This window comes from Rhodococcus sp. IEGM 1370, assembly GCF_033142325.1.
GTDB lineage: Bacteria > Actinomycetota > Actinomycetes > Mycobacteriales > Mycobacteriaceae > Rhodococcoides.
This window is the reverse complement of record NZ_JAWLRY010000008.1, coordinates 1-115,343: the sequence shown is the minus strand read 5'-3', so window position 1 is coordinate 115,343 and position 115,343 is coordinate 1. Positions and strand designations below refer to the sequence as shown.

Below are 115,343 nucleotides of genomic sequence, written 5' to 3'. Positions count from 1 at the left end.
CGTCGCCTTCGGCTTCTACGTCGCGAACTTCTCGAGCTACAACAAGACCTACGGCTCGCTCGCCGGGGCCATCGTGTTCCTGCTCTGGCTGTGGATCACCAACTTGGCCTTGCTCTTCGGTGCCGAGCTGGATTCCGAACTCGAACGTGGCCGCCAGCTCCAAGCGGGCATCGTCGCCGAGAAGCGACTGCAACTGCCGCCGCGCGACACCCGGGTGTCGGACAAGAACGACGAAAAGGATGCAGAGGCCGTCGAGCAGGGTCGCAAACTGCGGGAGGAACACAACCCGGAGCAGTGATCCGAACCTGTGTATCTCACCGCCGACGTGCGAGGATCGTCCGACTCCCCTGACGAAACGGACCCTATGCCCACCCTTCACCATGCTCCGCTCGCCGGCGTCGACCCGAGCGCCCTGTACCGCATCATGGCGCTTCGGGTCGAGGTATTCGTACACGAACAGAAGATCGTCGACGAGGCGGAACTCGATGGCGCGGACCTACTTTCGACGACGGAGTTGTTCTGGATCAAGGACGAGGACGCCGAGGTGTTGGCCACCCTTCGCGTGCTCGTCGACGACACGGTCCACATAGGCCGCGTCGCGACCGCAGCTCAGGCCCGTGGCCGCGGTTATGCCGGACAACTCGTCGAGGCCGCATTGACGGCATACCCCGGGGTGGTCGAGATCTCCGCGCAGGCGCACCTCGAAAACTGGTACGGGCGCTTCGGATTCGTTCGAGTGGGAGAGCAATACCTGGAAGCGGGAATCCCGCACGTGAAAATGCTCACCCGCGCCGATTGAGTCTGCGTCGTACTGGTGCAATCGGCGCTCTCGGTGCCGTCAGCGCGACCCCCGGGGAGACAGCTGCGCACTATCTGCTCCGCTCCTGGGCTCGATGGGCGGGATCCCCGCCGCGACGGCGTCGAGTGGAGCGAGAGTTGCGGACACGATCCGCCCTCCTCCTGGGAGATCGTCCGACGATCATCGCGCCGCTGAATCGAATCAACATGGGTCATGTGCAAGTCCTCGATGCAAGTCAGTTTATGACGATATCGTCACCCATGAGAGCGTCGCCAGTCAAGGTTTTTGACGAAATCGTCATATTTGACAGGCGATAGGCTGGCCTCACAACCTGTCGAGTAGGAGCAGCCCGTGGTCGAAGGCAACCGTGTCGCGCGCCGAAAGGCTCGCACCAGAGCCGCTCTCGTCCGGGCCGCGCAAGGCTTCCTGGCGAGCGGCAACACCAACGCACCCGTTCTGGAGATAACTCAAGCCGCCGACGTCAGCAACGGATCGTTCTACAACTACTTCGAGACCAAAGAAGAGCTGTGGCAGGCGGCCATCGACGCGGCCCTCGAATCCGCAGGCGACTACCTCGACTCACTCACCGTGGGCCTGGACGACCCGGTCGAAAAGTTCACCCAGTCCTTCAGGCTGTCCGGACGACTTTTCCGCCTCGAGCCGCAACTGAGTCTCGTGCTGCTCAATTCCGAGCCTGCGGCATTCGCCGCAGCCGGCGGCCTGGCACCGCGTTCACGCCGCGATATCGAATCAGCCGTCGCTCAAGGGCGATTCGATGTGGACGACGCAGATGTCGCACTCGCGATCGTGGCCGGTTCACTGCTGTCCATCGGACGACTGCTGCTCGCCCAACCCGAGCGCGACGAAGCGGCAACCGTGGACGGCACGACGCAACGGGTCCTGCGGGCACTGGGAATCTCCGCCGAGGAGGCCGAAACACTGTGCAGCCGGGAACTTCCGACGTCCTACAGCGGCGGAGTGCACGCAGCCATCGACCCCACTGTCCAGCCGCTCGACCAGCCGACCGGAGTCAGTCGTCCTCGGCCCTGAGCGCCACGCTCAGCGCCTCTTGCGCCGATATGTCCGCGTCTATCGCACCGCGCATCTCGGCATCGTCGAGGTCGACGCGCAACGGAACATCGGTGTCGGACTGTCCGCGCACATCGGCGAGTACGTGCTCGCGATCTTTCGCCTGCCGGTAGACGGCAAGGGCCTCGTCCTGCTTCTCTCGTGCAGTGGCCATGCCGTCAGGCCCGGTGGTGTCGCGCGGGGGCGTGCACAGCCACCTTGGCAGGCACCGACACGACTACGGGTTCGACGTTTCGATCACTACCGCGTGTGCTCATCTTCATGAACTTCTGGAGTTCGTCGTGGATAGGTGTGTCGGTCATGAGACTCGACCTTCTCGACCTTCGATGAAGCGGGTCGGTTCGGTTTCGCTGAACCATTGTGTGCGCTGAACGAGCGGCGTGACACCGACCCTACGGCCTTTTCTCCGACGCGGTGCCCGCTGCCGATCAGAACATCGCTGACGCCGCTCCAGGGAATGGGACTCACCCGCTCCTGCGGTCACCACCGAACGATCGGTACCCCGGCCTCACTTGGCGGCGGCGAAGTACGGGGCCCACTGCGAATCCAGAAAGCCGGTGAGCGACGCCCCTGCCTCGGACGCCGAATCTGCGGTACGCCACGCAACGTGTCCGTCGGGTCGCACGAGCACGGCCCCGACCTCGCCCACCTCGTACAGGTCGATCAGCTGATCACGGTCGACACCCGCAGGCGCGTCGGCCGCAACCGTGACCACTCCTGGCCCGGCTGCATCCAACGCCGAGACCACCGGAGCCCACTCGTCACCGGCAAACGTCAACAGCGTCAACCTGTTCCGGTCCAGAGCGTCGTGCGCGTCCACGAGCGTGCCGTCCACGGACAGCACCGCATGCGGAAGGCGGGCACCGGGATAGGTGGTGGGCACGTAGTCCACGACGTCCTCGGCCGGCGTGCTCGACGAGTCCTGCGAGATCAGCGGACCGGAGTAGAGGTAACCGAACTGCAGGCCCGTGGACACGAAGTGCTCCACCTGAAGCGGAATGGCGTCGGCGATCTGCTGCCGCAACCCGGCGGCTCCGGCGACCTGTGGGTTCAGCCTGCGGGAGCGGCTCATCTGTTTTCGCGTGGCCGCGGCAGCGAGCGGGGCGATGAATCGACCGGGGATCTTGTTCAGCGGCGCACGGTCCATCGCAGTGGTGGCCTTGGCCAGCATGGCATTGGTGATGCCTACCTTCTTCCCGATGGCATCCATCCGAAAGTGGTTGTCCACACTCTGTTTCGCGAACTTCTCCACCACCGGGCGACGTTCGGTGTCGTAGGTGTCGAGCAACGAATCCGACGCGGCTCCCGACAGGACAGCGTCGAGCTTCCAGACGATGTTGTGGGCGTCCTGAACTCCCGAGTTGAGCCCGAAGCCGCCGGTATGCGGGAACCGATGCGCAGCGTCGCCGAGCAGCAGGAGTCGCCCCCGCCGAAAGCTGTCGGCCGTCTGCGACGTCATCACCCACGTGCCCGTCGACTCCAACTCGAAGTCGTTGCCGTTCAGCACCTTCGGGAGCGTCTCGGCCCAGAACTGCTTGCTGCTCCGGGCGATCTCCTGCTCGGGATGTAGATACGCCGTCATCAGGATGTATCGATTGTCGGCGTGGGCGATGAGCACTCCACACAGCTCGGGCGTGTATATCCAGCTCAGCAACGGCCGTGCGTCGTCGGGGAAGAGCGTCTCGGACGTGAAGAAGGCACTACCCATGTTCGCCAGAACCGGCCCGGACAGGGAGATTCCGGCCGCATCACGAGTCGGGCTGTTCGCGCCGTCGCACGCGAGCACGTACTGGGCCTGTATCTCGGAGGAATCCCCAGCCACCGTGATACGGACACCGTCCACAGCCGGGTCGACCGACCGCACATTGACACCGCGACGAAAATCGACCAACGGCTCCGCCTCGATCGCGTCCCACAACACCGGCATCAGAATGTGCTGGCCGATGTGCGAGACCATGAACGGGCTCTGGCTCTCGACGATGGCCTTGCGTTCGGGATCCGAGAGCAGATCGATCGACCCGATCGCGCCATCGGCCAGACCGCCGAACCAGCTGATCAGGTTGACGGTCTCGTGCGGCGGCGACATCGCAGCGATCGACTTCGCCAGCTCCGGGCTGTACTCGTTCCAAATCTCCAACGTGCGGGCATTGATCACATGCGCAGCCGGATGGAACAGTGGTTTCTCCCGACGCTCGAGTACGACACTCCGGATTCCCCTGCGAGCCAACAGAAGTGCTGCAGTGGTTCCCGCAGGACCCGCCCCGATGACGACGACGGGTTCGGTCATCGAACCACGGTTCTCTGCAAGCCGAGATCGATGGTGCCGTCCGCGGTCCTGATGCCGGCCGTGACCACGTCGTCCACCGACAGATACTTGGGGTTCTTCGCCTGGCGCGCAAAGAAGAACTTCCACTTGAGCGCAGGCGGGATCAACTCACCGACCTTCTGCACGAACTTCGGCGGAGCAGAAATGGCTGTGCCGATCGGCGTGCCGGTCAGCAGCACATCGCCGGCCGTCATGTTCTGGAACCTGGCCAACCTGGTCAGCGCCTCGGCGGGTGGAGTGATCAGGTCGTTGCCGATCGTTTGATCCTGACGCGATTCTCCGTTGACGGCCAGGCTCAGGTGCAACTCGGGGATTCGGCGCAGTTCGTCGTTGTCGAGGAGTACCAACCGCGGACCGAGCGGCGTGAACGTGGGATACGACTTGCTCTCGTACACCTGCACTTTGGTCAGCTGGATCTCACGCGCAGAGACGTCGTTGGCGACCACCAACCCGGCGACGTACGTCGACAACGTGCCGTCGGTGACCGTTGTTCCGATCGGAATTTCTGCTCCGACCACCACCCCCAGTTCGATCTCGTAATCGAGCAGAGCGACCTCGGGTGGCTGCCTGATGGGATCGTTGGGTCCACTGATCGAGGCCGACGACTTGCGGAAGAACGTGGGCTGCAGAGTCTTCGGGTCCGAGCCGGCATCGATGGCATGCGACCGATAGTTGAGCAGCTGCGCCACCACCCGGCACGGAGCGGTGACGGGAGAGACGAGCTCGAGTTCGGCGACATTCGTGCCCGGGCCCGACGCCGCGGTGATGGCGTCGCGGTCGGTGAGCAGCTGCCCGGTGGTCTCGGCCGTCGTGTCGATCTCGATCGCACGGTCGCCGTCGAGACGCCACCAGGCATCGGCGGTACGAATTACGTTGACAGGCATAGCTTTGAAGTCCCCTACAGAGTTTTCGGTGTGATGGTCTTCTTGTTGGCTATCACCGGACGCCCGGGCCGAGTTCCGGCTTCGCGCCGACGAAGCTCTTCGTGGGGCACGCCGTTGCGTAGCTGGCTGAGCAGATAATCGGGATCGATGTTGACGCCGATCGGGTTCTTCGCGAACTCCTCGGTGAAGAAGAACGCCGCGGTGTTGTCGGGGTCGAAGTTCTCGACCTGGAACTCGAGACGAATCCCGTCGGGATCCTCGTAGTAGAGCGAGATCGTCGGCCCGTGGTTGATGGACCACACCGGGAGAATGCCCAGACGCTTGAGCCGGACGTAGTTCTCGAGGAGCCGTTCGAGTGAGACGAAGGTCAGCGCGATGTGGTCGATTCCGTAGGCCTTGCGCCGAAGCTTGGCCAGCGGGAAGAAGAACCGCACCGGCTTGGGCACCGCGACGATCGCCAGGCGATGCGACTCGTCGTCCCAGGTCAAGAACGTGATCTGCTCGTCCTGGTACGCAATCTCGGCACCGAACACCGTGCCGTACCACCGCACCATCTCCTCGGTACGAGCGGACTTCACCACCCAGTGGGCGATGTAGTCGGGTCCGACCCGCGACGGCGCGCGGCCCTGTTCTTCCTGCGTCGAACTCATCGAACTCGCCTCTCCTCGGCAACGCTGATGTGACCTACGCTACGACGGGTTTGACTATCGGTCAATATATTGATGATCGGTCAAACAGGCAGGCCGTTAGTGCACTAATGTCGGATCGGTGTCGAGCAACGCGTCCCCCGGTGCCGAGCGGTCCCGCCGCGCCCGTCCCCGGATGGACCGTCGCCAGGCCCTGATCGACGCCGCCATCGAGCTACTGGCCGAGGGCAACAGTGCCGACATCAGCGCAGCAGCGATATCGCGTCGCGCAGGGGTTGCCCACGGGCTGCTGTTCTACTACTTCACCGACAAACAGGGGCTCGTCGCGGCCGCGTTGGCCGACGTCCTGACGAAGCTGGCCGAATTCCAGGAACCCCAGGCCGTTGAGCAATCCGTGCGGGCTCGCGTGGAAGGCTTCGTCCGACGCCACATCGAGTTCCTCGAACGTCACCGCGCCCTCTACGTCCGGGTGATTCGTGAGGGAGAACTGGGCGATTCCGTCGTCGAAGACGCCGTCCGGGAAGCCCGCGCGGAGGGTGCCCGCCAGGTGGCAGCCCTCGCCGAACTCTCGGAACCCCTGTCTCCGTTACAGAGTGCCGCGATCTCCGGGTGGACCGGCTTTCTGGACCGGACTGCCGATGCGTACTTCGACACCCCCGACCTCGAACTCGATGCGGTGGTCGAACTGGTCGTCGACACCTTCGAGACGGTCGTGGGGGCAACGCATCCTCGTCCCGACGGAGACGAATGAGGTCAATACGACCAAGTTTCGTCGCAGCAGGTGCCCCTGAACCGTGCAATCTGCACGGTTTCTGACGCATCACTTGCGCAGCAGGGGAAGCGGCTGGTCCACTGTCCCCCATCGCAGCTCAGTTGCACCCATCCGGCGATTCGCAACCCGAACGCCCGCCCGGACCACTGGACCACACTCGGTCCCGCGTCGTCCGCTCTTCTCACGTGCCCTTCGGCCTCGGCCGGCATCAGGACGTTCTTCATCGTCGATTCAGGAGCCATCCGTCATGACCAGCATCAGCCCCGCCGACCGCCGATCGCCGATCGGTGAAGGCGAAGACCTGCACGACATCGCGCAGCGAGTGCTGTGGCTGTCGACCTCGATGATCCACCACGCCAACCGGATTCGACCGAACCCCACCGGACTGAAGGTCGGCGGACACCAGGCATCGTGTGCGTCGATGGTGTCGATCATGACGTCGCTGTGGTTCGAGCAACTGCAATCGGGAGACCGCGTGTCGGTCAAACCCCACGCCTCCCCGGTGCTGCACGCGATCAACTACCTCCTCGGCGAACTGGACGAGAAGTATCTGACGACGCTCCGCGCCTACGGGGGTCTGCAGTCCTACCCGTCGCGCTCGAAGGACCCCGACACCGTCGACTACTCGACCGGTTCGGTGGGAATCGGTGCCACCGCACCGATCTGGGGTGCGATGTCGCGACGCTTCGTCGAAGACCGCTTCGGCCCGGAGGACTCCGCACGAACCGGCTTCAGCGGACGGCAGTATTCACTGGTCGGTGACGCCGAACTCGACGAAGGTGCCGTGTGGGAAGCGATCATCGACCCGGGTATCGCAGAACTCGGCGAGATCGTCTGGATTGTCGATCTCAACCGTCAGTCCCTCGATCGCGTTGTGCCGAACATCGCCGCCCGCCGTCTCGAGAAGATGTTCGACGCCGCCGGGTGGCAGGTCATCACCGTCAAATTCGGCCGACTGCTCGAAGACCTGTTCGCTCGGCCCGGTGGCGATGCTCTCCGCACCCGAATCCTGGACATGCCGAACCCCGAGTACCAACGGCTGCTGCGCTGCACGGCCGACGAAGTGCGCACCCGGCTGCCCGGATCGGGGCCGGACGCGCAGACCATCGCAGACCTGATCGCCGACCTCGACGACACCGTGTTGACCGAGTCGATTCGCAACCTGGGCGGACACGATCTGGATGCGTTGCGCGAGGCCTACTCTCGCATCGACGACACCCGACCGACCGTGATCGTCGCGTACACGGTCAAGGGTTTCGGACTGCCCACCCAGGGACATCCGCAGAATCACTCCTCGCTGCTGACCGTCGACGAGTACGCCGAGCTCGCACGCAGCCTCGACCTGGATCCCGCTGCGCCGTGGGGCCGCTTCGAGCACGACAGCGCACCGGGCCGACTGTGCGCCGCCACCGCGGAGCGGCTACGCCGCGAACCGATTCCGGCGTCGACTCCTCCCGCCGTTCCCACCGACATCGGCCGAACCCCCAAGGGCACCGCCACCACACAGGCCGCACTGGGCCGCACGCTGATAGACCTCACCCGCGAGGCCCCGGAGGCAGCGAAAAGGATTGTCACAGTGAGCCCCGACGTCAGCTCCACCACCAACCTCGGTGGCTGGGTCAACAAGGTCGGCGTGTGGTCCTCATCCGATCGACACGACTGGTTCGGTGACGACGCCGAAACGATCATGCACTGGCGCGAGGGGCCGAGCGGTCAGCACATGGAACTCGGCATCGCCGAGACCAACCTCGTGGGACTGATGGGCGAACTCGGTGCCACATGGAGCCGGTGGGGACAGCCGCTGTTCCCGATCGGCGTCATGTACGACCCGTTCGTCGAACGTGCCCTCGAGCCGTGGTCGTACGGCATCTACGCCGGTGGACAGTCGATCCTCGTCGGCACGCCGTCCGGTGTCACACTGGCCGCGGAAGGTGGTGCGCACCAATCGATCAAGACCCCGTCCATCGGACTGGAGCAGCCCGGCTGCATCAGCTACGAACCCGCATTCGCCATCGACGTCGAATGGACCCTGCTCGCCAGCATCGCGCGCCTCGGCCGGCCCGACGGAACCTCGGCCTACCTACGGTTGTCGACGCGACCCGTCGACCAGTCGAAGGCCGACGTCCCCACCGATCCTGCGGCGAGGGAACGTCGACGCCGCCAGGTAGTTGCCGGCGGATATCCGCTGGTTCGTCGAGACGGTGCCACGGTGACCATCGCGGCCATGGGAGCCGTGATCACCGAAGCACTCGAGGCTGCCGAGCGATTGAGCAAGATCGGTGTGATCGCAGACGTTCTGTGCATCACCAGCCCGGGCGAGCTCTACCGAGCCCTGCAAGCACGGCAGGGACGCGGAGTCGGCGAGTCGTGGATTCTCGATCAACTGCTCCCCGCCGATCGGGCGACACCGATGGTGACCGTGCTCGACGGCCACCCGCACACACTCGCGTTCCTCGCGACCGTAAACCGTGTGGCGTCGACGTCGTTGGGAGTGAGCAACTTCGGGCAGGTCGGATCACTCGACGAGGTGTACAAGCACCACAGGATCGATACCGACTCCATCGTCGAGGCCGCACTGGATGTCACCGGTCAGTGACGCAGCTCTGCAGGGTCTGCCCGACGTCGCGGGGCACTAGCGCACCGAGACTGCCTCACGGGTGCGAAACCTGATGCCCACCGTGGCAATTGCGACCACCACTGCAGCGAGAACGGCTGTCCAGCCGACGGTCGTATCGACGACCTCACCGGAGAAGCGGCCCTGCGCCAACCATCCCAGACCCCAGACGATCGCCAGCATCGGTGCGACCGCACCGCCGGAGTACCGGGCCAGAAACACCCCGACACCAGCTGCTACCACCAGCACGATGACCGCCCACACCGTTGCGCCACTGGTGAATTCGAGACTCACCAGCCATGCGGAGATGTTGGCGATCGTCGCCACACACACCCACCCGAGGTAGATGCCCATTGTTCCGTCGGTGACCACCGCGTCGGCGATGCCCTCCGGCCGATGCTGCTGCATCAGCACGAACACGCGGGCGAGCACCGCCAGCAACGCGACGATGACGATCACGCTCAACCACACCTGCCCGGCTTGAATCGCGAGAATCCACGCCGGATTGAGCAACATCGACGCAACGATCGGTGCGCGCAACGCGTCGTGACGTGCGCTGCGGCCGGGTAGGAACTGCCAGACGGCATAGGCGATCAGCCCCGTGTAGATCACCGACCAGATCGAGAACGCAGGGCCGGCGGGTGCCACCAGCGTCGACGTGGCACTGAGCGCGCCACCTGCCGCCTCGGCAATGGGCGTTCCGATCCACGCACCCGACCCGAGAAACGACACCACCACTGCCACGAGCGCACTGACGACGACCACGATTTTCATAGCAGCACTGATCCCCCGAATGCGGTGGTCGCAAACACCGCCGCCGAGTTGCCGGGCGACGACCACGGTCTGGTAGACACGCGGGAGTGAATGCCATCAGCCGACCCAGCCGCACTCGACGCGTCGGGGCCGCACTCGCGGCGTCCACCTGCGCGGTGACCGCGCTCGTCGGGTGCAGCTCCACACCTGAATCCGAGCCCGCGACCACGCCCGCCGAGACGACGACCGCACCGGCCCCGCAGTACGACCTCACGGGAGTGCCGGGCACCGTTCTCGATTCCGAGGACTTCGGCGATCGATCGACGGAGCTCTCCGCCACCGGTGCCACGCTGTACCGATTCGTCTACGAGTCCACCTCGGGTGTCGACAATTCCCCCACGGCGGTCTCCGGAGTGGCAGCCGTTCCGGCAGGCACCCCGCCCGAGGGCGGTTGGCCGATCGTCGTCTACGGGCACGGCACCACCGGAGTGCAGGCCGACTGCGGACCCACCCTGTATCCCGACCTGCTCGGCTACCAGTTCGCTGTGCAGGACTTCACCGAACTCGGATACGTCACCGTGCTGCCCGATTACCAGGGCCTGGGCACCGGCGGCGGCACCCACCCGTACCTGGAACCGCGCACCTCGGGACACAACATGATCGACGCGGCCCGCGCAGCCCACACCGCACTGCCCGATACGTCCGCCCGCTGGGCCGCTGTCGGATTGTCGCAGGGCGGCCAAGCATCCTGGGCTGCAAACGAACTCGCCGCCACCTACGGTCAGGGCCTCGACCTGGTGGGATCGGTGTCGCTGTCACCGCCGACCGACCTGAAGCCGCTGGTGCAGGCCGGAATGGACGGAACCCTCACCACACCGCAGAAAGAACTGATGCCGTCCGTGCTCTACGGCGCACAACAGGTCGACCCCGACATCGACCCGAAGAACTACAGCGGCAGCGTCGCGGAAGAGAACAACGAGCTCCTGCTCACCTGCTCGGGCGGAGACGTCGAAGGCAAGCAGCGAGCCGTCGAGGCGATGGCACCGGACGAATTCGCTGCCGACTCAGCACAATCCGGGCAACAGCTGCTCGACGTGATCGATCGCTACACACTCCCTCAGGTGCGAACCGAGGTGCCGATGTTCGTGGCCTACGGCGCGAAGGACGACATCGTGCTGCCGCAGTGGACCGCCGAGGGAGTCCGAAAGGCCTGTGCCCTAGGCGATCCGATCGTCGCGCAGGAACAGCCCGAGCAGGGTCACGACGTCAGCGACGAAGCAGCCATGCAATTCCTCGCTGCCGTGTTCGCAGGCCAATCGGTGCCCAGCACATGCTGACGACCGGCTCCGCGATGGAGAGAATCACCGAATACACGCGCGACGGTTTCGTGTTCGACGTCCTCGACCAGGGACCGCTCGACGGCCCGATCGTATTGCTGCTGCACGGATTTCCCGAACGAGCATCGTCATGGTCTGCGGTGATGGCGATACTCAACGATGCCGGAATGCGCACGATCGCCCCGGATCAGCGCGGCTACTCGCCGCGCGCTCGGCCGAACGGTCGGCGCGCGTATCGGGTCGGAGCACTGGTGGACGATGTGGTCGCCTTGATCGACCTCATCGGCAGGCCGGTTCACCTGGTCGGACACGATTGGGGAGCGAACATTGCCTGGGTCACCGCAGGCCGACACCCTCGGCTCGTTGCGTCACTGACGGCGTTCTCGGTTCCGCACCCGGGTGCCTTCATGACTGCCCTGCTCACCTCGAAGCAGTTCCGACTCTCCTGGTACTTCGCGTTCTTCCAACTGCCGATCCTGCCCGAGCGATGGATGACGAGACCGGGCCAGAGGGCCGAGAAGTGGTACGAGAAGAGCGGAATGAGCGAGTCCGATCTCGCCAGAACTGCGGAGGAGGTCGTCGACTACGGGGCCATGCACCACGCGATCACCTGGTACCGCGGACTGCCGTTCTCGAACCCGGGCATCGGCCGTCTGCGCATCACCGTGCCGACATCGATGGTGTGGAGTGACGGAGACACGTTCATCGGACAATCCGCCGTCGAGGGTTCCCAACGCTACGTCGACGCGCACTACACGTTTACGGCGTTACCTGAAGTGTCGCACTGGATTCCGACCCAAGCACCGGATGCTGCCGCCGCCGCGATCCTGACCAACGCCGAACTCGCAGTTACGCAGGGTTTCGGGTCCGATCCGTCTGCATAACTGCGAGCTCGTCGGCGCAGGATCAGCTCGTCTGGGTCTCGATGGTTCGTTGTATGTTGTCGTGGGCGATCTCGATCTTGCGTGGCTTGGCACGGGCCGCGAGGGGAATCGTCACCGTCAGCACGCCGTTGTCGTAGGACGCCGAGATCTTCTCCGCGTCGACACCGTCACCGAGCGAGAGTTGGCGGCGATAGGTTCCCGCGAATCGCTCCGACGAAAGCCACTGCACGCCATCACTGGTGGGCGCGGTGCGATGCGCGGTCAACGTGAGAGTGCCGCGGTCGACGTCGACATCGATCGAGCCCGGATCGACACCGGGCAGATCCGCGTTGAGAACGTAGTGGTCGTCGAGTTTGTAGAGGTCCATCGGCATGAACCTGGGTGCACGGTCCGAACCACTGGTCGCGCCGAGCATCCCGGCAGCAATCGAATCGAGGTCACGGAACGGATCGAAGCGAAGCACAGCAACCACCTCCTGTACGACGATGCGTCCGCCCCAGCGGCGGGCCGCCTCTCACTGTGCGAGACCCAAATTAGCACTCTCCACCGGAGAGTGCCAAGGGGGAATTGCTGCGCAGTGGTGCGATTGGGTGCCGCCCATGGCACTCGACCACACCACTGCCGCAGGCACTTACAGACGTTCGACAGGCCGCCCGCCTCGCACATCACCTGCGGACCGAAACGCTGCTCACGCTCGGCGAGGGCGTGAACCATCGTCGTCATGATATTGAACGGGCCGGATCGTGATCGCCTGGCGTTGTGCGAAGCCCCGCGATGCGGTCAACTGTTTCTGCAGGATCGACCCAATCAGCAATGGTGTTGCGGCGCATGCGGCAATCGGGCGCGCGCGGCACGGCACCACGCCGTCAAGAAGGGCAGATCATGAACATTCCGGTACATCAAGTGGTCCTCGACTGCACCGACACCCGCGAGTCCGCCGAGTTCTACCGGCAACTACTGGGATTCGAGTACGTCCCCGGCGACGCCGAGCCGATCGATCCGGACTGGCTCGCGATCACCGCACCCGACGGTTCGTGGCGAATCGCGTTTCAGCAGGTCGACGCACTACCGGCCGCAACGTGGCCGGACGGCGAACACCCCCAGATGTTGCACCTGGACTTCCGTGTCGACACCGTCGAGCAACTCGACGAAGAGCATTCGCGCGCAATCGAACTGGGTGCGCAACTATTACGAGATCTGCGAGACGATCCGGAAGAGCCGATCCGAATCTATGCCGACCCGGCCGGCCATCCATTCTGCATCTTCGTGGGGGCATGAACTTGCCGATACGCGAACAGGGAGTTCAGCCGACACATTTACGCCCCTAGCAGCAATCCACACCCCCCGCAGGGGGCGTAGATTCCGAACCGGGGCGTAGATTGCGACGCCACCCACACATCCACGCCCCCACCGACACATCAGCTCCCCACATTCGGATACCCGACGCCGATCGGAGTCACATATCCCAAACTGGGGAGCCGATACGCGGACAACGGATATCGAGTGGTGTGGTTGAGCGCCACCCGGGGCACTCAACCACACCACTGCCGCAGGCACTCAGCCCAATTGCACTGTTGCCGTAGCGCGGTGACCGAAGATTCGCTTGCCCTCGAATGTCGCGCCCAGTGAGATCACTGCAGTACGCGTCGCTTCGTCCTTGGACTTGATCTTGCCGGTGAAGACGATTTCGGCGGCCTTGTGGGTGTCCACCGGGATAGGGGTGGTGAAGCGGACGGTGTAGTCCTTCACAGCACCCGGGTCGCCGAGCCACTCGGTGACGTAGCCGCCGCCGACGCCCATCGTGAGCATTCCGTGGGCCAGCACGTTCTCGAGATCGATCAGCTTGGCGAACTCCTCACTCCAGTGAATCGGGTTCGCATCGCCGGCAACGCCCGCGTAGTTGACCAGGTCACCGCGGGTCAGGCGCACCGTGCGCGACGGCAGTTCGTCTCCGACGTTCACGTCGTCGAACTTCTGCGTCGGCCGACCCCGGTACTCCTCTACGATCAGTGGCTCGTGTTCCTGCGGAGTGGACAGCGTGTCGTGCCCTTCGGACTCGGACACGGCAGTCTCCGTCGTCGCACCGAACATCACCAGGTTCTTCGCGGACTCGGAGATGGCCGGATCGATCTCGCCGGACCGACCGACGAGGAGCGTGGTGTACGTGGTCTGCACCAGTTCGTTCTTCTGGTTGGACACGACGTTCTTGGTGACCATCATGTCGCGACCCATGACCGTCTTGAACGAGTCGAGCGAGACATCGCATGTCAGCTGGTCGCCGGCAAGGATCGGCTTCTGGAACACCAGCACCTGATCGGTCTGCAGAATCTGGCTCAGGTCGTAGCCCTCGGCGATGGACTGGAGAAGCTTCTTCTGCGCGAGGGTGCCGACCAGCGACATGAACGTCAGGGGTGCGACGAGGGCACTGTGACCCAGCTCGGCCGCGGCGTCGCCGTCCCAGTGGGCGGGGTGGAAATCCTGGACGGCGCGGGCATATTCACGAACCTTCTCGCGGCCCACCTCGTAGTAGTCCTCGGTGCGGTAGTGGTACCCGACCATGCTCCGAGCATGTTCCGCCGGATCGAATGCTTCCCCGTCGATTGCTGCCGTACCGGACTCCGCTACCTGCTCTGCCACTGTTGTCCCACCGTCTCGTACCCCACTGTTCACCATTACCCGAGCAACTTACCCAACAACGGCGTTCGTTGGCCAGGCCGGAGGGTTCAAGCCGAGCGGTGTCGCGGTGAGTCGTGGTAGCCCACCATGCCCACCATCGAGGCGTGTTGCGACGGCGCAACGTTGGCGATCGTGGCACCACGCGGGCGATGTCGGCGCGACGCGACCGCGTCGACGGCCATCAGAGCCGCACCGTGCGCGGTGAGAGACTCCGGATTGGCAGGTGCGACGACCGGCAGCATCAGATCACGACGAAACAGGCGCCGCAGCGTCGGGATGTTGGCGCAGCCGCCGACCATCACCAGGGCGTGCACGGCACAGGGTGCGTCGACGATGACACTGGCCACCCAGTCCTCCAACGAGCGAATGCTGCGCTCGAGGACATCGTCGAAGGTGTTGCGCCACAGCCTGACCGGACCACCGATGAAGGGTCCGGCGACTTCCGCCACCCGCAATCGAGACAGCTGCTCGCGTGCCGTGCGGACCGACACCGTCAGTTGTGCTCGGGCGTGATCGGACGCCAACTCGTCCGCTCCGTACGTCGAGAGCAAGTAGCGTGCGACCTGCTCGTCGCAGCTGTTGCCTCCGAACAGCGTGGTGCGCACCGAACTGAAGACCGTACCGGTGACCGGGTCCGCGACGGACACCGTGGTACCGGATGCCCCGACGTCACAGACCGCGACGGTACGAGCGCCCTCGAGCTGGCCCGTGCCCCGCAGATACCGCAGCTGAGCTCCGAGTTCGGAGGCGACCAGCAGGCGATCGGCCTCGTACGTGGAGTAGGCGGACGTACGCGCGCGAGCACTTGGATCGTCGGGTACGGCCAACACGATGTCGGTTCTGTCGACCATCTGGTCGCGTGACATGGAGTCCAGCAAATCGATGGCGACCTGAAGGTGGTCGTCAGGATCGAACGAGTGAACGATGTGGGCCGACCGCACCGACTCGTCGATCGCATCGACTGCGACCCCTCGGGCAGTGGCGGAACCCACCGAAACACCAAGGACTGTTCTCATGATTCCTCGACTCGACTGGCTACTCCGACCTGCCGATAGTAGCCGTCGAACCGCCGCCTGGACAGCAATCTCCGTATTTGAATGAACTTTTGGTTTGCTTTGGGAGATATAACAAGCAGCAGGACGCGTGCAGTCGGGTCTCAGGCGACGTGATCGTAAGGATCTCGACGGTCCGCCAGCAGCGGACCCCATTCCTCCTGCGCCGACGTCATCGCCGCACAGGCGACACCGTTGGCCGAATCCATCCCACGCGCAGCCGCCACGATGGAGCGGGCAGACTGCACGAGCGAGACGTCGAAACGGAAGCTGTGCGCCGCCAGCTCGGCGAACGCATCCTCCGGACTACAGCCACGCAGCGCGATGAGAACACCCACCGCCCTGTCGATGGTCGTGCGGGTCACCGGTTCTGCTGCGGGATGGTCGGTCATCGGATACTCACCGTCTACTGGTCGATCACTCGATGGTAGCGACGCGTGAGCAGAAGTTCAGGTGTCGGAGTCGAATTCACATACCCGTCACGCGAAGGACTTGTCCAAGTATCAAAGCCGCTCGCTCACAATGGAATCAACGAATCGGAGACTATTCGACCGGATCCGCCGGCGGTTCTGCATCGGCGGTGGGCTCGGTGGGCTCCGGAACCTCGGTGGTCGGCTCGGACGGGTCCGTGGACGGCACCTCGGGTTCGGGTTCCGGCTCGGGCGCAGGATCGACGGTCGGCGTTTCCTCTCCGCCCGAGTCACCACCACCCGAGTCGCCACCACCGGAATCACCACCACCGGAATCACCACCACCCGAGTTGCCGCCGCCCGCATCGCCGTCCGAGTCGCCACTGCCTGCGTTTCCGCCTCCGCCGGTGACCACGCCGGGTCTGCCGCCACCCGAACCGACGGCACCGGAGTTGCCACCACCCGAAGACACCTCGCCGAACGTGGTGGGGACCGGACCCACCGGGACTGTTTCACTCCAGGTACCGACCGGCATCGGCCCGTACACGGGGGCCTCCGACAACCCGGCCTCGACGGGCGGAACGGCCGACGGGCCAGGAGGTGGGACCGCCGAATCGGCGACCACCGCCACCGACGACGACGCGGCTTCGCCGTCTCCGCCCGACTGCATCTCCGCGACGTCCGCGGTGTCGACCACGGGATTCTGTGTCGGACCGGCCGCCGACAGTGCCCACACCGTGGCTCCACTCAGTGCGGCCAGAACCGCGACGCCCAAACCGATCATCGTCAGTCGTGCGCTGCGTGGCGTACCGGCCACATCGCTCTCGGAACCACTCCAGTCCTCGTCGACGGCCTCCGCAGGGACGGCCACCGGCTCGCCCGTCCACGCGATGGCAGCAGCCGCGGTGCCGATCAGTGCCGCCGCGATGTCCAGCGAATAGTCGGCATCCAGCCGTGGATCTCCGGCATCCACCACCCCGACGTCGCTGACATGATGGGCGGCCAGAGCGGCGCGAACGATCCCGCAGAGCGCGATGCTGTCGCAGACCACTCCAGAACCGCTGATCAGCAAGTCGTTCTGGGCAGCTTGAACCCTCATGATTCCGAGCATGGTGGTGACGGCGTCACCGACACCGCCGGGGACCGCGGAAACGGACACGGTGCGAGAGGAAATGGGCCCGAGTTCGGGCAGATCGGCCTCGACCAGCGAGGCAGACACTTCTTCGACACCGACGTGCACCCCGAGCGCAATGGCCATGATGGTCGACTCCCCCGATTCGATTCCGACTCAGAGTACCCTTCGACCCTCGAATCGGGGAAATACACCGGTTTCTGCGATCAGAACTCCAACCTGCTCGCCTCGTCCCGCGCCATCTCGGCGGCACGGCGCTCGCGCTCGAAGAGCAGGCCGAAGGTGAAGCCGTTCTCCCCCGCCGTCGTTCCTGCCCGCGCGCCGAGAGTCCGCAGAATTTCGGCCGCGATCACCGCGTCCTGATGCTCTCCCAGCACCTCTTGAATCGTCTTGAAGTGCTTGATGTTCGCTTTCGACACCTTCTTGTCCACCACCGGCGCGACCAACTCGGCCGCGTACCGCGCGCGCTTCGACGCCTTCCGTGCGCGATGCAATGCCTCGTCGTCGGTACCGCGCACGGCACTCTTCGTGCGATCGATCGCCTTCTTGCCGGCCTTGCGCGCAAGCTTTACCAACACTCGGTCGGTGACCTCACCGTCGATCGGTAGCCCGCGCGACCACTCCGACAGCGTCGTGAGCAGCGCGCGGTATCGCTCTCCGTCGAGTTCGGTCATCGCAGCCTCGCGGTACCGAATCTGCTCGGCCAGCAGATCGTTCTCGATGCGCGACGCCACCGGCCCGAGCACCAGCTCGGGCGGCAGTTCACGCAACGCCGCAGCGAACCGAGCACGCTGCACCTGACGATCGCGGACCTCGCCGAGAACGCTTGCATACCAGGACAGTTCGGCCTCGAGCTGTGCGGCGGGCTCGTCCTCGAACAGACTCCCGAACACACGGAGGGTACTGCGGTATCGCCGAATCGCCACCCGCGTGGAATGGATCGGATCCAGCCCTCGACGCAGGTAGACATCGCCGGCGACGATCGCCTGTGCCTGATCGTCGAGGTAGTCCGCCAGCAGCGCAGCCCCGGGTTCGGCGGGCACCTGGCGCACCACCGACAGTGCCCGATCCAACTTCGACGGATGCGCCGACGGCCGAGCTCCGGCAGCGCGCAGTACCTTGCCCGCCTTCTTCAGAAACGACTCCGAACCTGCGGGTCCGAGTTCCACCTCGACCTCTCGCCACTGCGGACCGGTCGCCCCGCCGATCAGAACGACAGAGACCTCGTCGTCGGCAACTTCCGCGACCACGGCCCCATCGGCGTCGGACACGGTGTGAATGGTTCGACGCGTCGTCAGAGTCGCGACCGCGGACAACTCCGCGCCCATCACCGCACCGCGCAGCACGTCGTTCAGCTCGTCCGGCACCGCATTGTGCGCACCGTTGCCGAGGGGGAGCCGAATCTCGGTCCGCGCCTTCTCCGCCGGGACCTTCGCATGCCAGCCGTTGTCGGAATCACCGGTACGACGCCGCAGCGTGATTCCGCGTCGCAACAGGTCGTGGCCGGCAGTGTCGAAGTACTCACTGCTCAGGTCGGTCTCGCTCGACACCAGTGCGCCGCCGGTCGGCACCAGTGAAGCGAGAGTGGGCAACTGAAAATCTGCGTCGACGTCGAACTTGTCTTCGCGCTCGGTCTGAATCGACTCCATACTGCTCATCCTGCCTCGAGTACCGGGGCCGGCGGCGTCGGAAAGCGCAGACCGGTCAGCGACGCGGAAAGTCGAAGTCCGGGAACGGAAAATCGAACGTCCGAGTCGACCGCGTGGTGGTGGTCGGACGCGGCGTCGTCGTGGCCCGGGTCGTCGTGGCGGGGCGCGTTGTGGTCGGACGAGTCGTGGTTGCAGGTGGGACCGTCGTCGGCACCGCGGTCGACCGATCGCGGGTGGGCCTGTCGGGTGCCGTCGTCTCCTCTGTGTCCGACGGTGCACTGGTGGTGGCCACGGTGCGCCGAGCGGCGGTGGTGCTCTCCGCGTCCGTCGTGGTCGGCGCTTCGGACGAGGACGACGTTGCCGGCGCGTCGACCGGAGACGAGGTCTGCGTCGTCGTGGTCTCGAGCGGCAACGACGACTCGGTGGGGTCGGCGGGTGACCCGTCTGCGGCAGGCACCACGGACTGCGACCGAGCGGTCTGCGAGGAGTCCTGCGAAGTGTTCACCGACGGTGCCGGATCGTCGCCGCTCGTCCGTGCCGCCGCAGTGACCACGGTGCCGGCTGCACACACCGCGACGAGTGCCGCGAGCGCGCCGCCGAGGTGGCGAGACTTGTTGGCCCTGGTCATCCGCTTGGAGGAGGTGTCGCTGTGCCGCGGCCGCTTGGAGACCACCGGGGCAACCGCGGCCACCTCGAGGTCTGCGGAATCCCGATCCGCAGCAGTGAACCGATCGGTGAGCACCTCGGGCGGTGCCGGTGCGGGCCGCAGACCCACCGTCCGAGCGATCCCAGCAGCGCCGTGCGCAGCCAGCAGTTCCGGCTTCTCGGGCACGTAGACCGGCATCGACACCGCGTCGAACAGGACCTGCCGAATTATCTGCATGTTGGCACCACCGCCGACGGCGACGATGGCGTCGACGTGAACGCCCTGCGCGCCGACCGCGTCGAGCACGTCGACGGCCATCGAGACGGCTCGGTGCACGGAATCGCCGATGAGCTCGTCGAGATTGCCGCGCCACAGCGATGCACGGCCGCCGACGAACGGTCCGATGATCGACACACTGCGAAGCAGAGCCAGTTCGTGTTTCCCGTCGCGGACGTCGTGGACGAGCCGCCTGCGAGCCTCGACCGTCAGCGCCTCGGCCGCACCGAACGTCGCGATCAGGTGATCGCACAGCACCCGATCGCAGTCGTCACCACTGAGGGCATCCGTTCGACGCGACGCGAGGACATCACCGCTGTCGATGTCCACCACGGAGATCGACGTACCGGATGCGCCGACGTCGAACAGAGCGACGCAGCGCTCGCCGGCCAGCACACGCGTCTCACGCAGTGCACCCAACTGCGCACCGAGCTCGGACACGAGCACAACGCCGTCGGAGAAGTCCTGGTCGTAGGCCGTCCTGGGGTCGCTTTCGCGCAGTGCGAGCACCGGATAGAAGTCCGCGGACGCATATTCGGTCGCCAGATTGTGTACCGAGGTGATGACGGCATCCCACGGATCGGGAGCGAGGCCGTTGGGTGCGGGCCGGGATGCGACGGGCTCGTGCACTTCCAGGACAGCACCGGGGCGAGCGTTGTCACTGATCACGCTGCGCAGACCACTCGACCCCAATGAAGCGCCGAGTACGGACACATCGGGAACCGCGGACACTAGAAACCTCGCTCTGGTAGGCCCCAACCCACGTCAGGTCACCAGAGTACCGCTACAACCGGACATTCACCACGTTTTGCGGCGATGAAACAAACTGCGAGATCGTTTAGTCCACGCTCGACCGAACGAAGTTCAGGTAGGCCTTCGACGGCGTCGGCCCGCGCTGGCCCTGATACTTCGACCCCACCGCGGCACTGCCGTACGGATTCTCGGACGGCGACGACAGCCGGAAGAGACACAGCTGCCCGATCTTCATGCCCGGCCACAAGGTGATCGGGAGGTTGGCGACGTTGGACAACTCGAGCGTGATGTGGCCACTGAAGCCCGGATCGATGAAGCCTGCGGTCGAGTGCGTGAGAAGACCCAGCCGCCCGAGCGAGCTCTTCCCCTCGAGCCGACCGGCCAGGTAATCCGGCAGCGTCGTCAATTCAAGCGTGGAGCCGAGAACGAACTCACCGGGATGGAGGACGAACGGCTCACCGGCCGCAGGTTCGACCAGCGTCGTCAACTCGTCCTGCTGCAGCGACGGATCGATGTGGGTGTAGCGGGTGTTGTTGAACACCCGGAAGAGCTTGTCGAGCCGCACATCGACACTCGACGGCTGAACCATCGACGGGTCGAACGGTTCGATCGCCAGGTTTCCCAGGGTCACTTCGGCACGGATGTCACGGTCGGAGAGCAGCACCTCTGCAGGCTACTGGTCCTGGGCGGTCCCCCGCGACACACCCGAGTCCCGATCACGACATATAGCTCCGCAAAGGAAAAGCCGGACAATCGAGCGGCACAACCATTCACATTCGGGCAACTCCTATCAGGAAGAGTGAAATGACAATTCCGTTCGACGTCCCCACGTACTGGGATGACAGATCCCAATGCCTCGTTCTGGCTACCACTCCTGCCGAGAATCCGGCCTTGTGGGAACAATTCTTGGACGGCGCAGAGGAAAGCTACACGCGACACGGTGTGACCACCGCACTCGAAATGTCGACCATTCGTGACGGCAGCACTACTGCACTGTTCTTCGCCGCACTCGACCGAACCGGACAAATAGTCGGCGGGGTACGGGTGCAAGGACCGTATTCCTCGGTCGATCAATCGCACGCACTGATCGAATTCGCCGAATATCCCGACGGGCTACGCCACGTGCACACCATGCTCGACGAACACATCGGCCACGGAGTCGTCGAACTCAAGTCCGCGTGGGTCGCTCAGGACGCACCCCACGGCCGCGCCGTCACCGCGATGATCGCGGAGTCCCCCGCATACAGCACGGCTCTTCTCGGCGCGCGCTACGCCCTGGCCACCGCGGCCTCCCACGTCCGCGCCGCATGGCTCGACACCGGAGCGGTGATCGCCACCCAGATCGCGCCGATCCCCTACCCCGACGAACGCTACCGAACCGAGGTCTTCTGGTGGGACAGAACAACACTCGCTTTCAACGCAGATCTGGCCACCTGGCGCCGGATGCGGCACAACACGGTTACCCTTCTCGCACACCGCCGCGCAGCCGTAGAACTCCCGGAAGCAGTCGCATCATGAACGATCGAAACACACCCGGCCACCACTGGAAGCCTGTGATATTCGACGAGACGGACGCCACACAGCGTGACGCACTCGACGAACTCAGACGCGATCCGACCCTCACATTTCTGGACGAGCGGAAGACACAGAGAAAGGGCCTGCACTCACTGCTTCCCAGCCCTGAGCAGAGCCTTCTCGACGAAAACGACAGGTGGGTATTCTTTCCCTGGCGAAAAACTGTCGTTGCCGTACTCGGACCCAACTCGTTTCGACACCTGAGGCTGGACAGAAACAGGAACAAGATAACCCTCGCGGAGCAGAATTCCTTGGGAGATCTCACGATAGGAATCATCGGACTCAGCGTCGGGCACGCCATTGCTCACACCCTCGCACTCGAAGGAATCTGCGGGACGCTTCGCCTCGCAGATTTCGACGAGATCGAACTTTCCAACCTCAATAGAATTCCGGCGTCCATCCTCGATCTCGGCATCAACAAAGCGGTCGTCGCTGCCCGACGCATTGCCGAAATCGACCCGTATCTACGCGTCGAAATCGCCGAGGACGGCATCACCGAGAACACCATCGACGAGTTCTTCGACGGACTCGACCTGCTCGTCGAGGAATGCGACTCCCTCGACGTCAAGGTTCGCGCCCGCGAGGCAGCCCGCTCGCGCGGGATCCCGGTACTGATGGAGACCTCCGACCGGGGACTGCTCGACGTCGAGCGCTTCGACCTCGAACCCGACCGTCCGGTGTTCCACGGCGTCCTCGGCGAGATCGACTCGACGAGCCTGCAGGGGCTGGGCACGCGCGACAAGATCCCCATCGTGCTCGATCAGCTCGACGCCTCACTGCTCTCGGCCCGGATGGCCGCCTCGATGGTGGAAGTGAGCGAAACGATCGAGACCTGGCCACAATTGGGCGGCGACGTTCAACTCGGCGGTGCAACCATCGCAGCAGCCGTTCGACGCTTCGGCACCGGAGCGCACCTGCCGTCCGGACGAATCCGCGTCGATCTCGAGACCCATCTCGACGCGCTCGCGACCCCGAACCCGACGCCGAGGGCGCAGCAGTCTTCGGTCGACACCGCCGTCGACGCTCACCACGCAGCCGTCGATCCCGACGCGCTCGTTCTCGACGCTGCGCGCCGGGCACCGTCCGGTGGAAACAGTCAGCCGTGGACGTTCACCCGTGAAGGACGCACCGTGCGGATCGGGGTGGATCGTTCCCGCACGTCGACCCTCGACGTCGCCTTCCGGGGCAGCTACGTGGCAGTGGGTGCGGCCGCCTTCAACGCGCGCGTGGTGGCCACCGCGCAGGGCAGGCTCGACCGCAGCGAGGTCACCGACCACGGAGTCGAGATCACCCTGAGTGCGGGCGACCCACAACCCGTCACGGATCGACGCCTGCTCGACGGCGTTCTCGAGCGGTGCACCAATCGAGAAATGGGCACCGGCGCACCCCTGGATGCCGGCATCGCCGCCGACATCGCCGCTGCGGCAGAAGCAGAGGGTGGCCGGGTAGTGCTGCTGACGGCACCCGAGTCCATCGCGGCGGCCGCGGATATCCTCGCCGCCGCCGATCGAATCCGGTATCTCACACCGCACCTGCATCGAGACATGTTCTCCGAGTTGCGCTGGCCGGGAGATCTCGATCCCGACCGGGGAATCGAGGTGTCGACTCTGGGGATCGACGACGCGGACCTGTCCAAGCTCGAGATCGTCAAGCGGCCGGACGTCATGGAGCTCGTGCATGCGTGGGACGCCGGTGCAGCGCTCGGGATCGACATGCGCGACCGTGTGCTGTCGAGTTCGGCACTCGCAGTGGTCGTCGTGCCCGGATCGACCGCAGCAGATTACATCATCGGGGGATGTGCAACGGAGAACGTTTGGGTAACTGCGCATTTGCGCGGATTGGCAGTGCAGCCGGTTTCCCCCGCGTTCCTCTATGCGCGCACCGCGGAGGAATATCGACAACTGGCACCGCACCACGCAGAAACGCTGCAGCAGTTGAGTTTCGAGCTCCGCGCTCTGCTTGAAATCGAAAACACAGAGTCCGTCGCGCTGGTGTTGCGGCTCGGTAGCGCCCCGAAAACTCCGATACATAGTCGCAGACTTCCTGTTTCAGCGTCTGTATCGGGGTAGAGTTCCGGCGGAGACCAGGGGGAACAGTCCTGCACTGCGTCTACGAGAGGCGGGAGTGGGGCCCTGGAGCACAACCAGACGCTCGAGGTCCTCGTCACCGGCGTCGCAACCGAACTCATGGGAGTCGATGCGGCGACGGTGCGCGAGGCCTACGACTCCGTGCTGCGGCAACTCGTGGACTACCTGGGCATCGACTTCAGCTTCCTCCGGCACAACGATTTCGAGGCCAGGGCCACCAGACTCAGCGCAGAATGGCCACCGCGACTGAGCGTGCCCGATCCCGACCCACTGGCAGTGGTCTACTTCGACGAAGCAGACTCGGTGTTCCGCCTGGCCGAAACACTGACCGAACCGGCAGTGTTTCGGCCGGACCCGGAGCAGGAGGACTACCGCCGACGCGTCGAGGACGCGTCGGGATTCTCTGCGACCTCGATGGCCGTCGTCCCGCTGCTGCACTCGGAGCGCACCACCGGCATCCTCGGCTTCATCAAGATCGGCGACCGAACGTGGTCCGAGGCAGAACTCAACGCGCTCAAAGCGATTGCGGCACTGCTCTCCCAACTTCAGGCGCGAGTGAGCGCCGAGGAGCAACTCCGGTTCTCGGCGCTGCACGACCACCTGACCAAACTGCCCAACCGCACAGCGCTCACACAACACCTCCGCGAACGACTCGACCCGGCCATGCCCGGTCCCGTCGCCGTGATGCACATCGACCTCGATCGACTCAAAGCCTTGAACGACTTTCTGGGACACCTCGCCGGAGACCACTACCTCCAGACCATCGCCGACCGACTGCAGAGCTTCGTCGGCAAGTCGGCCGGTCTCGTGGCACGCCTGGGCGGCGACGAATTCCTGGTGGTACTGGCCGGGCCGTGCTCGGCCCGGGTCGCAGCACACCACGCCGAGATGATCGCCGACGCCATGTACGCCCCCGTCACCCTCGGAGTCGAACGCATCAGCAGAAGCGCGAGCATCGGAATCGCCTTCGGCCAGCCGGGCAAGCACACCGCGGAGTCGCTTCTGCGGCAGGCAGATCAAGCCGCCCTGGTAGCCAAACGCGGAGGCGGGCACGACATCGCCCTGTTCACCGAGGAGATGCACGCCGAAGCCGAACTCCGCAACGACGTCGAGATCCATCTGCGCGACGCCATCGCAGGCGACTCCCTCACCCTGCACTTCCAGCCCGAGGTGGACCTCGTCACCGGACGCATCACCGCAGTCGAAGCACTGGTCCGTTGGCAACACCCCACCCGAGGCCTACTACCCCCGTCCGCGTTCATCCCGGTGGCCGAGGACACGAACCTCGCCGGAGAACTCGGCCGCTGGGTGCTCGACCACGCCTGCCGCACCCTCGCCGACTGGCAACGCGAGATCCCCCACCTCGACATCGCCATGCGCGTCAACATATCTCCCGTCCAACTGGTCACCAACGGATTCGTCGGTGCCGTCGCCAGAGCACTCACGGAGTTCTCGATAGCCGGGCCCGACCTCTGCCTCGAGATCACCGAAGTGGCAGTGGTACAGGACCTTTCCCGCACCCGCGTGACACTGCGCGAACTCCGCGAACTCGGCGTGCAAGTGGCCATAGACGACTTCGGCACCGGATACAGCTCGCTGTCGCACCTCAAGGAACTCCCCGTCGATGCACTCAAGATCGACCGCGCCTTCGTCACCGACCTCGGAGCCAGAAACACCGGCGACCTCGCCATCGTCCAATCCATCATCGGACTCGCCGACGCATTCGGACTCGACATCATCGCCGAAGGCGTCGAAACACAGACCGCCAGAAACACCCTGATCGAACTGGGCTGCACTCGCGCACAGGGATACCTGTTCTCCAAGCCGGTACCAGCACACGATGCCCTCACCCTGCTGCACGGCGTGCGAATCGACATCTGAACGCCCTGGTAACCTCGAACCGCACCACACGCCGGTGTAGTTCATTGGTAGAACGCGACCTTCCCAAGGTTGAGAGGCGGGTTCGATTCCCGTCACCGGCTCCACGCTGGCTCCCCCTCGAGTCGCTTCCGCCTCGCCCACACCGCTGATTTCGCTAACCCTCCCTAGTCACTGCGGTCACTCCTGAAACAAACCGACCACCGCAGACCATTGGTCGATACCCTTGCTACCGACCAGTAACATAGGCTAATTCATTCATTGTATTCGCAAGAATTCCTGCATTTCAAAAGAAACTTCTGTCGCCTAGTTTGCCGTGCTAGAAATCAAATGTCGACATTTGTTCACCGACATATGACCCTGACAGGAATCCCCCTCATGCGATCACTATTCACAATTGTCGCGGTCGCCCTGACGACGATGGCCGTGGCCGTCTCGTCGGCGACCGCAGCCCCGTCACTCGCCGCGCCCCCGAGAACCCAGGGCGGAGCAGGAACCGTGCTGTGGGAAGACCAATTCAACGGGCACGGCGGACCCGACCCCTCCAAATGGGGGTTTCAGACCGGCCGCTGGGGCGCGAGTTCCGGTGAGCAGCAGTACTATACGGACTCCTGGAACAACGCCAACCAGTTCAACGGCTCACTGAACATCACCGCGCGTCGAGAGACACCACCGGACCGCAAGCGGGCACCGTACAACTTCACCAGCGCCCGCGTGGTCAGCATGGGCAAGCAATCGGTGACGCCGCCGGTGCGCATCGAAGCATCGATCAAGATGCCGAGCGCCCAGGGCCTGCTGCCCGCATTCTGGACCCTCGGTCTACAACCCGGTGGCGAATATTCATGGCCCAGCCAAGGGGAAGTGGACATCGTCGAAATTCCCGGACTGTACGGACCGTCATTCAATTTGCACGGTCCCTCGAAGTGGAACTCCAATCAAGATGTGAAGACCGGCGGCAGTATGAATCCGGTCGGCAACGGATTCCACACGTACCGCATCGACTGGCTACCGAACAGCATCACCTGGTTCGTCGACGGGGTCGCTCGATACTCCTTCACTCAGGCCCAGTACGAGGCGAAGGGTGGCAACTGGAAGGCGTTCTCGGGCGCATGGCCGCACTACATCCTGTTCAACGTCGCCGTGGGCAACAACTGGACCGGCAAGACGCTGAACAGCACGCCGTACCCGCAGACGATGAGTGTCGACTGGCTGCGTGTGAGTCGCCTCTGACCTGCAGAGCAATCCTTCTCTCCGCACGGGGCCCAGCCACCACGGCTGGGTCCCGTGCGGTGTACGCGCCAGGCACGGTTTCGCGCGAAGAACAATTCTTGTGACTTTTCTCAGTCCACACCCCCACTCATAGGGACATTCCACAGTTCGAGGAATACCGTCTATTCATGCGCGGGCCACGGCGAAGTCTGATCACCCTCGTACTCGTCGCTGCCGCTGCGCTGCTGGCACCCTCCGCGCACGCGGGGCCGCTGATGCCCATCGCCGCTGCCCCCGAGCAGCCCGATCACGCCGATGCCATCCGCTACGCCGCATCCAATCGCGACGCCGCACCTCCCGGAGCCAACGATATGGGCTGCAAGCCCACTGCGGCGCACCCGAATCCAGTCGTCCTGGTACACGGCACCGACGCCACTGCGTACTCCGACTGGGCCGGCTTCGCCCCCATCCTGAAAGCAGCCGGATTCTGCGTCTTCGCCATCAACTACGGCACCTCGCCGGACGGCAAATCCAACGGGTACGGCGTCATCGAAGACAGTGCAGCGCAACTGAAGTCGATGACACTGTCGATACTTCAGGCAACCGGTGCCGGAGCAGTCGACGTGGTCGGCTACTCGCAGGGTGCCGCGGTCGCTCGATACTTCGTCAACAGGCTCGGCGGTGCCTACGTGGTCGACAGATGGGTGGGCATCGCATCACCGACCTACGGCGGCACCATGTACGGAGTAGCGCCCGTCGTACAGGCAGTGCCGGGTGCAACCGGGGTCGTAGCGGGCGAATTCGGCCCAGGGCTCGCCCAACTGATGGCCGGATCCGATTTTCTCGAACGCCTCAATGCAGGCGGCGACACCGTGCCCGGAGTGGAGTACACCTCCATCGCGACGAGGGTCGACGAAGTGATCCAGCCGTACACCAATGCGCTGCTGCGGGATCCGGGAGCGCACAACATCGTGGTGCAGGACGTGTGCCCCGATACCGAGGTAGCGCACTTCACGTTCACCTACGACCCCACCGCGCTGCGGCTGGCGCTCAACGCACTCGACCCGGCGAACGCGCGTCCCCCGACCTGCGTACCGGTGCCGCTGGGAGCCGGAATTCTCGACGTCGTCCTCGCCAGCCACTGACCCTCACGTCAGCAGCTGATACGCCCTGAGCCCGACGTAGAGTTCCGCGGCTTGAATCGGATCACGGAAGTCGCGTCCGGTGAGCTCGGCGATGCGACGCAGCCGATACAACACCGTATTGCGATGGTAGTGCAGCGATTCGGCGGCGTCGCGGGTGGAACCGCCGCACGAGAACCAGGCGTCGAGAGTGTCCAGCAGGCTCTGCCGTTCGGCTCGCGGCAGCGCCAGCAGATCACCGAGTATCTGACGCGAGGCGATGCGGCCCGACGAGGGATCGCGGACCAGCAGCAGCGGTACCGGCACGGAGTCGTAGCGCACCGGCGCGGACGGTGAGGCCGCGTTCGGGGTGCACGACCTCGCCAACCGGGCCTGACCGACGGCATCACCGATACCCGACGGAGACCGGAAGACCGAACTCACCCCCACCCGTCCCGGACACAGCTCGCTCAGCGTGATCAACGCGCAATCGATCTCCGATTCCGTTGCAGCACAGATCAGCCCGACGCTGCCGTCCACCTCGGCGTCCCACACCGATTCGGCACCCGCGGTACGGAGGCGGGAGATCAACCCGTCGATTCCCATCGCTGCGGTCAACGGCTCCTGCGAGACCACCGCGAAGTAGCCGTGGTCGGGAATGCGAAACGTGCGCAATGCGTCCGCTGCCGCAGTCGGATTCGCGCCGTGATCGGCGAAGAGCACACGGATGAGGCGTCCACGGGCTTCGGCGCTCTCCCGCGCACGCATGTCGGCACTCTCTCGATAGGCCTCCGCTGCCTCGTCGGAGTACACGTCGACCAGAGCCCAGACCTGGGCGGCCATGTCCAGCAGCGCATGACTCGCCCGGCCGTCCGAACGTTCCATCAATTCGTCCCAGACCAACCTGCCGCCCAGCCGAAAAGCGTGAAGCAGGGCAGCCAGCGGTACCCCCTGCTCCGCCTTGAGTCGGCCCGCGTCCCGAGCCGACTCGAGTCGCATGGGAGCACGACCGGACAGCTTGCCCAGCATCGACGCCAGATTGCTCCGCGACGCCTCGTAGAGCTGCTCGGTGGTGAGCAGCGTCGATTCCAGGTAGGCGTGCTCGGCCCCCAGGATCCGTCGCACGAGTTCCGTAGCCAGATCGTCGACGCCGTCGAGCATCGTCGCGGCCAGATCGGTCGGTGACGGATGCACGTCGAATTCGGTGGCGGTCATGACCGAACTCTAACCTCACCCGTGTAAGCCACGCCACAGCCAAATTGTGCGGCTGCACAAACCGCTGCATCCGATTGAGAGCCGTGGCCCATAGCGTCCCACGTCCGAGTGCGACCACAATCACAGTGGAAGCGTGTACCCGAACGACGAGTGGAGCCGAGAAGTTGACCAGCGACGTCACCCCACACCTGAAGCCCGTACCGACGCCGGGACCCACCGAGGCAGTCGACTCCGCACTCGCCGATCTGTCCGAGGGAGAGAAGAACTGGGGACGCCTCACCCTGGCCGAGCGGCGTGCCCTGCTCGAACGCGTGCACGCGCTGACCACAGCTCACGCGCAGGAGTGGGTGACGGCGGCAGCGTCGATCAAGGGACTCGACGCCTCGTCCACCCTCGTCGGAGAGGAATGGTTGTCGGGTCCGTACTCGTTCCTGAACGGACTCGGCACCGTGGCGCACACACTGGCGGCGCTCGAAGCCGGTAGCAGTCCGCTGGCCGGTGCCACGTTCGGAACGGCACCCGGTGGGCGCACGACGGTGTCGGTGCTGCCTCTCAACATCTTCGAGCGCCTCCTGCTCAACGGGTTCACCGCCGAGGTATGGCTGAAGCCCGGAATCGACCGTGCAACCGCACAGCGGACCGCAGGCCTCGCCCAGCTCGATCCCACCCGCACCGCGGGCATCGGAGTGGTACTCGGCGCAGGCAACATCACCTCGATCGCGCCGCTGGACGCACTGTACGAACTGATCGCGTTCAATCGAGTCGTCGCACTCAAGCTCAACCCGATCATGGATCCGCTGTTGCCGGTGTTCGAGAAAGTCCTCGCGCCGCTCGTCGACATCGGTGCATTGCGCCTGCTCACCGGCGGAGCCGACGTGGGCACCTACCTGGTCCAGCACGATCGTGTCGACCACGTCCACATGACCGGCAGCGCCATCACGCACGACGCGATCGTCTTCGGTCCGGGCCCGGACGGCGCTGCCCGCAAGGCGGCCAACGACCCGATCCTCACCAAGGAGATCTCCAGCGAACTCGGTGGCGTCTCGCCCACCATCGTTCTGCCCGGAGAGTGGAGCCGCGCCGATATCGAGTTCCAGGCCGAACACATCGCCACCCAACGCCTGCACAACAGCGGATACAACTGTGTCGCTTCGCAGGTCGTCGTGCTGTCCTCGGAATGGAAGCAGCGCGACCAGTTCGTCGCCGCCCTGCGCGCCGCGCTGGACCGCGCGCCCGCCCGTGCGCCGTACTACCCCGGCAGCGACAAGCGAGTGTCCGACGCCACCGCCACCTACCCGTCCGCCGAGCGCCTCGGCGAGCGCGGTGGCCGCGTGCTCATCACCGACCTGAACCCCGGTGAATACGCACCGCTGCTGCAGACCGAGTATTTCGCACCGGTCATGGGCATCATCGAATTGCCCTACAGCGGAGCAGCATTCGCAGCCAAGGCGGTTCAGGCCGCGAACGAGGAATTCACCGGCACCCTCGGCATCAACATCATCGGCACCCCCGGCACCATCAAGGGACTCGGGGAGAAATTCGACACCATGCTCGCTGACCTGCGCTACGGCACCATCGCCGTCAACGCCTGGACGGCCATCGGATTCCTCACCGCAGCAGCCACCTGGGGCGCATTCCCCGGCCACACCGTCGACGACGTCCAGAGCGGAATCGGCATCGTGCACAACGCCTTACTGATCGACGGAGCCGAGCGAACAGTGGTGCGCGGGCCCTTCCGGCCGATGCCGCGCTCGCTGATCAACGGCGAACTCTCCATCTCCCCGAAGCCACCGTGGTTCGTCACCAACAAGACCGCAGCATCGACGGGCAAGCTGCTCACCGCATTCGCGGGAGCACCGTCCTGGTCCAAGCTGCCGGCAATCTTCGCCTCCGCCCTGCGCGGGTAGAACCCACCGTCGACGACCGAAGGAAAATCATGAGCTCTCAGCGCACGACGGCCGACTACATCGTGGTGGGCGCAGGTTCGGCAGGCGCGGTGGTGGCCAATCGCCTCAGCGCAGACCCACGCAACGAGGTGGTTCTCCTCGAGGCCGGCCCCGAGGACAAGAACAAGTTCGCCCACATTCCCGCTGCGTTCTCCAAACTCTTTCGCAGCGAGGTCGATTGGGACTACTTGACCGAACCGCAACCGGAACTGCGTGATCGCAGCATCTATTGGCCGCGCGGCAAGATGCTCGGCGGTTCGTCGTCGATGAACGCGATGATGTGGGTGCGCGGATTCGCCGCCGACTACGACGAGTGGGCAGCGGTGTCCGACGACTCGTGGTCTTTCCGAAACCTCGTCGGATACTTTCGTAGGATCGAGAACATCGAGGGCACAACGGCAGTCGACGCCGGCACCGACGGCCCCCTCATCGTCTCCCACCAGCGCAGCCCCCGCGATCTGACGTCGTCGTTCCTCGACGGCGTCGAAGAAGCAGGCTATCCGCTGGAAACCGCGAACCTGCCCGAGCCCAAGGGCTTCACCCGCACGATGGTCAACCAGAAGCGCGGAGCACGGTGGAGCACCGCCGATGCCTACCTGCGACCGGCGAAGAAGCGCAAGAACCTGACCATCCTCACCGAGGCACACGCCACCCGTGTGCTCTTCGAGGGCAGCGCGGCGGTGGGAGTCGAATACGCCTCCGGCGGGCAGACACACACCGTGCGCGCACGCAAAGAGGTGATCCTCTCCGGCGGAGCCATCAACACCCCGCAACTACTGATGCTCTCGGGCATCGGAGACCAGGAACAGCTGAAGTCCCACGCCATCGCCGTCCAACACCACGCGCCCGGCGTCGGGCAGAACCTCCTCGACCACCTGGCCGCCCTCGTCGGCTGGAAAACCGAAAGAGACTCCCTCTTCCACGCCGAGAAGATCCCCGAGTTGGTCAACTACCTCGCGCGCCGACGCGGGATGCTCACCTCCAACGTCGCCGAGGCGTACGGATTCATCAAGAGCCGCGAGGACCTGGCCCTGCCCGACCTCGAACTCATCTTCGGACCGGCACCGTTCTTCGACGAGGGACTCGTCGGCCAGGACTCGCACGCCGCCGTCATCGGCGCGGTACTCGTCAAACCCGAGAGCCGCGGCGAGATCACCCTCCGATCGGCCGACCCGTCGGCCAAGCCCATCGTCGAACCCCGCTACCTCAGCGACCCCGACGGACTGGACCGCAAAGCGATGATCGAAGGCCTGCGCGCCTGCGTCGCCATCTCCGAAACCCCGTCGTTGAAGGGACTGCTCGGCGACGTCGTACGCCCCAGGGTGGCGTCGAACATCTCCCCGGCGGACCTGCTCACCGAGGCCCTCGAACAGAATGCGCACACGCTGTACCACCCCGTGGGCACTGCGCGTATGGGCAACGACCCCGCCAGTGTCGTCGATCCCGAGCTGCGAGTGCGGGGCGTCGATCGCCTTCGCGTCGCCGACGCGTCGATCATGCCCAGCATCATCCGCGGACACACTCACGCGCCGTCGGTGGTGATCGGCGAACGAGCTGCGGACCTGATCCTTCGTTGATCCCGAGTGAACCTTCGGAAAAATTCCGGTTTGACAGTCCGGTTTGTCGGGTAACAGGTGGACACGCTCCCTTGCAAGGGATCGAGATGGAACCCATCCGCTCGGCAAGCAGCGCCGAATGACCCACAACGCTCGAGAGACGAGCACGGAAGGTTGACCGACATGTTCACTGTTCGTAAAGCTTTGGCCGCCACCGCAATCGGTGCACTCACCATCGTCCCGCTTGCCGCATGCTCCAGCGACGAGGCGTCCGACACCGTCGACAACGCCACCTCCTCGGCAGCGTCGGCCATGGAAACCACCGAGAGCGAGCCCGAGCCCGCAGCCGAGGTCGACAGCCTCACCGGTGTCGACACCGCAGTTGCATTGGATCCCGGCTTCACCGGCGCGCTGACCACCCTGGGCCTCACGCCCGGCGTCGTCGGAACCGCCACTCTCGCAGACGGATCCATCCGCTTCCCGATCACCGGCGGAGACGTCAAGTACTGGGAGCCCGGCACCGTCGACCCCTACGTCCAGGGCGAGATCATGCACGACGGCAGCGGCCTGTCGCTGACCGCCGGCGAGACCGTCGTCGAGCTCATCAACTTCGACATCGATCCGGGCACTTCGCTTCTCACCGGTGACGTCATGGTCAACGGCGAGGAAGCTGCCGCAGACGCAGTTCTGTTCGATCTCGACGGCCGCACCCTGCAGCCGCTCGCTACCGGACCGGACAACACCGCGATCCTGCAGGGCACCGAGGTGAAGATCTCGGAGACCGCTGCCGGACTGCTCAACAGCACCTTCAACACCGATGCTGTGACCCCGGGACTGCTCGTGGGCGTTGCGACCATCACGATCAACACCGCCTAATCACAGTCTCCTGAACGCCCGTGCGCGAGTTGTCGCCGTGAAAACGGCGGCGCTCGCGCACGAGTGTTTGCATCGCACGGTCAGGAACCTCGCATGAGAGCCTTCACGAAGATCTACGGTGGACACCCGCTACACGCGGTCGGTCTGCTGCTCTCGTTCGCGCTGGTCGGCTACGTCGTGGCACTCATGGGGCCGCAGGCTCTGTGGAACAACGACGTGTGGTGGAAATCCGTTCTCGTGTGGTTCTTCGGATCGGTACTGCTGCACGACGCCGTACTCTTCCCGCTCTACTCACTGGCCGATCGGCTGCTCACCGGCATTCCGCGACACCGCCTGGCCGTGTCGCCGGTGAACTTCGTTCGAGTTCCCGCACTCGGAGCCGCCCTGACCTTCCTGATGTTCTTTCCCGGCATTCTCTCTCAGGGCGCGCAATCGTACCGAGCCGCAACCGGTTTGACCCAGGAACCCTTTCTCGGACGTTGGCTCGCACTGACCGCCGTGTTGTTCACCGTGAGCGCAGCCGCCTACTTCACCCGATGGACCCTCGTACGGAGCCGAGCATGAGCGTCACCGCCGATACACTCTTCAACCGCGCAGCAGCCGGACTACCCTGCTGGATAGGCGATTCCGACGGCAGCAGGCAGCAGCTTCCCACCGAGCGTTGGATGGGTGGCAGCGCCTCGTCGGCCGAGGATCGCCGCGCGGATCACGCGATGCTCAGCCGCTGTACCGGCCCCACGATCGATCTCGGCTGCGGTCCGGGTCGACTCACCGAAGCGCTTGCTCGACGCGGCGTTTCGGCACTCGGTGTCGACACCTCCCGAGCCGCCGTCGATCTGACCATCGGACGCGGCGGCAACGCCGTTCTCCGCGACCTCTTCGAGCCACTGCCCGACACCGGCAACTGGTCGTGTGTCCTCCTCGCGGACGGAAACATCGGCATCGGCGGAGACCCGGTGCGTCTGCTTCGCCGGGCCGCCGACCTGCTCGCCCCCCACGGAGCCGTCATCGCCGAAGTGGATGCGCCGAGCGACACGGGAATTCGCCACCGCACCGTTCGATGGGAAACCGACACCATGGTCGGCGACTGGTTCGCCTGGTCCAGTGTCAGCGCCGACGCCACCGCAGATCTCGCCGGCGCCGCAGGCCTGCGAGTGGTGGACGTGGCACCGATCCACGGGCGCTGGTTCGCTCAGATGACGCTGGCCCCGTTCACCAATTCGTGAACAGGAGATGATTGATCGCCAACGCGCCGATCACCTGCAGCGCCAACCAGAAACGATGCGTCCGGATCGGCAACACAGCAGGCGCGATCAGCATCCACATCGCGAAGGGCAACCAGATCCTCTCGGTCTCCGCTTTGCTCAACTGACTCAGATCCGCCATGACCACTGCCGCGATCGCCGAGATCACCAACAGGTTGATCGGCTCCAGCCGAGTGAGTATCCGCGGGAACGCCGCGGGCACAGCCACACCCAACGCACAGAACAGCGCCGCGAAGTTCGCCCAGCCCCAGTACTCGAACGGCCGGTCCTTCGCGATGCCCTGGTAGTAGCGCTCCTGCACCAGCAAGTAACCGTCGTACCACCAGAATCCGTACGCGGTGAAGATCCCGGCAACGATCAGCGCACCGATCAGCGCGCCGAGGAACGGCAGAATCCTTCGCCCGGCGATCAGCACCGCGATCGCAGGCAGGCCCATCAACACCAACCCGTAGTTGAGGTAGACGCCGAAACCGAGCAACACTCCCGCACCGATCGACGCGGGCCACAGGTAGCGCTTCGTCGAGATCGCCAGCAGCGCAATTCCCCACGCGGCGACACCGGCGTAGAACGCATCGGCGGAAACGGCGATCCAGATCGCGGCCGGGGCGATGGCCACGAACGGTGCTGCCCGCCGCGCGATGTTCTCGTCGCCGAGCACCCGGAGCGTGAGTACCAGCGCCACAGCGGCACTCGTGCCGACCAGCACACAGAGTGTCGCCGCCCAGGCTCCTCCGCCGAGGCCGAGACGATCGAGCCACACGAAAGTGAGCAGTGCGCCGGGGGGATGACCCGACACATGCGTCGTCCACGAATCGGCCTGGTAGTCCAGAATGCGTTCGGAGAATCCGCGGAGCGTGGCGGGAATGTCGGTGATGCCGGGCACTTCGTGCAGGTACTCGTCCGTCGATGCCAGCCGGTTCACGAAGCCGCGCTTCCAACCGTCCACCATCGCCAGCGACATCGTCCAGGCCGCCGACGCGCCCCACACCACGAACAACAGTCGCGTCCACGACAGTCGGCGTGCGACCGTCGGCCCCCACAGCACAGTGGCGACGGCTATCAGAACGGCGACAGGAGTTCCCCATCCCACGTGAATCTCGCGGAAGCCGAACAGCGGCGCCGCATCGGCGAAGTCACGTACCTGCTGCGGAGTTCTGTTGATGATGGGGGTGACGAGTTCGTTTCCCAGGTACGGAACGACGAATGCGACCACGACGAGCACGACGGCCAACGTGCCTGCGACGGCTTCTCTCCAGTAACGGATAGTCTTTTCTCCCTGCGGACTTGAAGGCGAACACGACTTCGGACCAGCATATCGACCGACGGTGATGGAGGATGAGCAGATGGACAACGACGCGACGGGGCGGGCCGAGATAGCCGTCATCGGCGGCAGCGGCTTCTATTCGTTCTTCGGAGCCGACGCCCAGGAGGTAGTGCTCGACACCCCCTACGGCGCTCCGAGCGCCCCGATCACGTTGGGCGAGGTGGAAGGTCGGCGAGTGGCGTTTCTGCCCCGACACGGCCGCAATCACGAGTACTCACCGCACACGTTGCCGTACCGCGCCAACATGTGGGCGCTGCGGATGCTCGGGGTGAGCCGAGTGTTCGCCCCGTGCGCGGTCGGATCCCTGGTGTCCGAGTACGGCCCGGGCACCGTCGTGATTCCCGATCAACTGGTCGACCGAACGTCCGGGAGAGCACAGACCTACTTCGACGAGGGCGGGATTCACGTCGAATTCGCAGACCCGTACTGCCCGACGCTCCGGAAGTCCGCGGTCCAGGACTCGGCGATCGACGGCGGCGTCATGGTCGTCGTCGAGGGTCCTCGGTTCTCCACTCGTGCCGAGAGCCAGTGGTTCGCGCGCCAGGGTTGGACGCTGGTGAACATGACCGGCCACCCCGAGGCCGTTCTGGCTCGCGAACTCGAACTCTGCTACGCACCGATCGCATTGGTGACCGACCTCGACGCCGGCATCGAGTCCGGTCAGGGCGTCAAGGCGGTGGACGTGTTCGCCGAGTTCCAGAAGAACATCGAGCCACTCAAGGCACTGGTGCGCTCGGCCATCTCCGACGCTCCCACCGGCGACTGCCCGACCTGTCGGGTGCACACCGGCCTCACGCTGCCGATCGAGCTGCCATGACCCGGGTACTGCTCACCGGCGCAGCCGGATTCATCGGCGGCCACATTCGCGATGCGGCAGCCGCCTCCGGCCACGAGATCGTTGCCGTCGACGCCATGCTGGAATCGGCTCACGGCCCAGGAGCGCGCGCCGACGGAATCATCGATCTCGATGTGCGCGACAAGGACTCGCTCGTCGACGCATTGCGCGGGGTGGATGTCGTGTGTCACCAGGCCGCCGTCGTCGGCGCCGGCGTCGATGCCGCGGATGCCCCCGCCTACGCCAGCCACAACGACTACGGGACGGCAGTTCTGCTCGCCGCGATGTACGAGGCGGGCTGTTCGCGGCTGGTTCTCGCCTCGTCGATGGTCGTCTACGGCGAAGGGCGCTATCTCAATTCATCGGGCGAGACCGTAGTTCCGCCGCCCCGCACCCGCGCCGATCTCGATGCCGGCTTGTTCGACAATCGCGATCCGAGGTCCGGTGAGCCCCTCGATTGGCTTCTGGTGGAGGAGGATTCGTTACTCGAGCCGAGGAGCATCTACGCGGCGAGCAAACTGGCACAGGAGAACTACGCCTCCGCGTGGGCGGTATCGACGGGCGGCTCGGTGGTCGCACTGCGTTACCACAACGTCTACGGACCGAACATGCCCCGCAACACCCCGTATTCCGGTGTGGCAGCGATGTTCCGCTCGTCGCTGGAACTCGGCCGGGCCCCGACCGTGTACGAGGACGGCAAGCAGGCCCGCGATTTCGTGCACGTTCACGACGTCGCAGCGGCCAACATCGCGTCGATCGACGCAGAGACCGAGGGCTTCACCGCCCTCAACGTCTGCTCGGGACAACCGATCACCATCGGTGAGGTCGCCACCATCCTCGCCGAAGCACGCGGCGGGCCTACACCCGAGATCACCGGACGCTACCGAGCCGGCGATGTACGGCACATCGTCGCCAGTTCCCGACTGGCCGAACAGACCCTGGGATTCCGCGCGAGGATCATGCCGAGGGACGGTCTCACCGCATTCGCCGACGCACCGTTGCGCGACGCCGAGGGCACGGGACCACCCCGTGTCTGAACAGAAATCGGTGACCGTCGTCATCCCCTGCATGAACGAGGCCGAATCGCTTCCGGCAGTACTCGATTCGGTACCGGCGGGCTACTCCACGATCGTGGTGGACAACAACTCCACCGACGCCACCGCCGCCGTCGCCGCAGCCCACGGAGCCACGGTGATCTCCGAAACCGTGCCCGGCTACGGCGCAGCAGTGCATGCAGGCGTCGTGGCAGCCGACACCGACATCGTCTGCGTCCTCGACGGAGACGGCTCCATGGATCCGCGTGACCTGCCGACCCTCGTGACGGCCCTCGACCATGCGGACCTCGCCGTCGGTCGCCGTCGACCGGCGAAGGGAAGCTCGCCCCTGCACGCCAGGATCGGCAATGCCGTTCTCTCACTTCGGCTTCGCACCAAGTACAAGCTGCCCGTGCACGACCTCGGAGCCATTCGCGCGGTACGCCGTCAGGCTCTGCTCGACCTCGGCGTCACCGACCGCCGCTCGGGCTATCCACTGCAGCTGCTGGTACTGGCGGCCGAAGCCGGCTGGACCGTCGTCGAACACGACGTGGTCTACCGACCACGGACAGCCGGAACGTCGAAGGTCTCGGGATCGGTGAAGGGAACCATCGTCGCCGTGCGGGATTTCTGGAAGGTGCTCTCGTGACCGTCACCGCTCTCGTCGTCGCCAAAGCCCCCGTACCCGGGCTGGCCAAGACCCGGCTCGCCGCCACGATCGGCGACTCCGCCGCAGCCGAACTGGCGGCGGCCTCGCTGCTCGACACCCTCGACGCCGTCTCGGCCGCCGACGTCGACCGCCGTGTCGTGGCCCTCACCGGCAATCTCGCCGACGCGGCCCGCGTCGACGAACTGACCCGCGCGCTGGCGTCGTTCACGGTCGTAGCGCAGCGCGGCGACGGGCTGGGCGAACGACTGGCCAATGCCCACGCCGACGCGGCCACCACCGGTTCCGTACTGCAGATCGGCATGGACACCCCTCAGGTCACGGCGCACTTGCTGTCCGACGCGGCCGCGCAACTCGGCAACACTGACGTACTCGGATTCGCCGAGGACGGCGGCTGGTGGGCGCTCGGCCTTCGCAACCCCGAACTCGCTCGGTTCTTGCTCGACGTGCCCATGTCCGCCCCGTCGACGGGCTCCGACACACTCGATGCCTTGACCGCGGCCGGGGCGTCGATCACGATGCTCCCGGAATTGCGCGATGTCGATTTCGAGTCCGATCTCGAAGCGGTGGCGCAATTGTGCGCACCGAACAGTCGGTTCCATATTGCCGTCGAAAAAGTCGGTAATTGAAAGCGGCCTCGGTCCGTTCCGTCAGGTCTGTTTCGACCGAAATGCCGCATCGAGCCCGCAATCTCCACATCCGTTGTGGAACAGCACCTTCGATCTGCCCGAATTGCCGGACCGCAGGCGACCAATATCGAATCGCAACAAAGCCGAACCACCGTTTCACGGCTATTTCACAGACACAGGTGCTAGAAAGTGTGACATGACCGGGTTGTTGATAGGCGTAGCCGTCTGGATGGTGTTCGCGACAGTCGTCGCCACCGTCCTCGGCCGCGTCGCGCGCCGGGGTGACTCCGAGGAATTGGGGTCGACGATCGAGTGGGACGTCGAGGCTCTCGAGCACGAACTTCACCACGAGAACTGACTGCGCTCAGTCGACCCGCTCGACGATCTCGGTGAGAATACGAGCCGCTGCGGCCAGCGTCTGGCGCTGCTGCGGCGTCAATTCGTCCAATTGTTCCGCCAGCGCGATTTCCCGAGCGGCAACCTCCTGCCGTGCAGTCGCCGTGCCCGCATCGGTCAACAGAAGAACCACCTGCCTGCCGTCCGTCGGATGCGGCTCCCGGCTCATCAAACCCAACTCGACCAAGGCGTGCGACGACCTGGACACCGACGGCGGCTTGATCCGCTCACGCGCCGCCAACTCCCCCGTCGTCATCGGCCCCTCACGAAGCAACGTCGTCAGAATCGACAGCTGAGCGACGGGCAATCTGTCGCTGGAATGGCGCAGTCGGAGTCTCCGATTCAATCGCATTGCACTGACGGACAAATCCCTCGCCAGCCGGGAATCGGGCAGATCACTCACGCTGTCCAGATTACGACACCGAGGTGCATTCGCCCGATTCCCAGAAACAGCGGATCGCTCGGTTTATTCCGCCTCGAACAAACCGCTGATATGGTTCTCGTCGGTTGCCGGGGAGTGAAATCGAATTGGGGGAGATCGTCGTGCGTCGCGTGGGTTCCAGAGTCTTGACCGTTGCCACCATGGCCGTAGCCACGTCGCTGCTGGTCACCGGGCCCAACGCCCTCGCAAATCCCAATGCGGTCAATCCCATTGCCGGACTCAACGGCACGTTCGGGCTGCCGCAGCTTCAGGGTCGCGCACAAGCCGTCGCTCAGGTGACCGGTATCTCGAGTCCCAACAACACGCAGAACGTCAACATGATCGGCACCGATCTCGGCATCATGTGGGACAACGGCCGCGGCGAGGTGCTGACGGCATTCGGCGATACCGCCGGCCTCGGCATACCCAACCTGCTGCAGGGCAGCCTGTGGTCGTGGCGCAGCAACGCCATCGTACGGAGCAACGACCGCAACCTCGCCGACGGCATGAACTTCGACAGCGTCGTACTCGACCCGATCGGCCAGACCAAAGAGGTCGTCCCCAGCCCCAAGATCCCGTTCGTCGAGATCAGCCGAATCCCGACGGCAGGCGTGGCCGTCGGCGACAGTCAATACCTCAACCTGATGTCCGTGAAGAACTGGGGACCGCCGGGAACCTGGGAGACCAACTTCTCCGGCCTGGCCGTGTCGAACGACAACGGGGAGAACTGGGCAGCGCTACCGGACACCCAACGGCCCAGCGTCGGCGGCGACCGCAACTTCCAGCAGAGCGCCTACCTGAAGGACGGCGGCTACGTCTACCAGTACGGCACCCCGCCCGGCCGCTTCAACCTCGGCCACGTCGCTCGCGTCAAGGAACAGGACATCGCCCGACTCGGCGAATACGAGTACTGGACCGGCCAGGACTGGAAGAAGGGCGACCCGGCCGCGGCCGCACCCATCGTCGGCGGCGTCGGTGAACTCTCCGTCGCGTACAACGCAGCCCTCGGTCAGTACCTGATGATGACGACCGACAACGCCAACTCGATCGTCCTGCGACGCTCGCCGTCACCCGTCGGGCCATGGAGCCCACCGGAGGTTCTGGTCGACACCCGCGAGGTCAGCTCCATCTACGCGCCGTACATCCATCCCTACTCGACCGGCCGCGACCTGTACTTCCTGGCGACGGTCTACCAGAACTACAACGTGCTGCTGCTGCGCGCGACGCTGTAGGAACCGCCACTAGGCTTCCGAAGGTGGACGCCGCAGAGTGGGATCGCAAGTACGAAGGCCGAGAACTCGTCTACGGCGAGGCACCGAACGCGACGCTCGTCGAAGTCGCGACGGCGCTCGAGCGAGGTCGCGCACTGGATCTCGCGTCCGGCCAGGGTCGCAACGCGATCTGGTTGGCAACCCGCGGCTGGACCGTCGACGCCGTCGATTTCTCCGCGGTAGCGCTGACGAGGGCGAACGACGTGGCGTCTTCGGCACCAAGGTCGGTGCGCGAGCGACTGACCTGGGTTCACGCCGATGTGACGCAGTTGTCAACAGAACCGAACTATGACCTGGTTCTCATGTTCTATCTCCACTTGCCCCCGAACGAACGGCAGAAGGCCGTTTCGGTCGCCGTTTCCGCACTGAAACCTGATGGAATCCTCATGATTCTCGGACACCACTCCGCGAACATCGACTCCGGCGTCGGTGGTCCACAGGAAGCCGAGATCCTCTACACGCCAGAGGATTTGGCGTCGGACATCGGTACTGGACTGACCATCCTCACTGCCGAAAACCGCTATCGCGACGTGACCGGCGGCACAGCGATCGACGCATTGCTACTGGCGAGTAGGCCTCCCCTTGGCAGCGAACCGGATCGGGGGTAATATCCGTTAAGTTACCGACGAGTAGCTAACTTGGGCGGTACTCACGAGACCGCACCACCGACTGGAGAGCGAACGAGCAATGGGCCATTACAAGAGCAACCTCCGGGATCTCGAGTTCAACCTCTTCGAGCTTTTCGGACTCGACGAGACACTCGAAGGCGACAACTTCGGCGACATGGACGGTGAAGTAGCCCGCGACATGCTGCGCGAGGTCGTACGCCTTGCCGAGGGACCGCTGGCCGAGTCCTTCGCGGACGCCGACCGCAACCCGCCCGTCTTCGATCCCGAAACCCACAGCCTGAAGCTGCCCGACTCCTTCAAGAAGTCGTTCAAGGCGCTCTACGACGGCGAGTGGTGGCGCGTCGGCCTCGACGAGGAAGTCGGTGGCATGGCAGCACCTCGCAACCTGCTCTGGGGCATCAACGAGATGCTCCTCGGATCGCAGCCGGCCGCGTTCATGTACTCCGCAGGCCCCGGATTCGCAAACATCTTGTACCACAACGGAACCGACGAGCAGAAGGAATGGGCCAAGGTGGCCGTCGAGCGCGGCTGGGGTGCCACGATGGTCCTGACCGAGCCCGACGCCGGATCCGACGTCGGAGCAGGTCGCACCAAGGCGATCAAGCAGGACGACGGCTCGTGGCACATCGAAGGCGTCAAGCGCTTCATCACCTCGGCAGTGTCCGACGACCTCTTCGAGAACATCTTCCACCTCGTACTCGCCCGCCCCGAAGGTGCCGGACCCGGAACCAAGGGCCTGAGCCTGTTCTTCGTGCCGTCCATCCTCTTCGACTTCGAGAAGGGCGAACTGGGCGAGCGCAACGGAGCCTTCGTCACCGGCGTAGAGCACAAGATGGGCCTCAAGGCCTCCGCCACCTGTGAACTCACCTTCGGTGGCAACGGCATTCCCGCCAAGGGCTGGCTCGTCGGCGAGGTCCACAAGGGCATCGCGCAGATGTTCGACGTCATCGAGCACGCTCGAATGATGGTCGGCACCAAGGCAATCGGCACCCTCTCCACCGGCTACCTCAACGCACTCGAGTACGCCAAGGAGCGCGTCCAGGGCGCAGACCTGACGCAGATGACCGACAAGACCGCTCCCCGCGTCACCATCACCCACCACCCCGACGTGCGCCGCAGCCTCATGATGCAGAAAGCGTACTCGGAAGGCCTGCGTGCGGTGTACCTCTACACCGCCGCACACCAGGATCCGGTCACCGCCAAGCAGGTCTCGGACGCAGACGCCGACATCGCATACCGCGTCAACGACCTCCTGCTGCCCATCGTCAAGGGCGTCGGCTCCGAAATCGCCTACCAGGTACTCGCGGAATCCCTGCAGACCCTCGGCGGCTCCGGATTCCTGCAGGACTACCCCCTCGAGCAGTACATCCGCGACGCCAAGATCGACTCGCTGTACGAAGGAACCACCGCCATCCAGGCGCAGGACTTCTTCTTCCGCAAGATCGCCCGCGACCGCGGCGTAGCACTGGCTCACGTTGCCGGACAGATCAAGTCGTTCATCGACAGCGAAGCAGGAAACGGTCGACTCAAGGCCGAGCGCGCACTGCTCGCCACCGCACTCGAAGACGTGCAGGCCATCGTCACCTCGATGACCCAGCACCTCATGGGCGCACAGGACCAGCCCACCGAGCTGTACAAGGTCGGCCTGGCATCGGTGCGCTTCCTCATGGGCTTCGGAGACCTGCTCATCGGCTGGCTGCTGCTGCGTCAGTCCGAGATCGCCATCGCTGCACTCGACAACGGCGCAGAGGGCAAGGAGAAGGCGTTCTACGAGGGCAAGATCGCAGTGGCCTCGTTCTTCGCCAAGAACATCCTGCCGCAGCTCACGGCAACCCGCGCCATCCTCACCAACATCGACAACGACATCATGGAACTGGACGAAGCAGCATTCTGATTCCCTGAACTCTTCGGCGGCCGCACTCGTTCTCGAGTGCGGCCGTTGTCATATGTACGCCGGGGCGGTGGTGTCGCGGCGGGGCCCGGGTTTGCCGCAAAAGCGCGCGCATTTGATTGGGAGGCGGGGGTGCGAGCCCCAGCCGCCGCAAAAGCGCGCGCGTTTGTCAGATGCGCGGGGTTGCAAACCCCCAGCCGCCGCAAAAGCGCGCGCGTTTGTCAGATGCGCGCGAATTCTGCCGAATACTCAGGCAATTTCGAGTGCATTCGGCGAATGCGCGCGCATTTGCGGGCCGCACGAGGTACTCCGCACCGTCCCTCGTGGTGGAGGCAGGGCAGCAGCCCGCTCCACAGCTCGGGCCACGCGCGCCACCAGCTCCGCCGGATTCGCCAAATCTGCCCACGTCCAGCGCACGACGGGATAGCCGAGATCGCGCACCGCGTCCTCCCGCACCTTCTCCCTGAACACCACGTCGCCGGGGTGCTCATCCTGCCGTAGGTACTTGGTGTACTTGGCTTTACCATCGAACTCGCACACCACGACGCCATTGACCAGCCAATCGATCCGCGCCACCGTCCGCCCGTCCGGATCCAGGATCTCCACCTGCGATTCCACGTCGAATCCGTTCTCACGCAGAATGACTCGACTCTGAGACTCGCCGGGGTTTTCGCTCCGAACGTCCATGAGAGAAATGGCTCGTCGCGCCTGCGCCACACCTTTCCATCCCCGAGCACGCTGCAACTCCGACTCAAGCTCCTTCGGATCGCAGCGCTTCAGAGCTGAGTCACCTGCGATCACCGCCGACAGAAGCGGCTCGGTACGGGCAAGGTCGACAACCGTCCGCGCCAATGAGGTCACGGGAATTCCGTCGACGGTGGTGCTGGGTACCCACGGCGCACAGTGCACGATCACCGCTGCATTCGCTCGACCTCCGCCGCGGCGGCGTCGGGTGACGTGAACTTTGTCGAATCCGCCCGTGGGCAAGGGTAATTCGTGCAGTAGCGCCGCCGAACGGTGACTCACCGTGCTGCCGTCCGCAATCATCGGAAATACGGCGTCGATCAACAGCCGATGCCGCTCCTGCTCCGAAAGGCCGGCCAGCCTCGACGTCGGAACGTAGACGCCATTCACCAAACGCTCCCAGCCCCCGCGTTCATACATTGCTCGCAGCTCGTGATCGGCATTGCCATCGGCAAGAGCCTCCGAGCGTCGCACCATTCGGTCATCCCTCATCTTTCGAGTCTCGACCATGCGCGCACCGATCCGAGGACGAAAGTACCTGCCTGTGTACAACTTCGGACCTGTGGATGAATACAGGTACGGGCGTACCAGTTCGCTGTGGCGCCGGAGCCGCCAACGCGCGCGCAGTCGTCAGGTGCGCGCAGAATTGCCCCCGATCAGGCCACCAATTCGCGCGCATTCAACAAACGCGCGCGCTTTTGCGAAGACTGGGGAACCGAAGCAGGCGAACGGGAACAGGGAACACAGGAACACGGGAAACAGGGAACAGGCCGACGGTGCATCGTCACGCGGGCCGACCCGACGAAGCGTCGAAGGGCGAAACCAACGCCGGACCCCACAAATGCGCGCGCAGCCGTCAGGTGCGCGCAGAATTGCCCCCGATCGGGCCACCAATTCGCGCGCATTCAACAAACGCGCGCGCTTTTGCGAAGACTGGGGAGGCGGGGGACCTAGGGAACCGACGAAGACTGGGGAGCCTGGGGGACCTGGGGAGCCGAACAGGGAACAGCCGCTACTGCTGCAGTTTGCGGAATTTGCTGCCGTGGAACACGATTGGGTTCACTTCACTCTGGACGTCCAGGGAATGTATGCGCAGCAACACTATTGCGTGGTCGCCCGCGGGGATTTGCTGCTCGATGGTGGTGTCGAGCCATGCGGTGGCCCCCACGATGAAGGCTGCTCCCCCGTCGGTGACGGTGAGGTCGAGGCCGGCGAATCGGTCACCGGTCTTGGCTGCCAGGGTACGGACGGCGTCGTTGTGTGCCTCGCCGAGAACGCTGACGCCGATGTTGGGTGCCAACTCGAGTTTCGGCCATGTCGTCGACGTGTTCTGGATGCACACCGCGACGAGGGGCGGGTCGATGGACACCGATACGAAGCTGCTGGCCGCCAAGCCCACCAGGACGCCGTCTATCTTCGCGGCGATCGCGACCACTCCGCTCGGGAACTGCGCGTACGCCTCACGAAGCGTCTGCTGATCGAGGACGGTACGTGTGAGCGTCATGGACGAAGCTCCCTTTCGATCTTGTGATGCAACCCCGCGTGGGCACAGTTCCGACGAGCGAACACCTAGTGCAAGCAAACACCCGATCGGGCGGCAACGCTACAGTCCGAATCGACGTGATTCGAATGACCCTCTCGCGGTTGCAGCATCACTCGTCTTCTTCCGGTTCCGGAGCCGGGTCCGCCGCGGGTGCCGGGCGATCGGGCTGAACGCATCGAACGATGGGGATCGGGTCGTATTTCACCGTTCGGGTGTTCCGCGAAATTTCCCTGCCCGACGCGGCATCGCTGATCACCCTGGTGTCACTGGCGGTGAATCCTTGGCCTCCACCGGACGCGACGCAGCCTGCGCCTGCGGGCAGTGTCACCGTGTCGGGTGAGGTGAAGTTGGTTCGCGAACCGGTGATCGATTCGACGTCGACCGTCTTGGTTCCCCACAGTCGGACGGTGACGCTGGACGAATCGGCGAACGATTGGATGACCACACCGGTGTCGTTCGGGTTGGTGAACTTCAGGTCGATGGCACCTTCGAAGACCGTCGCTTCGCGCGCCTCGGGGTATCGGCTGATGTAGTAGCTGTGCTCGGTGTGGTCGGTGTCTTCCATACCGGCGAAGTAGGACGCGTTGTAGAGCGTCGTCGCGAACTGGCTGATGCCGCCGCCGACGGCGCGATCGGGTCGACCGTTGTCGATGATCCCCGACTCGACGAAGCCCTGCGCGGTACCTCGCGGACCGGTGTACTCGTTGAGAGAGAACGTTTCTTTCGGCTTCACGAGCGCACCGTTCACGATCTGCGCCGTCAGCCCGATATTGACGCCCGACGCGTACTCGAATCCGCCGGTGGTGTACTCGGCAATCACTTCTCGCACACCGAGATTCTGCGCGGCTTCGGTGGTGAGAGCGGGCGGGGCCGGCTCGTAGATCGCCTCGGTGGTGCGGGGTCCGTCAGCGGACAGCAGGGCAGGCAACTGCTCGAGGGTCTTGCGCCACTCGACCAGCTCGCCCATCTCTCCGGGGACGACGGTCGGTGCACCGCCGGAGAAGGTGAACGACGCGTCCCTCGGCGGTACCTCGGTGCGCACGAGTTGCGGCGCGAGAATGCCTGTGGCGACGTCGGTGTCGTAGATCGGGGTCAGTCCGCCCTGGCCGTCGGGGTCGAAGCGGAGAACCTCGCCCACCCGATCCGTCGGCAGCGTCGCGTCGACGTTCTCGCGACCGGCGACAATCACCGGTGCCTCCACCGCAGGTGCGGCGATGTTCTCCAGCGCCTGGTCGACGGCTTCCTGGGTCACCGTGACGGGAGTGGACTCGTACACCGCTTCCGTTGCGCCCGAGGCCCATTCGGTCTGCAGGTTGCGACGCGTCCCGTCGGCGTCGAGTATCCGACCGGCCAACGGCGCGACGGCAATCGGTGTGCTGCCGTCGAACACGACGTCGCCTTCGACGGGGTCGCGGTCGGTTTCGACCCGCAGGCCATCGACGGCAGCGGTGAGCGCTTGCTCGTCCGTGGTCGACACGACGCCGATCTCGCGGCTGCCGAAGAACGATGTCAGTCGAGTGATCGGGTTGATCGGTTGCGATCCGGCGCGGTCGAGCGTGGCGTTCCAGTCCACACCGAGACCGGCAGCGGCAGGCAGTACCTCGACCTGTCGGTCGCCGACGTCGACCGATACGGGCTGCTCGGCGCGCGCACCGAGCTCCGAGCGCAGGAGTTCTTCGGCGTCGGAGTGGCTCTTGCCGCCGACCTCGATCCCGGCGACGGTCACACCACGGGGTACTCGGTCGCTGGAGGTGATCCAATCCGCCGCATACAGCAGCGTGAGAACCGCAACCACCGCGCCGGTCCCGATCGCGATCTTCCGCCACGGCGGCACGAACCCGGACCCGTCGGCGGCCTGCGGCGCTCCGTCCTCCGGCGGAATCACCGGTGGCTGGACCGGCGACTCGGCCTGGGGAGAAACAACGGTCTGCGCAGGAGCAACGGTCTCAGCAGGAACATCGGCCTCTGCGGGAACAACGGGTTGCGCGATCGTCGGCGATTCGTCGGCTGCGGGCGGCGGTGGAGGGGCCGGGACCGCATCGGGCTTCGCGTCCCCAGCCTCAGCGGCGACGGCGGTTTCGGTGGTCTCGACATCGTCGACGGCCGGGTCTGCGACAGTGGATTCCGCGTCGTCGGACTCGGGCTCAGCGGTGTCGGCTTCCACCTCGGATGCCGGCTCGGGCTCCGTTTCCGGGATCTGCTCGGCGTCGGATGCATGTTCGGGACCGGCCGCCTCGTCGCCGATCGCACCGAAGACCTCGGTGGGAGCGTCGTACGGCGGTACGTCGGGTTTCGGTTCGGCACCATTGGGTGCGTCACCCGACCTACTGTTGCCCTCGCTCACGTTCGACCCTTCCAGGACCACCGTTGGTTGTTCGTTCCGCCCTTCTGCACGGCGTACCCCCGGCACGAGCTTACGCAAACCGAACGGTGACGCTCACTCGGAGACCATCGGCGCAGGAACGACAAAGGCTCCGCGCTGCTGCCGGGTCGGGGGTCAGGCAGCAGCACGGAGCCAACTGGAATATATGCAGGCTGTGCCACCTCGTTACAACGACTGCGAAATTGTCTCGTCAATTCATTCGGTTGAATGATCCACGGGTCGTCGAACTGTCCCCTTGCCCGACGGCTCGGGCCCAATGTCCCGTCCTGACCAGCGCGAGGGTGAGCAAGAGCCGATCTCGCGGATCGGTCAGATCGTGCCCGGTCAACTCCTCGATCCGGTGAACCCGGTAGATCACGGTGTTTCGGTGGCAGTAGAGCGCCTTGGCGGCGTTGGTGGGCGAGCCGTCCGACGCGAGCATGTGCGCCAGGGTGTCGAGCAGCGTTCCTCGATGCGGCTCCGGGTGCGTCCACAACTTTCCGAGAGCGTGGCGAACCAGCAACTCCGACGACTGGTCGTCGGCCGCCATGATCACGCGGGGCAGTCGGTCCGTCGCCAAGGCAACGCCGCTGTCCTCGGTGATGGTCTCGGCTGTCAATGCCGCAAGGCGGTACGCCGCCGCGAACGACGACAGTCCCTCCGGAGAATGCGCGACCCCCACCGGCCCGACAGCCCGAGCAGCGAGCGCGTCGACGACGGAGTTCCACGATCCGGTTCCGAGTGCGACGAGCGCGAACTGGTGGCCGTCCCTGGTGTTCCAATGCGAGACTGCACCGATCTGATCCAACGCGTCCTCGGGTGCCGGGAGCGGCGGCGACCCTTGATCGTCCAGCGGTCCGACCACACAAGCGATCTGTTGCGATGCCGAAAGGCCAAGAGTGGCACGAGCTTCCATGACGAATGCCGGATCGCCACCTCGCCCCGATCGGAGGCCGTCGAGTATCACCAGAACGTTGGCGATATCCCGCTGCTGCATTCGAGCGCTTTCCCGGCGGTATGCCTCGACGAGAGTCTCGTACTGACTGTCGAGCGCACGCCACAACTGTTGACCGGCCACCAGAAGCAGATGCTCGTCGATCCTGGTTCGACGCTGCTCGCGCTCGAGCATCAACTCCTCCCACAGCGTCCGACTCCCGAGCGTGTACGCCTTGAGCACCAACTCCATCGGAATGCCCTGGCGTGCACGCTCCCTGCCGGTACGACGCCACACCTCACGGGTGTTGTCGTTCGCGGTACGTAGCCCCGACAACGTGCGAAGGCCCTGATTGATGTGCTCACGGGTACTGCGCCTGATCTCGCCGGCGATGTCCGGAGTGGAACTGGCCAGGTAGGCGGGTTCCTGCTCGATCAGCGCCAGCGTGATGGAGTCGGCGATCGCGTCGGCCCGTGGCGTCAACGCGGCCCACGCACTCCGAATTTTCTCCTGGTCGGAGTCAGTCACCGCTCCGCGGGCAGCCGAACGCGCCGATGCGCGTCGACCATCGGGAGCACCCACCTGAACAGTTTTGCGCACTGAGCCCACATGACAGGTCGATTTGACCGTTACTGGTGCCCAGGGACCCAAACATTCTGTGCGCAGCGCCCATATCGCCCGTTGTGCGAAACGCACCATAGTGAACGCAACAGATTGTGAGGTGGATCACTTGAACTCTCTTCGAACGAAGGACCCGGTCCTCACCATGGCGGACATCGAGGTGGCCTTCGGCGGCATCGTCGCGCTGTCCGGAGTCAGTCTCGAGGTGCGACCCGGCGAAGTTCTCGGCGTCATCGGGCCCAACGGTGCGGGCAAGACGACTCTGTTCAACGTCGCGTGCGGACTCGTTCGTCCCCGATCGGGAACACTCGGACGACTCGGCGAACCGTTGACCCGGCTACGACCGCACGACCTTCCCCGGCTCGGCATGAGCCGAACTCTCCAGGGACTCGGGCTGTTCGATCGGATGACCGTGCTGGACAACGTCATGGTCGGTGCCGACCGGACAGCGCACACCGGGATCCTCGCCGGCCTCCTCGGCCTACCGTCGAGCGCCTCCGACGATGCCGCCGTCCGTTCCACCGCGATGGCCACTCTCGAACGCCTGCGCATCGACGGCTATGCGCACCGATTGCCACCGAGCCTGCCGTACGCGGTGCGCAAACGCGTTGCGCTCGCACGCGCCCTGGTGAGCGCACCGACATTGCTCCTGCTGGACGAACCCGCCTCGGGTCTGTCCAGTGACGAAATGAGCGAGCTCGGCGACGAGATCCGATCGCTCGCAACGGCACCCACCGATTCCGAACCGGAACGACCCGCAACATCGGTGATGCTCGTCGAACACCACATGGATCTCGTGATGAGTGTGTGCGACCGAATCTACGTGCTGGATTTCGGCAAGGTCATCGCACAGGGAACGCCCGATCAGATCCGCGAGGACCCTGCCGTACTGGCGGCATATCTCGGAAACGAAGTGGCACATGAAGACTGACGCAGCACACCTGAAAATCACCGATCTGACCGTTCGCTACGGCCCGGTCACCGCCCTCGACTCGGTGTCGATGACCGTCGCGGCCGGAGCTGTCACCGCCGTACTCGGCGCGAACGGAGCAGGAAAGACCACTCTGCTGCGGACCATCTCGGGATTGCTCAAACCGGTATCGGGGAGGATCGAACTCGCCGGGGCCGACATAGTCGGCGTGGCACCGGATCACATGTCCCGCAAAGGTCTTGCGCACGTTCCCGAGGGACGTGGCGTCATAGCCGAGTTGACCGTCGACGAGAATCTTCGACTCGGCGCGATGGGACGCAACCGAAGTCACGACGCCGTCACCCTCGACCGCATCTACGACATGTTTCCGCCCCTGACCGGCCGTCGAACGTCCTCCGCACACACCCTGTCCGGCGGAGAGCGGCAGATGCTCGTGATCGGCCGAGCACTGATGGCGACACCGTCGGTGCTTCTGCTCGACGAGCCCTCTCTCGGACTCGCACCCAAAGTCGCCGCACAGATATTCGAGACGTTGCGCGGGCTCGTCGACTCCGAGTCGATGACCGTCGTTCTCGTCGAACAGAACGCTCGCAGCGCGCTGTCGATCGCCGAACACGCCGTCGTCCTGGATCTGGGCAAGGTCGCGGTGGAAGGTCCCGCCGACACCTTGGCCGGGGACGACGCCCTCCGACACGCCTACCTCGGGTTCTAGAGCCGAAAGGACGCCTGCCACAGTGCAACAACTGCTCACCATCCTCATCAACGGCGTGACGACAGGCATGATCTACGCCGCGTTCGCGCTCGCCCTCGTCCTCATCTGGCGATCGACCCGAATCGTCAACTTCGCCCAGGCCCCGATGGCCATGATCACCACCTACGTCGCACTGGTCGTCATCGACGCCGGCTACTCCTACTGGATCGGATTCGCAGTCGCGCTGCTGTGCGGCCTGCTCCTGGGAGCCTTGACGGAGCGACTCGTCATCCGGTTCGTCGACAGCTCGTCGCACATCAACCCGGTCATTCTCACGCTCGGGTTGTTCATCATCATCCACGCGGTGGCCGCCATCATCTTCGGCAACCAATTCCGTTCCTTCCCCGCACCGTTCGGCCTCACCGGGCAGCGGATCGGCGACATGAACGTAGCGCTGACCGGCTACGACATCTTCAAGATCATCGCCGTCCTCGTGGTCCTGGGACTGCTGATCCTGCTCTTCCGGTTCACCGATCTGGGACTGAAGATGCGCGCGAGCGCCTTCGAGCAGGAGGTCGCGAAACTCCTCGGAGTCCGCGTGAGCCGAATGCTCACTCTCGGCTGGGCCCTGGCCGCAGTGGTCGGTTCGCTGGCGGGGCTGCTCATCGCAGGTGGCTCGCTGGTACATCCGGGCTACATGGACTCGATCGTCGTATTCGGCTTCGTCGCAGCAGTTCTCGGCGGACTGGACAGCCCGGCGGGCGCAGTGGTCGGCGGACTGTTGATGGGCATCGGTCTCAGTTTCGTCAGCGGCTATCTCGGTCAGGATCTGGTCTCCAGCGCGGCATTGGTGATCCTGATCGTCGTGCTTCTGCTGCGACCGAGCGGGCTCTTCGCCGGCTCCGCGGCCAGGAGGGTATGACATGAACGCGACTCTCACTCGCCTCACCGCAACACCGGTTCGACGCCACTTCCTGGGCGCTGTCATCGGACTCGTCGTCATCGTGCTCGCCCTCGAATCTCTGAGCACCTTCCGTCAGAGCCAACTCACGTCCGTCGCCTACCTGGCGATCGCTGCCGGCGGACTGACGGTGCTGACCGGGTTGAGCGGCCAGCTGTCCCTGGGGCACGGCGCGTTCATGGCGGTCGGTGCGTACACCGCAGCATTGATGTTGCGCGCCAACGATTCGGGATGGTCGGTACCCCTCGTCCTGCTTGCCGCCACCGTGATCTCGGCAGTGGTGGGCATCGTGGTCGGAGTGGCCGCCGCCCGACTGCACGGGCCGTACCTGGCCGGCGCGACGCTGGCGCTCGCCGTCGCCGTACCGGGCCTGGCCCTGTACTTCTCGGACTACCTCGGCGGCGAACAAGGCCTCGTCGTCCCGGCACCGAAAGTGCCGGAGCTGATCGACGACATGATGTTCTTCGTCACCGGAAACGAGCTCAGCGGAACGAAATTCGTCGCGTACGTCAGCTGGATACTGCTCGTGCTGGTGTTCTTCCTGTTGGCCAACATCTCGTCGAGCCGCATCGGTCGTCGCTGGCGGGCCGTCCGAGACGACGAGGTCGCCGCAGAGTTGTCCGGTATCGACCTGGGCCGCGCACGCATCCTCGCATTCGTGGTCAGTGCGGCCTGTGCCGGCGCGGGCGGTGCAGTGCTGGCGATGTCGGCCCGAATCGCGGCACCGAGCGGCTTCACCCTCACCCTCTCGCTGACCCTGCTCTCCGCCGTCGTCATCGGTGGACTGGGAACCCTGTCCGGCGCATTGATCGGGGCCGTTCTGCTGACCTACATCCCGCCGGTGGTGACCAACCTCGGTCTCGATCTGGGGCTGAGCAGTCTGCAATCGGCCGAACTCGCACCACTGGTGACCGGAATCTTCACCGTCCTCGTCATCCTGTTCGCCCCACTGGGTTTGGTGGGCACGTATCGCAAGTTACGTACAACCAGAAAAGGAATGAAATGAAAAAGTACGGATCGGTGGCGTTCAGAACGACCGCACTCGTCGCCGTCGTCTCGTTGGCCGCGGCGTGCGGTGCAGGTGGCCGAGACGAGGCGACGGAGTCCTCGGAAGGATCGACGGTCGGCATCACCGACACGTCGGTGAAGATCGGTGCCCACTTCCCGTTGACCGGGGTCGCGGCTCCCGGCTACAGCGAAATCCCCACGGGCGCCCAGGCTTACTTCGATTACGTCAATGCCGCGGGCGGCATCAACGGCAGGCAGATCGAGTACGTGGTTCGAGACGATTCGTACGATCCGACCACCACCACCCAGGTGGTCAACGAACTCGTCCTGCAGGACGAGGTGTTCGCCGTCGTCGGCGGACTCGGCACCGCGACCCACAGCGCTGTCATCGACTTCCTCAACGAGGAGGGTGTGCCGGACCTGTTCGTCTCCTCCGGCGCGATCATGTGGGGCAACGATCCAGAGAAGTACCCCAACACGTTCGGCTGGCAGCCCGACTACCAGGTCGAGGGCAAGATCATCGGCGACTGGGTGACCAAGAACCGGCCCGACGCCAAGGTCGGACTGTTCCTCCAGGACGACGACCTCGGCCGAGACAGTGAGGAAGCGGTTCGCCAGTATCTCGACGACCAGATCGTCGAGGTCGTGCGCTACACCTCGGGCAACACCGATGTCGCACCTCAGATCGCGGCCCTGCAAGGTGCCGGAGCCGATCTGATCCTCGGCTTCAACGTGCCCTCGTACACCGCGCTGAGCCAGCTGACCGCCATGCGGCTGAACTACGACCCCGAGTGGTTCTACAGCTCGATCGGTTCCGACGTCGACCTCGTCGGCTCACTGCTGGGCCGCTTCTCGCAGGGTGCGGTCACCGACGGCGCACAGTCGCTCGAAGGGATGATCTCGCTGGAGTACATCCCGGGCGTCGACTCTCCGGAGAACCCGTGGACCCAACTGTGGCAGAAGGTGTGGGCGGAGAACGGAACCGGTGATCCACTGACGAACTACCGGATCTACGGTCTGAGCCAGGCCTACGCCTTCGTGCAGGCACTCGAGGCGGCAGGCGAGAATCCCACCCGTGAGGGCATCGTCGCAGCCATCCAGGACGGCGGAATGGACTTCGAGGGACCGCAGCTGGCTCCGTTCCGGTACTCGGAAGACAGTCACCTCGGTATCTCCGGTGCCAGTGTCTTCCAGATCCGCGGCGGAGTGCCCGAGTACCTGACTCCGGTACTGCAGACGGACATCGACGATTCGGCTGTGGAGGAATACACCGGCGAAGAATCGACCCCGCCGGAAAGCGGCATACCCGGCTGATCACACGAGAAAGGGGCACGCGGATGCGTGCCCCTTTTTCATGTCGTGGTCGGCAGATCCGAAAACCCCTCGATTACCGGATCCGCCGACCCTGTGTCCCCCGATTCGTGAGCAGCCGAAGCTGCAGTGATCAGCGCTCGATGATCGCGGTGACGCCCTGGCCACCGGCCGCGCAGATCGAGATCAGGCCACGGCCCGAGCCCTTCTCGGCCAACATCTTCGCCAGCGAGGCCACGATGCGTCCGCCGGTCGCGGCGAACGGGTGACCCGCTGCGAGCGAGGAGCCGTTGACGTTGAGCTTGCTGCGATCGATGGAACCGAGCGCGCTGTCGAGGCCGAGCCGCTCCTTGCAGTACTCGTCGCTCTCGAAAGCCTGCAGAGTTGCGAGCACCACCGAAGCGAACGCCTCGTGGATCTCGTAGTAGTCGAAATCCTGCAGCGTCAGGCCGTTGCGCGCGAGCAGACGCGGAATCGCGTAGGTCGGAGCCATCAGCAGGCCGTCCTTGAACGATCCGTTGCCATGGACGTAATCGACTGCGGCGGTTTCGGAATCGACCAGATGCGCGAGCACCGGCAGGTTGCGCTCGGCGGCCCATTCGTCACTCGACAGCAGGGCAGCCGACGCACCGTCGGTCAGCGGCGTCGAGTTACCGGCCGTCATGGTGGCGTCGCCCAGCTTGGTTCCGAAGACCGGCTTGAGCGTCGCGAGCTTCTCCACGGTCGATCCCGGACGCAGGTTGTCGTCTCGGGTCAGGCCGAGGAACGGCGTCACCAGATCGTCGAAGAAGCCGCGGTCGTAGGCGGCAGCCATGTTCTTGTGGCTCGCTGCGGCCAGTTCGTCCTGGTCCTCGCGGCGGACGCCGAATTCCTTGGCGGTGATGGCGGCGTGGTCACCCATCGACAGGCCGGTACGCGGCTCGCCGTTGCGCGGGATCTCGATGCCGAGCATGCCGGGACGGACGTTGCCGAGAAGCTTGATGCGGTCGGTGGTGCTCTTGGCCCGGTTCAGGGAGAGCAGGAACTCGCGCAGTTCGTCGTTGACGCCGATCGGAGCGTCGGAGGTGGTGTCGACACCGCCGCCGATACCGGCATCGATGCGACCCGACGCGATGGCGTCGCCGACGGCGATGATCGACTGAAGGCCGGTGCCGCAGGCCTGCTGGATGTCGAAGGCCGGGGTGTACGGGCTCAATGCACTGCCCAGTACGACCTCGCGAGTGAGGTTGAAATCGCGTGAATGCTTGAGCACGGCACCGGCCGCGACGAGACCGAGGCGCTCGCCCTGCAGACCGAATCGCGAGACCAGCCCGTCGATGGTCGCGGTGAGCATGTCCTGGTTGGACGCCAGCGCGTACTTCTTGTCCGAGCGCGCGAAAGGAATGCGGTTGCCACCGACGATTGCGACCGGTCGTAGCTGCTTGCTTGTCACTGACGTCTCCAAACATCGTCGAAAAAGGCCCTGGTGGAGTTTCATCTTACTGGCGAGTAAGTTGGTTGTCGACACCCGGTCGTGCGCCTCGCTCCTCGAGCGAGCAGCGCTGAATGAAAGGTACGACAGTGGCAGCCTCCAAGGGAGCCCCAGATCTCTACTCAACGTTCCTCGCGTCCGCGCCGGGAGCCTTCATCGCCAAGCAGGCAGGCCTGCCGCAGCCCGAGAAGCTGCGCCGCTACAAGGCAGGCGAGCCGCCGCTGGCCGGACCGGTCCTGATCGGTGGCAGTGGCCGCCTCGTCGAGCCGCTGCGTGAGCTGCTGTCGGACTACCCGCAGTCGCAGCCGCACGACGACAAGCACGGTGGACTGGTGTTCGACGCCACAGGAATCGGCAATGTCGCCGAGCTCGAGCAGCTCTTCAAGTTCTTCCAGCCGGTCATCCGCAACCTGGCACCGTCCGCTCGCGTCGTCGTCATCGGCACGACGCCGGAGGAGACCTCGAGCGTCGACGAGCACATCGCTCAGCGCGCCCTCGAAGGCTTCACCCGCAGCGTCGGCAAAGAGGTCAAGCGCGGTGCCACGGCGCAGCTCGTCTACATCTCCCCCAAGGCGTCGACCGGCCTGTCCGGCCTCGAATCCACCCTCCGCTTCCTGCTTTCGGCCAAGTCCGCTTTCGTCGACGGCCAGGTCATCACCGTCGGAGACGCCGACTCGCAGGCACCGGCTTCGTGGGACAAGCCGCTCGCAGGCAAGGTAGCCGTCGTCACCGGAGCGGCCCGCGGCATCGGTGCCACCATCGCCGAGGTCCTCGCCCGCGACGGAGCGACCGTCATCGCAGCCGACATTCCCGCTGCCGGAGAAGCACTGTCGCAGACGGCCAACAAGGTGGGCGGCACTTCGCTCGCACTCGACGTCACCTCCCCCGACGCCGGAGAGGTCCTCTCGAAGCACCTGCTCGAGCGTCACGGCGGAGCCGACATCATCGTGCACAACGCAGGCATCACTCGCGACAAGACCCTCGCCAACATGGACGACGCCCGCTGGAACTCGGTCATCGGCGTCAATCTTGCTGCCCCGCAGCGCATCACCGACGAGCTGGTCGCATCCGGCGCACTCAAGGAGGGCGGCCGCGTCGTCGACGTCTCCTCCATCGCCGGCATCGCAGGCAACCGCGGCCAGACCAACTACGGCACCTCCAAGGCAGGCGTCATCGGCCTGGTGCATGCATCCGTACCGGTGCTGGCGAAGAAGAACATCACCATCAACGCCGTCGCCCCTGGCTTCATCGAGACCGCGATGACCGCGGCAATCCCGTTCGCCACCCGTGAGGCCGGACGCCGCATGAGCTCGCTGCTGCAGGGCGGCGAGACCGTGGACGTCGCAGAATTGGTCTCGTACTTCGCTTCTCCCGCATCGAACGCCGTCACCGGCCAGGTCGTGCGCGTGTGCGGCCAGAGCCTGCTCGGCGCATGAGCACCGTCACGCTCACCGCGCAGCCGAAGACCTCCGACATCTACACCTCGGCTGCGCTCGGCGCGCTGCCGTTCCTCGGATCCCGGTCGTCGTCGGTGCCGAACACGGTGTACGAACTCAAGGGCCTGCGGGTGGACCCCGACAACCTCGCCGGGTACTGCCGGGCGACGGGGCTGCGATTCGGCGATCAGCTCCCGGTGACCTACCCCTTCACCCTCGTCTTCCCGACGGTGATGAAACTGATGGTGTCCAAGGGCTTTCCGTTCGCGGCCATCGGTTCGGTACACGCCGAGAACGTCATCGAGCAGTTCCGTGGCATCTCCGCTTCCGAACCGCTGGACATCCGAGTGCACGCGGAGAATCTGCGCGAGCATCGCAAGGGTTTGTTGGTGGACCTGATCAGCGAGGTCAAAGTGGGACGGGAACTGGTCTGGAAGCAGACCTCGAGCTTCCTGAGCCTGCAGAAGACCTCGCTGTCCGGTGGACCCCGTGAGGCACCGCCCGCCGACGAGGTCCCGCCGCCCCCGACCCGCACCCTGCGCGTCGATCAGCGGATCATCAGCCGGTACGCGGCCATCTCCGGAGACCGAAACCCGATTCACGTATCCTCGCTCGGCGCAAAGGCATTCGGGTTCCCGAAGACCATCGCGCACGGAATGTGGAGCGCGGCAGCCGTCCTGCAGACCGTCGAGGGTCGAATTCCGGAAGCCGTGAACTACAGCATCCGCTTCGGCAAGCCGATCGTCCTGCCCGCGACGATCAACGCCTACGCCGACGCCGTCGGTACCGGCTGGGACCTGTCGCTGAAGAACCCGAAGAAGGGCTACCCGCATCTGACGGGAACGCTGCGGTAGCTGGCTCGAACTCGAAGTTATGGACGGATTTCCTAGGATTTTCGTCCATAACTTCGAGTTCGGCAGGAGCCTAGGTCGTGGCGGTCTTCTTTCCCGCCAGGCCGCGCCAGGCCAGGTTCTCCAACAGGTCCGCTGCGGCGTCGACCTCGATTTCGCCGCCCGCCACGCGGTCGGCCACGGCCTCGCCTGCCCCGACCAACGCGACGGCCATCAGCCCGAAATTCTGCGACTGCTCCGGATCCCTCGTGCTCATGGCGAGCAAACCGGCCGTCAGCTCGATCAGCCGATCCCGGCTGCTCTGCACCTGCGAGGCGAACGCCTGCTGGCCGATCGCCTGACGGTAGAGCACCATCCACGATTTCCGGTTCTCGCCGACGAATCCCAGGAAGCCGATCAGCGCTTTGCGCAGCTGCTCGCGCGGCGTCAGCGTCGGGTCTGCAGCAGGAGTCAGGGCCTCGACGAATTTGACGCCCTCGCGATGAATACACGCCGCGAACAACTCGTCCTTCGACCCGTAGTACAGATAGAGCATCGGCTTGGAGATGGCCGCCTTCTTGGCGATCGAATCCATCGACGTCTCGTGAAAACCGTTGTCGGAGAACACATCCACCGCCGCGTCGAGCATCTGCTGCTCGCGGACGGCGCGGGGCAATCTCTTGGTGCCGCCAGCCATGGACCCTCCAATACGTACGAAGTACTAGACGTTACTCCACAGTAAGGTCCAGTACCGCACAATCAGGCCCCGCACGCCCCCTTGAACCGGGCAACCGTCGCCGCAGCCTCGTCCACCTGCGCCGCGTCGAGGCGTCCCGTCGCCACCGCGTCTTCGAGATTGTCCAACACCGCGGGCACCTGATCGGTGGTGAGCCAGAGCGCCACATCTGCTCCCGCAACCAACGCCGCCTCGACCGCGTCGACGATCCCGAGCCTCGCCGTGATCGCCGCCATGCCGCTGAGGTCGTCGGTGAAGATCGGGCCGTCGAACGGTGCGGCACCGTATCCGACGCCATCGCGCAACAACGCCATCGCGGCCGGGCTGATACTCGCCGGCACACCCGGCTCGGTCAGTCCCGGCACATCGAGGTGCCCGACCATGACGCCGACGCCGGTGTTGTTCAACGCCGCGAACGGCAACAGATCCTTGGCCTTCAACTCGTCGAGCGACGGCGTCGTCACCGCGCCGGTATGTGAGTCGCCCGATCCCGAACCGTGCCCGGGAAAGTGCTTGATGACGGGCTTGACGCCCGCGTCTTCCAGACCCCGCGCGTATGCACCCGCGTACTCGATGACGACCTGCGGATCGTCGGAGAACGACCGATCGCCGATGACGGAATCATCGGGCTGAGCGCTCACATCGACCACCGGAGCGAAGTCGACGGTGACACCGAGATCCTTCAACCCCTGGCCGCGCGTCAACGCCGCCTGATAGGCCTCGTCCACCGACATCGTCTGAGCCAACACTCGCGCCGACGGTGCCTCTCCCAACAGATCCGCGACTCGCGAGACCCGTCCACCCTCCTCGTCGATGGTGATCATCGGAGCCACCGCGGAGGCGTCGAGCACCTGCGGTACTTCCCGATTTCCGAGCATCGACTCGTCGGTCCAACTCCCGACGAACAGGCCACCGACCTGCTCGGTCGACATGATCTGCACCGCGTCCGCAGTTCCCGTGACTCCGACGGTGAGCAACTGCGCCAGTCGCTGACGCTCGGTGAGGCCGTCGACGAACGTCACGCACTCGTCGACGGGTGGGAGCGGTTGCGGGACCGTCGTCTCGGCCGCAGTCGTCGTCGAGGCAGGTGGTGCCGTCTGCGTCGACGCGACCTGCGTGGACTCACTCGAGCACGAGACCAACAAGCCGACACCGACCGTCATCACCGCAGCGGACCGAACCGAAAACCGAAGTCGCATGGAATACGACGGTAGCCGAGACGGGGGGTGTTCCTTGCGCGCCCCGGGTCCGGATCAATGTGGCTTTGTTGCACTCCGACCGACTGAAACCCACATTGATCCCGAAGGGGATGGGGGTAATCTGGACGAACGCGACATGAGGAGGACCTCGAACCATGCCCGCAGACCTCATACTCATTGCCTACGACGGCTCCGACAATGCCAAACGCGCCATCGACTATGCCGGACGCTTTCTCACCACATCACGTGCGATCGTCGTCACCGCGTGGGAGCCGATGGTGCGTCAGGCCGCGCGAATGTCCGGCCTCTCCGGCGTCATGCAGCCCGAATGGGTGCCCGACGACGAGGCCGAGGACGTTGCGCTCACCGACGCGAAGGTGACCAACAGCGAAGGTGTCGCGCTGGCCGAGGCCGCGGGCCTGAAGGTGGAGGGCCAGTGCACCGAATGCACCACCGCCATCTGGAGCGCGATCGTGGAGAAGGCCGACGAGATGAACGTCGACATCATCGTCACCGGCACGAGAGGCACCACCGGTCTTCGTGCGCTGCTCCAGAGTTCGGTGGCCGAGCACGTTCTGCGACACAGCCATCGACCCGTCCTGATCGTTCCCCCCGGCAAGTAACGCGTCCACCGGCCTGTTCTGCAGGTACGGGTGATACCGTGATGCCCGCGCGAGGGTCCACCTCGCCCGCTTCCTTCCTGAGCCGACTGACTGGAGAACCGAGATGAAGTTTGCTGTCCCGGGTGTCATTGCCGCCGTCGTCGGAGCCGTACTTGGTGCGGGCGTCGTCTTCGGAGTCACCGCAGCCGCAGCCGACAACTCTCGTCCGGATATCGATCGCTCCGGAAACGCCGACTCGTCCTTGCTGAACCAGGTTGAGTACGGCAGCCGCTGACGCTGGTCGCTTTCGTGAATCGATGATCTCGGCCGAGCCGCTCGGCCGTACATGGCTTTTCGGCGTCTCGATTCTGGCGTTCCTCCTCACTTTTCTTCAGGTCCCCGGCTTCACCGTCGCCGACACCAAGTTCGACCTGGCTCAGAACCCTCTCGGATTTCTCGAACGCGCCTCCCATCAGTGGAACAGCGCAGCCCCACTCGGCCAGGTGCAGAACCAGGCCTACGGCTACTTCTTTCCGCACGGTGCGTTCTTCGCCGGCGGCGACCTGCTGTCGATCCCGCCCTGGATCACTCAGCGCATCTGGTGGGCGCTGCTGCTCATCGCCGGCTTCTGGGGAATCGTCCGACTCGCCGAAGCCCTCGGTATCGGCAGCCGCAGTTCCCGTCTGATCGCGGCGACGGCCTTTGTTCTCTCTCCGCGAGTGATCACCACCCTCGCGTCGATCTCCTCGGAGACGATGCCGATGATGCTGGCACCATGGGTGCTGATCCCGATGGTGCGGTATCTCGGCTCCGACTCCGGGAAGTACACGGTGAGACGCGCGGCCGCGCAGTCGGCGCTCGCGGTCGCGTTGATGGGCGCAGTCAATGCCGTCGCCACCGCCGCCGCCGTTCTGGTGGCCGTCATCTGGATGTCGTCGCATCGGCCGAACAAACGTTGGGTCGTCTTCGGCGCGTGGTGGTCGGGCTTTCTCGTGCTCGCGACGCTGTGGTGGATCGTTCCACTGCTGTTGCTGGGCAAGGTCTCTCCACCGTTTCTCGACTACATCGAATCGTCCGGCACCACCACGCAGTGGACGTCACTGACGGAGGTACTGCGCGGCACCGGCAGTTGGACGCCGTTCGTCTCTCCCGAGCGAGTGGCCGGTGCGGTTCTGGTGACTCAGCCGGCGGCCGTCATCGCGACGGGTCTGATCGCGGCTGCTGGAATCGCGGGCCTGGCGATGCGCTCGATGCCCGCGCGCGGGCGATTGACGATCATGTTGTTCGTCGGTCTGGTCGGCCTCGGTGCCGGGTTCGTCGGCGAGCTGGACGGTCCATTCGCGGGTGCCGTCCGGGTGTTCCTCGATTCGGCAGGCGCACCGCTACGCAACATCCACAAACTCGAGCCGGTCATTCGAATACCGTTGGTGCTGGGCCTGGCTCACCTGTTGGCCCGAGTTCCGCTGCCGGGTTCCGCGCCGCGGACGCAGTGGCGATCGGCCGTCGCGCATCCCGAGAAGCATCCGATGATGGCAGTGACCGCGCTGATCCTCGTGGCCTTGACGCTGTCCACCTCGTTGGCATGGACGGGCAAGCTCGCGCCCCGAGGAGCGTACGAGGCCGTTCCGCAGTACTGGCACGACGCCGCGGACTGGCTCACCGAGAATGCCTCGGGATCGAGCCCGGACGGTTCCGACGCGCAGCGAGCCTTGATTGTGCCCGGCGCACCGTTCGCCTTGCAGACCTGGGGATTGACCCGAGACGAACCACTGCAGGCGTTGGCCACCACGCCCTGGACCGTCCGCGACGCGGTACCGCTCACCCCGCCCGGTGCCATCCGCGCGCTGGACTCCGTGCAACGACTGTTCGCCGACGGTCGGCCGTCGGCCGGGTTGGCCGATACCCTTCTGGGACAGGGCATCAGCTACGTCGTCGTGCGCAACGACCTCGATCCCGAGGACTCCCGATCCACCCGTCCCGCATCGGTGCACCAGGTGCTCGACGGTTCGCCGGGACTCGAGAAGGTGGCCGAGTTCGGTGAGGACGTGGCTCCGGGTCAGGTCGACGGCGTCGTACTCGACGGTGATCTTCGACCGCCGTATCCGGCTGTGGAGATCTACGCGGTCGGTGATTCGGCAGGCATTCCCGCGTCCGGTCCCTACACCGTCGATCTCGATCGTGTCCCGGTGGTCCAGGGTGGTCCGGAGTCCATCCTGCGCTCGAACGAACTGCGGAACAACGGGATTCGCAATCCTGTGCCGTCGGGTCCCACTCTGCTGGCCTCGGATGCAGCGGCGGCGGGGATCGCCGTGAACTCGGTGACGGTGACCGACACCCCGATGAATCGCGAGACGGACTTCGGTCAGGTCGACAATCACAGTTCTGCACTGCGGGCCGCCGACGAGCCGCGCCGTTCGCTCAACGAGGTCTCCGATTACCCGGTGTACGGGGCCGAGACCGTGGACGCCGAGTGGGAGGGCGCGACCCTGACGGCGTCGAGCTCGGCGTCGGACGCAACGCAGATCGGCGGCAGCGCCCCGGGTAGCGGTGTCGCCGCCGCGGTGGACGGAGATCTGGCTACCAGCTGGATCAGCAACGGTATCGAACGCGCTGTGGGGCAATGGCTTCAACTGGACTTCGATACTCCGGTGCGCGGCGGGCTGCTGCGCATGCGTACCAGCCCTGGGACGATCGGCGACCCGGTGAAGTGGGTGGAGATCACCACCCCGAACGGCTCGACCGCGGCGCGCGTCGACGAGCCGGGTGAGCCGATGACGGTGTCACTGCCGGGCGGAGAAACCCCGTGGCTGCGCATCACCGCGAAGTCGACGGTCGACGGAACCCGGGGCAGCCAGTTCGGCATCAGCGAGGTGTCGGTGGACGACTACTCCGACCGAGACAACCCGACGCAGGTACCGATCGTGCACCGCGCGGTGCTGCCCGCGACTCCCGACGGGGCGAGCGTCGACGCCTGGGAACTGGGCCAGGAATTCCCCGGCCGTTCCGGATGCCTCGACACCGAGGATCGAATCCGTTGCAGCAGTGGGCTGTCCAAGTCGCCCGAGGAATTGGGCCGCTTCTCGCGCACGATCGACGTACCGATGGGCACCGCGGTCATTCCGGACCTGACGGTGCGCACGCGTCAGTCCCCCGAACTCGAAGCGCTGCTGGCGCAGCCCGGGCGGCCGTTGGCCAGCGGGGCGTCGGACGTCGCCGATCTGCACGGTTCGGCATTCGCCGCGACCGACGGTGATCCGCGCACGTCCTGGACCGCGCCGGAGAAGTCGATCACCGATCGAGCCGGCACCAACCCCACCTTGACCATCGAATTGCCTACTCCCACACTGGTGGACGGGCTCGAACTCACCCCCAGCCTCGGCGAACTTCCGGCACACCCCACCCGGGTCGCCGTCAACCTCGGCAACGGCCCGATGGTGCGCGACGTCGACACCGACGGCTCGACGACTCTCGAACTGGCACCGTTCGTGACCGACAGGATCGCGTTGTCGATCGTGGACTGGGACGGCGTCCTGGACCGAAACTCGTTGGGCTTCATCCAGTCACAGCCTCCCGGCTTCGCCGAAGTGACGCCACTGTCCGGTGGTGAACCGATCGGCGCACCGTACGACGGCGATCGCCGGATCACCGTCGACTGCTTCGACGGCCCCATCGTCTCCATCGCCGGGCAAACGGTGCGCACGTCGGTGACGGCCACCGCGGACCAGTTCCGTTCCGGCGAGCCGCTGAAGGCGTCGGTGTGCGACTCCGACACCCCGCTGAACGAGAATTTCGTCAACCCGGTATCACTGCCCGAGGGACGCCAGGACGTGGTGGTGCAGCCGGGAGCATCGTTCTTCGTCGACGGTATTCGGTTGCGCACCATGCCCATTCCCGCCGATTGGCCGACAAGCTCGGCACCGCGGGCCGCCCGGACCACCGCCTGGAGCGCCGATCACCGCGAGGTGACGCTCACCTCCGCAACGGAGGACCGTCTGCTGGTCATCCCGGAGAGCAACAACAGTGGTTGGCGCGCAACAGCTCCCGGCGGCCTCGAGCTGTCCCCGGTAGTGGTCGACGGGTGGCAGCAGGCCTGGATCGTTCCGGCGGGGGCGTCGGGGACGATCTCGTTGGATTTCACCACCGACCGCTGGTACCGGCTCGGCATCTTCGGTGGGCTTCTCCTGCTGATCCCGTTGCTGTTCGTAGCGCTGCGTCGGCCGCGAGGAGTGCGTGATGTCGGTCCGTCGCCGCGGCCGTGGCAGAGCGTTCCGGTCGCAGTCGTGGCGCTGCTGGGAGCAACGATCGTGTTGGCCGGAATCGCCGGTGTGGTGGCCGTGGCCGTGATCGGCATCGGTGCCATGCTCCTGGACCGCCGTCACGGTCGCACGGCGTCCTCACTTGTATTGGCCTGCACTGCAGGCGGACTCACGCTGCTGGCACCAGCGCTGCTCTCGCTCGGACCATGGCGATCTCCCGACGGCTACGTCGGCGGTTCCTACTGGGTGCAGCTGGCGTCCCTCATCGGAATCGTCGCGTTGGCGATCACGGCGATACGGAAGCCCTGACCGCCTTCTTGCGGGGGCCGAAGCGTCGTCGAGCAGGATCCTCCACCAGCGCGTAGCTCGCCGCTGCCACCGGAATCGACAGTGCGAGCGTCACCGGCAACACGAACCACATCCCGCCCGAGAACGGGATGATGCCGAACACCGGGAACACGACGGCAAGTACAGCCAGATGCCAGATGAACAATCCGTACGACCAGCGGCCCAGCGTCAGCATCACCGGATGCTCGAGGAAGCGATGCCGGCTCCCGTCCTCGGCGAGAATCAGCGGGGCGAGCATCGCGAAGGCCAGTATCGCGCCGAGCAGGATCTTGATCTCGAACTGCCAGGCCGCCGGACGCACCAAGCCCTGCGGACCCGCCAGAGGAGTTGCCGATAGAGCGAACGCGGCAACCGCGATGGACGCCATGACACGTCGGCGACGAGCCAACCGATGCACCCAGGTCGTCGGCCCCACCGAGATCTCGGCGAGCAGCATCCCCGCCGCGAACCACGGGAAGTAGCCGGGGAGCCAGTTGTCATGGTGGATGCCATCGGGGGTCGACACCGGAACGAAAGCCCACGACAGTGTCAGCACAGCAGCGCCCAGAATGACCGGTATACGGCGGGCGGCGGCCGCACCGCGCAGGCGCACCATCAACCAGGCGAACACCGGCAGCAGAAGATAGAAAGCGATCTCGACGGACAGCGACCACATCTGCGTCAAGCCCTGGGTCAGGGTCAGCGGCACGAACACCTGAGTGAACGACAGGTTCGCCAGCCACACGCGGTAGTCACCGCCTGCATCGGGAAGAAACAGCAGGATCAGCACCACGCCGACCCAGTAACCGGGCAGAATCCTTGCGAACCGCGAACGGAAATAGCGGCCGAGCGGCTGGGCAGTCCCATGACCGCGAGCTGCCGCCGCGTGCGGACGCCACAGCAGGAATCCGGACAGCGAGAAGAAGATCGCCACCGTCAGGTCGAATCTGCCCCACACATGACCCAAGATCGGCGAGGTCGCGCCACCGGTCTGAAAGGCCACGTGGGTGACAACGATGCCGATACACGCGACGGCACGCATTCCCTCGAGTGACGGTACGAACCCACGAAGCGGGACAACGCTTGCCGAACGGGTCTGTGTGCTCATGGTGGTCTCAAGTGTGCCGTGTCGAACCGGCGCAGACGAGACCGGTGCCACTGTCGACTGTTACTGTCACCTGCGACGTGTCGTAATAAATCGGGCATCGGGTCGGGGTGAACATGTTTCCCGCTCGCGGTGTCTTCCATGAAGCGGTCAACTAAGGAGATTCAGCATGGCGGAGCGCTCAGGGCCGAGCCGGATACTTGCCCTCGTACTCATCGGCTTGGGCGCGTTTCTGGTGGTCGCCGCCATTCTCATTCCCACTTACACCATTTCGGCACTCGAGAAGACGCCGCTGGATCTCGAGGTCACCACCGTCTCCACCGGTGAGGGCAGCGTGCTCGATGCGACCTCCCTCGCCGCCGGCCGCGCAGTCGTCGACCAGAACGTTCCCCTCGTCTCGCAGCGATTCGTCACCGTCGAGGATCCCTCCGACGCCGACATCATGACGCTGCAAGCGGGCCAGACTCTGCGTCGCAGCGACAAGCAGGCCGACACCGGACTGCTGACCGCAAGCGTCGACCGCGTCACCATCGACCGCAAGACGTCCATGCCCGTCGAGAACCCGATCGGCACCATCCAGGTTGCCGGCAACGCGCCCGCCGAAGAGGTGGCCCACACCGGTCTGCAGTACAAGTTCCCGTTCAACTCGGAGCAGAAGAGCTACCCGTACTTCGACGTCAACGCGCGTGCGACCAAGGACATCGATTTCGTCGAGGCAACCGAGATCAACGGCACGCCGGTGTACCAGTACCAGCAGACCGTCGGCCCGGTCGACCTGTCGACCGTGGTGAACCTGCCGACCAACAAGGTCACCCTGCCCGCCGACACCTGGGGTGTCGAGGGTGGAGCCGCGCCGGTGACGATGACCCGTTGGTACGAGAACACCCGCACCCTGTGGGTCGAGCCCGAGACCGGCGTCGTCGTCAAGGGCGAAGAGCAGATTCACCAGTACTACGGACGTGAAGCGGGCAACGCCGAGGTCGACGTCCTCAACGCACCGATCACGTTCGACGAGAACACCGTCGAATACCAGATCCAGCAGGCCAAGGACGGCCAGGATCAACTCTCGCTCTTCGGCCGCACCGTCCCGATCATCGCCGGAATTCTCGGTGTCATCTCGCTGATCGCCGGAGTGGTCCTGCTCCTGCGCGGCGGCGGAAACGGCGGACATCGTCAGCCGGCCCGGGCCGACAACGCGCCGCGACCGAACCCCGCAGGCGGAGCAGCACCCGCACCCGCGAGCAACCGCGACTGGACGACGGATCGCACGGAAGAGATTCCGAGGACGAACCTCAACAAGGAGTAAGTGCGCTACGCGCAGGAGTGGAGCCTGCGGAACGACCCAGATGACAGTGGCGTGGTTGAGTGCCCGTGGGGGCACGCAACCACGCCACTGGTTTATCTGGAGACGGGACCCAAACCAGTGATGCTCCCCGAATCGGTGCGGTCATGTTGGCCGGGTCTCGCAGTCGACGGTCCGTTGTCCGGTGGTGCGCGAAACGACATCCGGTCCGGGCAGCTCGACGGCGTCCGAGTCGTCATCCGACACTCACGTCGCAATCCGAATTCTCGGTCCTGGGAGTGGCACCTTCTCCGCCACCTCCAGGAATGTGGCATCCACCTACCTGTGTTCATACCGTCGTCGGCGGGCGACCTGGACGTCGACGGCTGGCACGTCTACGAATACGTGGAAGGTTCACACCCCGAACCGAAAGACCCCCGCATCGCGGACGCCTTGGCCGCGGTCCACGCCGTGACCGAGGGCTGGCCGCAGCGCCCCGGGTCGGCGAGTTCGATCGATCTTCCCGAACTCCTCGTCGGTGGCGATATCGACTTGACCGCTATGCCAACCGAATTGGCCAACCAGATAATCGATGCCTGGCGAGGGGCACGAACGCCGTCCCCCACATGTGTGGTTCACGGCGACGCACATGCGCGCAATGCGATCATCGACAAACAAGGCCGGTGTGTGTTGCTCGATTGGGACGAAGCGCGGGTGGACCAACCCCACTACGACCTTCCGGTCGGTCCCGCCGAACTCAGAGCGAACGTGGCGTGGGAGATCGCTACGTGCTGGATACCCGAACCCGATTACGCCAGGTCATTGGTGCCGGACTTCACTGGTACAGCCTCACCTTGACCATCGTCTGGTCCGCACGGTATTGCACCTCTCGGTATCGCACACAGCGACGATGGTCTACGGTGTCGGAATGCTGACAATACGCAGAAAGAATGTCTCGGCCCACTGACTACGACGGCGCACCATCGCACGGTGTGCCCGATATCGTCGCCATGGCTGGCCACATCGCCTCGTTGTACACAGACGAAATAGCGGTCTATCGAGACTTGTTGCGGCACATTGCCGCCGATCGCACGTTGTCTCATCGCGACCCCCGCTGGCCGATCGACGACCACCCGGTGGAAGGGCCCTCGCTTACCGTTCCAGGTCTGCGAATACACATGCGGCACAGCTACCAGGACGCCGGGGATCTGGGATCGTTTCCGGCAGAGGGGAATCCGCTGCTTCTACGTATCCACGTCCAAGGGTTCTCCGATGAGTACCAGGACCGCACAGCTGCACGGTCCAATCTGGTGGACTCGGTGACCGATCCAGAATCCGAGGCCTGGACGCGTGCACTCCTCGGCGAGCGGTGGGCCGATTATGCATACGAATTGGTGCGTACCCCCAACCCACCGAAGAACCCGGCGACGCTGATGAGGTTCGCACAGCGTGTGTACGTGCTGCTGCTCGATACCGACGGTCAGCCGACACTTGCGCCGGACAATTTCGCTTTCCAGCGGGTGTGGGACGGGATCGATTCGGCCCGCAAGATCATCCCGACATCACCTGCTGTGGCAGCGCACCTCAGCGCCGTGGGTCCATTTTTCGAGACCGCCGACATCCGCGACCCGAATACCGAGGCCGATGGCGCATGGCGTCTGCACATCACCGGTGATGACACAGGAAGTCTCCCGACGCCAGCGTCCACGACCGCGCAGAATCTGATTCGGAGGGTGCGGGTTCGCGGACGAGTCGACACCAAGTTTCGCCCCATCCGCGTCCACGTCGAGCAGGACCAGGCCCGCGTCTATTTTCGTTGGGCGAAGAACCCGAATACATTCGCGATAACGTTGCGGCTTCCCCAGTCGGAGGACGACTTTTCCGGCCCGCCGCTGAATACGCCTGATTCCATTGTGGCCGTCTGTCTTTCGAGTTGGCAGGAGGATCTGCGAACAGGTTTGTTGGTATGGGGACAACGCACCCGAGAAGCCGACGGTGCTATTCACATCTCGTGGCCGATCACCGAGATGAGCGGAAGTCGTCAACATCGGGTGGCAGCGGTGCCTCGCCACGACACGTCAGGCTCTTGGCTCGCCGAAACCGGCTTGAACATCGGCACCGCCCGAGAAGCACTGAAGTCCGGTGTACTCGCGTGCTGGCTGCAGGCGTACCTCGACAACCGCGAGGTGCGGCCGTTCGTAGGACACGCCGCCGCGAGGTGGGTCGACGACACCACCGCGTGTATCGATGTTCTCGAAGTGGTGCCCGGCACCCGTGGGTCGGTGGCGACGCAGCTCCTGCACTCGATCACACACACTCTCGCCAACGCCGGCGCGAGAGCAATCGAGCTGCCCTTCACAGACGAGAGCTTCGCGGAGTTCGGGTACGTGCCGAATCCGACAACTGGCCGCGGCATGTACCTCGATGTCACGACAATGCCATGACAGCTCCGCCGTGAGAGCCGATTCCATCAGCGGGATCCGAGCCTCTGCCGACCGACGCCTCCTCCCCACAGCGCCAACCCACACACCACCACCATTGTCACCGCGGCGGTGACGGCCGCGACGACGACGAACTGCGCGAGTGTCGACGCCACGAACAGCAACAGCAACACCTCGACGGCGAGGGCGAACCAGGCGACGAGAGCGAGGTGAGTACGTTCGCCCGCGATGGCCCACAGCAGTGCGCTCTGCAGCACGGCCAGGCACGCACCCTGCAGCACGAACAGCCAGACATATTCCTGCACACCGGAATACGTATCGCCCACCACCAACGGCAACAGCGGAGACGCCAGCGCACCGCCGATCACCAGAACGGTACCGAGCCCCGCGACGACGGCCAGCGCCGATCGCACCGCGGACGCAGAATGCAGCGGGTTCGCCATCCGCGGATACAGCACCACGCCAACGGCCTGCGGTAACCAGAATGCCGCCTTCGACGCAACGGCCCCGACGGCGTACAGCCCGGCTTCGTTGGAGCTGAGCAGCGTGCGCGCCAGCACCAGATCCAACGCGGACATCGCAATCAACACCAACTGCACCTGTGACGCCTGTAGCACGGCCAGAACGGTGACCTTGGTTTCCGACACCGAGTTCACCGGTACCCCGGCCGTCCATCTCGCACCGAGTGCCACCACACCGATACCCGCGGCCGTGGCCAACAGAACCGAACCGGGACCACCGCCGAGCAACAACACCAGCACCGCCGGTGCCACCTTGCCGAATCCTGCTGCGGCCAGCACGACACTGAGGGCTCCGAATCGCCCACGCCCCTGCAGCAACCCCTGCTCGGCAGCCAGCAGCACCAACACCGGCGCAGCGATGACCGCCGACACGGTCGCCGTCATCGAGACGTCCATGGCCGCGGACAGTGCGGGTGCCAGTGCCAGAGCGAGCACCCCCACCACTGCCGCACACCGGTACCCCACAGTTCGCAATTCGCGAGAACTGCGTCCGCGCACCACTTCACGCGCAACGACGGACTGCAACGCCAACGCCGGAACCGCGAGAACCAATTGCGTAGCAAGCAGACTCGCGAATTCTCCGTAGCCCTCGACGCCGAGCATCCGGCTCGCAAGTACCTGCAGCAGGTACGCCGCAACGTTCGCGAACATCGAACCGGCCGTCACCATCCCCATCCCGGCGACCGACGCACCCGCCGTGTGGTCTGCCTCGGACGAGGCGCGGAAAGACATGAGCCCACGGTATAGGGTGCCGATCATGGCGTGGTCGAGGTCGAGGTGGACACCGCCGCTCTACAGCCTGCTGCTCGCCGTGGTGATTGTCGGCCCGCTGCTCGGCCCCGGCTATCTCCTGCTGCGCGACGCCGTCAGCACTCCCCGTTCCTACTTCACCGACTCCGCCTGGGGAATCGCCGACACGGCTGCGCGGGCCGTCCCGCAGGACGCCGCGATCGCCGCGCTGTCGACGGTGTTCGACGGCGGACTCGTGGTCAAGACCATTCTGCTGCTCGCGCTGTGGCTGACCGGGTGGGGTGCGGCGGTCATGGCACGAACGGTGCTGCCGACAGCCCCACTGCCCGCGCTGCTCGTGTCGTCGACGGTGGCCGTGTGGAACCCGTACGTCGCCGAGCGACTGCTGCAGGGACACTGGAGCCTGCTCGTCGGATACGCCGCTCTGCCGTGGACGGTGGTCGCTGCACTCGCGGTCCGAGAGGGCCGTTCCTGGTGGGCACTCGGGGTCTGTCTCGCCGCTGCCGGGCTCACCCCCACCGGCGCGTTGCTCGCCGCGACCATTGCCCTGGTGGTCCTCGCCCTCCCCGGGGGTGCCCGACGCGGCCTGCGCGTGGTCGGCGCCCTCGGAATGGCGGCGGTGGCGTCGGCACCGTGGCTGGTGGCGACGGCCGTGTCCGGCAGTGGCGTCGAGCAGGCGGATCCGGCGGGTTGGGCGGCGTTCGCGGCGCGCGCCGAGCCGGGCTTGGGCACCCTCGGCAGCCTCGCCGGTCTGGGCGGAATCTGGAACTCCGATGCGGTACCCGATTCTCGCACAGGGGCTTTCGCGTTCGTGGGCACGGCGCTGCTGCTGACCGTGGTCGCGTTGGGAGTGCGCCCGCTGATCAGGCGTCGAAGAAATCCGGTGATCGTGGGACTCGCTGTCGTCGCGTTGCTTGCCATCGCAGCGCCTGCGCTGGCAGCGACGGGACCAGGGTTGGCGATGGCCCGCGCGCTGGGCGAGACGGTGCCCGGTGCCGGCCTGCTCAGGGACTCACAGAAGTGGGTCGCGCTGGCGATGCCGATCTACGCTCTGGCCGCGGCGGCCGCGTTTTCTCCCCGTCGTCGACCGAATCGGGTGCAGCCAGCCGCGCTGAGCGCGGTCCAACGCACCCGATTCGGCAGTGCCGTGGCAATAGCGGCCCTGCTGATCGCACTACCCGACCTGGGCTGGGGCGTCGGGAACTCGATGCGGCCCGTGGTGTACCCGGAGTCCTGGCAGGCGGTCGCAGCCGAAGTACAGAGCGGCGACGGCGATGTCGCGGTGCTACCGGCCGGGATGTTCCGCCTCTTTCCCTACAGCGGCAGTGCTCCCGTTCTCGATCCCGCGCCGCGCATGCTGCCACTGGATGTGTTGCAGACCGGCGAGCTCATCGTCGCGGGCGGCACGGTGCGCGGTGAGGGGGTGCGCGCGACGGAGGTCCAGAATGCGCTGCTCGCAGGCGAACCCGTGGACGTCGTCGCAGAGCTGGGTGTCGGCTGGGTACTGGTGGAGAACACCACCCCCGGCGAACTCGGCGAATCCGAGCAAACACTGAATTCACTGGCCATCGCGTACTCCGACGACCAGCTCACGCTCTACCGAGTACCCGATCCCGTGCTCACCGAAAGCCGGCCAGCGGCAGCCGTCGTCGTTGCCCACCTCGCATGGGCACTGCTACTTCTCGGCGGACTAGCGGTAGGACTGCTGAGCCGAATCCGAGTGCTGCGCACCCACCAGACCTGACGACCACGTGCCACGCGTCGTGGCGTCGAGCACCGAGTACACACCGTCGGCGCACTGCTCCCAGGAGAACTCCCCCGCGCGCACTCGCGCCTTCTCGCCCAGGCGAGTTCGGGCTTCGGCGTCCTGCAGCAGCTCCGAGACGGCAGCGGTCAGACCGGAGACGTCCCGGTCCTCTTCACCATCCGAAAGCCCGCCCACCAGCACGCCGGTGACGCCGTCGATGATGGAATCGGTGAGGCCCTTGGAACTTCGGTAGCCGACGGTCGGCACGCCGTGCTGCGCTGCCTCGACGACCGCGAGCCCCCATCCCTCCTTGCGGGAGGGCATGACGTGCACCCAGGACCGACCGAGCAGCGCGTGCTTGCGGTCCTCCTCCACGTGCCCGTGGAAGGTGACGTACTGCTCGATGCCCAGTTCGCTCACGTAATCGCGGAGGTTCTGCTCCCACCAACCGCCGCCGATGACGTCGAGGTGGATGTTCGGAATTCGGCCGCGCAGCGCAGCAACGGCGTCGAGCGCGTCCTCGATCTGCTTGTGCGGAACCAACCGGGACAGCACGGTCAGCGACGGGTGCGCGGTACGGGTGCTCTCGTCACCCTCGGGCACAGACCGGGGAATCTCGTCGGCTCCGTTGCGCACCACGGCGATGCGCTCTCGGTCGACGCCCAGTGCGACCAACTCGTCCGCGGACGGCAACGACACCGTCAGGTACTGATTGCGGCGGTGTACCCGCGGAGACACAGTCGATTCGAGCCACCAGCCGAGCTTGGCCATCATCGGCCCCGCGACCGGCCATTGCTCCCGGTGGCAGTGGTGCACCAGCAGCGTCACCGGAACGCCGAACGCAGCACGGGAGAAGAAGGGAATGCCGTTCTGGGTGTCGATCACCGCGTCGGGTGCGATGCCCTTGAGCGGGCCGAAACCCAGCCGCCCGGCCGCGATGGCGGCCAGTGCGCGGGGATACACCGACAGGCGTCCACCACCGCGACTGATGCGAATGCCGTCGACGATCTCCTCGGCGGGAGCTCCGGGGTACGACGCCGTCCTCAGCGTGACGCGGACGCCGCGTCGAGCCAGACCTGCGCCCACCTGCTCGAGGTATCGCTCGCTGCCGCCGCCCTGCGGGTGCCCGGTATCGCGCCAGCACAGCAACAGAACCTCGCGCACAGCCCGCTTCACCCAATTTCCGCATGTTCGTTTCACGACCGCCGTCGATTACCGTTGCCACACTAACCGCTAGGGTTCGTCTTCGTGACTTCCGCCGTGACACGTTTGTTCGCCTCTCGCGCGACACTGCGTCGCTCGGTGAGTCTGCTGAAGGACTTCGGACATGAGCAGAGCGCTCCCGACATCTTCTACGGCGCACTGGCCCGCGATTCCGTGGAGCTGATCGGCGATCTGTATCGGGGCCTGACCGGCACAGACATGTCCGCGGCGACCGTGTTGGACGTAGGCGGCGGGCCCGGATACTTCGCCGAGGTCTTCGGGGCCGGCTGCGCGCGCTACCTGCCCGTCGAGCCCGATGCGTCCGAGATGCATGCGGCGGGACTGCAGATACCCGGTTCGGTGCGCGGCTCCGGGATGGCACTGCCGTTCCGCGACAACAGTGTCGACATCTGCTTCTCGTCGAACGTCGCCGAGCACGTCCGCGAACCGTGGACCATGGCCGAGGAGATGCTGCGGGTCACCAGGCCCGGCGGGTTGACGGTGCTCTCGTACACCATCTGGTTCGGTCCGTTCGGCGGCCACGAGACCCGACCCTGGCATTACCTCGGCGGCGAGTACGCGGCCCGCCGCTACGCCCGTACCACCGGTCACGAACCGAAGAATCGATTCGGCGAATCCCTGTTCGACATCAGCGCCGCAGACGGATTGCGTTGGGCACGAAGCACTCCCAACGCCACGCTGCTGGCCGCATTCCCCCGCTACCATCCCCGCTGGGCATGGTGGATGATGCGAGTTCCAGTACTACGAGAATTCCTCGGCAGCAACCTCGTCCTCGTTCTGAAACCGAACACCTAGCCTGGAACGATGACGGCACTCGCACTCGACATCGGCGGCACCAAGATGACGGCGGCACTCGTCGGCGACGACGGGCGGCCGGAGAATCCGGTCACGGTGCCGACTCCCGAGTCCGATGTCTGGGACGCCTGTGCCGAACTGCTTCGGAACACGGCCGAACCCGCCACTGTCACCCGGATCGGCGTCGCCTGCTCCGGTCCGGTGAATCTCGAGACCGGGTCGGTCGCTCCGATCAACATCGACGAGTGGAAGAACGGCTTCGGGCTGCGCGATCACCTCGCCGAACTCTTCCCCGAAGCCGACATCCGCCTCGCGATGGACGGCAGCGCAGCGGCACTGGGTGAGCACCGCTTCGGTGCCGCCGTAGGAGTTCCGGACGTGCTGAGTCTGGTGGTGTCGACCGGCATCGGCGGTGGGTTGGTGCTGGGCGGGAAGATCGTCGCCGGTGCCAGCGGCAACGCCGGGCACATCGGACACATCGTCGTCCCCGGTTCCACGACGCCCTGCGCGTGTGGCGGAATCGGATGCGTGGAAACCGTCTCGAGTGGTCCGTCGGCGGTGCGGTGGGCGCGCGAGCTGGGGTGGACCGGCAGCACCGGAACCGAATTGGCAGCCGATGCGGCCGCCGGGGAGCCGGTCGCCATCACCTCGTTGCAGCGCGCCGGAGTGGCACTGGGTCAGGCGATCGCGTCGGCCGTCGCCCTGGTGGACGTACGGATGGTGGTGATCGGTGGTGGCTTCGCCCAGGCCGGCCCGCCGCTGTGGAATCCGATTCAGGAGTCGATCGCGCTACATGCGCGTCTGAAATTCCTCGATGGCCTGCAGGTGGTCCCGGCCGCATTGGGTGGACTCGGAACGCTGGCCGGGGCAGCCGCGCTCACCGTCTGAACGGGGCATACCCACACAGCCAGAACGGGGCCCACCCCTCGGTGAGCCCCGTTCTGTGTCGTGAATACTACGCGCCCAGGCGCTGCTTGAGGGCGTCGAATTCGTCCTGAATTCCGGTGGGCAGCTTCTCGCCGACGAAGTCGAACCACTCCTGGATCAGCGGGATTTCGGCCTTCCATTCGTCGGTGTTCACCGCGAGTGCCTCGGCGACGTCGTCGACGGTCGTGTCGAGGCCGTCGATATCGAGTGCCTCGGCGGTGGGGACCACACCGATCGGTGTCTCGACGCCTGCGGCCTTGTGCTCGATGCGCTCGACGATCCACTTGAGCACACGCGAGTTCTCACCGAATCCGGGCCACAGGAAGCGCTTGTCGTCGCCGCGGCGGAACCAGTTGACGTAGAACACCTTCGGCAGCTTCGACTCGTCGGCGTTCTTGCCCAGGTCGATCCAGTGCTGGAAGTAGTCGCCCACGTTGTAGCCGAGGAACGGCAACATGGCCATCGGATCGCGTCGGACGGTTCCGACGGTGCCCTCGGCAGCAGCGGTCTGCTCGGAGCCGACGGTGGCTCCCATGAACACGCCGTGCTGCCAGTCGCGAGCCTCGGTCACCAGCGGAACGGTGGTCTTACGACGTCCACCGAACAGGATTGCCGAGATCGGCACGCCCTGCGGGTCGTCCCACTCGGGAGCCATCGACGGGCACTGGGCCATCGGCACGCAGTAGCGCGAGTTCGGGTGCGCGGCATCGGTTCCGGACTCGGGGGTCCAGTCGTTGCCCTTCCAGTCGATCAGGTGGTCGGGCTTGCCTTCGAGGCCCTCCCACCACACGTCGCCGTCGTCGGTCATGCCGACGTTGGTGAACACCGAGTTGCCCTGGTCGATGGTCTTCATCGCGTTGGGGTTCGAGTCCCAGTTGGTTCCCGGCGCAACGCCGAAGAAGCCGTATTCCGGGTTGACGGCATAGAGACGACCGTCCTCACCGAAGCGCATCCACGCGATGTCGTCACCGATGGTCTCGGCGCGCCAGCCCGGGATGGTGGGCTGAATCATCGCGAGGTTGGTCTTGCCGCACGCGGACGGGAACGCCGCGGCGATGTAGTACGCCTTGTCCTCGGGAGAGATCAGCTTGAGGATCAGCATGTGCTCGGCGAGCCAGCCCTCGTCGTGGGCCATCGCCGATGCGATACGCAGCGAGTAGCACTTCTTGCCCAGCAGAGCGTTGCCGCCGTAGCCGGATCCGTAGCTCCAGATCTCGCGATCCTCGGGGAAGTGCGTGATGTATTTGGTGTCGTTGCACGGCCACGGCACATCGGCCTGGCCCTCGGCGAGCGGAGCGCCGAGCGAGTGCAGCGCCTTGACGTAGAAGCCATCGTCGCCGATCTTGTCGAGCGCAGCCTGGCCCATGCGGGTCATCACGCGCATCGACACGACCACGTACTCGGAGTCGGTGAGCTCGACGCCCAGCTTGGGGTCGGCCGCGTCGAGCGGGCCCATGCAGAACGGCACCACGTACATGGTGCGTCCACGCATGCAACCGCGGTAGAGATCGGTCATCAGCGTCCGCATCTCGGACGGTTCCATCCAGTTGTTGGTGGGACCGGCGTCGATCTCTTCCTTGGAACAGATGTAGGTGCGTGACTCCACGCGAGCGACGTCCGACGGATCGGAGTTGCCGAGGAACGAGTTGGGCTTCTTCTCCTCGTTGAGACGAGTGAAGGTGCCGGCCTCGACCAGCTTGCCGGTCAGGCGCTCCCATTCGGCGTCGGATCCGTCAGCGAACACCACGGAGTCCGGTTCTGTCAGTTCGGCTACCTGAGCAACCCAGGCAAGCAGTTCTTTGTGTCGAGTCGGCACATTGTCGGTGCCGCTCAAACCGGGAATGGTCGCTGAGGTCATCTAACTCTCCTGGGGTTAGCCGGAACCGGGAAGAATCCGCACGGTCGCTGTGGGCGACTACGCGCGAATGAATCTCGGTTTTCCCCTCTCGGCGGGGCGCTGCTCGGCCGTTCGAGCTGCAGTACACCATGTTACCGCGTACAGCAAGCCAAGGACCGAGCGCCGGATGTCCTGTTCATCAGGTTAACGCCGAGCGACGTGAATCCAGAAACAGGGTGTTGTCCGATTGGTCACAAGACCGATTCAGATAGGGAAAGTTCCGTGCAAGAAGGCCCCCACCAGCGGCGATGCCAGGCCTGTACACACGCGCTAGAGCTCGCCCGATTCGGTCATTTCACCCCGGCCGATACCGTTCGCTTCTCGAAAAATCTCCCAGGTTCGGTATTGCCCGTCACGTCCGAAGGCCGTGAACTTGTCTGTCACACCGTCCCCGTCGACGTCGGTCGCCACCGTCATCCCGGCGTCGGTATGCCGCACGGTGGTCTCGTAGTGGCCGTCGCCGTCGAGATCGAACAGGTCCGTCGAGACCGTGGGCGCGCCCGGATCGTCGACCTCGTGGGGCTCGACCTGCTCGGTGAGGAAATCCCCTGCTGCGAAGCCATCCACCGCGATCATCGACGCTCCTCACTCGACCAACCAACCTGACGAACCGACACTGCACCTACTGACTCCGACGCACCGGCTCGTCGAACGGTTCCCCGTGCGTGGAAGAAAGAGGGACCGATCCACGAAATCGCTCGAGGCCCCGCTCCAGCGCAGACAGATCGCGATCGCAGGCAGACAACAGCGCCGATCGGTGGTCGGCGAGCCGGCGCAGCTCGGCGTCCACCTCGGCCAGTGCGACGTCGATGCGGGCCACTGCGTGCCGGTCCGCACTCGCGACAGCGGCCGCGAGCATCGACTCGGCGTCGAGAATCCGCGAGAGCAACCGCTGCTCCACCGACGATTTCACCCGAGCCACCGTTTCCTGCGTCCAACCGCGCAGGTGGGCGCGGTCGGCCACCAACGACCTCGAGCGCGTGATCCACCAGGCGAGCGCACCACCGAGGACGAGAGTGATCACGGTGTTGGCAACCGCCCAGGCCGGCACCAGCGCCATCGGCGAGACCACCAGCCGCCCGAGTCCCACCCCCGCCGACGCGCCGACCACGATCATGACGACATCCTCGACGCCCCGGCGCCGGGACGGCTCCCCGATATCGAGCGGGGCGTCCGCGACCGACTCCGCCTGCCGCGGCGTGAGCCCGAGCTCGGTCTCCACCGCCCGCAATCGGGCCGTGAGCGCCGCGTCGGCTCGATTCCGAGCACCGCGCGCAGACTCGGCGACGTGCGCTGGAAGGTGAGTGAGTTCGGCACGCCCGGCTCCGTCGATCGTGCGCTTGACCTCGGCGGTCAGAGCTCGAAAGTCTTCGGCGGCGGTATGGACGGACTCCACGCGTACTCGTTGAATTCGATTGTGCAGCAGCGCCCGTCGATCACCACCGAGATTGTCCCGTTCGCCGACGAGCTCGGCTCGCCGCGCACGGAGTTCGGCCGTATCACTACCGCCGGTCACCGCGCGCGCTCTCGCCACGATCGACGCTCTGGCTCCGGATGCGCAGTCCTGCACTGCCGCAGCATATTTACGCTCGGTTCCGAGAGCCGCGGTCTGCAGCAGCACAACGCCGAGCCGGTCCGCCACTGCTCCGAGACCCGACTCCGCGGACATCGCAGCGTCACCGCTCTCCCGGCCCATCCGCGCCAACCGAACCGAAATCGGATGGAACGTGCACTCCACCGCCCGTGGGACGCACTCGGCAACGACATCGGTGTCGGCAGAAACCACCTCACGCCAGTGCCGATGCACGTCGATCTTGTTCACCACGAACACGACCGGTGTGGATTCGAGGGCTGCTCGCCACTGCTCGACCTCGACGCGACCCACCGGGGCCGACGCGTCGACGACGATCATCACGACCGCCGCATCGGCCACCGAATCCGTGAATTCGATGGCGGAACCGACGAGCCGGGACAGCTCACGGCGCAGTTCGGACTTGCCCGACCCTGCAGTACCGGTGAGGTGAACCCCGGCAGGTCGACTGACCCTGGCGCGCTCGATCTCGTCCAGGGCACTGGAATCCCAGCGTCGTAGAACACTTTTCATGTCCTCCGACAGCGGGATCACCGGCGCAGCATTCGTACGTGGCCTCGGCACAGTGCGAGTGCGGCGCGACGTACGTCGGGATCGACGGCTGCGGCCGCCCGCCTCTTCCACAGCACCGCCTGCTCCGACGCGACCTGCTCCGAACCGGTCTCGATCGGCACTCCCAGACGTAGAGCTGCACAGCGCATTTCGGCAGCCACCGCCTCGTCCGAGGCCAGGTACGACTCGACAGCGGCACGAACACGCCGATGACCGGCGGAGATCTGTTGCATGCTGCGATGCAGCTCTGCGTCCCGAGCCGCTGCGGCCGCCGACACGGCCGTGGAGACCGCGGCGATCAGGGCATCGGCCCCGGTGGCGTCGGCCAGCATGCGCACCGCATCGCCGTCGGACACGGCGGGTCGCTGCCGCAGTACGTCGACCAGCAGGGCGAGACCACGCAGTTCGATGCATTCGATCAGAGCTTCTCTGCGACGCGTCGACACCTCGATGTCGACGGCGCGAAACCGATCGACGGTCATCAGATCGGTCGGGCGCAGATCGGCCGCCGCAACGGCTCGTACGTCGGCCATGTCCAGAGGCGCGCCGGCTCGGCCCACTCCCCGCATGCCCGCCGCGGTCGCTCCCATCACCGGCAACACCGTCCGCCCCAGCTGCTGTGAGGCCGCTACTGCGTCTGCTGCGGGATCGTCGAGTGTGTCCGCCTTCGTCAGCACGACGACGGTCCCGTCCAGAACACCCCTCGGCCTCGAACTCAGCAATGCGATGTCGACCGGCGACACCGCTCCCGCGATCACGTGGACGAGCACTTCGCCCTTGCTGTTGTCCGTCCTGCTCTCGCGCCATCGGACATCGAGGCCGTCGGCGTCGAGCGGCACCGACTCGAGAACGGCGAGAACAGCGGATTTCCCGACGCCGGCGCGGCCGGTCACCCGTGCGGTCAGCGGCAGCAGGCGATCGTGGACGGTATTTTCGACGGCCTCGCGTGCGTCGGTCGACGCGACCCGGTCACGCAACAGGCCCAGACCGGCCTCGGCGACATCCATGATCGATTCCCCCCAGAACGATCCCGCCGCCACTTTCCGGACGCGACGCACAGCCCCCTGCTGCGGCACCGATTCTGGCACATGCGGGCGCTCGCGAGCCGATCGAAACGAATTGCATCGTTGTAATTAGTCGGGTGCGTCCCACCGCTGATCAGCGGTTGGACGGCAAGTCTCAACTTCAACTCGAGACCCACCTGTCACACGCCCCGTCGATGCGCGACAATGGACCGGTGAACGAGCCCCAGGACACCTCTGTCGACACCGAGGAGAACGCCGTGCAGACCCAGGAACGGGGCTCACGACTCTACCCACGCGTGACGAGTTTCCGCTCTCGGCGCGGAGCGCTGACCGAGGCGCAGCAGACCACCTGGGACAGCCTGTGGCCGCGCATCGGCCGCGACGTCGCCGACGAGCAGATCGACATCGACGCCTGGTTCGGGCGCAGCGGCCCGGCGATTCTCGAGATCGGCTCGGGTACCGGTACGGCCACCACGGCGATGGCCTCGGCCGAGCCGCACGTCAACCTCATGGCCGTCGAGGTCTACCGCCCCGGCCTGGCGCAGACACTGCAGCAGATCGAACGAGAAGGCATCGAGAACGTTCGATTGCTGCGCGGTGACGCGATGGACGTGCTCGAGAACATGCTGTCCTCGCAGTCGCTGACCGGCGTCCGCGTCTTCTTCCCCGACCCATGGCCCAAGGTTCGGCACCACAAGCGTCGGCTGCTGCAGGGGCCGACTTTCGCGATGATCGCGGATCGGTTGAAGCCCGGTGGCGTTCTGCACGTGGCAACCGATCATGCCGAATACGCTGAGTGGATTGCCGAGGCCGGGAACGCCGAGCCCGGTCTGACCGTTCTCGATTGGGAATCGCCCATGACACACGAGCGACCGGTGACCAAGTTCGAGGGCAAAGCACAGCTGGTCGGTAGCTCGGTGACGGAATTGATCTGGGGAAAGAAGACAGCATGAGCGTCAGTACGGACATGCCCGACACCGTGGTCGACCCCTCAGAACTCGGTGCCATCGGTGAAACGCGCCACAGCAAACGCGTCCTGCTGGTCTGGGATGCCCCGAACCTGGACATGGGACTGGGCGCAATTCTGGGTGGCCGACCCACCGCCGCCTACCGTCCGCGCTTCGATGCCCTGGGCCGATGGCTGCTCAGCCGCACCGCCGAACTCTCCGCCTCGGGCACCGCGACGCTCGAACCCGAGGCCACGGTGTTCACCAACATCGCCCCCGGCAGCGCAGATGTGGTCCGACCCTGGGTCGAAGCATTGCGTAACGTGGGATTCGCGGTGTTCGCCAAGCCCAAGGTCGACGAAGACAGTGACGTCGACGCAGACATGCTCGACCACATCGACTTCCGCAACCGTGACGGCGGCCTTGCCGGTGTCATGGTCGCGTCCGCCGACGGTCAAGCGTTCAAGGGGCCGCTGGAGGCCATCGCAGCGACCGGAGTGCCCGTACAGGTACTGGGATTCCGGGAGCACGCAAGCTGGGCTGTCACGTCGGACATCCTGGAATTCCTCGACCTCGAGGACATCCCGGGCGTCTTCCGTGAGCCACTGCCTCGGGTGAGTCTCGATTCGCTCCCCGACGAGGGCGCGTGGCTGCAGCCCTTCCGACCGCTGTCCGCCCTGCTCGTCGGGCGCCAAGGAGTTTCTTAAGTGTTCGCCAGATGGGGAGACATCGTCTACCGGCTGCGGTACACCGTTATCGGTGTCATGGTGGCCGGACTGCTGGGCTTCGCCGCCTACGGTCTCGATCTCAACAGCCATCTCAGTCAGAGCGGTTGGGACGATCCGACGTCGGAATCGGCTGAGGCTGCCCGTCTGGCAGACACGACCTTCGGTCGCGACAAGCAGGGCGACGTCATCGTCCTCTACACCGCCCCCGAGGGCTCGACCATCGATGATCCGGCGTTCCAGTCGGCGATCACCGACAACTTGAACTCTCTGGTTGCCGACCATCCGGACCAGATAGAGAAGATCAACGGCACGTACTTTCCCGGGACGGGCGCGCCCAACCTCGCTGCACTCGGCACCACCGACAAACAGCACGCCATCGCCAGCATCGCCATCGCCGGAGCCAACGACACCGAACTGACCAACAACTTCCAGGCCGTAAAGGACGTCTTCTACATCGACGGCGTGGACGTGCAGGTGACAGGCCTGCAGGCCGTCGCGGGGGCATTGCAGTCGACGATGGCCGGCGACATCCAGCGCATGGAGATCCTCGCCATCCCTGCCGTGGCAGTACTGCTGTTCTTCATCTTCGGCGGCGTCGTGGCCGCCGCTCTTCCGCTGATCATCGGTGGCCTGACGGTCGTCGGTGCCAACGGCATCGTGAAGGTGTTCACCAACTTCACCGAGGTCAACTCGTTCGTCGCGCCCGTGGTCTCGCTCGTCGGCCTCGGCTTGGCGATCGACTACGGATTGTTCATCGTCTCGAGATTCCGAGAAGAACTCGGCGACGGCTACTCGACGCCACAGGCCGTGCGCCGGACCGTCATGACGGCCGGTCGCACCGTGGTGTTCTCGGCGACGATGATCGTCGCGTCCCTCGGTGGTCTGTTGCTGTTCCCGCAGGGCTTCCTCAAATCGGTCGCCTACGGTTCGATCGCCACCGTCGCGCTCGCCGCCCTGACGGCCATCACGATCCTGCCCGCGATGCTCGCCATTCTCGGCCCTCGCGTCGACGCGCTCGGTCTGAAGTTCATGCGCAAGACCAAGTCGAGCGAGGAGATCGAGAACGGCATGTGGGGCCGCCTCACCCGCTGGGTGATGCGCAACCCCGTCAAGGTCACCGTGCCCATCGTGCTCGGCCTGGTGCTCCTGACGCTGCCCGTCGGCAACATCAAGTTCGGCGGTATCAACGAGACCTATCTGCCTCCGGACAACGTGACCCGCGAGGCACAGGCCGAGTTCGATTCGCTCTTCCCCGGCCAGCGCACAGAGCCGATCAAGCTGGTGATCAGCAACGCACAGGGGCCCAACCTCGCAGCGATCACCAACCAGGCCAACAATGCGCCGGGATTGATCGAGCAGTTCACTCCCAACGGGGCCAGCAAGGACGGCATCATCGTCTTCAAGGCCGGACTGGTCGATCGCAACGACTCCAAGCCCGCCATCGACTTCCTGCGCAGTATCGACGTGCCAGAGGGAGCGTCGGTTCTCGTCGGCGGTACGCCTGCCATCGAGCAGGACTCCATCAGTGCACTCATCGACAAGCTGCCGTTGATGGCCGTGCTCGTGGTGTTCATCGTGACGCTGTTGATGTTCCTGACGTTCGGATCGTTGGTGTTGCCGATCAAGGCGGTGCTCATGACCGTCCTGGGCCTCGGTGCCACCATGGGCATATTGACGTGGATATTCATCGACGGCAACGGGGCGGGGCTGATGAATTTCACCCCTGGTCCGATCATGGCTCCGGTGCTGGTGCTGATCATCTCGATTGTGTTCGGCTTGTCCACGGACTACGAGGTGTTCCTGCTCTCCCGGATGGTCGAAGCACGCGAAAAGGGTGCCAGCACAAGCGAAGCCATCCGCATCGGAACCTCGCATACCGGACGCATCATCACCGCCGCGGCCCTGATCCTCATCGTCGTCACCGGAGCGTTCGCGTTCTCCGACCTGGTGATGATGAAGTACATCGCCTACGGCATGATCGCCGCCCTCATCATCGACGCCACCCTCATCCGCATGTTCCTCGTGCCCGCCACGATGAAACTGCTCGGCGACGACTGCTGGTGGGCCCCGCAGTGGATGAAGCGAATCCAGCAGAAACTCGGACTCGGCGAGACCATCCTCGAGGACGAGCTTCTCCCCATGGAAGACGTGCCCGAGCTCGCGCTCGCAGGCGGTGCACCGTCGAGTACCGTCGCGCCGCCGATGCGCCCGGCACCGCGCCGCAACGAGCCGCTCACCGAGCCCATTCCGGTGGTCGCACCGCATGGTGGGGGTCCCATTCGGGCGACCCACGCCGCGAAGGAAGAATCCCGACGCAGTGTGACGGGACGTCCGGCAACCCCACCGGAGCCGACCCGTGCGGCACCGACCACACCTCCGGCACCGGCTGCGCGCCCGACTCCTCCCCAGGGCCAGACTCCTACCCAGGCCCAGGCTGCTCCGCAGGACCGACCCGCTGCTCGGCCCGCCCCGAGCCGGCCGGTGGCACCGCGCCCGACCGTCGAGCCGGAGCCGACCCAGGCAGCAGAGATCGTCCGGCCCGCACCGCCGGTCAACCCGGTGGCTGCTCCCCCGTCGGCGGAGCCGCCTCGTGCACCGAGCGCACCGCGTCCGACCGTCGAGCCGCCGAGCCGAACCCGTGCTGCTCGCGCACCTCGCGCGGAGGAACCGGATTCGCGTTCCATCGAGAGCTGGCTCGCCGACCTGCGAGCACCCAGCGCATCACCGCCCCCGAGCACACCGCGCAACGGCTCGACCGCGAACGGCTCGAACCACAACGGTACGAACCACAACGGTTCGACCGCGAACGGCTCGGACCACAGCGGTGACGACGAGAACAGCTCGCCGCAGAACGGTTCCGAACGCAACGGGCACAGCGGCGTCGAGTCCGAACGCAACGGCACCGAGCCGAACGGCACCGAACGCAACGGCAGCAACGGGTCCGCGTCGAGCGAGACACCGTCCGAGAAGCCGTCGGGCCGTCGGGCCGCACCGACCACCGAGGGCGGCGACAGCGGTCGTCATCGCGGCGGGGAGAACGGACACGTTCTCAGCGTCAGTGAACTACTCGCGCGCGAGCGCAACCGTTCACGCTGACCCCGATGTGATTGGGGCGAAACAACTCCCGAGAACTCCTGACCCCACCCCCGCACCGCGTCAATGAACCACTGCACCGTCGAGACGCATGCAGTGGTCCATTGACGCAGCAGGGGGATCAGCGGGAAACTGCCGCACTTTCTCGGTCCGCGAACACCTTGGCGTATCGGGTACCGGCGATCAAGAGCAGCAATCCCACGGCGATGAAGGCGATGACTCGGAAGAGTCCGTCCAGAGCGACGAGGTCGAACAGAAACAGTTTCGCGATGGCTGCGGCGGTCAAGGACAGTCCGGCCAGCAGGGCCAGATGAGCGTGCGTGACGCTGCGCAGCCCGAAGGCCAGTAGTGCGAAGGCTGCGATCATCCACTCGATGGTTGCCGCGGTGTGGCCTGCGGTGAATCCTGTTGTTTCGCCGCCGATTCCGATGCCGAGGGTCACCGTTGCCGTCGTCAAGCCGTACAGGGCAAGTACGCCGGAGACGATGCCGAGGGTCTGCAGTCCGTCGTCGACCAGTTTCAGTTCGGCCAGCACGTAGACGAAAGCGAGTGCCGTTGCAGCGAGCAGGATTCCACCGAGAGAGATACCGACACTGCCGACGGCTAGATCGGAGTCGAGCAGCGCCTGCGGCGGGCTGACCGAGACGAACATCAACGTACCGATCACGCCGAATCCGCTGCCGATCGAGTATGCGAGAGTCGAGCGGGTGCTGTGGGCCACCGCGATCAGAGCCGAGGCGACTGCGAACATCACGACCGGGCGAATCTCGAGGGTCGTCGACTCGACTGCGGCCTGCAGCGTCGCCAGGGCTCCGACCACCGCGACGGTGATGCGAGCGTGCCCCGGCAACCAGTTCACCAGAATCACGATCGCCAGAGCCGCAGCAGCAAGAACCAACTGGAGGGCGACGGTGGCCCCGCGATCGAAAACGTCGGCGGAGACCAGCACGGGCAGAGACGTGAGAGCGATCATCACGGTGGCGACCACATCGGAGACGTTGCGGCGCAACAACTCCAATGACGTGCCGATGCCGAGGAGGGCTACCGCCACGACGACCAGGAACAGCCGGAGGTCGCCGGTGGATCCGGACAGATCGGCACTCGCGATGGCAGCCAGTACCGCGCCGACGAGCGGTACGGTCCGAACGGCCTGCAGAAGTTGCCAATTCCGACCGATCTGCGCCGGGAAACTCGAGACGTAGGTGGCGACGAGGAACGCGATCAAGGTCAGGGTCAGGCCGTCGGTCAGCACCGGTCCGCACACTGCGACACCGGCGAGGATCAGCACCGCCATCGGCTGCGACTTCCACTGCACTGCGAGTGCCGTTCCGGCTGCGGCAATTCCGAATGCGGTGATCAGACCGAGCACGGGATCGAGCCAGCCGTACAGGACGGATGTCGCGAGTACATCGAGATACAGGCCCGCGATGCCGGTGGCGGCGAGGGCGATCCCGCCGACGCGTCCACCCGAGCGACCGAAGACACGGACGCCCGCACCGATCAGCGCGAGTGAGAACACTGCGCCCGCCGCGACCCTCAGCGGAGGGCCGAACCACCCGGCCTGGGCGGCGAGAACGAGCAGCATCACGACACCGACGAGAGTGACGCCTGCGCCGGCGACAGCCAGCAGGCGGCTGATGACACCGTCACGCTGCCACCACGGTTCCCGCGGTGGAGCCGGGGGCCTGGGTGCGACGACCGGTCCCCTCGGCGGCGTGGGGTAGGGCGGGGCAGGCTGGGGCCGAACCATCTGCTGTCCCATCGGCTGACGGACAGCTTGGCCGAACGGCTGACCGTAGGGCTGCGGGGGCAACGACGGTGGCGCCACCGGCGGCGGAACGGCAGGGGCTGGAGCAGGGGCCTGACGAGGAGCGGCACCCGCGGCACCGAGTTGCGACTGCAGTGTCTGCAGATCGACGGCCACCTGGCGCATGTGGTCGCCCAGGGAATCGAAGCGGCTGGACAGTCGCGCGACGAGTTGCGGATCCAGCCCGGAGTTCTGGGAAGAAGTCATGGGTTCGATCCTGCGACCGTCGCGGCCGAAAAGCGTGAGTAGTGCTACTCGGATTCCTCGAGTAGAAGCGCCTCTCTAGCCGAACATGCGGCGGAACGAGCTACCGAACGGATGCTTGGCGGTCACCGAGCCCAGGCGGACCTTGCCCGAGACCACGAGGTGCAGTGGCCCGTACGGCGGGCCGGTGCGGACCTTGTTGGTGGCGCTGCCCGCCACCGTGTCGACACCGTTGAGATCGACGGTCGCCTCGGTCGGCACGATCAGGGTCACGGTGCTGCAGTAGTCGTCGACGTGTATTTCGACCACCTGGGTGGACATGACTGCCTGGGTGAAGTCGAGTGTCACCGTGGACATGCGGGTGGCGAGGCGCAGGTTCGACGGCACGTTCCACGGGCCCTTGCGGGTGATGGTGGACATGGTGCCGCGCAGTGTGTCCGACGCGCCGCTGCCGTGCCCCCAGTGCTCCTGAACGACGCGGCGCGGGGTCGGTTGCGGGGTGGGCGCGGCGAAGGATCTCGGTGCCGGGCGATGTTCCTCGGCGATCTGCATCCCGGGCAGGTCGGCGAGAACAGAGTTCAGTTCACCGCGGGTCTTCGACGCCAATGCGGTGTCCATTCGCTCGGTGAACTCACCGAGCGAGAGCATGCCCTGGCCCACGGCGCGCTGCAGCAGCTCTCCGACGTGCTCGCGTTCGGCATCGGACACTCGTAGATCCCTTGCCTCCATGTGATCAGGGTAGCGAAGATCTCACGCTGCGCGACCGCCCAGGACGGAGAGCATTCCGGACACCGACGCGGGCCATCCGAACTGTTCGGCGCGCAACCTGGCGGCGATGCGGCGGCCGTCGACCGGCAGTTCGAGTACTCGTTCTATCTCGGCGGCGAATCCGTCTGCGGTGTTCTCGGAGGATCCACCGCAGTGCGGGGTGACGATCTGCGCCAGCGCCGAGGTCTCGGAGACGACGACGGGCGTACCTGCGGCGAGCGATTCCAACGCGGCGAGCCCGAATGTCTCGTGCGGTCCCGGCGCGAGAGCGATGTCCGCGGAAGCCAGCAGGGCCGCGACGGCCGCTCTGCCGTCGACGAACCCGAGGAATTCGACGGGTAGACCGCGGGCGCGTCGTTCGAGGCCGGCTCGGCGGGGGCCGTCGCCGGCGATGACGAGCCGTGCCCGCATTCCCGAATCACAGAGTGCAGCAAGCGAATCGATGCTTCTCTCGACGTGTTTCTCCACCGACAGTCGGCCGCAGTGCACGAGCAGCCGGTCGGCGCTGCCCAGCCATGCGGACCGTTCGCCGGCAATGCGGCGACGCGGATGGAAGAGGTCGAGATCCACACCGAGCGGTACCCGTTGCACGTTCCGAACGCCGATGCGCTCGAACTCCTGTTGCGCGAACTCGGTGGTGCACACGACGGCGTCGTACTGTTCGGCGGTACGCCGGTTGGCCAGATCGGCCAACGGACGGGCGCAGCGCATCGGCATCGTCTGGGCGAGCAGTCGGTCCAGGCGTTCGTGGGAGATCATCACGCTCCGTACGTCTCGACGCGCTGCCCAGCCGCCCATGCCGCGCAGCGTCAGACGGTCCGATACCTCGATCACGTCGGGCCGCAGTCCGGCTGCCACCGAGGACACCCGGCGCGGGTCGGCCACTCGATACCCACCGGTGAGCGGGATCTGCGGTGCAGGCACCTCGATGCGCACCACTCCCGACGGCAGAAGCGTCTCGCTCCGTCGATCTCCCGGCACGATCAGAATCACCTCGTGGCCGCTCGCGACGTATCCCGAACCGAGCTGGTCGACGGCCGTCCGCAATCCCCCGGACCTCGGTCCGTAGAAGTTGGCGAGCTGGACGATGCGCACTCGACCAGTCTTCCCAGCGACAAGTCCGCCCGACGGCGCGGCGATGGATGGTGACCGAACCTTCGCGGAATTTCTGTGTGGGGATCGCTACCAACGGGTAGGTGGAACAGATGCGAGTGACACTGCAATCCACCGGCAACGCCCCCGCCGCCGAGGTCTGGGAGCGCTACATGGAACCGACGGCCTGGAGAACCTGGGCACCGCAGATCATCGGCGTCGAGTACCGCGGCGAGCGCCTGAACGCCGACACCACCGGCCGAGTACTGGGGCCGTTGGGCGTGCCGATCGACTTCCGGGTGCATTCGGTCGACGAGCAGTCGTGGACGTGGGCGTGGTCGGCGTGGTTCCAGAACCAGGCCATAGGGGTCGACCTGACGCACGGCATAGTCTCACGGCCCAACGGGACCAGGGCCTGGCTGACGATCGACGGCCCTCTGCCGCTGGTTCTGCCGTACGTGCCGGTCGCCAAATTCGCGCTCGGCAGGTTGTGCGCCCAGTAGCTACTCGGACCGTGTGACGGTCTTCTCGTCCGACTTGTCGGCGACGTCGGTCGGCTCGGGCGTCGGTAGCGAGGAATCCTCACCCGATCCGTCCAGATGGCCGTCGAACTCGTCGATCGCCTCGTCACGCTCGTCGCCGGTCTGATCGAGATCGGCGTCGACACCCTTCGAGTGCTTCGCCGGGTCGACGGTGGTGTCCACTGATTTTTCGTTGTCGGTCATGGGATGCAGAGTGCCCCTGAGCTACCGACGCAAACCCTCACAGCCCTTTTTCGATGACGTATCGGGTCAGTTCGACGCGGTTGGCCAGTTGCAATTTTCGCAGGGTCGCCTGGACGTGATTTTCGACGGTGCGATGGCTCAGCGTCAGTCGGGTCGCAATCTGCTTGGCGCTCAGACCCTTTGCGACCAGGCGTAGCACTTCGGTTTCGCGGTCGGTCAGCGTCGGACGGGTGTCGGATTCCGGTTGCGGCGACGACGACATCCGCCGGAACTCTCCGAGCACCAGGCCCGCGAGGCCGGGAGTGAACACCGCCTGCCCGGCCGACGTGGCGCGGACCGCGTCGAACAGTTCCTCGGCCGATGCACTCTTGACCAGGTAACCCGTCGCTCCCGCCTTGATGGCGTCGAGCACGTCGTTGCGTTCCGCGGACGCCGAGAGCACCAGAATCCTCGTCTGCGGCGACGCCTCCAGGACGGCGACGGTGGCGTCGGCTCCGTTGCCGTCGGGCAGATGCATGTCCATCAGCACGACGTCGGGAGTGGTGGCTCGGGCGCGGCGGCCGGCAGCGGCGACACCGTCTGCCGTGGCGACAACCCTGAATCCCGCGGCCTCGAGATCTCGGGCGACGCCGTCGCGCCACATCGGGTGATCGTCGACGACCATCACCGCGATATCGGCATTCGTGTCCTCGGTCATCGAAGTCCCTTCGTTCGAGGAATGCGGATCTCCCATTCGGTTCCTTCGCCCTCCTCGGTGTCGAGTATCGCAGTACCACCGAGAGATTCGACGCGGCCGAGTATCGACTTCGAGACGCCCATCCTGCCCTCCGCTTCGGCGGCGGCGAGCCGTCCGGCCGGGATTCCGCGGCCGTCGTCGCGGATACTGACGATCAATTCCCCGTCGACGTCCTCGAGCAGCACGTAGGCCTTCGCATCGGCTCCGGCGTGCAGCTCGACGTTGGACAGTGCGGTCGCCACGACAGCGCCGAGTTCGTCGGCGACGTCGGAGTCGACGAGCACCGGATCGGCCGGAGTCGAGACAGCCACGGAGGTACCCGCCTGGGTTCGCAGCAGCGCCCTGACGTCGACGATCGAATCGGTGTGATCGCCACGCTGGGCCGCCTGTTCGGAGATCAGCACCCGCAGAGCGACCTCCTGCTCACCGGCCAGCTCGGCGAGTTCGGCTGCCGGCCCGCCTATTTCGAGCCCACGCCGTCGCACCAGGGCCAGTACCTGCAGCACTCCGTCGTGCACCTGCCGCGCCAGCCGTTCACGCTCTTCGGTGATCGCAGCCGACCGTGCTGCCCGACGCAGTTCTTCGTGGGCGCGCCGGGCGGTGTTCGACGCCATCCCCAGCGCCAGTCCGGCCGAGAGCAGCACCGGGGCGGTGGCGTCGGACCAGAGGTCGGAGTCGAAGCGGTCGCGGACGAGTGCGCTGACCACCGACATCGCCACTCCCGACGCGATGCCGCCCTTGGGGCCCAACAGGATTGCGGCGGAGATGACCGCATTGGTCGCCCACAGAGTGGTCGGCAATGTTTGCCGGGTGCTGTACCAGTCGTAGTCGGCCACCAGCCGTGTCGACGCCATCAGGGCGACGACGATCACCTGATCGGCGAGCACCACCTGCCAGCGCGGAAGCGAGGCGCGCGCGAGCATCAGAGCCGACGCCCCCGACCACACGGCCATCGACGCCACCAGCATCCAGCTCAACCGCGGATTGGTGTAATTGTCGACGGTGGCCACCTGGTAGCCGACGGCGTAGACGAGGGTGACCAGTCGAAAGACCTGGGAGGCACGCCACAGCGGGGTGTCGGGATCGGACGAGGTGAGCGTGGTCCTGGCCCGATCAGCCGTCTGCATCGGTCTTCTCGTTCGGAGTCTTCAACTCTCCCTTGAGGAGTCGCTCCGGCTCGTCGCTACCGGGAGGAGTGTGCGGGTCGCTCGGCTCGGCGGAGTACAGCGGGTCGGGCACCTCGAGTTCCTCGTAGACCTCGTCCGGGTCGGCGGCCAGCAGCGACCGCACAGCGGTGTTGAGGACGGCGACGATCGGTACGGCCAGCAGGCCTCCGACGATGCCCGCGAGCAGAATGCCGACGGTGATTGACAGGACCACCGCCAACGGGTGCAGTCGCACGGCGCGGCCGAGCAGGAGTGGTTGCAGCACATGGCCTTCGAGCTGCATGACGGCCACCACGATGCCGAGGGTGATGACCGCGGTGATCAGGCCCTTGGTGACGAGTGCGATGAACACCGCGACGAATCCGGTCAGCACCGCACCGATGATCGGGATGAACGCGCCGATGAACACCAACGAGGCCAACGGAAGAGCGAGTGGCACACCGAGAATGGCCAGCCCGGCACCGATGCCGATGGCATCGGCGGCTGCGACGGCAACCGTCGCCCGGACGTATCCCACCAGAGACCCGAAGCCCTGGATGCCCGCGGTGCGGATTCTGCTGCGGGCCGCGGTCGGGGCCAGCCGGGTGACGAACTGCCAGATCTGATCTCCGCCGTACAGGAAGAAGATGAGGACGAAGAGCGTGAGCAACGCGCCGGTGAGTATCTCGCCGATCACCGCCGCAGTGGTCAGCGCTCCGCTGGTGACGGCCTCCTGATTGTCCTGAACGACCTTCACGAGGCTGTCCGTGGCCTGCCTGATCTGATCCTCGCTGATGTGCAGCGGGCCGTTGCTGAGCCATTCCTCGATGCCGTTGATGGACTGGGTGAACTGATCACCCACCTGCGGTAGGCCCTCGATGAACTGCTCGACGATGAAGGTCATGATGCCGGCGACGACACCGAGACTGGCGATGATGACGACGATCACCGCGACGGCGCGTGGCACTCCGCGTCGGTGCATCCAATCGACGACCGGAACGAGCATCGCCGACGCCAGGAGTGCAAGACCGAGCGGAATGACGACGGTGCTGAGTTTGGCCACCACCAGGCAGAACGTGATGAATCCGGCAAACAGGACAAGCAGTCGCCACGTCCATTCCGCGCCGACCCGCACCAGCGGATGCACCGAATCCGCAGCCGAACCGGGGCCCGGGGACGCCCCCGTACCTTGCGCCCGCAACTCGTCGGTGCTCACCCGCTAAATTTAACCCGTGCTGGCATCTTTCCGAGCGGTCTCGCTCACCCTGAAGAGTCGCTGGCCGCTCTATATGCTCTCGATGCTCATCGCCAACGTCTTCGGTGCGGTGCTCGTGTTCGCCTTCGTGCGATACGGCCTGCCCATCCCCGAATCGCAATCGATCGTCGCCGACCGCGTCCGCAACGTGTACATCTTCGGGGCGTACCTACTGGTGGCCTTGGTCGTCAGCCTGATCTACGCGTACTTCCTCCTGCGTTCGGTGATCCGGTGGCAGCTCCGCGGTGGCCCACCCACCCGCAAGGAGCAGATGACGACGCTGCACGCGCCGTTGCGTCAGGCCATCGTGCACCTCATTCTCTGGATCATCGGCGGCATCATCTTCGTGCTGTTGACCATCGCGGAGATGCCGTCGTTGTCCATCGCCGTCATCGTCACCGTCGGTATGGCGGCCACCGTGACGTTCGGATTCACCTACATGCTCGGCGAGCGCATCCTGCGACCGGTCGCGGCACTGGCGTTGAGCGAGGGCAGATTCGACCGCACGATGACCCCCGGCGTCGGTACTCGCATGGCGATGACCTGGGGCCTGGGCACCTTGATGCCCGTCATCGGCATCATTCTGCTGTGCGCCACGCAGCTGACCACCGATCTGGTGTTCTCCCCCAACGCGCTCGCCGTGGCCATCATCCTGCTCAGCGTGCTGGCCATCGTGCAGGCATTCGTACTCTCGATGCTCACCGCGAGCCAGATCTCCGACCCGATCAGTCAGCTGCGCAGCGCCATCGAGCGAGTTCAGCGCGGCGAGACCGATGTCGAGGTCGACGTGTTCGACGGTTCCGAGATCGGACGCCTACAGGTGGGCTTCAACCGAATGATGGAGGAATCGGCCGAACGACGCGTCCTGCGAGAGTTGTTCGGCCAGCACGTCGGTGAGGACGTGGCGCGTCGGGCATTGCAGTTCGGAACCGAGCTCGGCGGCGAGACACGATTCGTCGCAGTGCTGTTCGTCGACATGGTCGGCTCCACCGCCACCGCCTCCGAGCGCCCACCGAGCGAGGTCGTGGTGTTGCTCAACGAGTTCTTCCGGGTGGTCGTCGACGTCGTCGGGCGTCATCACGGGTTCGTCAACAAATTCATGGGCGACGCGGCCCTCGCAATCTTTGGTGCCCCACTGGATCGTCCCGACGCGCCGACCGCCGCGCTCGCCGCCGCGCGTGAACTGCGATTCGCGTTGGACGAGATCACCGGCCTCGACATCGGCATCGGCGTATCGGCAGGATTGGCCGTCGCAGGCAACATCGGTGCGTCGGAGCGCTTCGAATACACGGTCATCGGAGACCCGGTCAACGAGGCGTCCAGGCTCACCGAGCTGGCAAAACTGCGTCCCGGACGCGTCCTGGCGTCGACCTCGGCCCTGTACTTCGCTGACGACGAGGAACAGGAACAGTGGGAGCTGGGAGACCAGGTACAACTGCGTGGTCGACGACGTGCCACCCATCTGGCCTGGCCGGTGGAGTATCCCGACTCCTCTTCCAGCGACGGTTAGTCTGACAGGGTGCCCGACCCCAGCTCCACCAGCGGACCCGCAGTACGGCGTCCGCGCAACCGACTCCGGTGGGTCAAGTGGATCGCCGGAATCGCTCTGGTGGCCCTGCTGGTGGGCGAGGCGATCTACCTCTGGCCGCGGCTGCACGAATCCTGGACCGCCGTCCGCGAAATCCACTGGGGTTGGCTGGCGGCCTGCGTCTTCGCCCAGGCCGTGTCGCTGAGTGCATTCGGCCGAGTGCAGAAGCAACTGCTCGACGCAGGCGGCGTGAAGGTCCGCCAACGCAAGTCCGTGTCCGTCATCTACGGCAGCACCGCAATGGCGCTCACCCTCCCCGCAGGCCAGGTGTTCTCCACCGCGTTCACCTACCGCGAGACACGCCGCTGGGGTGCGAGCCCGGTCGTCGCGTCCTGGCAACTGGCCATCTCGGGCGTGATCGCCGCTGCAGGTCTTGCCGTCCTCGGCGTGGCAGGCGGACTGGTGGTCGGAAGTTCGTTCAACACCTTCACCCTGGTTCTGCCGATCGCCGGTGTCGTCGCGATCGTCGTCGCCGTCCGCTACATCTCGAACCATCCGCAGTCGATCAAGAACATCGCACGCTGGGGACTGCGTCGATACAACGCGTTCCGCAACCACGAGCTCGACGCCGGTGCCGAGGGCATCGACAAGATCATCGGTCAGATCCAGTCCGTCCAGCTCGGCAAACGCGACGGCGCGCTCACTCTGTCGTGGTCCGCCGTGCATCGACTCGGCGACGTCGCATGCCTGGCGTTCGCCTGCTTCGCCGTCGGCGCAGATCCCCGGTTGTCGGGATTGCTGATCGCATTCGCCGCGGGCAAGGCCGTGGGATCGGTTCCGCTCGCACCCGGCGGCCTGGTGGTGGTCGACGCGACCCTCATCGCGTTCCTCACCAGCGCTGCCTCGATCAGCGCATCGCAAGCCGTGGCCTCCGCCCTGGTGTATCGCGGCGTCAGTTTCATCCTCGTCGCCATCGTCGGGTGGATCGTGTTCCTCGTGCTGTTCCGGGGGCATCAGCACGCCGATCTGGAATTCGACATCGCGCTCGAGCAGCAGGAGACCGCCGAGCTGCGGCGCACCGAGGGCATCCGCGACACCAAGGGCGATCCGGAAACCGCCTAGCCACTCCCCACACGGTATGGCGTCCGTCACTTTCTGTTCACCCGGAATATATACGGACCCCGGTCCGCTTGTGTACTATGAGTTTGAACCTTCAACCCAACTAGGAGTCCTCATGACCACCGCCATCGCACTTCCCGAGCTCACCGCAGGCACCTGGGCCATCGACGCAACCCACTCCACCGTCGGATTCACCGTCCGCCACCTTGTCGTCAGCAAGGTCCGTGGCCGCTTCCAGAACTTCAGCGGCACCATTACCGTCGACGCCGACGGCACCCCGTCCGTCGACGCCGAGATCGACGTCGCGTCCATCACCACCGACAACGCGCAGCGCGACGGCCACCTCAAGACCGCCGACTTCTTCGAGGTCGAGAAGTTCCCCACCGCGACGTTCAAGTCCACCTCGGTCAAGGCCGACGGCGGAGACTTCGTCGTCACCGGCGACTTCACCCTCCACGGCGTCACCAACTCCATCGACCTGAAGCTCGAGTTCAACGGCGTGAACGCCGGCATGGGCAACGGACCGGTCGCCGGCTTCGAGGCCAGCACCGTCATCAACCGCAAGGACTTCGGCATCAGCATCGACATGCCCCTCGAGGGTGGCGGCGCTGTCGTCGGCGACAAGATCACGCTGAACCTCGAAATCGAAGCGGGCCTGCAGGCGTAATCCCGCCCCGCATCACCCCTCCCCCGCCGGATCAATGCGACTTCGTTGCAGTCCAACTGACTGAAACCCACATTGATCCGCCCTGGGTGGACCCGCGAAAGGCCCGCATCGCAATCGTCGGTGCGGGTCTTTCGCCGTCGGTGTCTACAGTGGTGCGCGTGAAGTTTCGTTCTCCTGTAGTTGCCGGCATCCTCGATCTGGCCATGGTCCTGCTGTTCGCCGCGATCGGTCGGCGCAGTCACGCCGAGGCCACCGCACTGTCCGGCCTGTTCCACACCGCCTGGCCGTTCGTTCTCGGTGCCGCCATCGGCTGGGTCGTCGCGTTTGCGCTGTACCGCAACAAGTTCGACGCTTTTCTCATCGTTCCGACGGGCATCGTCGTGTGGGTGATGACGGTTGTCGTGGGCATGGTGCTGCGTGCACTGACCGGGCAGGGAACAGCCGGGTCGTTCATCGTCGTGGCAACGCTGGCCACGGCAGTTCTGCTACTGGGTTGGCGTGCACTGGCGAAATTCGTGCCGAGCGTTCGTTGACTCCGAGTTCGTCGGGAACAGCCTCGACGCGATAGGATGATCCACGGTGCGCCGGGAAGTCTGGTCGGCAACAACTCTGTGCTGCGTACCCACTGCCTGATATTCGGTCGGTTCGCAGCTCGACGAAGCTACCGAAAGGCGTTCTCTCCGTGACAGATTCATCAACCCCGAAAACGCGATTGCCGCTGTTCTCCCGGGGCTCCTGGTCCGAGGCAGATCGCGTCGCACAGATCCTCCGCAAGGAGACCGTCGGTGGCGCACTGCTCCTCGTCGCCACCCTCATCGCCTTGGTCTGGGCCAACTCACCGTGGTCCGCTGCCTACGACTCGTTGATGAGCACCCGCGTCGGTCCGTCGGCGCTGCATCTCGATCTGACGCTCTCGACATGGGCCGCCGACGGACTGTTGGCCATCTTCTTCTTCGTCGTCGGACTCGAACTGAAGCGAGAATTCGTCGCGGGCGATCTCCGCGATCCCGCACGTGCCGCACTACCGGTGGCCGCGGCGATCGGCGGAATGGCAGTTCCGGCAGTCATTTTCGTGCTGATCAACCTCGGCACCGGAGACGGCGCCCTGCTCGGTTGGGCAATCCCCACCGCGACCGACATCGCGTTCGCCGTTGCCGTGCTCGCCGTGATCAGCACCCACCTGCCGACCGCACTGCGTACCTTCCTACTGACGTTGGCTGTGGTCGACGACCTCCTGGCCGTCAGTGTCATCGCCATCTTCTACACCGACGACATCAACTTCATCGCGCTCGGCCTGACACTGATTCCGCTCGCCCTGTTCGCGGTGGCCGTACAGATGCGCGTCCGCTCGTGGTGGATTCTCATCCCGCTGGCGGTCGTGACCTGGGTACTCATGCACGAGTCCGGCGTTCACGCCACCGTCGCGGGCGTGCTGCTCGGCTTCGCTGTCCCGGTGATGCGCAGCAAGGCCAACGGTGGCCCCGAAGCAGGCCCCGGCCTCGCCGAGCACTTCGAGCACAAGATCCGGCCGATCTCGGCGGGCATCGCGGTTCCCCTGTTCGCATTCTGTGCGGCCGGTGTGACCGTAGGCGGATTCTCCGGACTGGCCAGCGCGCTGACCGATCCGATCGCCATCGGCATCATCGCCGGCCTCGTCATCGGTAAGGCCATCGGCATCTTCGGCACCACCTACCTCGTATCCCGTTTCACCCGGGCGACGTTGGACGCCGGACTGAAATGGCTCGACGTCCTGGGCGTCTCGATGCTCGCGGGTATCGGATTCACCGTCTCGCTGCTGATCGGCGACCTTGCCTTCGGCGAAGGAACCGAGCGCGACGACCACGTCAAGGTCGGCGTCCTCACCGGCTCGATCATCGCGGCATCGTTGGCCGCCATCATCCTGCGCAGCCGCAACAAGGCCTACCGCGACATCCACACCGAAGAGACCCGCGACGACGACCACGACGGCATCCCGGACGTGTATCAAAAGTAGCGAGCGCTGGAATCCGGACTGCTGCGGTGACACGATGAGTCCGTGAGCGAGACCGTACGCGAACTGTTGACCCGGCATATCGACGCTGGACTGATGCCGGGGGCAACAGCGCTCCTGGGTGGCCCCGATGCGGAACCCGTCGCGGTCGGGTCATCGGCGGTCGGCGGTCCACCGATGGCGGTCGACGCACTGGTCCGGATTCAGTCGATGACCAAGATCGTCACCGGTGTGGCCGCCCTGCGGCTCGTGGAGGCGGGCCGGCTGACGCTCGACGACGACGTCGTGCCCTGGCTTCACGAACTCGCCGGTCGCCCCGTGCTCACCCGCCCCGACGCTGCACTCGACGACACCGTTCCGCAGGACCGGCCGATCACGTTGCGGCACTTGCTCACCAACACCAGTGGGTACGGAATTCAGACGGGAGACACCCCGCTGGCCCGGGCGATGAGAGCCAACGACACGGAAGCCGGCCCCGCGCCGTCTCCGCTCGGCGCGGACGAGTGGTTGGCCCGCATGGCGGATCTTCCGCTGGCTTTTCAGCCCGGTTCCGGGTGGCGCTACCACCACGGCTTCGCGATCCTCGGCATCCTCGTCTCTCGTATCGTCGGCCGGTCTCTGCAGGATCACCTCCGCGACGACCTGTTCGGGCCACTCGACATGCCCGACACCGGACTGTGGGTACCCACCGACCGATGCCATCGCCTGACGGCGGCCTACCGGTACGAGGACGGGTCGTTGATCGAGACCGAACCCGCCGCGGGCGGACCCTATGCGGGACCGCCCCCAGTCGACGTGAGTCACGGTGAGCTGGTGTCGACCGTGACCGATTTTCATCGCTTTCTCCGTGCTGTCCCGACGTCCGTGTCGACCGAGCACCTGGAGCTGATGACACACGACCAGGTGCCCGCGTCGATCAAGACCGACGGGAGTTTCTACCCGGGCTTCTGGCCGGGTACGGGGTGGGGATTCGGCGTCTCGGTCGTCACCGAAGGAGAGCACCTCGGCCGTTACGGATGGTCCGGCGGGCAGGGCACCGACTTCTTCGTCGACCCGGACGGGACGGTCGGCATCCTGCTGACGCAGACCGAATTGTGCGAGGCCACCTTCGCGCTGCTGTCGGAGTTCCAGGAACTGCGCTGACAGGATCGACGCCGAGTCGGGTGCAGCACCTACAGTTGTCGCCGTGATCGACAATCGGTTCCTGGCATGACGAATCCGCCATCGCTCAGCCGTCGACTCGGGCTGTTCGACGCCATCGCCATCGGTGTCGGTTCGATGGTCGGAGCCGGGGTGTTCGCCGCGTTCGCCCCCGCATCGGCCGTCGCGGGCACGGGTCTGCTGATCGGTCTCGGCATCGCCGCGGTCGTCGCGTTCTGCAACGCAACATCGTCGGCGCAGCTCGCCGCGCAGTATCCGACATCGGGCGGAACGTACATCTACGGCCGAGTGCGGCTCGGCGAGTGGCCCGGCTTCCTGGCGGGGTGGAGCTTCGTCATAGGCAAGACCGCCAGTTCCGCAGCCATGGCGCTGGTGTTCGCGGCCTACGTCGCACCTGCCGGGTACACGAAAGTCGTTGCTGTTCTGGCCATCGTTGCGTTGACGGCAGTGAACTACTTCGGGATCACCCGTACGGCCGTGCTGACGAAGATTCTGGTCGCCGCCGTGCTCACCGTGCTCGTCGTGGGTGTCGTCCTGGGACTGACGGGCTCGATCGAGCCGAACGTCGCCGGGCTCGGCTCGTTCACCGACAGTGGATGGTACGGAATTCTGCAGTCGGCCGGTCTGTTGTTCTTCGCCTTCGCCGGCTACGCGCGCATCGCCACCCTGGGTGAAGAGGTCGTCCGGCCCGAGCGCACCATTCCGCGCGCCATCGTCTCCGCCCTGGGTATCGCACTACTGGTCTATGCGGTGATTGCACTTACCCTGTTGTCGGTACTGGGCCCCGACTCACTCGCGTCGTCGTCGGCTCCTCTGGTCGATCTGGTTGTGGCATCGGGACATTCGTGGGCGTCACCGCTGATGCGCATCGGCGCAGCGCTGGCCGCGCTGGGTGCCCTCCTCGCGCTGATCGCAGGCATCGGCCGCACGTCGCTGGCAATGGCCCGCCACGACGACCTGCCGTCGTACTTGACCGCGGTGCATCCGCGCTATTCGGTTCCGCATCGTGCCGAAATCACTCTGGCAGTGATCGTCTGCGTCCTCGTTCTCGTCGTCGATCTGCGGAACGCCATCAGCTTCTCGTCGTTCGGGGTGTTGCTGTACTACCTGGTCGCGAACCTGAGCGCTTATACCCAGGACCCCGAGAACCGGCGGTACCCGAAGGTTCTGCAGATCGTCGGCAGTATCGGATGCGTCGTCCTGATTGCCACGCTGCCCGCCACCTCCATCGCCGTCGGAACCGTCGTGGTCGTGCTCGGTGTCGCCTACCGGCTGATCCGCGTTCGGCGACTGTTCACTTGACGGCTGGTTCGATGAACGTCAATATAGACGCATGTCGAACCAAGACCGGTCGTTCGTCGACGGCGAGTGCTGCTCGCCGCTGATCCACGAACCCCTGACCGAGGATTGGGCCGGAGATCTGGCCCGGATGTTCAAGGCACTGGGAGATCCAGTCCGCCTGCGTCTGCTCAGCCTCGTTGCCAGCCATGCAGGCGGCGAAGCGTGTGTCTGCGATATCTCCCCCACATTCGACTTGTCGCAGCCCACCATCTCCCATCACCTCAAGGTGTTGCGCGAGGCGGGGCTGCTCGACTGCGAACGACGCGGCACCTGGGTCTACTACTCGGTCGTTCCCGCTGCGCTGCAGCAACTGTCGGCAGTGCTGAACGCTGCAGAGTCAACGGAGGTCATGGTATGAGTACGACGACCGATACTGCCGTAGTCGGCAAGCTCTCCACCCTCGACCGGTTCCTGCCCGTATGGATCGGTGTGGCCATGGTCGTCGGCCTGATCCTCGGACGCATGATCCCCGGGCTGAACGACGCATTGTCGTCCATCTCCATCGACGGCGTGTCGCTCCCGATCGCCATCGGCCTGCTGATCATGATGTACCCGGTGCTGGCCAAGGTGCGCTACGACCGCCTCGACACCGTCACCGGAGACAAGCGCCTGCTGATCGGGTCGCTGGTCCTCAACTGGATCCTCGGCCCGGCCCTGATGTTCGCTCTCGCATGGCTTTTCCTGCCGGATCTGCCCGAGTACCGCACCGGGCTCATCATCGTCGGACTCGCGCGCTGCATCGCGATGGTCATCATCTGGAACGACCTCGCCTGCGGCGACCGAGAGGCCGCCGCGGTTCTGGTGGCGATCAACTCGGTGTTCCAGGTCTTCATGTTCGCGATCCTCGGATGGTTCTACCTCTCCGTCCTTCCCGGCTGGCTCGGGTTGGAACAGACGACCATCGAAGCCTCGCCCTGGCAGATCGCGAAATCGGTGCTCATCTTCCTCGGAATCCCGCTGATTGCGGGATTCGCCTCGCGCTTCTTCGGTGAACGCGCCAAGGGCCGCGAGTGGTACGAGGAGAAGTTCATCCCCAGGATCGCCCCGTGGGCGCTCTACGGCCTGCTGTTCACCATCGTCATTCTCTTTGCGCTGCAGGGTGATCAGATCACGTCGCAGCCGTTCGACGTGGTGCGTATCGCGCTGCCTCTGCTGGTGTACTTCGCGGTGATGTGGGGCGGCGGCTACGCCCTCGGTGCCGCGATGGGTCTGGGCTACGAGCGCACCACCACCCTCGCGTTCACCGCTGCAGGCAACAATTTCGAGCTCGCCATCGCCGTCGCGATCGCGACCTACGGCGCGACATCCGGGCAGGCACTCGCCGGAGTCGTCGGGCCACTCATCGAGGTGCCGGTACTGGTCGGCCTCGTCTACGTCTCGCTCGCACTGCGTAAACGCTTCGCCCCCAGTACGTCCGCGACCACAGTGACAAAGGAGTCCTGATGTCCGACACACCCAGTGTTCTGTTCGTCTGCGTCCACAACGCCGGTCGATCTCAGATGGCCGCCGGATTTCTGTCCCACCTCGCCGGCGATACCGTCGAAGTGCGGTCTGCCGGTAGCGCACCCGCAGAGACCATCAATTCCGCGGCGGTCGAGGCCATGGCCGAGGTCGGCATCGACATCTCGTCGCAGTCTCCGAAGATCCTCACTCCCGAGGCCGTCGAGACATCCGACGTCGTCATCACCATGGGTTGCGGCGACGCCTGCCCGGTGTTCCCCGGAGTGAGTTACCGCGATTGGGCACTGGCCGATCCGGCAGGCAAAGGCGTCGAGGCGGTGCGGCCGATTCGCGACGAGATCAGAGGCCGAATCGAGGACCTGATCGCCGAACTGGTTCCAGCGAAGCAGGGTTCGGCGTCATGACGACACCCAGCGTGTTGTTCGTCTGCGTCAAGAACGGCGGCAAGTCTCAGATGGCCGCCGGTCTGATGCGCAAGGCGGCGGGCGATTCGGTGGAGGTGCACTCGGCCGGAACGAAACCGGGTGGCGCCGTCAACGCGCTGTCGGCCGAGTCTCTTCTCGAAGTCGGCGTCGACCTGTCGGGCGAAGCACCCAAGCCGATCGATCCCGATCTGCTCGCCCGTATGGACTACGTCGTCACCCTCGGTGGCGAGGCACACGTGGAACCAGTGGACGGTCCGACGTTCGAGAACTGGAACACCGACGAGCCGTCCGAGCGCGGTATCGACGGCATCGAACGCATGCGTCTGGTCCGCGACGATATTGCCGCTCGCGTCGAGGAACTCGCATCTCGCATGCGCGGCACCGACGCTTGACTCGAATGAAGTACGACGTGGTGGTGATCGGCGGCGGTCAGGCAGGACTGGCCGCCGGCTACTACCTGCGGCGAGCCGGGCTCGATTTCGTCGTTCTCGACGACCAGACGCATGCCGGAGGGTCCTGGCAGGACTACTGGCCGTCGCTGCACCTGTTCTCACCGGCGGAGTACTCGAGACTTCCCGGCTGGCCGATGCCACCGTGGCACAACGGTTTCCCACCCGCGTCTCATGTGGTCGACTACTTGCGAGCGTACGAGAAGAAGTACGAACTGCCGGTGCACCGGCCCGTCCGGGTGACGGCCGTGCATCGGGTCCCGGGCGGCTACCGAGTCGACACCGATGGTGAGTCGTACACCGCCACAGCAGTCGTAAACGCGACGGGAACATGGTCTCGGCCCTTCTGGCCGAGCTACCCGGGCATGCGTGAATTCGGTGGGACCCAACTGCATGCCGCCGACTACCGCACACCGGATCGATTCGTGGGCAAGCGAGTAGGAATCGTCGGGGGCGGAAACTCGGCTGCTCAGATACTTGCCGAGATCTCCACCGTCGCCGACACCTACTGGTACACCAGCCGCGAGCCGAAATTCCTGCCCGACGACGTCGATGGGCGCGTGCTGTTCGATGTCGCCAGCGACCGGGCCCGAGCGCTGGCAGCGGGTGACACCGATACCGGCGGGGTCGCAGGCTTGGGCGACATCGTGATGGTCCCGCCGGTGAAGGAGGCCAGGGATCGCGGAGTCCTGCAGGCCCGGCCGATGTTCACGGCGATCACAACCGACGGCGTGACGGACGGGCACACGACGGAGAAACTGGATGCGATCGTCTGGTGCACCGGCTTTCGGCCCGCACTGCGGCATCTGCAGCCGCTGCACCTGCACACCGACGGACCTCGGATCACGTTGGAAGACAATCACATTCACGGCGAGTCGACCCTGATGTTCCTGGGGTACGGCGACTGGACCGGACCGGCATCGGCAACGCTCATCGGCGTCGGCCGTACTGCACGCGCAGCAGTGAACACTCTCGCTCGACGAGGAAAGGTAGATCAGTCATGAACGAATACCCCGTAGTAGTGATCGGCGCAGGACCCATCGGTCTCGCCGCCGCAGCACATCTCACCGAAACCGGCTCTGCCGTGGTCGTTCTCGAACGCGGACCGTCCGCGGGCGCGGCAGTGTCCGAATGGAACCACGTGCGGTTGTTCTCCCCGTGGTCCGAGGTCGTGGATCCCGCTGCCGCACGGTTGCTCGAGCCGACCGGCTGGACTGCACCGGACGGCGACACCTACGCCACCGGGCGCGAATGGGTGGAGCGGTACCTCGCGCCCCTCGCCGCTGTCCTCGGTGACGCTGTTCGAGTCGACTCCGAAGTGGTCGGTGTAGCCCGCCGCGGACGCGACCGCGTCGTCGACGCCGGCCGCGACACCGAGCCGCTGTCCGTGCACATCCGACACTCCGACGGCAGCGAGGAACGTGTTCTCGCCCGCGCGGTCGTCGACGCGTCGGGCACCTGGGGATCGCCCAATCCACTGGGTAGCGAAGGGCTTGCGGCCATCGGCGAGAAGTTCTCCGCCGACAGAATCGACTACCGGGTCCCCGATCTGACCGATCCGGCGATTCGCGCCCAGTTCGCGGGCAAGCACACGGTCATCGCAGGCAGCGGCCACTCCGCCCTGACCGCCATCATCACCTTCGCCGAACTCGCTGCAGAAGAACCGGGAACGACGCTCACCTGGGCCGTGCGCCGAGGCGTCACCGCAGACGTGTTCGGCGGCGGCGAAGCCGACGAACTCGCCGCCCGCGGCGCGCTGGGGCAACGCGCCAAGAAAGCCGTCGACGACGGCTTCCTCACCGTGCAATCCGGATTCCGCACCGAAACCGTTGCGGTCGAGGGTGATCGGATGACCCTCGTCGGCGATACCGGCGCTCGCATCGGAAATGTCGATCGCGTGGTCGCGCTCACCGGCTTCCGGCCGGATCTGTCGTGGCTGTCCGAGGTTCGCCTCGATCTCGATCCCACCCTGCAGGCACCCAAGTTCGTCGCCGAATTGGTGGACCCCAACATGCATTCGTGCGGATCGGTGTCACCGCACGGAGTCGAAGAACTCACCCAACCCGAGCCCGGCTTCTACCTGGTGGGGATGAAGAGCTACGGCCGCGCGCCGACGTTCCTCGCGATGACCGGATACGAGCAGGTTCGCAGCATTGCAGCCGAACTCGCCGGCGACCACGAGGGCGCACGGAAGGTCGAGCTGACGCTGCCCGACACCGGCGTCTGCGGCGGCGCGGGCCTGTTCGACGAGCCCGACGCCCCGTCGAGCGGCGGTTGCTGCGGTGCCCCTGCTGCGCCGGAGTTGATCACTCTCGGCGCACCGTCGCGTGACTGACTCTGCGGCAGTGGATTCGGCGTTGCCCCTGGAAATTTCGCACCCGGGGCGACGCCGAATCCTGTCGGTTCTGTGCGTCACGGAGATCACCAGTTGGGGAATTCTGTACTACGCCTTCCCCGTTCTGTCGCCTGCGATCTCCGCGGATACCGGATGGTCGACGACGTCGATCGTGGCCGCGTTCTCGATCAGCCAGTTCGTTGCAGCATTGGTCGGAGTTCCCGTCGGTCGCATCCTGGACCGCCGCGGACCGCGCTGGGTGATGAGCGCAGGGTCGATTCTCGCGATACCCGCGCTGGTTCTCATCGCGACGTCCCCGACACTTCCGCTGTTCTTTCTCGGATGGTTCGTGGCCGGTATCGCCATGGGGGCGGTGCTGTATCCCCCTGCCTTCGCGGCACTGACACGGTGGTGGGGCACCGACCGCGTCCGAGCCCTGATGATCCTCACTCTGGCCGCGGGACTGGCCAGTACGGTCTTCGCTCCGCTGACCGCGATCCTGTCGAGCCACTCCGATTGGCGTCGAACGTATCTCGTACTCGCAGTCGTCCTACTGGTCGTCACCGTTCCCGCGCACTCGATCGGGTTGCGCGGACAGTGGCCGTCGACGGGTGAGTCCGCGCACGCGCGAGCAGTACCTACTGCTGCACAGACCGTCCGTAGTCGTCCGTTCGTCATGCTCACCGCAGCCATGAGCGTCACCGGCTTCGTCGCGTTCGCCGGAATCTTCAATCTGGTTCCGCTGCTGATCGAACACGGTGCCGATACCGCCCTCGCGGCAACGGCTCTCGGTCTCGGCGGAGCCGGGCAGGTGCTCGGCCGCATCGGTTACCTTCCGTTGCAACGCTTCGCCGGTACCCGAACCAGGACCGTAGGGATCATCGCCGCAACTGCCCTGTCGACCATCCTGCTCGGCGTCGCCAGCTCGGTCGTGGCGCTGATTGCCGTCGCGATCGGTGCCGGACTCGCGCGCGGACTGTTCACACTCGTCCAGGCCACCGCCATCACCGATCGCTGGGGTCCGAGCCAGTACGGGCATCTGAGCGGCATCATGTCTGCGCCGATCGTCATCGCGATGGCCTCGGCCCCCTGGGCCGGTGCCGTGCTCGCCGAATGGACCGGAAGCTACTCGGGTGCGTACGTGATTCTCGGCTTGCTGGCGCTGACCGCCGTCGGGCTGGCTGCGCTGAGCATGCCGACCACCGTCCGTCAGCCGAAGGCCTGATACCCCAGCCACCCGGCGAGACCGAGCCCCAGAATCCCGACGCCGACGCGCAGGATGATCGGCGAGATCACCTTGACCGTCGGTGGCCCGCAGGCACCGCCGACGAAACATCCGATGGCCAGCGCAAGCGCCGCCCACCAGTGCACCTGACCGAAGAACGAAAAGATGATCGCCGCAATCAGATTGGCGATGCCCAGGAAGAAGCTCTTCAGAACGCTTGCGCGCCAGAAGGTATCCGAAGTGCAGATCAACGCCAACGCCAGGAAGATGACGCCTGCCCCGGCCCCGAAGTAGCCGCCGTAGATCGCCACGGCGAACAGGGCCAGCGGATAGAGCGTCGGAAACTCTCTGCCGCCGGACAGCTTTCGAATACTCGGCTGCAGCAGGAGCGCAATGGCTGCCATCGCCACCAGGAACGGTACGACCACCTCGAACGAACCGTCCGGCGTATTGAGCAACAGAACTGCACCGGTGGTACCGCCGAGAGCCGAGTAGATCGCGTACCGAACCAGCTGCTTTCCGTCCTTGGCGAGCTCGGCCGAGGAACTCGCCGTCGCCCCGACACCGGCCGCGACCAATGCGACCGTGTTCGTCACGTTCGCAGACACCGCAGGCAGACCCACCGCAAGCAACGCAGGGTAGGAGACCAGCGATGCGAGCCCGGTGACGAACCCGATGAGCCCGGCGAAGAACCCGGCCACCACCAGGAGTCCGAAATCGAGCACAGTCACCGAATAAAACTACCGTGCCTAACGATCGACCCACATCCCTGGTCATTTCGCAGGCTCCACTCCTGCCCTACTCGACGGGGTTCGCCATCTCCTGCAGCAACCGGCTCGTCATGCGCACTGCCTGATCCCCGCCGTCCGCGTCCTCGATGTAGACCGCAAACGCGACATCACCACTGGTGGCGAGCACGAAGCGATCGTCGCCACTTTCCCCGGCGAATCCCTGCACCCCGTCGAACGTGTCGAGACCGCTACTGCGTGACGAGTCGGCAAGGATGTCGCGCAACCGATTTGCCGCATCCGACCCGAGTGCCTGGGACTCACGATTGGCGACCGCGGTCTGGCCGGCGACGATCGTCGGAGTCGGAGCGCTGCCCCGTGAGATCGCGGCCGCCATCTGTGCGAGACCGAACGGAGTCACCGTCGCCTCGTCACCGGAGGCGGTCGACACGGCCCTGATGCCGTCGATCGCGCTGCGACTGTCGGCGGGAGTTCCGGTGTAGGCGTCGAGGCCGGGCATCGAGTAGCTGATACCGAGACCCAGTGCCGCAGCTGCATCCTCGGCGCTGTCGTCACCGCGATCGGACTGTGCCGCCGCGACCAACTCCGACGCGGTGCCGGCCGGGTAGGAGCCCCCGAACACCACGTCGCCCTGCTCGTTCGCGTAACTGTTCTGTGCCGCAGCGAGAATCGCACCGGTCGAGGTGGACAGAGCGACGATCGACGCCGACGACCCCGCCATGACCACCGCATTCTCGGCGGCGAGTTGAACACGCGGATCGAGCGTTGCGTGCAGGTCAGGACCACCAGGACCCTGGAAACCGACACGGCGCTCACCGACTCCGTCGACGGTGTAGGTGTCGACGGCCCAGCCTGCGGTGGCGTCGCGTCCTTCCTGCCATGCGCTTCGCAACGAGTCGAGCACGGGTGAGGTGATCCGACGGTCGTCGACGATCAGCTTGGGTTGCGGAGAAACCACCACACCCGGCACGGCGCGCAGGTCGTCTTCGAGGACGGCGAAATCGTCGTCACGCAGGGTCACTGCGGTGATCGGTGCACCGCCGGACGAGTTCAACTCGGCCAGCATCGATTCGGAGGTGATGAGCGGTGCGACGACATCGATGACGTCTGCGAGTTGCGCGGTGGACGCCGCCGGATCGCTCGTCTGCGCAGGGTCGAGGGAGATGGCGTTGATGGTTCGCTCGCTCATCAGCACGTTGCTCGCGGCGTCGAAGATCAGCGGCGGGGCAGCGTCGGTCCGGGTGTATCGAACCGATCCGCCCGAGGTGAGGTCCGGAACGAGAGTGGCCGGGTCCCACGCGATGCGCCAACCGACGCTGAGCTTCTTGGTCGAGCCCTGAGCGCTGTACTTCCAGTCCTTGCCCTCACCGAAATTCCACGCCGACGCGAGAGTGAAGTAGCCACTCTCTTCGGAGAGGTCCATGTACTGGGTCAGGTCGAAATCCCCGGTGGACGTGCCGTCGGCCGACAAGCCGTCGAACATCTGGTTCAGCGCGGCCGTCGCGGCGTTCGGATAAGTCGTCATCGCGGCAGCGGCAGCGACGTCTCGGTTGTCCAGGGCGTCGACGAATTTGGAGACCAGCACCTCGGCCTCGCTCGGTGGGCGATCGACCATCCAGAACGCTGCCGAGACCGTCAACGTCGCCGATGCCGCAACGGCGACGAAGTAGCGACCGCGGACCTTGCGCGGGCCACGACGGGCACGACTCATAGAACTCATGAGTCACAATATTCACTGTAGTCACACGAGTAACAAGCACGGGATTCATACGAGCCGGTCACGATTGGGATACGCCGTGGTCGGTTCCGGACCTGGACTAGCGCAGAAAACGACCCGCAGCCTCGATGGCCGGGGTCGAACTGCCTGCGTCGTTCACGAACACCGCGAACGCGAGATCACCGGAGATACCGACGAACCAGCCGTGCGCTCCCTCGTTGTTCGCACCGAATTCGGCGGTGCCGGTCTTGCCGAGCAACCCGGGGATGTCGTTCAGCGCCGTGGCCGTGCCGCCGGTGATCGTCTCGCGCATCATGGCTTTGATCTGCTCGGTGACCTGGGGGTTCACCGCTGCCGGCTGCATGTTTCCCACTCCCGGCCCACTGGGGACCACCGTCGGTGGGAGCAATCCGTTGTTCGCGATCGACGACGCGACCAGCGCCATTCCGAACGGCGACGCGGTCACCTGCCCCTGGCCGATGGCGGATTCGACCCGCTGCGCCGGGGTGTCGGCGGACGGCACCGAACCGGTGACGGTCGTCAGACCGGGGGTGACGTAGTCGACGCCGAGGCCGTACTGCGCTGCCGCGTCGGTCAGCCCGTTCGGTGGGAGTGCCACGCCCAGGCGGCCCATCGTCGTGTTGCAGGACCTGGCGAAAGCGGTGTGCAGCGGCACGTTGCCGAGATCGAAGTTGTCGTCGTTCGGGATCTGCCGACCCTCGATGTTCTCGGTCGCCGGGCACGGCAGCACGGTATCGGGGGTGACTGCACCGGACTGCAGTGCAGCCGAGGTGGTCACCGTCTTGAAGGTCGACCCCGGCGGGTACAGACCGGTGAGGGCGATCGGACCCTCGGCGTCCGCGGCGGCGTTCTGCGCCACGGCGAGAACCGCACCCGTCGACGGCCGAAGCGCCACGATGGCCGCCTGCTGCGGCAGCGACGAGAGAGCATTCTCGGCTTTGAGCTGCAGTGCCGAATCCAGGGTGGTCGCGATGTCGTCTCCCGTTGCGGCGTCGCGGCCGGCAAGCGGGGTGATGGAGCCGTCCGCGGCAACGGCCTGCACAGCCCATCCACGATTGGCGGCCTGCTCCTGCTCCCACAGCGTCGTCAGGTCGTTGAGGACCGGCGAAACGAGATTCCGGTCGGTGGCGAGCAGCCGCGTCTGCGGAGCCAGGGTGACCCCGGGGACGGCCGCGAGCTGAGCACCGATGGGGTCGATATCGGACTGACGAAGGGTGACGATCGTCGCTGAGTTACCTTGCGCGCCGGCAACAGTCGCTGCCACCGATTCGGCCGTGACACCCGGAACAACGGAGCCGACGAGATTCGCGACCGCTGCCGGATCGGCCGTCGCATCGGCGTTGACGAGGTTCACCACCTGCTGCGACATCAACTCGACGCCGTTGCCGTCGAAGATGCGCGGTGCGACGAGCGCATCGGTGGGAGTGAAACGCACCGACGAGTCGGCGGTCAGGCCCGGAACCAACATCGCCGGATCCCAGGTGATCTTCCAGCCCTGCTCGGTCTCGGCCGCTGTCGCAGAGGTGGTGTAGTTCCACTCCTTCGGTTCGCCGTCGGGTTCGGCGGTGCCGTCGGTGGTCGTCGAGAAGCGCCAGCCGGCATTCAACGTGAACGTGCCCGCATCCTCGTTGGCGTCGACGGCCTCGAAATCGGGAGTGGCCGTCACTGTTCCGCCGGCCGACAACCCGTCGTACAGCTCGGTGAGCGCTGCCGTCGCGCCTGCCGGGTCGGTGGTCAACGCGGCGGCCTGATCGATGTTCGAGCTGTTCACCGCCTCCGCGAACTGCTCGGCGACAGTCTGCGGCTGATCCGGCCCACTCTGCCCGCAGGCGGCGAGAACCAGTGCCAGGACGGACACGATCGCGGCCAGAGTCGTCGGTCTTCTCGAAGTGCGCACGAGGTCGATCATGCCCCAGCGCATCCGCGAAACACCGATGGCACGATCTCGAAATGAGGTGTAATTATGTAATCAGTCTTACAACACCCACCGAGGAGTCCCCATGAAACCCAACGGACGCTCGTTCGGTCGCCCCGGCGGCTGGCAGCACGCAGACATTCCGGATGCCACCGATGCAGCCGATTGGTTCGGTGGCCGACTCCCGGACACCTGGTTCGACGGTGCCGCCTCGGTCGAGGTCGACCGAGAGGAAATCGTCGTCGTCGGAACATTGCCCGTGGAGCAGGACAGTTCATCCGCAGCCACCGAGGGCCGCATCGCGCGATTCCGTGAAACCACCCGGGGCGACCGCATGCAGATCGCTGACGAGGCGGAGAAGCGATACGGCCGCAAGGTCGCGTGGGGTGTTCGGACCGGATCCGAGGTGGTCCTGTTCACCCACCTCGCCGTCCCGGTCATGACACGCCTGCGTCAGCCCGAGCGTCGCGTCCTGGACACTCTCGTCGACGCCGGCGTCGCCCGCTCCCGGGCCGACGCTCTGGCCTGGGCCGTGAAACTCGTCGGCGAGCACACCCAGGAGTGGCTCGACGAACTGCGGGGCGCCATGACGACGGTCGACGAACTACGCAAGAGGGGCCCGTCGGTCTAATTCGCTTGCGTGCCCTTCGGGTTCGGGGCTAAGGTGGTCTTCGCCTTGTCGCCCACAGATTCGGAGAGGCCATTGCTCTTCCAAAGGTTCTAGACGCCTGCAGATCCATCGCACGCACACCTTTGGAGCATCCATGCCTCATTCATCCTCCCTCTCTGTCTCGAATCTGACGTTTGCCTGGCCCGACGGGGACTCCGTGTTCGACGCCATGTCGGCCGTCTTCCCAAGCGGCACAACAGGTCTGATCGGTTCCAACGGTGCCGGCAAGTCGACCCTGCTGAGATTGTTCGTCGGGGAGTTGACGCCGCAGCGCGGTTCGATCTCGATTCCCGGCGTGTTGGGCCATCTACGCCAGGACGTCACACTTGACCCCGATCTATCCGTGGATCGGGTGCTGGCCATCGAGTCGGTGCGAAAAGCATTGCATCGCATAGAATCCGGCTCCTCCACCGAGGACGACTTCGCAATCGTCGGATCGGCGTGGGACGTCGAGGAACGCGCTCTGGCACTGCTGAACAAACTCGGCCTCGGCAGCATCGTCGGCTCTGTGGGCGACCTGGATCGCCGCGTCGGCACCCTGTCGGGCGGCGAGACGACGCTGCTGGCACTCACCGCACAATTGCTCGCCCAACCCGACGTACTGCTACTGGACGAGCCGACCAACAATCTCGATCAGGTTGCGCGAGAACGGTTGTACACGGCAGTCGACGGCTACCCGGGTGTGCTGATCGTGTGCACTCACGACCTCGAGTTGCTCGAACGCGTGGAGACCATCGCCGAGGTGCGAGCAGAGCGCAGCGGAGTGTCGCGGCTGCGCATGTTCGGCGGCAACTACCAGCACTACCGCTCGGTCGTCGACGCGGAACAGCAGGCGGCACGGGCAACGATCCGCGATGCGAAGAACGATGTCCGCAAGCAGGAACGCGAATTGATCGACACCCGAATCAAACTCGACCGACGCCTGCGCTTCGGCAAGAAGATGGAAGAACAGAAGCGCGTGCCGCCGATCCTCGCGGGCCGACGCAAGCGGGCGGCCCAGGAATCGGCAGGCAAACTCCACGGAACCCACAGCGACCGCGTCGACGACGCCCGATCGTCCCTGTCGGCCGCCGAGGATCTCCTGCGCGACGACCGCGAAATACGCGTCGACCTCCCGGCGACGAAAGTCCACGCGGGACAGGTGGTTCTTGCGCACGAGGACCTGCGCATCGTGGGCCCTGAGCGCATCGCACTGATCGGACCGAACGGCAGCGGCAAGACCACGCTGCTGCGGGCCCTGGACGCCACCGGGGCAGAGGTGCCGTGGAAGTATCTGCCGCAGCGACTCGACGTCTTCGACGAATCCCGCACCGTCGCCGAGAACATTGCCGACGTCGCTCCGCACGCCACGGCCGAACAGATCCGCGGCCAACTCGCCCGCTTCCTGTTCCGCGGATCCGACGCCGACGCCGTCGTCGCCACCCTCTCCGGTGGCGAACGACTGCGGGCCGCACTGGCCCGAATACTGCTGGCCGAGCCTGCTCCGAAACTACTGATCCTCGACGAGCCAACCAACAACCTCGACATCACCAGTCGACAGCACCTCATCGACGCGCTCGACACATTCGAAGGTGCACTGATCATCGCCAGCCACGATCGACCGTTCCTCGACGCCATCGGACCCACCCACACCGTCGACCTCACCCCGACCGGGACTGTCTGAATAACGGTTGATCCGGTCCTTGGTTCGACACGCCGAGCTCAGCTTGGTGGGAAGGATCGACGA

General features: G+C 65.4%; 104 protein-coding genes and 1 tRNA gene (1 of these 105 running past the window's edge). 64 read left to right on the top strand and 41 right to left on the bottom strand.

Going from position 1 to position 115,343, the window contains the following annotated elements; all coding sequences use genetic code 11:
* From R4P47_RS13205 to R4P47_RS13195, 3 genes are all read left to right on the top strand, one after another.
* Positions 1-298 carry the 3' end of a YihY/virulence factor BrkB family protein gene (locus R4P47_RS13205; protein WP_317784966.1) on the top strand. The gene continues 755 nt to the left of window position 1, outside the view, so 298 of the gene's 1,053 nt are visible here — the last part of the coding sequence; its start codon lies beyond the left edge, outside the window; it ends in the stop codon at positions 296-298.
* A 66-nt stretch (positions 299-364) separates the two neighbouring features.
* A complete protein-coding gene (locus R4P47_RS13200) occupies positions 365-799 on the top strand; it encodes a GNAT family N-acetyltransferase (protein WP_317784965.1) in 435 nt (144 codons plus the stop codon).
* 351 nt (positions 800-1,150) lie between these two features.
* Positions 1,151-1,849: a TetR/AcrR family transcriptional regulator gene (locus R4P47_RS13195; protein WP_317784964.1), complete on the top strand. Its 699-nt coding sequence runs from the start codon at positions 1,151-1,153 to the stop codon at positions 1,847-1,849.
* Here the strand turns inward: R4P47_RS13195 and R4P47_RS13190 are convergent.
* The 5 genes from R4P47_RS13190 to R4P47_RS13170 form a co-directional block, all read right to left on the bottom strand.
* Entirely contained in the window at positions 1,830-2,042 is a 213-nt protein-coding gene (locus R4P47_RS13190; RefSeq protein WP_317784963.1) for a hypothetical protein, read from the bottom strand. The two genes, R4P47_RS13195 and R4P47_RS13190, sit on opposite strands and share 20 nt — an antisense overlap.
* A 4-nt stretch (positions 2,043-2,046) precedes the next feature.
* Positions 2,047-2,190 carry a hypothetical protein gene (locus tag R4P47_RS13185; protein ID WP_317784962.1) on the bottom strand — a complete coding sequence of 48 codons (144 nt, stop codon included), beginning with the start codon at positions 2,188-2,190 and terminating at the stop codon, positions 2,047-2,049.
* Positions 2,191-2,396: 206 nt separating this feature from the next.
* Complete coding sequence (locus R4P47_RS13180; protein WP_317784961.1) at positions 2,397-4,175, bottom strand: FAD-dependent monooxygenase; 1,779 nt, start codon at positions 4,173-4,175, stop codon at positions 2,397-2,399.
* Positions 4,172-5,098 (bottom strand): fumarylacetoacetate hydrolase family protein, encoded by a 927-nt coding sequence (locus tag R4P47_RS13175; RefSeq protein ID WP_317784960.1) that lies wholly within the window; start codon positions 5,096-5,098, stop codon positions 4,172-4,174. The genes R4P47_RS13180 and R4P47_RS13175 overlap by 4 nt, the downstream gene beginning before the upstream one ends.
* A gap of 14 nt (positions 5,099-5,112) precedes the next feature.
* Positions 5,113-5,748 (bottom strand): VOC family protein, encoded by a 636-nt coding sequence (locus R4P47_RS13170; RefSeq protein WP_317784959.1) that lies wholly within the window; start codon positions 5,746-5,748, stop codon positions 5,113-5,115.
* Positions 5,749-5,866: 118 nt separating this feature from the next.
* Between R4P47_RS13170 and R4P47_RS13165 the strand changes: the two genes are divergently transcribed.
* A complete protein-coding gene (locus R4P47_RS13165) occupies positions 5,867-6,496 on the top strand; it encodes a TetR/AcrR family transcriptional regulator (RefSeq protein WP_317784958.1) in 630 nt (209 codons plus the stop codon).
* A gap of 268 nt (positions 6,497-6,764) precedes the next feature.
* The gene (locus R4P47_RS13160) at positions 6,765-9,113 is read left to right on the top strand and encodes a transketolase-like TK C-terminal-containing protein (protein ID WP_317784956.1); all 2,349 of its coding nucleotides are present in this window, start codon (positions 6,765-6,767) and stop codon (positions 9,111-9,113) included.
* 36 nt (positions 9,114-9,149) lie between these two features.
* Here the strand turns inward: R4P47_RS13160 and R4P47_RS13155 are convergent, their stop codons facing one another.
* Complete coding sequence (locus R4P47_RS13155) at positions 9,150-9,905, bottom strand: TspO/MBR family protein (protein WP_314145128.1); 756 nt, start codon at positions 9,903-9,905, stop codon at positions 9,150-9,152.
* A gap of 86 nt (positions 9,906-9,991) precedes the next feature.
* Between R4P47_RS13155 and R4P47_RS13150 the strand changes: the two genes are divergently transcribed.
* Together R4P47_RS13150 and R4P47_RS13145 are read left to right on the top strand one after the other, a co-directional pair.
* On the top strand, positions 9,992-11,221 hold the full coding sequence (locus R4P47_RS13150) for a lipase family protein (RefSeq protein ID WP_317784955.1): 1,230 nt from the start codon (positions 9,992-9,994) through the stop codon (positions 11,219-11,221).
* Positions 11,215-12,105, top strand: a complete 891-nt coding sequence (locus tag R4P47_RS13145) for an alpha/beta fold hydrolase (protein ID WP_317784954.1) — start codon at positions 11,215-11,217, stop codon at positions 12,103-12,105. The genes R4P47_RS13150 and R4P47_RS13145 overlap by 7 nt, the downstream gene beginning before the upstream one ends.
* Before the next feature lie 22 nt (positions 12,106-12,127).
* Here R4P47_RS13145 and R4P47_RS13140 read toward each other — a convergent pair whose 3' ends face one another.
* The gene (locus R4P47_RS13140; protein ID WP_317784953.1) at positions 12,128-12,568 is read right to left on the bottom strand and encodes an Hsp20/alpha crystallin family protein; all 441 of its coding nucleotides are present in this window, start codon (positions 12,566-12,568) and stop codon (positions 12,128-12,130) included.
* Between the two features lie 258 nt (positions 12,569-12,826).
* Between R4P47_RS13140 and R4P47_RS25110 the strand changes: the two genes are divergently transcribed.
* Together R4P47_RS25110 and R4P47_RS13135 are read left to right on the top strand one after the other, a co-directional pair.
* Positions 12,827-12,991, top strand: coding sequence for a CGNR zinc finger domain-containing protein (locus tag R4P47_RS25110; RefSeq protein ID WP_411567335.1), 165 nt, complete (start codon positions 12,827-12,829; stop codon positions 12,989-12,991).
* Positions 12,988-13,383 carry a VOC family protein gene (locus R4P47_RS13135; protein WP_317784952.1) on the top strand — a complete coding sequence of 132 codons (396 nt, stop codon included), beginning with the start codon at positions 12,988-12,990 and terminating at the stop codon, positions 13,381-13,383. Before R4P47_RS25110 ends, R4P47_RS13135 begins: the two co-directional genes overlap by 4 nt.
* A 279-nt stretch (positions 13,384-13,662) precedes the next feature.
* Here the strand turns inward: R4P47_RS13135 and R4P47_RS13130 are convergent, their stop codons facing one another.
* From R4P47_RS13130 to dcd, 7 genes are all read right to left on the bottom strand, one after another.
* A complete protein-coding gene (locus R4P47_RS13130) occupies positions 13,663-14,778 on the bottom strand; it encodes a fused (3R)-hydroxyacyl-ACP dehydratase subunits HadA/HadB (protein WP_411567334.1) in 1,116 nt (371 codons plus the stop codon).
* A 50-nt stretch (positions 14,779-14,828) separates the two neighbouring features.
* On the bottom strand, positions 14,829-15,797 hold the full coding sequence (locus R4P47_RS13125; RefSeq protein ID WP_317784951.1) for an Hsp70 family protein: 969 nt from the start codon (positions 15,795-15,797) through the stop codon (positions 14,829-14,831).
* A 140-nt stretch (positions 15,798-15,937) separates the two neighbouring features.
* A complete protein-coding gene (locus R4P47_RS13120) occupies positions 15,938-16,225 on the bottom strand; it encodes an ANTAR domain-containing protein (protein WP_128645712.1) in 288 nt (95 codons plus the stop codon).
* A 151-nt stretch (positions 16,226-16,376) separates the two neighbouring features.
* Positions 16,377-17,501 carry a hypothetical protein gene (locus R4P47_RS13115; RefSeq protein ID WP_317784950.1) on the bottom strand — a complete coding sequence of 375 codons (1,125 nt, stop codon included), beginning with the start codon at positions 17,499-17,501 and terminating at the stop codon, positions 16,377-16,379.
* A gap of 80 nt (positions 17,502-17,581) precedes the next feature.
* Complete coding sequence (locus tag R4P47_RS13110) at positions 17,582-19,024, bottom strand: CYTH and CHAD domain-containing protein (RefSeq protein ID WP_317784949.1); 1,443 nt, start codon at positions 19,022-19,024, stop codon at positions 17,582-17,584.
* Positions 19,025-19,079: 55 nt separating this feature from the next.
* Positions 19,080-20,615 (bottom strand): Hsp70 family protein, encoded by a 1,536-nt coding sequence (locus tag R4P47_RS13105; protein ID WP_317549534.1) that lies wholly within the window; start codon positions 20,613-20,615, stop codon positions 19,080-19,082.
* A gap of 169 nt (positions 20,616-20,784) precedes the next feature.
* Positions 20,785-21,363 (bottom strand): dCTP deaminase, encoded by a 579-nt coding sequence (dcd, locus tag R4P47_RS13100; RefSeq protein WP_243595178.1) that lies wholly within the window; start codon positions 21,361-21,363, stop codon positions 20,785-20,787.
* Positions 21,364-21,503: 140 nt separating this feature from the next.
* On the opposite strand from dcd, the gene R4P47_RS13095 reads away from it, so the two are divergent.
* From R4P47_RS13095 to R4P47_RS13070, 6 genes are all read left to right on the top strand, one after another.
* Positions 21,504-22,217 carry a hypothetical protein gene (locus tag R4P47_RS13095; protein WP_317784948.1) on the top strand — a complete coding sequence of 238 codons (714 nt, stop codon included), beginning with the start codon at positions 21,504-21,506 and terminating at the stop codon, positions 22,215-22,217.
* Positions 22,214-24,343, top strand: coding sequence for an Rv1355c family protein (locus R4P47_RS13090; RefSeq protein ID WP_317784947.1), 2,130 nt, complete (start codon positions 22,214-22,216; stop codon positions 24,341-24,343). Before R4P47_RS13095 ends, R4P47_RS13090 begins: the two co-directional genes overlap by 4 nt.
* 117 nt (positions 24,344-24,460) lie before the next feature.
* Entirely contained in the window at positions 24,461-26,242 is a 1,782-nt protein-coding gene (locus tag R4P47_RS13085; protein ID WP_068049233.1) for a putative bifunctional diguanylate cyclase/phosphodiesterase, read from the top strand.
* A gap of 30 nt (positions 26,243-26,272) precedes the next feature.
* A tRNA-Gly gene (locus R4P47_RS13080) sits at positions 26,273-26,346 on the top strand.
* Positions 26,347-26,617: 271 nt separating this feature from the next.
* Positions 26,618-27,469 carry a glycoside hydrolase family 16 protein gene (locus R4P47_RS13075; protein ID WP_317533563.1) on the top strand — a complete coding sequence of 284 codons (852 nt, stop codon included), beginning with the start codon at positions 26,618-26,620 and terminating at the stop codon, positions 27,467-27,469.
* A gap of 167 nt (positions 27,470-27,636) precedes the next feature.
* Positions 27,637-28,593, top strand: a complete 957-nt coding sequence (locus tag R4P47_RS13070; protein WP_068049230.1) for an esterase/lipase family protein — start codon at positions 27,637-27,639, stop codon at positions 28,591-28,593.
* Positions 28,594-28,596: 3 nt separating this feature from the next.
* On the opposite strand, the gene R4P47_RS13065 is transcribed toward R4P47_RS13070, so the two are convergent.
* Entirely contained in the window at positions 28,597-29,784 is a 1,188-nt protein-coding gene (locus R4P47_RS13065) for a PucR family transcriptional regulator (RefSeq protein WP_094640608.1), read from the bottom strand.
* A 188-nt stretch (positions 29,785-29,972) separates the two neighbouring features.
* On the opposite strand from R4P47_RS13065, the gene R4P47_RS13060 reads away from it, so the two are divergent.
* The 5 genes from R4P47_RS13060 to R4P47_RS13040 all read left to right on the top strand — a co-directional run bounded on the left by R4P47_RS13060 (position 29,973) and on the right by R4P47_RS13040 (position 35,388).
* On the top strand, positions 29,973-31,691 hold the full coding sequence (locus R4P47_RS13060; protein WP_176460203.1) for an aldehyde dehydrogenase family protein: 1,719 nt from the start codon (positions 29,973-29,975) through the stop codon (positions 31,689-31,691).
* A 29-nt stretch (positions 31,692-31,720) separates the two neighbouring features.
* Positions 31,721-33,307 (top strand): GMC family oxidoreductase, encoded by a 1,587-nt coding sequence (locus tag R4P47_RS13055; protein WP_317533562.1) that lies wholly within the window; start codon positions 31,721-31,723, stop codon positions 33,305-33,307.
* A 162-nt stretch (positions 33,308-33,469) separates the two neighbouring features.
* On the top strand, positions 33,470-34,162 hold the full coding sequence (locus R4P47_RS13050) for a hypothetical protein (protein WP_094640843.1): 693 nt from the start codon (positions 33,470-33,472) through the stop codon (positions 34,160-34,162).
* A gap of 93 nt (positions 34,163-34,255) precedes the next feature.
* Entirely contained in the window at positions 34,256-34,726 is a 471-nt protein-coding gene (locus R4P47_RS13045) for a hypothetical protein (RefSeq protein WP_094640606.1), read from the top strand.
* Positions 34,723-35,388 carry a methyltransferase domain-containing protein gene (locus R4P47_RS13040; RefSeq protein WP_094640605.1) on the top strand — a complete coding sequence of 222 codons (666 nt, stop codon included), beginning with the start codon at positions 34,723-34,725 and terminating at the stop codon, positions 35,386-35,388. The genes R4P47_RS13045 and R4P47_RS13040 overlap by 4 nt, the downstream gene beginning before the upstream one ends.
* Here R4P47_RS13040 and R4P47_RS13035 read toward each other — a convergent pair.
* Complete coding sequence (locus R4P47_RS13035) at positions 35,375-36,658, bottom strand: hypothetical protein (protein WP_255183106.1); 1,284 nt, start codon at positions 36,656-36,658, stop codon at positions 35,375-35,377. The genes R4P47_RS13040 and R4P47_RS13035 overlap by 14 nt on opposite strands.
* A gap of 112 nt (positions 36,659-36,770) precedes the next feature.
* Between R4P47_RS13035 and R4P47_RS13030 the strand changes: the two genes are divergently transcribed.
* The 5 genes from R4P47_RS13030 to R4P47_RS13010 all read left to right on the top strand — a co-directional run bounded on the left by R4P47_RS13030 (position 36,771) and on the right by R4P47_RS13010 (position 40,274).
* A complete protein-coding gene (locus R4P47_RS13030) occupies positions 36,771-37,568 on the top strand; it encodes an S-methyl-5'-thioadenosine phosphorylase (protein WP_094640604.1) in 798 nt (265 codons plus the stop codon).
* Positions 37,565-38,623, top strand: a complete 1,059-nt coding sequence (locus R4P47_RS13025) for an NAD-dependent epimerase/dehydratase family protein (protein ID WP_094687074.1) — start codon at positions 37,565-37,567, stop codon at positions 38,621-38,623. Before R4P47_RS13030 ends, R4P47_RS13025 begins: the two co-directional genes overlap by 4 nt.
* On the top strand, positions 38,616-39,269 hold the full coding sequence (locus tag R4P47_RS13020; RefSeq protein ID WP_082898705.1) for a glycosyltransferase: 654 nt from the start codon (positions 38,616-38,618) through the stop codon (positions 39,267-39,269). Before R4P47_RS13025 ends, R4P47_RS13020 begins: the two co-directional genes overlap by 8 nt.
* Positions 39,266-39,916 carry a DUF2064 domain-containing protein gene (locus R4P47_RS13015; RefSeq protein WP_317784946.1) on the top strand — a complete coding sequence of 217 codons (651 nt, stop codon included), beginning with the start codon at positions 39,266-39,268 and terminating at the stop codon, positions 39,914-39,916. Before R4P47_RS13020 ends, R4P47_RS13015 begins: the two co-directional genes overlap by 4 nt.
* Before the next feature lie 196 nt (positions 39,917-40,112).
* On the top strand, positions 40,113-40,274 hold the full coding sequence (locus R4P47_RS13010) for a hypothetical protein (RefSeq protein ID WP_176460173.1): 162 nt from the start codon (positions 40,113-40,115) through the stop codon (positions 40,272-40,274).
* A gap of 6 nt (positions 40,275-40,280) precedes the next feature.
* On the opposite strand, the gene R4P47_RS13005 is transcribed toward R4P47_RS13010, so the two are convergent.
* A complete protein-coding gene (locus R4P47_RS13005; protein WP_094687077.1) occupies positions 40,281-40,715 on the bottom strand; it encodes a MarR family winged helix-turn-helix transcriptional regulator in 435 nt (144 codons plus the stop codon).
* A 179-nt stretch (positions 40,716-40,894) separates the two neighbouring features.
* Between R4P47_RS13005 and R4P47_RS13000 the strand changes: the two genes are divergently transcribed.
* The 3 genes from R4P47_RS13000 (at position 40,895) to R4P47_RS12990 (ending at position 44,527) form a co-directional block, all read left to right on the top strand.
* Positions 40,895-41,965 carry a DUF4185 domain-containing protein gene (locus R4P47_RS13000; protein WP_094687155.1) on the top strand — a complete coding sequence of 357 codons (1,071 nt, stop codon included), beginning with the start codon at positions 40,895-40,897 and terminating at the stop codon, positions 41,963-41,965.
* 23 nt (positions 41,966-41,988) lie between these two features.
* On the top strand, positions 41,989-42,612 hold the full coding sequence (locus R4P47_RS12995) for a class I SAM-dependent methyltransferase (protein WP_317533560.1): 624 nt from the start codon (positions 41,989-41,991) through the stop codon (positions 42,610-42,612).
* A 79-nt stretch (positions 42,613-42,691) separates the two neighbouring features.
* The gene (locus R4P47_RS12990; RefSeq protein ID WP_068049178.1) at positions 42,692-44,527 is read left to right on the top strand and encodes an acyl-CoA dehydrogenase; all 1,836 of its coding nucleotides are present in this window, start codon (positions 42,692-42,694) and stop codon (positions 44,525-44,527) included.
* A gap of 246 nt (positions 44,528-44,773) precedes the next feature.
* On the opposite strand, the gene R4P47_RS12985 is transcribed toward R4P47_RS12990, so the two are convergent.
* The 4 genes from R4P47_RS12985 to R4P47_RS12970 form a co-directional block, all read right to left on the bottom strand.
* Complete coding sequence (locus R4P47_RS12985; RefSeq protein ID WP_317533559.1) at positions 44,774-45,658, bottom strand: hypothetical protein; 885 nt, start codon at positions 45,656-45,658, stop codon at positions 44,774-44,776.
* A gap of 622 nt (positions 45,659-46,280) precedes the next feature.
* Positions 46,281-46,772: a flavin reductase family protein gene (locus R4P47_RS12980; protein ID WP_068049175.1), complete on the bottom strand. Its 492-nt coding sequence runs from the start codon at positions 46,770-46,772 to the stop codon at positions 46,281-46,283.
* Positions 46,773-46,920: 148 nt separating this feature from the next.
* The gene (locus R4P47_RS12975; protein ID WP_317533558.1) at positions 46,921-49,155 is read right to left on the bottom strand and encodes a VanW family protein; all 2,235 of its coding nucleotides are present in this window, start codon (positions 49,153-49,155) and stop codon (positions 46,921-46,923) included.
* Positions 49,156-49,384: 229 nt separating this feature from the next.
* A complete protein-coding gene (locus tag R4P47_RS12970; RefSeq protein ID WP_317784945.1) occupies positions 49,385-50,689 on the bottom strand; it encodes a helix-turn-helix domain-containing protein in 1,305 nt (434 codons plus the stop codon).
* Positions 50,690-50,837: 148 nt separating this feature from the next.
* Here R4P47_RS12970 and R4P47_RS12965 point away from each other — a divergent pair, with 148 nt between their 5' ends.
* The 5 genes from R4P47_RS12965 to R4P47_RS12945 are packed head-to-tail and all read left to right on the top strand — an operon-like array spanning position 50,838 to position 55,633.
* Entirely contained in the window at positions 50,838-51,659 is an 822-nt protein-coding gene (locus tag R4P47_RS12965) for an ABC transporter ATP-binding protein (protein WP_256989537.1), read from the top strand.
* Positions 51,649-52,371, top strand: coding sequence for an ABC transporter ATP-binding protein (locus tag R4P47_RS12960; protein ID WP_317533556.1), 723 nt, complete (start codon positions 51,649-51,651; stop codon positions 52,369-52,371). Before R4P47_RS12965 ends, R4P47_RS12960 begins: the two co-directional genes overlap by 11 nt.
* Before the next feature lie 22 nt (positions 52,372-52,393).
* Positions 52,394-53,272, top strand: a complete 879-nt coding sequence (locus tag R4P47_RS12955; protein ID WP_094639203.1) for a branched-chain amino acid ABC transporter permease — start codon at positions 52,394-52,396, stop codon at positions 53,270-53,272.
* Position 53,273: 1 nt separating this feature from the next.
* On the top strand, positions 53,274-54,317 hold the full coding sequence (locus R4P47_RS12950; protein WP_068049160.1) for a branched-chain amino acid ABC transporter permease: 1,044 nt from the start codon (positions 53,274-53,276) through the stop codon (positions 54,315-54,317).
* Positions 54,314-55,633: an ABC transporter substrate-binding protein gene (locus tag R4P47_RS12945; protein WP_317533555.1), complete on the top strand. Its 1,320-nt coding sequence runs from the start codon at positions 54,314-54,316 to the stop codon at positions 55,631-55,633. Before R4P47_RS12950 ends, R4P47_RS12945 begins: the two co-directional genes overlap by 4 nt.
* Before the next feature lie 130 nt (positions 55,634-55,763).
* Here the strand turns inward: R4P47_RS12945 and R4P47_RS12940 are convergent, their stop codons facing one another.
* Complete coding sequence (locus R4P47_RS12940; protein ID WP_094612988.1) at positions 55,764-57,107, bottom strand: acetyl-CoA C-acetyltransferase; 1,344 nt, start codon at positions 57,105-57,107, stop codon at positions 55,764-55,766.
* Positions 57,108-57,190: 83 nt separating this feature from the next.
* On the opposite strand from R4P47_RS12940, the gene R4P47_RS12935 reads away from it, so the two are divergent.
* Both R4P47_RS12935 and R4P47_RS12930 read left to right on the top strand, forming a co-directional pair.
* Positions 57,191-58,537, top strand: a complete 1,347-nt coding sequence (locus tag R4P47_RS12935; RefSeq protein WP_317533554.1) for a 3-oxoacyl-ACP reductase — start codon at positions 57,191-57,193, stop codon at positions 58,535-58,537.
* Positions 58,534-59,391: a MaoC/PaaZ C-terminal domain-containing protein gene (locus R4P47_RS12930; RefSeq protein ID WP_094639226.1), complete on the top strand. Its 858-nt coding sequence runs from the start codon at positions 58,534-58,536 to the stop codon at positions 59,389-59,391. The genes R4P47_RS12935 and R4P47_RS12930 overlap by 4 nt, the downstream gene beginning before the upstream one ends.
* A 70-nt stretch (positions 59,392-59,461) precedes the next feature.
* Here the strand turns inward: R4P47_RS12930 and R4P47_RS12925 are convergent, their stop codons facing one another.
* The gene (locus R4P47_RS12925) at positions 59,462-60,064 is read right to left on the bottom strand and encodes a TetR/AcrR family transcriptional regulator (RefSeq protein ID WP_032396646.1); all 603 of its coding nucleotides are present in this window, start codon (positions 60,062-60,064) and stop codon (positions 59,462-59,464) included.
* A gap of 62 nt (positions 60,065-60,126) precedes the next feature.
* On the bottom strand, positions 60,127-61,302 hold the full coding sequence (locus tag R4P47_RS12920; protein ID WP_317533553.1) for a glycoside hydrolase family 3 N-terminal domain-containing protein: 1,176 nt from the start codon (positions 61,300-61,302) through the stop codon (positions 60,127-60,129).
* A 155-nt stretch (positions 61,303-61,457) separates the two neighbouring features.
* On the opposite strand from R4P47_RS12920, the gene R4P47_RS12915 reads away from it, so the two are divergent.
* The 3 genes from R4P47_RS12915 (at position 61,458) to R4P47_RS12905 (ending at position 66,469) form a co-directional block, all read left to right on the top strand.
* Positions 61,458-61,925 carry a universal stress protein gene (locus tag R4P47_RS12915; RefSeq protein WP_094639207.1) on the top strand — a complete coding sequence of 156 codons (468 nt, stop codon included), beginning with the start codon at positions 61,458-61,460 and terminating at the stop codon, positions 61,923-61,925.
* A gap of 103 nt (positions 61,926-62,028) precedes the next feature.
* Positions 62,029-62,199: a DUF2613 domain-containing protein gene (locus R4P47_RS12910; RefSeq protein ID WP_082073827.1), complete on the top strand. Its 171-nt coding sequence runs from the start codon at positions 62,029-62,031 to the stop codon at positions 62,197-62,199.
* A 22-nt stretch (positions 62,200-62,221) separates the two neighbouring features.
* Positions 62,222-66,469: an alpha-(1->3)-arabinofuranosyltransferase gene (locus R4P47_RS12905; protein ID WP_317533552.1), complete on the top strand. Its 4,248-nt coding sequence runs from the start codon at positions 62,222-62,224 to the stop codon at positions 66,467-66,469.
* On the opposite strand, the gene R4P47_RS12900 is transcribed toward R4P47_RS12905, so the two are convergent.
* Positions 66,447-67,595 (bottom strand): acyltransferase, encoded by a 1,149-nt coding sequence (locus R4P47_RS12900; RefSeq protein WP_317533551.1) that lies wholly within the window; start codon positions 67,593-67,595, stop codon positions 66,447-66,449. The two genes, R4P47_RS12905 and R4P47_RS12900, sit on opposite strands and share 23 nt — an antisense overlap.
* Before the next feature lie 166 nt (positions 67,596-67,761).
* Between R4P47_RS12900 and R4P47_RS12895 the strand changes: the two genes are divergently transcribed.
* The 3 genes from R4P47_RS12895 (at position 67,762) to R4P47_RS12885 (ending at position 71,318) form a co-directional block, all read left to right on the top strand.
* On the top strand, positions 67,762-68,898 hold the full coding sequence (locus R4P47_RS12895) for a DUF3068 domain-containing protein (protein WP_317533550.1): 1,137 nt from the start codon (positions 67,762-67,764) through the stop codon (positions 68,896-68,898).
* Between the two features lie 120 nt (positions 68,899-69,018).
* The gene (locus R4P47_RS12890; protein WP_317533634.1) at positions 69,019-69,732 is read left to right on the top strand and encodes an aminoglycoside phosphotransferase family protein; all 714 of its coding nucleotides are present in this window, start codon (positions 69,019-69,021) and stop codon (positions 69,730-69,732) included.
* 92 nt (positions 69,733-69,824) lie between these two features.
* Positions 69,825-71,318 (top strand): hypothetical protein, encoded by a 1,494-nt coding sequence (locus tag R4P47_RS12885; protein WP_317533549.1) that lies wholly within the window; start codon positions 69,825-69,827, stop codon positions 71,316-71,318.
* A 26-nt stretch (positions 71,319-71,344) separates the two neighbouring features.
* On the opposite strand, the gene R4P47_RS12880 is transcribed toward R4P47_RS12885, so the two are convergent.
* The gene (locus R4P47_RS12880) at positions 71,345-72,568 is read right to left on the bottom strand and encodes a polysaccharide biosynthesis protein (RefSeq protein WP_317533548.1); all 1,224 of its coding nucleotides are present in this window, start codon (positions 72,566-72,568) and stop codon (positions 71,345-71,347) included.
* A 25-nt stretch (positions 72,569-72,593) separates the two neighbouring features.
* On the opposite strand from R4P47_RS12880, the gene R4P47_RS12875 reads away from it, so the two are divergent.
* On the top strand, positions 72,594-74,330 hold the full coding sequence (locus R4P47_RS12875; protein ID WP_394855321.1) for a hypothetical protein: 1,737 nt from the start codon (positions 72,594-72,596) through the stop codon (positions 74,328-74,330).
* Here R4P47_RS12875 and R4P47_RS12870 read toward each other — a convergent pair.
* Positions 74,277-75,497 (bottom strand): glycosyltransferase family 4 protein, encoded by a 1,221-nt coding sequence (locus R4P47_RS12870; RefSeq protein ID WP_317533633.1) that lies wholly within the window; start codon positions 75,495-75,497, stop codon positions 74,277-74,279. The genes R4P47_RS12875 and R4P47_RS12870 overlap by 54 nt on opposite strands.
* Before the next feature lie 84 nt (positions 75,498-75,581).
* On the opposite strand from R4P47_RS12870, the gene R4P47_RS12865 reads away from it, so the two are divergent.
* Together R4P47_RS12865 and R4P47_RS12860 are read left to right on the top strand one after the other, a co-directional pair.
* The gene (locus tag R4P47_RS12865; protein WP_262498494.1) at positions 75,582-76,352 is read left to right on the top strand and encodes a class I SAM-dependent methyltransferase; all 771 of its coding nucleotides are present in this window, start codon (positions 75,582-75,584) and stop codon (positions 76,350-76,352) included.
* A 9-nt stretch (positions 76,353-76,361) separates the two neighbouring features.
* Positions 76,362-77,240 (top strand): ROK family protein, encoded by an 879-nt coding sequence (locus tag R4P47_RS12860; RefSeq protein WP_094671025.1) that lies wholly within the window; start codon positions 76,362-76,364, stop codon positions 77,238-77,240.
* Positions 77,241-77,307: 67 nt separating this feature from the next.
* On the opposite strand, the gene R4P47_RS12855 is transcribed toward R4P47_RS12860, so the two are convergent.
* From R4P47_RS12855 to R4P47_RS12840, 4 genes are all read right to left on the bottom strand, one after another.
* Positions 77,308-79,137 carry a phosphoenolpyruvate carboxykinase (GTP) gene (locus R4P47_RS12855; RefSeq protein WP_317533546.1) on the bottom strand — a complete coding sequence of 610 codons (1,830 nt, stop codon included), beginning with the start codon at positions 79,135-79,137 and terminating at the stop codon, positions 77,308-77,310.
* A 309-nt stretch (positions 79,138-79,446) separates the two neighbouring features.
* Positions 79,447-79,752, bottom strand: a complete 306-nt coding sequence (locus tag R4P47_RS12850) for a DUF6802 family protein (RefSeq protein ID WP_317533545.1) — start codon at positions 79,750-79,752, stop codon at positions 79,447-79,449.
* A 46-nt stretch (positions 79,753-79,798) separates the two neighbouring features.
* Positions 79,799-81,301, bottom strand: a complete 1,503-nt coding sequence (locus tag R4P47_RS12845; RefSeq protein WP_317533544.1) for a hypothetical protein — start codon at positions 81,299-81,301, stop codon at positions 79,799-79,801.
* Positions 81,298-82,326, bottom strand: a complete 1,029-nt coding sequence (locus tag R4P47_RS12840; protein WP_317533543.1) for a hypothetical protein — start codon at positions 82,324-82,326, stop codon at positions 81,298-81,300. Before R4P47_RS12840 ends, R4P47_RS12845 begins: the two co-directional genes overlap by 4 nt.
* A gap of 212 nt (positions 82,327-82,538) precedes the next feature.
* On the opposite strand from R4P47_RS12840, the gene trmB reads away from it, so the two are divergent.
* From trmB to R4P47_RS12825, 3 genes are read left to right on the top strand one after another with little or no spacing between them, the layout of a single operon-like run.
* A complete protein-coding gene (gene trmB, locus R4P47_RS12835) occupies positions 82,539-83,297 on the top strand; it encodes a tRNA (guanosine(46)-N7)-methyltransferase TrmB (protein ID WP_094639229.1) in 759 nt (252 codons plus the stop codon).
* The gene (locus tag R4P47_RS12830; RefSeq protein WP_068049106.1) at positions 83,294-83,998 is read left to right on the top strand and encodes an NYN domain-containing protein; all 705 of its coding nucleotides are present in this window, start codon (positions 83,294-83,296) and stop codon (positions 83,996-83,998) included. Before trmB ends, R4P47_RS12830 begins: the two co-directional genes overlap by 4 nt.
* The gene (locus tag R4P47_RS12825) at positions 83,999-87,115 is read left to right on the top strand and encodes an MMPL family transporter (RefSeq protein WP_317533542.1); all 3,117 of its coding nucleotides are present in this window, start codon (positions 83,999-84,001) and stop codon (positions 87,113-87,115) included.
* Between the two features lie 118 nt (positions 87,116-87,233).
* On the opposite strand, the gene R4P47_RS12820 is transcribed toward R4P47_RS12825, so the two are convergent.
* The 3 genes from R4P47_RS12820 to R4P47_RS12810 form a co-directional block, all read right to left on the bottom strand.
* Positions 87,234-89,126, bottom strand: coding sequence for a DUF2339 domain-containing protein (locus tag R4P47_RS12820; RefSeq protein ID WP_197477971.1), 1,893 nt, complete (start codon positions 89,124-89,126; stop codon positions 87,234-87,236).
* Positions 89,127-89,201: 75 nt separating this feature from the next.
* Positions 89,202-89,852, bottom strand: a complete 651-nt coding sequence (locus R4P47_RS12815; protein ID WP_094639220.1) for a DUF1707 domain-containing protein — start codon at positions 89,850-89,852, stop codon at positions 89,202-89,204.
* A gap of 21 nt (positions 89,853-89,873) precedes the next feature.
* A complete protein-coding gene (locus tag R4P47_RS12810; RefSeq protein ID WP_068049066.1) occupies positions 89,874-90,986 on the bottom strand; it encodes a glycosyltransferase in 1,113 nt (370 codons plus the stop codon).
* 110 nt (positions 90,987-91,096) lie between these two features.
* On the opposite strand from R4P47_RS12810, the gene R4P47_RS12805 reads away from it, so the two are divergent.
* Positions 91,097-91,486 carry a MarR family transcriptional regulator gene (locus tag R4P47_RS12805; protein WP_317784943.1) on the top strand — a complete coding sequence of 130 codons (390 nt, stop codon included), beginning with the start codon at positions 91,097-91,099 and terminating at the stop codon, positions 91,484-91,486.
* On the opposite strand, the gene R4P47_RS12800 is transcribed toward R4P47_RS12805, so the two are convergent.
* Genes R4P47_RS12800 through R4P47_RS12785 form a run of 4 tightly spaced genes read right to left on the bottom strand, consistent with a single transcriptional unit; the run spans position 91,487 to position 94,736 of the window.
* The gene (locus R4P47_RS12800; protein WP_068049063.1) at positions 91,487-91,708 is read right to left on the bottom strand and encodes an autophagy-related protein 2; all 222 of its coding nucleotides are present in this window, start codon (positions 91,706-91,708) and stop codon (positions 91,487-91,489) included.
* Positions 91,709-91,745: 37 nt separating this feature from the next.
* Positions 91,746-92,372, bottom strand: a complete 627-nt coding sequence (locus tag R4P47_RS12795; protein ID WP_188078757.1) for a response regulator — start codon at positions 92,370-92,372, stop codon at positions 91,746-91,748.
* Positions 92,373-92,401: 29 nt separating this feature from the next.
* Positions 92,402-93,571: a MacS family sensor histidine kinase gene (gene macS, locus R4P47_RS12790; RefSeq protein ID WP_317784942.1), complete on the bottom strand. Its 1,170-nt coding sequence runs from the start codon at positions 93,569-93,571 to the stop codon at positions 92,402-92,404.
* On the bottom strand, positions 93,558-94,736 hold the full coding sequence (locus R4P47_RS12785) for an AI-2E family transporter (protein WP_317784989.1): 1,179 nt from the start codon (positions 94,734-94,736) through the stop codon (positions 93,558-93,560). Before R4P47_RS12785 ends, macS begins: the two co-directional genes overlap by 14 nt.
* A 142-nt stretch (positions 94,737-94,878) precedes the next feature.
* Here R4P47_RS12785 and R4P47_RS12780 point away from each other — a divergent pair, with 142 nt between their 5' ends.
* The 14 genes from R4P47_RS12780 (at position 94,879) to R4P47_RS12715 (ending at position 108,545) form a co-directional block, all read left to right on the top strand.
* A complete protein-coding gene (locus R4P47_RS12780; protein ID WP_317784988.1) occupies positions 94,879-96,354 on the top strand; it encodes an adenylate/guanylate cyclase domain-containing protein in 1,476 nt (491 codons plus the stop codon).
* A gap of 9 nt (positions 96,355-96,363) precedes the next feature.
* Entirely contained in the window at positions 96,364-97,494 is a 1,131-nt protein-coding gene (locus tag R4P47_RS12775) for a YbhN family protein (protein WP_317784941.1), read from the top strand.
* A gap of 112 nt (positions 97,495-97,606) precedes the next feature.
* Positions 97,607-98,158 (top strand): YceI family protein, encoded by a 552-nt coding sequence (locus tag R4P47_RS12770; RefSeq protein WP_068049052.1) that lies wholly within the window; start codon positions 97,607-97,609, stop codon positions 98,156-98,158.
* 203 nt (positions 98,159-98,361) lie between these two features.
* The gene (locus R4P47_RS12765) at positions 98,362-98,691 is read left to right on the top strand and encodes a DUF3054 domain-containing protein (RefSeq protein ID WP_256989420.1); all 330 of its coding nucleotides are present in this window, start codon (positions 98,362-98,364) and stop codon (positions 98,689-98,691) included.
* A 149-nt stretch (positions 98,692-98,840) separates the two neighbouring features.
* Positions 98,841-100,151, top strand: coding sequence for a Na+/H+ antiporter NhaA (nhaA, locus tag R4P47_RS12760; RefSeq protein WP_269594473.1), 1,311 nt, complete (start codon positions 98,841-98,843; stop codon positions 100,149-100,151).
* 42 nt (positions 100,152-100,193) lie between these two features.
* Positions 100,194-101,291 (top strand): serine hydrolase domain-containing protein, encoded by a 1,098-nt coding sequence (locus R4P47_RS12755; protein ID WP_317784940.1) that lies wholly within the window; start codon positions 100,194-100,196, stop codon positions 101,289-101,291.
* Positions 101,292-101,357: 66 nt separating this feature from the next.
* The gene (locus R4P47_RS12750) at positions 101,358-102,611 is read left to right on the top strand and encodes an APC family permease (RefSeq protein ID WP_269594471.1); all 1,254 of its coding nucleotides are present in this window, start codon (positions 101,358-101,360) and stop codon (positions 102,609-102,611) included.
* 31 nt (positions 102,612-102,642) lie between these two features.
* Positions 102,643-103,008: a metalloregulator ArsR/SmtB family transcription factor gene (locus R4P47_RS12745; RefSeq protein ID WP_317784939.1), complete on the top strand. Its 366-nt coding sequence runs from the start codon at positions 102,643-102,645 to the stop codon at positions 103,006-103,008.
* A complete protein-coding gene (arsB, locus tag R4P47_RS12740) occupies positions 103,005-104,093 on the top strand; it encodes an ACR3 family arsenite efflux transporter (RefSeq protein ID WP_269594469.1) in 1,089 nt (362 codons plus the stop codon). The genes R4P47_RS12745 and arsB overlap by 4 nt, the downstream gene beginning before the upstream one ends.
* Positions 104,093-104,515, top strand: coding sequence for an arsenate reductase ArsC (locus R4P47_RS12735; protein ID WP_149406960.1), 423 nt, complete (start codon positions 104,093-104,095; stop codon positions 104,513-104,515). Before arsB ends, R4P47_RS12735 begins: the two co-directional genes overlap by 1 nt.
* Positions 104,512-104,928, top strand: a complete 417-nt coding sequence (locus R4P47_RS12730; RefSeq protein ID WP_317784938.1) for a low molecular weight phosphatase family protein — start codon at positions 104,512-104,514, stop codon at positions 104,926-104,928. The genes R4P47_RS12735 and R4P47_RS12730 overlap by 4 nt, the downstream gene beginning before the upstream one ends.
* A gap of 5 nt (positions 104,929-104,933) precedes the next feature.
* Entirely contained in the window at positions 104,934-105,989 is a 1,056-nt protein-coding gene (locus R4P47_RS12725; protein WP_317784937.1) for an ArsO family NAD(P)H-dependent flavin-containing monooxygenase, read from the top strand.
* Complete coding sequence (locus tag R4P47_RS12720) at positions 105,986-107,320, top strand: FAD-dependent oxidoreductase (RefSeq protein ID WP_317784936.1); 1,335 nt, start codon at positions 105,986-105,988, stop codon at positions 107,318-107,320. Before R4P47_RS12725 ends, R4P47_RS12720 begins: the two co-directional genes overlap by 4 nt.
* Entirely contained in the window at positions 107,313-108,545 is a 1,233-nt protein-coding gene (locus R4P47_RS12715; RefSeq protein ID WP_269594465.1) for an MFS transporter, read from the top strand. The genes R4P47_RS12720 and R4P47_RS12715 overlap by 8 nt, the downstream gene beginning before the upstream one ends.
* Here R4P47_RS12715 and R4P47_RS12710 read toward each other — a convergent pair.
* The 3 genes from R4P47_RS12710 to R4P47_RS12700 all read right to left on the bottom strand — a co-directional run bounded on the left by R4P47_RS12710 (position 108,530) and on the right by R4P47_RS12700 (position 112,941).
* Positions 108,530-109,276, bottom strand: coding sequence for a sulfite exporter TauE/SafE family protein (locus tag R4P47_RS12710; protein WP_068049019.1), 747 nt, complete (start codon positions 109,274-109,276; stop codon positions 108,530-108,532). The two genes, R4P47_RS12715 and R4P47_RS12710, sit on opposite strands and share 16 nt — an antisense overlap.
* Positions 109,277-109,343: 67 nt before the next feature.
* Positions 109,344-111,005 carry an NTF2-like N-terminal transpeptidase domain-containing protein gene (locus tag R4P47_RS12705; RefSeq protein ID WP_269594576.1) on the bottom strand — a complete coding sequence of 554 codons (1,662 nt, stop codon included), beginning with the start codon at positions 111,003-111,005 and terminating at the stop codon, positions 109,344-109,346.
* A gap of 106 nt (positions 111,006-111,111) precedes the next feature.
* The gene (locus R4P47_RS12700; RefSeq protein WP_269594464.1) at positions 111,112-112,941 is read right to left on the bottom strand and encodes a penicillin-binding transpeptidase domain-containing protein; all 1,830 of its coding nucleotides are present in this window, start codon (positions 112,939-112,941) and stop codon (positions 111,112-111,114) included.
* A 91-nt stretch (positions 112,942-113,032) separates the two neighbouring features.
* On the opposite strand from R4P47_RS12700, the gene R4P47_RS12695 reads away from it, so the two are divergent.
* On the top strand, positions 113,033-113,578 hold the full coding sequence (locus tag R4P47_RS12695; RefSeq protein WP_269594463.1) for a hypothetical protein: 546 nt from the start codon (positions 113,033-113,035) through the stop codon (positions 113,576-113,578).
* Positions 113,579-113,711: 133 nt separating this feature from the next.
* Positions 113,712-115,280 (top strand): ABC-F family ATP-binding cassette domain-containing protein, encoded by a 1,569-nt coding sequence (locus R4P47_RS12690; protein WP_269594462.1) that lies wholly within the window; start codon positions 113,712-113,714, stop codon positions 115,278-115,280.
* Positions 115,281-115,343 lie beyond the last annotated feature (63 nt).

Bases quoted from the DNA above. Each gene is read 5' to 3' on its own strand.
- R4P47_RS13200 (WP_317784965.1), top strand. From the start codon at position 365: ATGCCCACCCTTCACCATGCTCCGCTCGCCGGCGTCGACCCGAGCGCC.
- R4P47_RS13190 (WP_317784963.1), bottom strand. From the start codon at position 2,042: ATGGCCACTGCACGAGAGAAGCAGGACGAGGCCCTTGCCGTCTACCGG.
- R4P47_RS13185 (WP_317784962.1), bottom strand. From the start codon at position 2,190: ATGACCGACACACCTATCCACGACGAACTCCAGAAGTTCATGAAGATG.
- R4P47_RS13180 (WP_317784961.1), bottom strand. From the start codon at position 4,175: ATGACCGAACCCGTCGTCGTCATCGGGGCGGGTCCTGCGGGAACCACT.
- R4P47_RS13175 (WP_317784960.1), bottom strand. From the start codon at position 5,098: ATGCCTGTCAACGTAATTCGTACCGCCGATGCCTGGTGGCGTCTCGAC.
- R4P47_RS13170 (WP_317784959.1), bottom strand. From the start codon at position 5,748: ATGAGTTCGACGCAGGAAGAACAGGGCCGCGCGCCGTCGCGGGTCGGA.
- R4P47_RS13160 (WP_317784956.1), top strand. From the start codon at position 6,765: ATGACCAGCATCAGCCCCGCCGACCGCCGATCGCCGATCGGTGAAGGC.
- R4P47_RS13155 (WP_314145128.1), bottom strand. From the start codon at position 9,905: ATGAAAATCGTGGTCGTCGTCAGTGCGCTCGTGGCAGTGGTGGTGTCG.
- R4P47_RS13145 (WP_317784954.1), top strand. From the start codon at position 11,215: ATGCTGACGACCGGCTCCGCGATGGAGAGAATCACCGAATACACGCGC.
- R4P47_RS25110 (WP_411567335.1), top strand. From the start codon at position 12,827: ATGATATTGAACGGGCCGGATCGTGATCGCCTGGCGTTGTGCGAAGCC.
- R4P47_RS13135 (WP_317784952.1), top strand. From the start codon at position 12,988: ATGAACATTCCGGTACATCAAGTGGTCCTCGACTGCACCGACACCCGC.
- R4P47_RS13130 (WP_411567334.1), bottom strand. From the start codon at position 14,778: ATGGTGAACAGTGGGGTACGAGACGGTGGGACAACAGTGGCAGAGCAG.
- R4P47_RS13125 (WP_317784951.1), bottom strand. From the start codon at position 15,797: ATGAGAACAGTCCTTGGTGTTTCGGTGGGTTCCGCCACTGCCCGAGGG.
- R4P47_RS13120 (WP_128645712.1), bottom strand. From the start codon at position 16,225: ATGACCGACCATCCCGCAGCAGAACCGGTGACCCGCACGACCATCGAC.
- R4P47_RS13115 (WP_317784950.1), bottom strand. From the start codon at position 17,501: ATGGCCATTGCGCTCGGGGTGCACGTCGGTGTCGAAGAAGTGTCTGCC.
- R4P47_RS13110 (WP_317784949.1), bottom strand. From the start codon at position 19,024: ATGGAGTCGATTCAGACCGAGCGCGAAGACAAGTTCGACGTCGACGCA.
- R4P47_RS13095 (WP_317784948.1), top strand. From the start codon at position 21,504: ATGACAATTCCGTTCGACGTCCCCACGTACTGGGATGACAGATCCCAA.
- R4P47_RS13090 (WP_317784947.1), top strand. From the start codon at position 22,214: ATGAACGATCGAAACACACCCGGCCACCACTGGAAGCCTGTGATATTC.
- R4P47_RS13085 (WP_068049233.1), top strand. From the start codon at position 24,461: ATGGGAGTCGATGCGGCGACGGTGCGCGAGGCCTACGACTCCGTGCTG.
- R4P47_RS13075 (WP_317533563.1), top strand. From the start codon at position 26,618: ATGCGATCACTATTCACAATTGTCGCGGTCGCCCTGACGACGATGGCC.
- R4P47_RS13070 (WP_068049230.1), top strand. From the start codon at position 27,637: ATGCGCGGGCCACGGCGAAGTCTGATCACCCTCGTACTCGTCGCTGCC.
- R4P47_RS13065 (WP_094640608.1), bottom strand. From the start codon at position 29,784: ATGACCGCCACCGAATTCGACGTGCATCCGTCACCGACCGATCTGGCC.
- R4P47_RS13055 (WP_317533562.1), top strand. From the start codon at position 31,721: ATGAGCTCTCAGCGCACGACGGCCGACTACATCGTGGTGGGCGCAGGT.
- R4P47_RS13050 (WP_094640843.1), top strand. From the start codon at position 33,470: ATGTTCACTGTTCGTAAAGCTTTGGCCGCCACCGCAATCGGTGCACTC.
- R4P47_RS13045 (WP_094640606.1), top strand. From the start codon at position 34,256: ATGAGAGCCTTCACGAAGATCTACGGTGGACACCCGCTACACGCGGTC.
- R4P47_RS13040 (WP_094640605.1), top strand. From the start codon at position 34,723: ATGAGCGTCACCGCCGATACACTCTTCAACCGCGCAGCAGCCGGACTA.
- R4P47_RS13030 (WP_094640604.1), top strand. From the start codon at position 36,771: ATGGACAACGACGCGACGGGGCGGGCCGAGATAGCCGTCATCGGCGGC.
- R4P47_RS13025 (WP_094687074.1), top strand. From the start codon at position 37,565: ATGACCCGGGTACTGCTCACCGGCGCAGCCGGATTCATCGGCGGCCAC.
- R4P47_RS13010 (WP_176460173.1), top strand. From the start codon at position 40,113: ATGACCGGGTTGTTGATAGGCGTAGCCGTCTGGATGGTGTTCGCGACA.
- R4P47_RS13000 (WP_094687155.1), top strand. From the start codon at position 40,895: ATGGCCGTAGCCACGTCGCTGCTGGTCACCGGGCCCAACGCCCTCGCA.
- R4P47_RS12990 (WP_068049178.1), top strand. From the start codon at position 42,692: ATGGGCCATTACAAGAGCAACCTCCGGGATCTCGAGTTCAACCTCTTC.
- R4P47_RS12980 (WP_068049175.1), bottom strand. From the start codon at position 46,772: ATGACGCTCACACGTACCGTCCTCGATCAGCAGACGCTTCGTGAGGCG.
- R4P47_RS12960 (WP_317533556.1), top strand. From the start codon at position 51,649: ATGAAGACTGACGCAGCACACCTGAAAATCACCGATCTGACCGTTCGC.
- R4P47_RS12950 (WP_068049160.1), top strand. From the start codon at position 53,274: ATGAACGCGACTCTCACTCGCCTCACCGCAACACCGGTTCGACGCCAC.
- R4P47_RS12945 (WP_317533555.1), top strand. From the start codon at position 54,314: ATGAAAAAGTACGGATCGGTGGCGTTCAGAACGACCGCACTCGTCGCC.
- R4P47_RS12940 (WP_094612988.1), bottom strand. From the start codon at position 57,107: ATGAAACTCCACCAGGGCCTTTTTCGACGATGTTTGGAGACGTCAGTG.
- R4P47_RS12930 (WP_094639226.1), top strand. From the start codon at position 58,534: ATGAGCACCGTCACGCTCACCGCGCAGCCGAAGACCTCCGACATCTAC.
- R4P47_RS12925 (WP_032396646.1), bottom strand. From the start codon at position 60,064: ATGGCTGGCGGCACCAAGAGATTGCCCCGCGCCGTCCGCGAGCAGCAG.
- R4P47_RS12920 (WP_317533553.1), bottom strand. From the start codon at position 61,302: ATGCGACTTCGGTTTTCGGTTCGGTCCGCTGCGGTGATGACGGTCGGT.
- R4P47_RS12915 (WP_094639207.1), top strand. From the start codon at position 61,458: ATGCCCGCAGACCTCATACTCATTGCCTACGACGGCTCCGACAATGCC.
- R4P47_RS12910 (WP_082073827.1), top strand. From the start codon at position 62,029: ATGAAGTTTGCTGTCCCGGGTGTCATTGCCGCCGTCGTCGGAGCCGTA.
- R4P47_RS12905 (WP_317533552.1), top strand. From the start codon at position 62,222: ATGATCTCGGCCGAGCCGCTCGGCCGTACATGGCTTTTCGGCGTCTCG.
- R4P47_RS12900 (WP_317533551.1), bottom strand. From the start codon at position 67,595: ATGAGCACACAGACCCGTTCGGCAAGCGTTGTCCCGCTTCGTGGGTTC.
- R4P47_RS12895 (WP_317533550.1), top strand. From the start codon at position 67,762: ATGGCGGAGCGCTCAGGGCCGAGCCGGATACTTGCCCTCGTACTCATC.
- R4P47_RS12890 (WP_317533634.1), top strand. From the start codon at position 69,019: ATGCTCCCCGAATCGGTGCGGTCATGTTGGCCGGGTCTCGCAGTCGAC.
- R4P47_RS12885 (WP_317533549.1), top strand. From the start codon at position 69,825: ATGTCTCGGCCCACTGACTACGACGGCGCACCATCGCACGGTGTGCCC.
- R4P47_RS12880 (WP_317533548.1), bottom strand. From the start codon at position 72,568: ATGTCTTTCCGCGCCTCGTCCGAGGCAGACCACACGGCGGGTGCGTCG.
- R4P47_RS12875 (WP_394855321.1), top strand. From the start codon at position 72,594: ATGGCGTGGTCGAGGTCGAGGTGGACACCGCCGCTCTACAGCCTGCTG.
- R4P47_RS12860 (WP_094671025.1), top strand. From the start codon at position 76,362: ATGACGGCACTCGCACTCGACATCGGCGGCACCAAGATGACGGCGGCA.
- R4P47_RS12855 (WP_317533546.1), bottom strand. From the start codon at position 79,137: ATGACCTCAGCGACCATTCCCGGTTTGAGCGGCACCGACAATGTGCCG.
- R4P47_RS12850 (WP_317533545.1), bottom strand. From the start codon at position 79,752: ATGATCGCGGTGGATGGCTTCGCAGCAGGGGATTTCCTCACCGAGCAG.
- R4P47_RS12840 (WP_317533543.1), bottom strand. From the start codon at position 82,326: ATGGATGTCGCCGAGGCCGGTCTGGGCCTGTTGCGTGACCGGGTCGCG.
- trmB (WP_094639229.1), top strand. From the start codon at position 82,539: ATGCGCGACAATGGACCGGTGAACGAGCCCCAGGACACCTCTGTCGAC.
- R4P47_RS12830 (WP_068049106.1), top strand. From the start codon at position 83,294: ATGAGCGTCAGTACGGACATGCCCGACACCGTGGTCGACCCCTCAGAA.
- R4P47_RS12820 (WP_197477971.1), bottom strand. From the start codon at position 89,126: ATGACTTCTTCCCAGAACTCCGGGCTGGATCCGCAACTCGTCGCGCGA.
- R4P47_RS12815 (WP_094639220.1), bottom strand. From the start codon at position 89,852: ATGGAGGCAAGGGATCTACGAGTGTCCGATGCCGAACGCGAGCACGTC.
- R4P47_RS12805 (WP_317784943.1), top strand. From the start codon at position 91,097: ATGCGAGTGACACTGCAATCCACCGGCAACGCCCCCGCCGCCGAGGTC.
- R4P47_RS12800 (WP_068049063.1), bottom strand. From the start codon at position 91,708: ATGACCGACAACGAAAAATCAGTGGACACCACCGTCGACCCGGCGAAG.
- R4P47_RS12795 (WP_188078757.1), bottom strand. From the start codon at position 92,372: ATGGTCGTCGACGATCACCCGATGTGGCGCGACGGCGTCGCCCGAGAT.
- macS (WP_317784942.1), bottom strand. From the start codon at position 93,571: ATGCAGACGGCTGATCGGGCCAGGACCACGCTCACCTCGTCCGATCCC.
- R4P47_RS12780 (WP_317784988.1), top strand. From the start codon at position 94,879: ATGCTCTCGATGCTCATCGCCAACGTCTTCGGTGCGGTGCTCGTGTTC.
- R4P47_RS12770 (WP_068049052.1), top strand. From the start codon at position 97,607: ATGACCACCGCCATCGCACTTCCCGAGCTCACCGCAGGCACCTGGGCC.
- R4P47_RS12765 (WP_256989420.1), top strand. From the start codon at position 98,362: ATGGTCCTGCTGTTCGCCGCGATCGGTCGGCGCAGTCACGCCGAGGCC.
- R4P47_RS12750 (WP_269594471.1), top strand. From the start codon at position 101,358: ATGACGAATCCGCCATCGCTCAGCCGTCGACTCGGGCTGTTCGACGCC.
- R4P47_RS12745 (WP_317784939.1), top strand. From the start codon at position 102,643: ATGTCGAACCAAGACCGGTCGTTCGTCGACGGCGAGTGCTGCTCGCCG.
- arsB (WP_269594469.1), top strand. From the start codon at position 103,005: ATGAGTACGACGACCGATACTGCCGTAGTCGGCAAGCTCTCCACCCTC.
- R4P47_RS12735 (WP_149406960.1), top strand. From the start codon at position 104,093: ATGTCCGACACACCCAGTGTTCTGTTCGTCTGCGTCCACAACGCCGGT.
- R4P47_RS12730 (WP_317784938.1), top strand. From the start codon at position 104,512: ATGACGACACCCAGCGTGTTGTTCGTCTGCGTCAAGAACGGCGGCAAG.
- R4P47_RS12725 (WP_317784937.1), top strand. From the start codon at position 104,934: ATGAAGTACGACGTGGTGGTGATCGGCGGCGGTCAGGCAGGACTGGCC.
- R4P47_RS12720 (WP_317784936.1), top strand. From the start codon at position 105,986: ATGAACGAATACCCCGTAGTAGTGATCGGCGCAGGACCCATCGGTCTC.
- R4P47_RS12705 (WP_269594576.1), bottom strand. From the start codon at position 111,005: ATGAGTCGTGCCCGTCGTGGCCCGCGCAAGGTCCGCGGTCGCTACTTC.
- R4P47_RS12700 (WP_269594464.1), bottom strand. From the start codon at position 112,941: ATGATCGACCTCGTGCGCACTTCGAGAAGACCGACGACTCTGGCCGCG.
- R4P47_RS12695 (WP_269594463.1), top strand. From the start codon at position 113,033: ATGAAACCCAACGGACGCTCGTTCGGTCGCCCCGGCGGCTGGCAGCAC.
- R4P47_RS12690 (WP_269594462.1), top strand. From the start codon at position 113,712: ATGCCTCATTCATCCTCCCTCTCTGTCTCGAATCTGACGTTTGCCTGG.